This window comes from Psychrobacter sp. CLB018, assembly GCF_041222815.1.
Taxonomy (GTDB): Bacteria; Pseudomonadota; Gammaproteobacteria; order Pseudomonadales; family Moraxellaceae; genus Psychrobacter; species Psychrobacter faecalis.
The window spans coordinates 173,015-288,357 of record NZ_CP166085.1 but is presented as its reverse complement, the minus strand read 5'-3'; the positions used below and the strand labels follow the sequence as shown (position 1 = coordinate 288,357).

The 115,343-nt window shown below is 44.0% G+C and carries 102 protein-coding genes, 4 tRNA genes, 1 pseudogene and 1 other annotated feature (1 of these 108 cut by a window edge); of the genes and pseudogenes, 55 read left to right on the top strand and 52 right to left on the bottom strand.

The features are described from left to right. The first annotated feature begins 388 nt into the window (after positions 1-388). The 4 genes from AB8P72_RS01285 to thiS all read left to right on the top strand — a co-directional run bounded on the left by AB8P72_RS01285 (position 389) and on the right by thiS (position 2,677). Entirely contained in the window at positions 389-871 is a 483-nt protein-coding gene (locus AB8P72_RS01285) for a sulfurtransferase TusA family protein (protein ID WP_068406298.1), read from the top strand. A 240-nt stretch (positions 872-1,111) separates the two neighbouring features. After that, a complete protein-coding gene (gene rpoH / locus AB8P72_RS01280; RefSeq protein WP_197488882.1) occupies positions 1,112-1,975 on the top strand; it encodes an RNA polymerase sigma factor RpoH in 864 nt (287 codons plus the stop codon). A 63-nt stretch (positions 1,976-2,038) separates the two neighbouring features. Further along, positions 2,039-2,410: a DUF423 domain-containing protein gene (locus AB8P72_RS01275; RefSeq protein WP_068406292.1), complete on the top strand. Its 372-nt coding sequence runs from the start codon at positions 2,039-2,041 to the stop codon at positions 2,408-2,410. A 66-nt stretch (positions 2,411-2,476) separates the two neighbouring features. Beyond that, positions 2,477-2,677 carry a sulfur carrier protein ThiS gene (gene thiS, locus AB8P72_RS01270; protein WP_102077024.1) on the top strand — a complete coding sequence of 67 codons (201 nt, stop codon included), beginning with the start codon at positions 2,477-2,479 and terminating at the stop codon, positions 2,675-2,677. A gap of 271 nt (positions 2,678-2,948) precedes the next feature. Here thiS and hpf read toward each other — a convergent pair whose 3' ends face one another. Both hpf and AB8P72_RS01260 read right to left on the bottom strand, forming a co-directional pair. Continuing rightward, positions 2,949-3,329 (bottom strand): ribosome hibernation-promoting factor, HPF/YfiA family, encoded by a 381-nt coding sequence (hpf, locus tag AB8P72_RS01265; protein WP_068406286.1) that lies wholly within the window; start codon positions 3,327-3,329, stop codon positions 2,949-2,951. Between the two features lie 430 nt (positions 3,330-3,759). Then, positions 3,760-5,478, bottom strand: coding sequence for an RNA polymerase sigma-54 factor (locus AB8P72_RS01260; RefSeq protein WP_068406282.1), 1,719 nt, complete (start codon positions 5,476-5,478; stop codon positions 3,760-3,762). Between the two features lie 297 nt (positions 5,479-5,775). On the opposite strand from AB8P72_RS01260, the gene AB8P72_RS01255 reads away from it, so the two are divergent. After that, the gene (locus AB8P72_RS01255; RefSeq protein ID WP_068406279.1) at positions 5,776-6,663 is read left to right on the top strand and encodes a carbon-nitrogen hydrolase family protein; all 888 of its coding nucleotides are present in this window, start codon (positions 5,776-5,778) and stop codon (positions 6,661-6,663) included. 34 nt (positions 6,664-6,697) lie between these two features. Here AB8P72_RS01255 and AB8P72_RS01250 read toward each other — a convergent pair whose 3' ends face one another. The 4 genes from AB8P72_RS01250 to AB8P72_RS01235 all read right to left on the bottom strand — a co-directional run bounded on the left by AB8P72_RS01250 (position 6,698) and on the right by AB8P72_RS01235 (position 10,617). Next, a complete protein-coding gene (locus AB8P72_RS01250) occupies positions 6,698-7,738 on the bottom strand; it encodes a tyrosine recombinase XerC (RefSeq protein WP_068406276.1) in 1,041 nt (346 codons plus the stop codon). Positions 7,739-7,744: 6 nt separating this feature from the next. After that, positions 7,745-8,632, bottom strand: a complete 888-nt coding sequence (gene dapF, locus AB8P72_RS01245) for a diaminopimelate epimerase (RefSeq protein WP_068406273.1) — start codon at positions 8,630-8,632, stop codon at positions 7,745-7,747. A 223-nt stretch (positions 8,633-8,855) separates the two neighbouring features. Continuing rightward, positions 8,856-10,190, bottom strand: a complete 1,335-nt coding sequence (gene lysA / locus AB8P72_RS01240; protein WP_193030052.1) for a diaminopimelate decarboxylase — start codon at positions 10,188-10,190, stop codon at positions 8,856-8,858. Positions 10,191-10,305: 115 nt separating this feature from the next. Further along, complete coding sequence (locus tag AB8P72_RS01235) at positions 10,306-10,617, bottom strand: lipoprotein (protein WP_068406267.1); 312 nt, start codon at positions 10,615-10,617, stop codon at positions 10,306-10,308. A 704-nt stretch (positions 10,618-11,321) separates the two neighbouring features. On the opposite strand from AB8P72_RS01235, the gene AB8P72_RS01230 reads away from it, so the two are divergent. The 9 genes and pseudogenes from AB8P72_RS01230 (at position 11,322) to AB8P72_RS01190 (ending at position 20,017) form a co-directional block, all read left to right on the top strand. Beyond that, complete coding sequence (locus AB8P72_RS01230; protein WP_193030051.1) at positions 11,322-12,551, top strand: acetate/propionate family kinase; 1,230 nt, start codon at positions 11,322-11,324, stop codon at positions 12,549-12,551. 110 nt (positions 12,552-12,661) lie between these two features. Continuing rightward, complete coding sequence (gene pta, locus AB8P72_RS01225; protein ID WP_068406260.1) at positions 12,662-14,818, top strand: phosphate acetyltransferase; 2,157 nt, start codon at positions 12,662-12,664, stop codon at positions 14,816-14,818. A 201-nt stretch (positions 14,819-15,019) separates the two neighbouring features. Continuing rightward, complete coding sequence (locus tag AB8P72_RS01220; RefSeq protein ID WP_193030050.1) at positions 15,020-15,931, top strand: nicotinate-nicotinamide nucleotide adenylyltransferase; 912 nt, start codon at positions 15,020-15,022, stop codon at positions 15,929-15,931. Positions 15,932-16,082: 151 nt separating this feature from the next. Then, a complete protein-coding gene (gene rsfS / locus AB8P72_RS01215) occupies positions 16,083-16,496 on the top strand; it encodes a ribosome silencing factor (RefSeq protein ID WP_068406254.1) in 414 nt (137 codons plus the stop codon). A gap of 200 nt (positions 16,497-16,696) precedes the next feature. Beyond that, positions 16,697-17,473 carry an MOSC domain-containing protein gene (locus AB8P72_RS01210; RefSeq protein ID WP_068406251.1) on the top strand — a complete coding sequence of 259 codons (777 nt, stop codon included), beginning with the start codon at positions 16,697-16,699 and terminating at the stop codon, positions 17,471-17,473. A gap of 93 nt (positions 17,474-17,566) precedes the next feature. Next, on the top strand, positions 17,567-18,451 hold the full coding sequence (locus AB8P72_RS01205; protein WP_193030049.1) for an N-acetylmuramoyl-L-alanine amidase: 885 nt from the start codon (positions 17,567-17,569) through the stop codon (positions 18,449-18,451). A gap of 28 nt (positions 18,452-18,479) precedes the next feature. Then, the gene (locus AB8P72_RS01200; RefSeq protein ID WP_068406245.1) at positions 18,480-18,671 is read left to right on the top strand and encodes a hypothetical protein; all 192 of its coding nucleotides are present in this window, start codon (positions 18,480-18,482) and stop codon (positions 18,669-18,671) included. 8 nt (positions 18,672-18,679) lie between these two features. Then, complete coding sequence (locus AB8P72_RS01195; protein ID WP_193030048.1) at positions 18,680-18,946, top strand: hypothetical protein; 267 nt, start codon at positions 18,680-18,682, stop codon at positions 18,944-18,946. A gap of 83 nt (positions 18,947-19,029) precedes the next feature. Next, positions 19,030-20,017, top strand: a pseudogene (locus AB8P72_RS01190) (IS982 family transposase). Positions 20,018-20,544: 527 nt separating this feature from the next. Here AB8P72_RS01190 and purL read toward each other — a convergent pair. Next, positions 20,545-24,564 (bottom strand): phosphoribosylformylglycinamidine synthase, encoded by a 4,020-nt coding sequence (purL, locus tag AB8P72_RS01185; protein WP_369957927.1) that lies wholly within the window; start codon positions 24,562-24,564, stop codon positions 20,545-20,547. Between the two features lie 402 nt (positions 24,565-24,966). On the opposite strand from purL, the gene AB8P72_RS01180 reads away from it, so the two are divergent. Further along, complete coding sequence (locus tag AB8P72_RS01180) at positions 24,967-25,461, top strand: pyridoxamine 5'-phosphate oxidase family protein (protein ID WP_068404640.1); 495 nt, start codon at positions 24,967-24,969, stop codon at positions 25,459-25,461. A 319-nt stretch (positions 25,462-25,780) separates the two neighbouring features. Continuing rightward, the gene (locus tag AB8P72_RS01175; RefSeq protein WP_068404642.1) at positions 25,781-26,275 is read left to right on the top strand and encodes a pyridoxamine 5'-phosphate oxidase family protein; all 495 of its coding nucleotides are present in this window, start codon (positions 25,781-25,783) and stop codon (positions 26,273-26,275) included. Between the two features lie 136 nt (positions 26,276-26,411). Here the strand turns inward: AB8P72_RS01175 and pgsA are convergent, their stop codons facing one another. The 3 genes from pgsA to acs form a co-directional block, all read right to left on the bottom strand. Then, positions 26,412-26,990, bottom strand: coding sequence for a CDP-diacylglycerol--glycerol-3-phosphate 3-phosphatidyltransferase (pgsA, locus tag AB8P72_RS01170; RefSeq protein ID WP_369958254.1), 579 nt, complete (start codon positions 26,988-26,990; stop codon positions 26,412-26,414). Between the two features lie 633 nt (positions 26,991-27,623). Continuing rightward, a complete protein-coding gene (locus AB8P72_RS01165) occupies positions 27,624-28,829 on the bottom strand; it encodes an NAD(P)/FAD-dependent oxidoreductase (RefSeq protein WP_068404646.1) in 1,206 nt (401 codons plus the stop codon). Positions 28,830-29,010: 181 nt separating this feature from the next. Then, the gene (acs, locus tag AB8P72_RS01160) at positions 29,011-30,972 is read right to left on the bottom strand and encodes an acetate--CoA ligase (RefSeq protein WP_068404648.1); all 1,962 of its coding nucleotides are present in this window, start codon (positions 30,970-30,972) and stop codon (positions 29,011-29,013) included. A gap of 437 nt (positions 30,973-31,409) precedes the next feature. On the opposite strand from acs, the gene AB8P72_RS01155 reads away from it, so the two are divergent. Continuing rightward, the gene (locus AB8P72_RS01155) at positions 31,410-32,711 is read left to right on the top strand and encodes an NAD(P)/FAD-dependent oxidoreductase (RefSeq protein WP_068404650.1); all 1,302 of its coding nucleotides are present in this window, start codon (positions 31,410-31,412) and stop codon (positions 32,709-32,711) included. A 226-nt stretch (positions 32,712-32,937) separates the two neighbouring features. Further along, positions 32,938-33,930 (top strand): pirin family protein, encoded by a 993-nt coding sequence (locus AB8P72_RS01150; RefSeq protein WP_193030892.1) that lies wholly within the window; start codon positions 32,938-32,940, stop codon positions 33,928-33,930. Between the two features lie 114 nt (positions 33,931-34,044). Here the strand turns inward: AB8P72_RS01150 and AB8P72_RS01145 are convergent, their stop codons facing one another. Both AB8P72_RS01145 and AB8P72_RS01140 read right to left on the bottom strand, forming a co-directional pair. Continuing rightward, positions 34,045-35,148: an alkene reductase gene (locus AB8P72_RS01145; protein WP_068404654.1), complete on the bottom strand. Its 1,104-nt coding sequence runs from the start codon at positions 35,146-35,148 to the stop codon at positions 34,045-34,047. Positions 35,149-35,472: 324 nt separating this feature from the next. After that, a complete protein-coding gene (locus tag AB8P72_RS01140; protein ID WP_068404656.1) occupies positions 35,473-36,816 on the bottom strand; it encodes a hypothetical protein in 1,344 nt (447 codons plus the stop codon). 94 nt (positions 36,817-36,910) lie between these two features. Between AB8P72_RS01140 and AB8P72_RS01135 the strand changes: the two genes are divergently transcribed. Next, positions 36,911-37,408: a hypothetical protein gene (locus tag AB8P72_RS01135; protein ID WP_068404658.1), complete on the top strand. Its 498-nt coding sequence runs from the start codon at positions 36,911-36,913 to the stop codon at positions 37,406-37,408. Between the two features lie 47 nt (positions 37,409-37,455). On the opposite strand, the gene AB8P72_RS01130 is transcribed toward AB8P72_RS01135, so the two are convergent. Both AB8P72_RS01130 and trpB read right to left on the bottom strand, forming a co-directional pair. Further along, a complete protein-coding gene (locus AB8P72_RS01130; RefSeq protein WP_068404660.1) occupies positions 37,456-38,358 on the bottom strand; it encodes a DMT family transporter in 903 nt (300 codons plus the stop codon). A 95-nt stretch (positions 38,359-38,453) separates the two neighbouring features. Further along, entirely contained in the window at positions 38,454-39,659 is a 1,206-nt protein-coding gene (trpB, locus tag AB8P72_RS01125) for a tryptophan synthase subunit beta (RefSeq protein WP_226928828.1), read from the bottom strand. A gap of 414 nt (positions 39,660-40,073) precedes the next feature. On the opposite strand from trpB, the gene AB8P72_RS01120 reads away from it, so the two are divergent. After that, positions 40,074-41,672, top strand: coding sequence for a GMC oxidoreductase (locus AB8P72_RS01120; RefSeq protein WP_193030894.1), 1,599 nt, complete (start codon positions 40,074-40,076; stop codon positions 41,670-41,672). 97 nt (positions 41,673-41,769) lie between these two features. Here the strand turns inward: AB8P72_RS01120 and AB8P72_RS01115 are convergent, their stop codons facing one another. Further along, positions 41,770-42,615 carry a hypothetical protein gene (locus tag AB8P72_RS01115; protein WP_068404666.1) on the bottom strand — a complete coding sequence of 282 codons (846 nt, stop codon included), beginning with the start codon at positions 42,613-42,615 and terminating at the stop codon, positions 41,770-41,772. A gap of 64 nt (positions 42,616-42,679) precedes the next feature. Between AB8P72_RS01115 and AB8P72_RS01110 the strand changes: the two genes are divergently transcribed. Further along, positions 42,680-43,899, top strand: a protein-coding gene (locus tag AB8P72_RS01110; protein ID WP_369811280.1) for an IS3 family transposase whose coding sequence is annotated in 2 segments (ribosomal slippage) — positions 42,680-42,965 and positions 42,965-43,899 — 1,221 coding nt in all. Because the reading frame shifts where the segments join, the coding sequence is not laid out codon by codon here. Next, positions 42,955-43,071 (top strand) — a sequence feature (AL1L pseudoknot). It overlaps the preceding gene by 117 nt. 1 nt (position 43,900) lies before the next feature. Here the strand turns inward: AB8P72_RS01110 and AB8P72_RS01105 are convergent. Then, positions 43,901-44,101, bottom strand: coding sequence for a hypothetical protein (locus AB8P72_RS01105; RefSeq protein WP_193030853.1), 201 nt, complete (start codon positions 44,099-44,101; stop codon positions 43,901-43,903). A 233-nt stretch (positions 44,102-44,334) separates the two neighbouring features. Here AB8P72_RS01105 and AB8P72_RS01100 point away from each other — a divergent pair, with 233 nt between their 5' ends. From AB8P72_RS01100 to AB8P72_RS01075, 6 genes are all read left to right on the top strand, one after another. Then, positions 44,335-45,354, top strand: a complete 1,020-nt coding sequence (locus tag AB8P72_RS01100) for a lipoate--protein ligase (protein WP_068404674.1) — start codon at positions 44,335-44,337, stop codon at positions 45,352-45,354. A 220-nt stretch (positions 45,355-45,574) separates the two neighbouring features. Further along, positions 45,575-46,111 carry a PAAR domain-containing protein gene (locus AB8P72_RS01095; RefSeq protein ID WP_068404676.1) on the top strand — a complete coding sequence of 179 codons (537 nt, stop codon included), beginning with the start codon at positions 45,575-45,577 and terminating at the stop codon, positions 46,109-46,111. 1 nt (position 46,112) lies between these two features. Then, a complete protein-coding gene (locus AB8P72_RS01090; protein WP_068404678.1) occupies positions 46,113-46,397 on the top strand; it encodes a hypothetical protein in 285 nt (94 codons plus the stop codon). 156 nt (positions 46,398-46,553) lie between these two features. Next, complete coding sequence (locus tag AB8P72_RS01085) at positions 46,554-46,886, top strand: hypothetical protein (protein ID WP_369957926.1); 333 nt, start codon at positions 46,554-46,556, stop codon at positions 46,884-46,886. 43 nt (positions 46,887-46,929) lie between these two features. Continuing rightward, positions 46,930-47,451 (top strand): hypothetical protein, encoded by a 522-nt coding sequence (locus tag AB8P72_RS01080; protein ID WP_068404682.1) that lies wholly within the window; start codon positions 46,930-46,932, stop codon positions 47,449-47,451. Positions 47,452-47,702: 251 nt separating this feature from the next. Continuing rightward, the gene (locus tag AB8P72_RS01075) at positions 47,703-48,404 is read left to right on the top strand and encodes an IS1 family transposase (protein WP_200662296.1); all 702 of its coding nucleotides are present in this window, start codon (positions 47,703-47,705) and stop codon (positions 48,402-48,404) included. Between the two features lie 61 nt (positions 48,405-48,465). Here the strand turns inward: AB8P72_RS01075 and AB8P72_RS01070 are convergent, their stop codons facing one another. Then, positions 48,466-48,918 carry an IS630 family transposase gene (locus tag AB8P72_RS01070; RefSeq protein WP_193031053.1) on the bottom strand — a complete coding sequence of 151 codons (453 nt, stop codon included), beginning with the start codon at positions 48,916-48,918 and terminating at the stop codon, positions 48,466-48,468. An 85-nt stretch (positions 48,919-49,003) separates the two neighbouring features. Beyond that, positions 49,004-49,252 (bottom strand): transposase, encoded by a 249-nt coding sequence (locus AB8P72_RS01065; protein ID WP_264298338.1) that lies wholly within the window; start codon positions 49,250-49,252, stop codon positions 49,004-49,006. Between the two features lie 98 nt (positions 49,253-49,350). Here AB8P72_RS01065 and AB8P72_RS01060 point away from each other — a divergent pair, with 98 nt between their 5' ends. Beyond that, entirely contained in the window at positions 49,351-49,650 is a 300-nt protein-coding gene (locus AB8P72_RS01060; RefSeq protein WP_068404686.1) for a hypothetical protein, read from the top strand. 66 nt (positions 49,651-49,716) lie between these two features. Here the strand turns inward: AB8P72_RS01060 and AB8P72_RS01055 are convergent, their stop codons facing one another. Beyond that, on the bottom strand, positions 49,717-51,852 hold the full coding sequence (locus AB8P72_RS01055) for an NADPH-dependent 2,4-dienoyl-CoA reductase (RefSeq protein WP_068404688.1): 2,136 nt from the start codon (positions 51,850-51,852) through the stop codon (positions 49,717-49,719). A 380-nt stretch (positions 51,853-52,232) separates the two neighbouring features. Here AB8P72_RS01055 and AB8P72_RS01050 point away from each other — a divergent pair, with 380 nt between their 5' ends. Beyond that, on the top strand, positions 52,233-53,897 hold the full coding sequence (locus tag AB8P72_RS01050) for an AMP-binding protein (RefSeq protein WP_068404690.1): 1,665 nt from the start codon (positions 52,233-52,235) through the stop codon (positions 53,895-53,897). Between the two features lie 258 nt (positions 53,898-54,155). Here AB8P72_RS01050 and AB8P72_RS01045 read toward each other — a convergent pair whose 3' ends face one another. The 4 genes from AB8P72_RS01045 to hemA all read right to left on the bottom strand — a co-directional run bounded on the left by AB8P72_RS01045 (position 54,156) and on the right by hemA (position 58,340). Continuing rightward, positions 54,156-54,575 (bottom strand): DUF6691 family protein, encoded by a 420-nt coding sequence (locus tag AB8P72_RS01045; protein WP_193031055.1) that lies wholly within the window; start codon positions 54,573-54,575, stop codon positions 54,156-54,158. Positions 54,576-54,640: 65 nt separating this feature from the next. Continuing rightward, positions 54,641-55,078 (bottom strand): YeeE/YedE family protein, encoded by a 438-nt coding sequence (locus AB8P72_RS01040; RefSeq protein ID WP_082894273.1) that lies wholly within the window; start codon positions 55,076-55,078, stop codon positions 54,641-54,643. 147 nt (positions 55,079-55,225) lie between these two features. Further along, positions 55,226-56,368, bottom strand: coding sequence for an aminotransferase class V-fold PLP-dependent enzyme (locus tag AB8P72_RS01035; RefSeq protein WP_068404694.1), 1,143 nt, complete (start codon positions 56,366-56,368; stop codon positions 55,226-55,228). Between the two features lie 589 nt (positions 56,369-56,957). Continuing rightward, positions 56,958-58,340, bottom strand: a complete 1,383-nt coding sequence (hemA, locus tag AB8P72_RS01030; RefSeq protein WP_068404697.1) for a glutamyl-tRNA reductase — start codon at positions 58,338-58,340, stop codon at positions 56,958-56,960. A gap of 590 nt (positions 58,341-58,930) precedes the next feature. On the opposite strand from hemA, the gene AB8P72_RS01025 reads away from it, so the two are divergent. The 10 genes from AB8P72_RS01025 (at position 58,931) to panD (ending at position 67,246) form a co-directional block, all read left to right on the top strand. Continuing rightward, the gene (locus tag AB8P72_RS01025) at positions 58,931-60,859 is read left to right on the top strand and encodes a tetratricopeptide repeat protein (RefSeq protein ID WP_068404698.1); all 1,929 of its coding nucleotides are present in this window, start codon (positions 58,931-58,933) and stop codon (positions 60,857-60,859) included. Positions 60,860-61,070: 211 nt separating this feature from the next. Further along, positions 61,071-61,706 carry a lipoprotein insertase outer membrane protein LolB gene (gene lolB, locus AB8P72_RS01020; RefSeq protein WP_068404700.1) on the top strand — a complete coding sequence of 212 codons (636 nt, stop codon included), beginning with the start codon at positions 61,071-61,073 and terminating at the stop codon, positions 61,704-61,706. 61 nt (positions 61,707-61,767) lie between these two features. Then, complete coding sequence (gene ispE, locus AB8P72_RS01015) at positions 61,768-62,733, top strand: 4-(cytidine 5'-diphospho)-2-C-methyl-D-erythritol kinase (RefSeq protein WP_193031057.1); 966 nt, start codon at positions 61,768-61,770, stop codon at positions 62,731-62,733. A 40-nt stretch (positions 62,734-62,773) separates the two neighbouring features. Further along, complete coding sequence (locus tag AB8P72_RS01010) at positions 62,774-63,301, top strand: hypothetical protein (RefSeq protein WP_068404704.1); 528 nt, start codon at positions 62,774-62,776, stop codon at positions 63,299-63,301. Between the two features lie 187 nt (positions 63,302-63,488). Further along, positions 63,489-63,564: transfer RNA gene (locus AB8P72_RS01005), tRNA-Gln, on the top strand. Between the two features lie 242 nt (positions 63,565-63,806). Beyond that, positions 63,807-63,882, top strand: a tRNA-Gln gene (locus AB8P72_RS01000). 110 nt (positions 63,883-63,992) lie between these two features. Further along, positions 63,993-64,940 (top strand): ribose-phosphate pyrophosphokinase, encoded by a 948-nt coding sequence (locus AB8P72_RS00995; RefSeq protein ID WP_068404706.1) that lies wholly within the window; start codon positions 63,993-63,995, stop codon positions 64,938-64,940. Between the two features lie 299 nt (positions 64,941-65,239). Then, the gene (locus AB8P72_RS00990; RefSeq protein WP_068404709.1) at positions 65,240-65,923 is read left to right on the top strand and encodes a 50S ribosomal protein L25/general stress protein Ctc; all 684 of its coding nucleotides are present in this window, start codon (positions 65,240-65,242) and stop codon (positions 65,921-65,923) included. 207 nt (positions 65,924-66,130) lie between these two features. Then, positions 66,131-66,712: an aminoacyl-tRNA hydrolase gene (gene pth, locus AB8P72_RS00985; RefSeq protein WP_068404711.1), complete on the top strand. Its 582-nt coding sequence runs from the start codon at positions 66,131-66,133 to the stop codon at positions 66,710-66,712. A 153-nt stretch (positions 66,713-66,865) separates the two neighbouring features. After that, positions 66,866-67,246, top strand: coding sequence for an aspartate 1-decarboxylase (gene panD, locus AB8P72_RS00980; RefSeq protein WP_045443274.1), 381 nt, complete (start codon positions 66,866-66,868; stop codon positions 67,244-67,246). A gap of 73 nt (positions 67,247-67,319) precedes the next feature. Here panD and AB8P72_RS00975 read toward each other — a convergent pair whose 3' ends face one another. The 3 genes from AB8P72_RS00975 to AB8P72_RS00965 form a co-directional block, all read right to left on the bottom strand. Then, positions 67,320-67,973, bottom strand: a complete 654-nt coding sequence (locus tag AB8P72_RS00975; protein ID WP_068405779.1) for an RDD family protein — start codon at positions 67,971-67,973, stop codon at positions 67,320-67,322. A gap of 248 nt (positions 67,974-68,221) precedes the next feature. Next, positions 68,222-68,298: transfer RNA gene (locus AB8P72_RS00970), tRNA-Arg, on the bottom strand. 184 nt (positions 68,299-68,482) lie between these two features. After that, positions 68,483-68,572: transfer RNA gene (locus AB8P72_RS00965), tRNA-Ser, on the bottom strand. Positions 68,573-69,038: 466 nt separating this feature from the next. Here AB8P72_RS00965 and AB8P72_RS00960 point away from each other — a divergent pair. Then, positions 69,039-69,833, top strand: a complete 795-nt coding sequence (locus AB8P72_RS00960; protein WP_068405782.1) for a hydroxymethylpyrimidine/phosphomethylpyrimidine kinase — start codon at positions 69,039-69,041, stop codon at positions 69,831-69,833. Positions 69,834-69,936: 103 nt separating this feature from the next. Here AB8P72_RS00960 and AB8P72_RS00955 read toward each other — a convergent pair whose 3' ends face one another. From AB8P72_RS00955 to ppx, 5 genes are all read right to left on the bottom strand, one after another. Then, a complete protein-coding gene (locus AB8P72_RS00955) occupies positions 69,937-70,506 on the bottom strand; it encodes a YggT family protein (protein ID WP_068405786.1) in 570 nt (189 codons plus the stop codon). Between the two features lie 167 nt (positions 70,507-70,673). Further along, the gene (gene proC, locus AB8P72_RS00950) at positions 70,674-71,507 is read right to left on the bottom strand and encodes a pyrroline-5-carboxylate reductase (protein ID WP_068405789.1); all 834 of its coding nucleotides are present in this window, start codon (positions 71,505-71,507) and stop codon (positions 70,674-70,676) included. Between the two features lie 168 nt (positions 71,508-71,675). Beyond that, complete coding sequence (gene tilS / locus AB8P72_RS00945) at positions 71,676-73,271, bottom strand: tRNA lysidine(34) synthetase TilS (protein WP_068405792.1); 1,596 nt, start codon at positions 73,269-73,271, stop codon at positions 71,676-71,678. Positions 73,272-73,446: 175 nt separating this feature from the next. Beyond that, a complete protein-coding gene (locus AB8P72_RS00940; protein WP_193031594.1) occupies positions 73,447-74,250 on the bottom strand; it encodes an acetyl-CoA carboxylase carboxyltransferase subunit alpha in 804 nt (267 codons plus the stop codon). 294 nt (positions 74,251-74,544) lie between these two features. Then, on the bottom strand, positions 74,545-76,086 hold the full coding sequence (gene ppx, locus AB8P72_RS00935) for an exopolyphosphatase (protein ID WP_193031592.1): 1,542 nt from the start codon (positions 76,084-76,086) through the stop codon (positions 74,545-74,547). A gap of 434 nt (positions 76,087-76,520) precedes the next feature. Between ppx and AB8P72_RS00930 the strand changes: the two genes are divergently transcribed. Beyond that, positions 76,521-76,946: a DUF962 domain-containing protein gene (locus AB8P72_RS00930; protein ID WP_102077301.1), complete on the top strand. Its 426-nt coding sequence runs from the start codon at positions 76,521-76,523 to the stop codon at positions 76,944-76,946. A gap of 99 nt (positions 76,947-77,045) precedes the next feature. Here the strand turns inward: AB8P72_RS00930 and AB8P72_RS00925 are convergent, their stop codons facing one another. From AB8P72_RS00925 to AB8P72_RS00915, 3 genes are all read right to left on the bottom strand, one after another. Continuing rightward, positions 77,046-78,776 carry an AMP-binding protein gene (locus AB8P72_RS00925; RefSeq protein ID WP_369957925.1) on the bottom strand — a complete coding sequence of 577 codons (1,731 nt, stop codon included), beginning with the start codon at positions 78,774-78,776 and terminating at the stop codon, positions 77,046-77,048. Between the two features lie 267 nt (positions 78,777-79,043). After that, a complete protein-coding gene (gene hemL / locus AB8P72_RS00920; protein WP_193029901.1) occupies positions 79,044-80,345 on the bottom strand; it encodes a glutamate-1-semialdehyde 2,1-aminomutase in 1,302 nt (433 codons plus the stop codon). 76 nt (positions 80,346-80,421) lie between these two features. Next, a complete protein-coding gene (locus tag AB8P72_RS00915) occupies positions 80,422-80,775 on the bottom strand; it encodes a zinc ribbon domain-containing protein YjdM (protein ID WP_369957924.1) in 354 nt (117 codons plus the stop codon). A 346-nt stretch (positions 80,776-81,121) separates the two neighbouring features. Between AB8P72_RS00915 and AB8P72_RS00910 the strand changes: the two genes are divergently transcribed. After that, positions 81,122-81,874, top strand: coding sequence for a folate-binding protein YgfZ (locus AB8P72_RS00910; protein WP_369957923.1), 753 nt, complete (start codon positions 81,122-81,124; stop codon positions 81,872-81,874). Between the two features lie 80 nt (positions 81,875-81,954). Beyond that, positions 81,955-83,280, top strand: coding sequence for a D-amino acid dehydrogenase (locus AB8P72_RS00905; protein WP_369957922.1), 1,326 nt, complete (start codon positions 81,955-81,957; stop codon positions 83,278-83,280). Between the two features lie 71 nt (positions 83,281-83,351). Here AB8P72_RS00905 and AB8P72_RS00900 read toward each other — a convergent pair whose 3' ends face one another. Next, positions 83,352-85,562, bottom strand: a complete 2,211-nt coding sequence (locus AB8P72_RS00900; RefSeq protein WP_369957921.1) for a molybdopterin oxidoreductase family protein — start codon at positions 85,560-85,562, stop codon at positions 83,352-83,354. Positions 85,563-85,678: 116 nt separating this feature from the next. After that, positions 85,679-86,368, bottom strand: a complete 690-nt coding sequence (locus AB8P72_RS00895; RefSeq protein WP_369957920.1) for a TetR/AcrR family transcriptional regulator — start codon at positions 86,366-86,368, stop codon at positions 85,679-85,681. Positions 86,369-86,854: 486 nt separating this feature from the next. On the opposite strand from AB8P72_RS00895, the gene AB8P72_RS00890 reads away from it, so the two are divergent. The 4 genes from AB8P72_RS00890 (at position 86,855) to AB8P72_RS00875 (ending at position 89,877) form a co-directional block, all read left to right on the top strand. After that, complete coding sequence (locus tag AB8P72_RS00890; RefSeq protein ID WP_068405819.1) at positions 86,855-87,058, top strand: CsbD family protein; 204 nt, start codon at positions 86,855-86,857, stop codon at positions 87,056-87,058. Positions 87,059-88,030: 972 nt separating this feature from the next. Further along, positions 88,031-88,708 carry a PepSY domain-containing protein gene (locus tag AB8P72_RS00885; protein WP_369957919.1) on the top strand — a complete coding sequence of 226 codons (678 nt, stop codon included), beginning with the start codon at positions 88,031-88,033 and terminating at the stop codon, positions 88,706-88,708. A gap of 145 nt (positions 88,709-88,853) precedes the next feature. Beyond that, complete coding sequence (locus AB8P72_RS00880) at positions 88,854-89,192, top strand: hypothetical protein (protein ID WP_191692287.1); 339 nt, start codon at positions 88,854-88,856, stop codon at positions 89,190-89,192. A gap of 313 nt (positions 89,193-89,505) precedes the next feature. Then, positions 89,506-89,877, top strand: coding sequence for a hypothetical protein (locus tag AB8P72_RS00875; protein ID WP_200663108.1), 372 nt, complete (start codon positions 89,506-89,508; stop codon positions 89,875-89,877). Between the two features lie 26 nt (positions 89,878-89,903). Here AB8P72_RS00875 and AB8P72_RS00870 read toward each other — a convergent pair whose 3' ends face one another. Both AB8P72_RS00870 and AB8P72_RS00865 read right to left on the bottom strand, forming a co-directional pair. Next, positions 89,904-90,215 carry an NGG1p interacting factor NIF3 gene (locus AB8P72_RS00870; RefSeq protein ID WP_369957917.1) on the bottom strand — a complete coding sequence of 104 codons (312 nt, stop codon included), beginning with the start codon at positions 90,213-90,215 and terminating at the stop codon, positions 89,904-89,906. A gap of 50 nt (positions 90,216-90,265) precedes the next feature. Continuing rightward, complete coding sequence (locus AB8P72_RS00865) at positions 90,266-90,913, bottom strand: DNA-3-methyladenine glycosylase (protein WP_369957916.1); 648 nt, start codon at positions 90,911-90,913, stop codon at positions 90,266-90,268. A 221-nt stretch (positions 90,914-91,134) separates the two neighbouring features. On the opposite strand from AB8P72_RS00865, the gene AB8P72_RS00860 reads away from it, so the two are divergent. Next, positions 91,135-91,743 carry a hypothetical protein gene (locus AB8P72_RS00860; protein ID WP_369957915.1) on the top strand — a complete coding sequence of 203 codons (609 nt, stop codon included), beginning with the start codon at positions 91,135-91,137 and terminating at the stop codon, positions 91,741-91,743. Positions 91,744-91,840: 97 nt separating this feature from the next. On the opposite strand, the gene purC is transcribed toward AB8P72_RS00860, so the two are convergent. From purC to AB8P72_RS00840, 4 genes are all read right to left on the bottom strand, one after another. Next, positions 91,841-92,554, bottom strand: a complete 714-nt coding sequence (purC, locus tag AB8P72_RS00855; RefSeq protein WP_198327973.1) for a phosphoribosylaminoimidazolesuccinocarboxamide synthase — start codon at positions 92,552-92,554, stop codon at positions 91,841-91,843. Positions 92,555-92,683: 129 nt separating this feature from the next. After that, on the bottom strand, positions 92,684-93,004 hold the full coding sequence (locus AB8P72_RS00850) for a hypothetical protein (protein ID WP_225211718.1): 321 nt from the start codon (positions 93,002-93,004) through the stop codon (positions 92,684-92,686). 145 nt (positions 93,005-93,149) lie between these two features. Then, positions 93,150-94,055 (bottom strand): 4-hydroxy-tetrahydrodipicolinate synthase, encoded by a 906-nt coding sequence (gene dapA / locus AB8P72_RS00845; protein ID WP_068405840.1) that lies wholly within the window; start codon positions 94,053-94,055, stop codon positions 93,150-93,152. 516 nt (positions 94,056-94,571) lie between these two features. Next, positions 94,572-96,026: a Do family serine endopeptidase gene (locus AB8P72_RS00840; RefSeq protein ID WP_369957914.1), complete on the bottom strand. Its 1,455-nt coding sequence runs from the start codon at positions 96,024-96,026 to the stop codon at positions 94,572-94,574. A gap of 795 nt (positions 96,027-96,821) precedes the next feature. Between AB8P72_RS00840 and AB8P72_RS00835 the strand changes: the two genes are divergently transcribed. Next, positions 96,822-99,113 (top strand): cation:proton antiporter, encoded by a 2,292-nt coding sequence (locus AB8P72_RS00835; protein WP_369957913.1) that lies wholly within the window; start codon positions 96,822-96,824, stop codon positions 99,111-99,113. Positions 99,114-99,387: 274 nt separating this feature from the next. On the opposite strand, the gene tmk is transcribed toward AB8P72_RS00835, so the two are convergent. Together tmk and mltG are read right to left on the bottom strand one after the other, a co-directional pair. Then, positions 99,388-100,104, bottom strand: a complete 717-nt coding sequence (tmk, locus tag AB8P72_RS00830; protein WP_369957912.1) for a dTMP kinase — start codon at positions 100,102-100,104, stop codon at positions 99,388-99,390. A gap of 106 nt (positions 100,105-100,210) precedes the next feature. Then, a complete protein-coding gene (gene mltG, locus AB8P72_RS00825) occupies positions 100,211-101,497 on the bottom strand; it encodes an endolytic transglycosylase MltG (protein ID WP_369957911.1) in 1,287 nt (428 codons plus the stop codon). A gap of 147 nt (positions 101,498-101,644) precedes the next feature. On the opposite strand from mltG, the gene AB8P72_RS00820 reads away from it, so the two are divergent. Continuing rightward, positions 101,645-102,409 carry a DpnI domain-containing protein gene (locus AB8P72_RS00820; RefSeq protein ID WP_369957910.1) on the top strand — a complete coding sequence of 255 codons (765 nt, stop codon included), beginning with the start codon at positions 101,645-101,647 and terminating at the stop codon, positions 102,407-102,409. On the opposite strand, the gene AB8P72_RS00815 is transcribed toward AB8P72_RS00820, so the two are convergent. Together AB8P72_RS00815 and AB8P72_RS00810 are read right to left on the bottom strand one after the other, a co-directional pair. Beyond that, positions 102,401-102,613, bottom strand: coding sequence for a hypothetical protein (locus AB8P72_RS00815; RefSeq protein WP_369957909.1), 213 nt, complete (start codon positions 102,611-102,613; stop codon positions 102,401-102,403). The genes AB8P72_RS00820 and AB8P72_RS00815 overlap by 9 nt on opposite strands. Next, positions 102,598-102,966 (bottom strand): hypothetical protein, encoded by a 369-nt coding sequence (locus tag AB8P72_RS00810; RefSeq protein ID WP_369957908.1) that lies wholly within the window; start codon positions 102,964-102,966, stop codon positions 102,598-102,600. The genes AB8P72_RS00815 and AB8P72_RS00810 overlap by 16 nt, the downstream gene beginning before the upstream one ends. 181 nt (positions 102,967-103,147) lie before the next feature. On the opposite strand from AB8P72_RS00810, the gene AB8P72_RS00805 reads away from it, so the two are divergent. Then, positions 103,148-103,336, top strand: coding sequence for a DpnD/PcfM family protein (locus tag AB8P72_RS00805; protein WP_288727682.1), 189 nt, complete (start codon positions 103,148-103,150; stop codon positions 103,334-103,336). A gap of 6 nt (positions 103,337-103,342) precedes the next feature. Here the strand turns inward: AB8P72_RS00805 and AB8P72_RS00800 are convergent, their stop codons facing one another. Beyond that, a complete protein-coding gene (locus AB8P72_RS00800) occupies positions 103,343-104,308 on the bottom strand; it encodes an aminotransferase class IV (RefSeq protein WP_369957906.1) in 966 nt (321 codons plus the stop codon). A gap of 15 nt (positions 104,309-104,323) precedes the next feature. Beyond that, positions 104,324-105,013: a hypothetical protein gene (locus AB8P72_RS00795; protein WP_369957905.1), complete on the bottom strand. Its 690-nt coding sequence runs from the start codon at positions 105,011-105,013 to the stop codon at positions 104,324-104,326. Positions 105,014-105,528: 515 nt separating this feature from the next. Between AB8P72_RS00795 and aroE the strand changes: the two genes are divergently transcribed. Next, on the top strand, positions 105,529-106,380 hold the full coding sequence (aroE, locus tag AB8P72_RS00790) for a shikimate dehydrogenase (RefSeq protein WP_369957904.1): 852 nt from the start codon (positions 105,529-105,531) through the stop codon (positions 106,378-106,380). Positions 106,381-106,449: 69 nt separating this feature from the next. Here the strand turns inward: aroE and AB8P72_RS00785 are convergent, their stop codons facing one another. Continuing rightward, positions 106,450-107,601 (bottom strand): FUSC family protein, encoded by a 1,152-nt coding sequence (locus AB8P72_RS00785; RefSeq protein WP_288727678.1) that lies wholly within the window; start codon positions 107,599-107,601, stop codon positions 106,450-106,452. 470 nt (positions 107,602-108,071) lie between these two features. On the opposite strand from AB8P72_RS00785, the gene AB8P72_RS00780 reads away from it, so the two are divergent. Then, complete coding sequence (locus AB8P72_RS00780; RefSeq protein WP_369957903.1) at positions 108,072-109,892, top strand: acyl-CoA dehydrogenase C-terminal domain-containing protein; 1,821 nt, start codon at positions 108,072-108,074, stop codon at positions 109,890-109,892. Positions 109,893-110,055: 163 nt separating this feature from the next. Continuing rightward, positions 110,056-110,535: a hypothetical protein gene (locus tag AB8P72_RS00775; RefSeq protein WP_369957902.1), complete on the top strand. Its 480-nt coding sequence runs from the start codon at positions 110,056-110,058 to the stop codon at positions 110,533-110,535. Between the two features lie 50 nt (positions 110,536-110,585). Here the strand turns inward: AB8P72_RS00775 and AB8P72_RS00770 are convergent, their stop codons facing one another. Both AB8P72_RS00770 and ybaK read right to left on the bottom strand, forming a co-directional pair. After that, the gene (locus AB8P72_RS00770; RefSeq protein ID WP_369957901.1) at positions 110,586-110,957 is read right to left on the bottom strand and encodes a 5-carboxymethyl-2-hydroxymuconate Delta-isomerase; all 372 of its coding nucleotides are present in this window, start codon (positions 110,955-110,957) and stop codon (positions 110,586-110,588) included. A gap of 111 nt (positions 110,958-111,068) precedes the next feature. Then, positions 111,069-111,557: a Cys-tRNA(Pro) deacylase gene (gene ybaK, locus AB8P72_RS00765; protein ID WP_369957900.1), complete on the bottom strand. Its 489-nt coding sequence runs from the start codon at positions 111,555-111,557 to the stop codon at positions 111,069-111,071. A 380-nt stretch (positions 111,558-111,937) separates the two neighbouring features. Between ybaK and plsB the strand changes: the two genes are divergently transcribed. After that, complete coding sequence (plsB, locus tag AB8P72_RS00760) at positions 111,938-114,646, top strand: glycerol-3-phosphate 1-O-acyltransferase PlsB (protein ID WP_369958253.1); 2,709 nt, start codon at positions 111,938-111,940, stop codon at positions 114,644-114,646. A gap of 113 nt (positions 114,647-114,759) precedes the next feature. On the opposite strand, the gene ettA is transcribed toward plsB, so the two are convergent. Continuing rightward, on the bottom strand, positions 114,760-115,343 hold the end of the coding sequence (gene ettA / locus AB8P72_RS00755) for an energy-dependent translational throttle protein EttA (RefSeq protein WP_369957899.1). It continues 1,078 nt past the right edge of the window; 584 of the gene's 1,662 nt are visible here — the last part of the coding sequence; its start codon lies beyond the right edge, outside the window — the gene reads right to left on this strand; its stop codon occupies positions 114,760-114,762.

Below are 115,343 nucleotides of genomic sequence, written 5' to 3'. Positions count from 1 at the left end.
ACAGCGATTTTTTAAGCAATGCTGGTCTATGAAAATAATACAAGTGCGTATCCTATCCGAGTAATCCTAACGTCTTTTTGACTATACGAGCTTGTTTAGTTAAGGTCAATTGCCGTCTGCATCTGGCTACCAATAACGCTGCCACGCGTCACGCTTGTGCAACATGCTTGTGTAAACTTAAGCGTTATAAAGCGAAGTATTAAATGTAAAGTTTATCCTATCGCCCGGTTGTTATTAGATATACTGATTGACCAATGATTATGATAACTATATTCAACTGCAATTGAGTAGTGGCAATTTGCTATAATAGTAGGTCGTGGTAAGCGCTTGTTATCCATGGACTACAAGTGATACTTTCTCAAACATTGATATTTTAAAGGTTTATTTTATGTCTACTGATAACCAATCTGTCATTGTACGAGACTCATATCCTATTTGTTTTGTCGAAACCGTATCTGACGCGCAGCAACAATCGATAACGCAGCTGCTCGATTTATTACCAGCAGATACTCTTAACTTAGTAGAAAATCTTAACTCGACGGATAGCGCAGAGCAAAGACAGCCAATCATAATTAAAAATATGGTCGATGGGCGCGGTCTTGCCTGCCCTATGCCGCTATTAAAAACTAAAGTGGCGCTACGAGAAGTAGCGGTTGGTGAATCGCTATATGTCGTTGCCACGGACCCAAACTCACAAGCTGATATCAGCGCTTTTTGTCAGCAGAGCCAGCAAACAGGCACAGCAAATCCCTTATTATTGCTTATCAATCAAGCAACAGCGGCAAGTAGCGACAAAATGCTAGGAACAAAAACCAGTACTGCTGTTGATACAATATATCACTTCATCATTACCAAAACTGATAGCAACTAAGCGGCGCTATCCTTTACAATTATAACTATAAGATTTTTATCTGACTCATTGCTTATCTATTTAACCAAGGTCAAGAATATGGCTAATACTTCTAATAACGCTGCAAATACCCGTAAAAAAGACAGCGCAGCACCTGAAAAAAACGAAGCACGCGATGCGGCCTTGAAAGCCGCTGCGGCGCGTCCGCCTTACGATGCGAGCGCACTTGGCGATACACGTACCCGTGACTTAGTGCCTGCTATGCCAACACATTTATCGGCGCCTGGCGTAAATCTAGGTGCTTATATTAATACCGTGCATCAGATTCCGATTTTGACACCGACTCAAGAGCAAGAACTTGCTCACCGCTATTATGATGAGGGCGATGTTGAAGCGGCGCGTCTGCTGGTTATGTCGCATTTACGCTTTGTGATTCATATTGCCCGTAGCTACTCAGGCTATGGTCTGCCGCAAGCCGATTTAATCCAAGAAGGCAACTTGGGCTTGATGAAAGCGGTTAAACGCTTTGATCCTAATAAAGGCGTGCGTTTGGTATCCTTTGCCGTGCATTGGATTAAGGCTGAGATTCACGAATTCGTCATTCGTAACTGGCGTATTGTCAAAGTTGCGACCACTAAAGCGCACCGTAAATTATTCTTTAACTTACGCAGCCTGAAAAAGACCAACAACCAATTAACGCTCGAAGAAGCCGATGCCATTGCCAACGATTTAAATGTAACACGTAAACAAGTGCTAGAAATGGAGTCGCGCCTGACCTCGTATGATGCGTCGTTTGAAGCGCAATCGAGCGATGATGACGATGGTCGCTACGCGCCGCAGCTGTTTTTAGAAGATGGTATCGACCCTGCAGAAATGGTTGAAGAGGATGACTGGGAAGAGAACAATTCATCGGCTCTGCTAGCAGCAATGGATACGCTAGATGACCGTTCACGCGATATCGTTGAACAGCGCTGGCTTTCTGAGCAGAAATCAACCTTACATGAGCTAGCAGCGGTTTACTCTATCTCAGCAGAGCGCGTACGCCAAATCGAAAAAAACGCCATGGATAAAATCCGTGAAGCCATGACCATCGATAGCGTTATTTTGCCCGATGATATCCAATAAGCTTTAGTTTGTTAGTTAAAACTTACCTATGATAACAATCCTATTTATAACACGAGTTTTACCATGCTAAATTGGATAAGTATCGCCGCTATTAATATGGCTATCGCCGTCGCCTTGGGCGCGTTTGGCGCTCATGGGCTTAAAAATTCGGTCAGTATCCAGCAGCTTGAATGGTGGCAGACGGCAACTCTATATTGGTTTGTACACGGGCTTGGATTATTGCTCGTTGGTATTCTTATTCGCCTTAATTATACGACCCAAACCACAGCATGGCTGCTACAAATCGGCGCACTTATTTTTGCGGGCAGTTTATATGCCATGACGCTTGGGGCACCGCGCTGGCTTGGAGCGATTACCCCTATCGGTGGTATGCTGATGATTGCCGGTTGGCTATGGCTTGCTGTCTCGACATTTCGCTTAGGCCATACTGCTTAAGTTGAATAACAAAATGGGTCAATGGATGAGTAACAAAGGATTATTAGCTTTTAGGGAGCACATATTATGAGTAATATTAGTGTTAATGGTAAAAAATTGCAGACCACGCATCAAACCGTCCAAATGGTCGTCAATGAGCTTGGACTTAGTAAAGGCCGCTATGCGGTTGAAATCGATGGTGAACTTATTCCAAAAAGTGAGCTTGATAAAATGCGTATTGTTGAAGGTATGAATATAGAAGTGGTACAAGCAGTTGGTGGTGGTTAAGCGAATATTAGCCCGCTAATTTTTTCATGGATAAAAATTAAGCAATAAAAAAGACCTCTTACGTTGATACGTTGAGGTCTTTTTTATTTGTCGTGCTCTTAACAAATAAAGCAACTTTACGAGCTATCATTCCAATATGATTACTTAGTAAATACGCCAATTATAATAATTATCTTATAGGCTATATTTATCAAACAGTCATAATAATAAAGTCAGCTACTATGTAGATCGGTTGCTGTAGTGAATACTACTTAGAGCAGTGACGAACCCATTACATGACAGGTGCTGCATCATCAACTGTCAGCTCTTCGTAGCGTTCATCGCGCCCTGGACCTTGAGTTTTCTTACGATCCTGACGGGTTTTATATTTACGTACTTGTCTATCAAGCTTGTCTGCCATCTCATTAATGGCTTTATACATATCGTCTTCGCAGGCTTGGACGAACATTTCTTGACCTGCAACTCGCATAATCGCTTCGGCTTTATGGGTTTTTTTCCCACCTTCACTTGAGCCGCTATTATCTAGCGATAATTTTACCTGAATACTTTGAATCTGATCGAAATGACGTTCTACTTTTACAAGCTTTTCGCGAACGGCGTTGTCCATGGCTTCGGTAACACTGATATGGTGACCACTGATAGAAACATTCATATTATCGTCCTTTTATTATTGCTTATATTATTACGTACAATCAGCAGTGAGTTAGCTTTATAGCTTTTGTCATGCTGCCTTACCAATAATTCATCCAGTACCTTTCTTATCATAAAGTTTGGCTTGTCATTTTCTATTCGCTAACTGCTTTATTCTTCTACTCCTTTATTAAAATAAAAAATTAAAATACATTTTTATCATTTGTTAAATTAACTAAATCGGCCAAACCAATACTTGGTTTTCGTTGTTGGTATGACTCTAATTTGTCATGAAAACCAAAGAGTAGCAAGCCATCAAATTGTAAGTAAATGTAATAAAAAATGATGTTTCATAAATGTTTCTATATAATCAAAAAATTTTATTTTTTATTTACGTTTGAATTGGCTTAATTCTGGCGGTATGACATTTATAAGTCGTTGAATGACAACATTTAATATTTTTGTTTGCGCTGAGTGGATGATCCGATATTCATTGCTTCACGATATTTGGCTACCGTTCGTCTGGCGATATCAATGCCTTCTGCAAATAAAGAATCTTTTATGCGGCTATCAGATAATGGCTTTTTCGGGTCTTCATCTGCGATAAGCTGTTTAATCATGGCGCTGATGGCGGTCGAGGAGATGTCTCCGTCACTACTACTGACGTGAGATGAGAAGAAATGCTTCAGGGAAAACAACCCTTGGGGCGTCAAAATGGTTTTGCTCGTAGTCAGGCGCGAGACAGTCGATTCGTGCAAATCAACTTCTTCGGCAATCGCTTTTAAAATCAAGGGCTGCATGGCAGTGGCGCCATGTTGCAAAAACTCTTGCTGGTAGCGTACGATACTGGTTGCTACTTTTAAAAGGTTTTGATTGCGCTCTTCGATACTGCGAATAAACAGGCGCGCATCGGTGAGATTTTCGCGCAGATATTGATTGTCAGGACTGTCATCGCCACGTTTGACCAAATTGGCATATTCTTGATTGACCTGCAATTTAGGCAAGGTTTCAGGATTGAGGCGCACTTGCCAGCCATCTATTTGCGCAGTCGTGTCGTTTCCATTTTTGTTATCAGTGGTGTGATTGCTATTGTGGCGGCGAATCGGCGTGACTAATACATCAGGAATATCGTAGCTTTCTGACGGCTGCATATAATCGGGCTGACTGCTTTGAAATAGTAGGCCGGGTGATGGATTTAACGTACGTAGCAGGTTAAGCGCTGGAGTAATTTGTTCAGGCGCAAGGCCGGTGAGTTCAGTCAAGGCTTTGATATTATTGCTGACCAAATGCTCACTGGCTGAGAGAAGCGCTTGGGCTTCTTTAAGATACTTTGTATTCGTATCAAGCTTGGACAATTGCAGCGCTAAGCACTCATTGAGGTTGCGTGCGCCAACGCCAAGCGGATCGCACGATTGGATAATGCGCAGTACCGCCATGACCTCATCGTACTCGACGCGCTCGTCCCATTGATAAAAGCTGGCAATGGTATCAAAGCTTTGTAACAACTCATCGATATCAAGGCGTATAAAGCCCATTTCATCCATAGAATCCATGAGATATTCGGCGATAAGTGTATCTGTTTCGGAGAGGCGCTTAAAGTTCAGCTGCCAGCGTACATGGTCTTGAATGGTAGCGCTGGTACTGCCCTGATAGCTATCAAAGTCTTCATTGTTGCCGTTAGCCGAATGAGATGAAAGACTCTCTGAACCTATCGCGGCAGAGGCATAATTACCGCTGCCAGAACCGCTATAATCGTCGCCCTCTACGGTATGGTTGTCGATTGCTTCATCATCAAAACTGGCTTGCTGCAACTTATCTAGGCTATCGCCACTGTATTCATCACTTATATTGGCATCACTGCTATTGTCTTCATAATCAAAACCATCATCTGAAGAATGGGTAGATTTAGCAAACGAATCAACGCTAGCATTTTGATTCCAACTATCTAATGTTAACGGCTCGCCATTATGACTGTCGTAACCATCACAATCAACATAGTCATCTTCATCCTCTTCCACACGCTCTAGCAAAGGATTGCTATCAAGCTTTGCCTGTACCTCCTGCGCAAGCTCAAGACTAGAGAGCTGCAGCAATTTGATGGCTTGCTGCATTTGCGGGGTTAGCTTTTGCGAGGTATTTAGCGTGGTCGCCAATCCAAACGACATACTCATGGGTGACTGATTACCTTTCGATCGTGGTGAGATTCTATATGTTATGCTGGTTAAAGCCTGCGCTTATTAACGCTTATCATCACTAATAAGCGCTTTAGCCTATCAGGTCATGACGATAGCATTTTTTGCTACAATGTTGCTATGATAATTTATATTCTGTTCAGGTAAGCCATTTTTAGCTTTTGTTCACCTTATAAAACTGCAAAAGCTTTGCAGAGATACCAAGCTTTTATATATAACAGGATAAAAATAACTAAGAGTAAAGCCCTATAAAGCTTAAAAATCGAGAATAATACTATGAATGAGATAAGAAATAACGGACAACTCACCGTTGCTGCTGTACAAATGAGCAGTCAGCAAGACATCGAAGCCAATTTAGCCGATATAAAAGCTGCTATTAGCGAGGCAAGTAAGCAAGGCGCGCAGTTAATCGTTTTACCAGAAAACTGCTGTAGCATGGGTCGGCAGTTTGCCACTGCCGAGCGTTTTGATGAGTTATCCGACGCAATGGCCGAGTATGCACGTGCTTTTGGTATTTATCTATTAGCAGGCTCGCTGCCCTGCCCTTATCGCCCTGATGGCGTCATCGTGCCCGATGGAAGGCTACGTCAAGTCAGTCAGTTGTTTGCGCCAGATGGTACACGTGTGGCACGCTACGACAAAATTCATTTATTTACTGCAACCGTTGCCGATAAACAAGGCAGCTATAATGAAGCGGCGACTTTTGAGCCTGGCACGCAAACGGTTGTGGTTCCACTCGAAGCAAATGATGCCGTTTATCAGCTCGGTATGATGGTCTGTTTTGATTTACGCTTTCCAGCCTTAGCGCAGCGATTACGGCAGGCGGGCGCAGAGGTGTTAAGTGCGCCATCGGCGTTTACTTATTTAACGGGACAGGCACATTGGTCGCTATTGCTACGCGCGCGGGCATTAGACAGTCAGTGTATGGTGATTGGTGCCGCACAAGGTGGTGAGCATCTTTATAAGAATGGCGATAGTCGGCAAACATGGGGACATAGCACGATTACTGCTTATGACGGCACGATTATCAATAGCTATGAGGATAGTGACTTAAAAAACTCTGCTAATAAAAATTATGCCTTGGTATTAGCAAACTTAGATAAAGCAGGACAAGCGCAAGGACGGCAAAAGATGCCAATCTTTGACTGTCACCGTTTGGCATAAATGTAGGATTAAATACTTAAGAAATAATCGGAGCTTAATTAATATCAACGTCATTTTTCGTATGCGACGCACGCGGATGGGCGCGGTCATAAACTTGGGTTAATTTAGCAAAATCGACATGGGTATAAATCTGCGTGGTACTGATATCACTATGCCCGAGCATTTCTTGTACCGCGCGCAAATCGCCACTGCCGGATAGCATATGCGAAGCAAAGCAATGACGGAGTAAATGTGGATACATGTTTTGCGCAATCCCAGCCCGCGTAGCCGCAACTTTGAGACGCTGCTGCACCGCACGTGTGGATAAACGTGTACCTAATTTTTCACTGATAAACAACGCATTGTCCATCTGCTCTACCCAAAGATTGCGGTGCGGTAGATAACGTTTAATCGCCTCGGCGGCTTTGATACCTAATGGCACTAAGCGCGTTTTGTTGCCCTTACCCGTCACCCGCACGCGCAAATCAGCTAAGTCTATATCGGCCACATCAAGCGCCACCAGCTCACCAACACGCAGACCGCTGCTATAAAGCAGTTCGAACATTGCCTTATCACGCAGCCACAAGCGCGCCTGCTCTGGCGTATCAGGGATTTCTTGGTCAAGCAGTTGCGACAATAAATCAACGTCAGCGATAGACGGCAGCGGTCTTGGACTACGCTTTAGCTGATAGCCGGTGGTTGGGTTGATACGCGCTAAACCTTCTTCTATCAACCAGCCATAAAAATGACGGATAGCCGATAGCTCTTGCTGAACGCTCGCCAGTGCCAGCTTATCTTCATCGAGGCGTTGGCTGATATGCTGGGCCAATTGGCGCTTATCACAGCGCGTCCATGTCAGACGCTTGCCGCGTAAAAATAGCGCCAACTGGTTTAGCCCTGCAAAATAAGCCACCAGCGTATGTTCGGAGTGATTGCGCACCGACAGCGTATTTAACCAACGATGCACTGGCGCTAGCAGTTCACGCAGCGTGCTATCTGCTTCGATGGTTGTTGCCAGTTCTGCCGATAGCCATTTTTTTGACTCAGTGTTTGATATAGTGTTTGACTGAATATCTGAGCTAGGCGCTGTCGTCATTATTTATTAGCCTTCTGGATTGGGCTTGATACCCGCTTGTGCCATCAGACCGTCTGGGCTAAAGACGCCTTCATAGACAAACGCCGTTGGCCCCGTCATCATCACAGAATAACCCGGCTGCCATTTGACAATCATACTGCCGCCATAGAGCTGCGCGCGTATGTCTTCGCCCTCATCGAGCCAGCCTTCACGGATACCAACCGCCACCGCAGCACAAGCACCGGTGCCGCACGCTTGGGTTTCACCGACCCCGCGCTCATAAACCCGCAGACGGATATGACGCTGATTCATGACTTGCATAAAGCCGACATTGACGCGCTCTGGAAAGGCCGGATGCGATTCGATGGCTTTACCCAAGGTTTCAACATCGGCTTCTAGGACATTATCAACCCTGATGACCGCATGCGGATTGCCCATATTGGCGACATACAGCTGCACCGGCGTACCATTGACGTTTAGATGATAGGCGTTTTGGATTTTGGTCGTCGCTCTTGGGGTAAAGGGAATCTCACTTGGCTCAAATTTCGGTTTACCCATATCGACTTCGACCCAACCGTAACGGTCGGTCGTTAAGGAGATTATCCCGCTTGCCGTCTCAACGCGCAGGCGCTGCTTAAATGACAGTTTACGCGCTTGCACAAAACGGGCAAAACAGCGCGCGCCATTACCGCATTGCTCAACCTCTGTGCCATCGGTATTAAAAATGCGATAACTAAAATCAACATCGGGGCGCATCGGCGGCTCAACAACGAGCAATTGATCAAAGCCTATACCTAAATGACGATCGCCCAGCAGCTGTACCAATTCCTTGGTCAATTCTAAGCGCTGGGTCACCAAATCGATGACCATAAAATCATTGCCCAGCCCATGCATTTTTGTAAATTCTATTAGCATATCCTTGTTATCCTATCCTATTTTTATGTATGCCTTATAGTAGCACGCTGTCAGATACAATCATAATTATCACCGCTATCAAACGCGAAGTTAGGGCGCTATCACCGAACAAATATTTTTTATCCAAATTTTCATTAAAGCAGGCAATAAAAAACCCATTGTCGTTATCACAATGGGTCATTTTTAACTAAAAAAACTCGTAAGCACTAAACTGGCTAAAAAACTATTTATCCTGCCACAACACTTCATCAGCATATAAAGATTCAAGCGTTTCGCGTTTGCGAATCAGTTGATGCTTATCATCGGCTACCATCACTTCGCTAGCACGACCGCGCGAATTGTAATTGCTACTCATGGTAAAGCCGTACGCACCAGCGCCAGTGATAGCTAAAATATCACCTGTTGCTAATGACAATAAGCGGTCTTTTGCTAAAAAGTCACCAGTTTCACAAATCGCCCCAACGATATCCCACGGCTGTGTACCATCGGTATCTAAACCGTCTTTGGGCAATGTCGCAGGAATCACTGCCATTTCTGCTTGGTATAAAGCAGGACGTATCAAATCATTCATTGCCGCATCGACAATAGCAAAGTTCTTGTGCTCGGTTGGTTTAAGTACATCAACCTTGGTTAATAATACACCTGCATTGGCCACGATACTACGACCCGGCTCAAAGAATACCGTTAAACCAAGCTCACTCAGCTTAGGCAGTAATGCTTGGGCGAACTCCTCGATAGACACTGGCGTCTCATCGATATAGCGTACGCCAAGCCCGCCGCCCAAGTCGATATGACGCAGCTCAATCCCTTTAGCTCGCAAGCTATGTATCAGCTCAATCACTTTATCTAAAGCTGCAACAAATGGCGCAACCTCGGTCAATTGCGAGCCGATATGACAGTCGATACCGACAATATCAATATGCGATAATTGCGCCGCTTGTTCATAAACCGCAACGGCATTTTCATGACTGATGCCAAATTTATTGTCTTTTAAACCGGTTGAAATATACGGATGGGTTTTGGCATCGACGTCTGGATTGACCCGCAATGAAATCGGCGCGGTTTTATCAAGCGCTTTTGCCACTTCGTTAATCAGCGCCAATTCACTAATCGACTCAACGTTAAAGCAGCCAATACCTTGATTAAGGGCATATTCGATTTCGCTATAGGTTTTGCCAACACCTGAAAATACCACGCGCTCAGCTTTCCCGCCCGCTGCCAAAACCCGCATCAACTCACCGCGTGAGACAATATCAAATCCTGCCCCTGCTTGCGCCAAGATGCCAAGTACGGCAAGGTTAGAATTTGCTTTCACCGCATAGCAAATTTGATGCTTTAGGCGGGCAAAGCTTGTGGTATAAGCCTGATAAACGTCTAAAATCGCTTGTTTTGAATAGACATAACACGGCGTACCATAGTGCTTGATCACCTCATCAATACTTACCTGCTCCATATATAACGCGCCATCGCGATAATCGAGCGCGGGCAAATGGGCGGTTAAGGCTTCAGGATGCACATACAATCCTTGCTCAGTTTTGGTCGTGACTGACTGACTCATAAAGTTGTCTCTAATATAATCAATGTATTAAGGGATTAATGGGTTTAGTAGCTTGGATAGGCTGAGAATCGTTTGCGTATTTGGCTTTTAACAAACCAATACTAATAGACAAGCATTAATAATCGTTAGGATCCGTACTCGGCGCAGGCAGCTGAAAATTATCGGCATCTTGCTCGTTATTTGCATTGTCATTAAGCTTAGTAAAGGCGGCATCTTGCGGATGACTGGTGCTCCCAAGCACAGCCGTATTGTCTTTTACCGTTTGGCTACTCGATTCTGTTAAGTACAAATCGCCTTTTTGCCCGCAACCTGCCAAGGCAGTTGCCCCGATGACCAGCGTCGCTATGGTTAGCTGATAAACAGCAGATTTGACGTCAACGCTTAAATTAGCGCTGTTAAAATTTGAGGTACGGCGTATAGTAAACATAGAATGGCTAACCTTTCATCTTGCAATGGTTTGCAGGCGATAACAATCACTATCAGCGAAAATAAGGCTGCAATAGAAAAATAGAACAATTTTTTAATCATAGCATTATTCGATAAAGTTGTGCGCCCCCTGCTGCTGATTGGCACATAAATTTATAAGAATTAACGACTAACGATAGGCAAAATGGGATTTTATAAACACTATCAATAGCTACAGACAGAGAACCACAGACAAACTTACTTACAATTTTATAAAAAGTGCTTTTATCCTATTATCTATGCAAGAGATTGATTATATTCGGTGTACACTTGTATAAAACGGCATGATTAAAGCCTTATAGTTATCGTGGTATAAAATTCAAAATATGGTACATTATAGTGAACCCTTGCAGCAGCAATGAAGCGCTAATATGGGTTTTAATAGCCATTAACCGCTGCGAGCATTATGGGCAGTTATGAGCTTTAAAGATGTTTAAAAACACTGCAAGCCTGAAATGCGTAAAACAATATTAAGAAAAATATTAAAAATAATGCGAAAAACAATGCTAAAAGTAAGACTAAAAGCAATGATAAAAATCAGCGATAGGATTGTTGCGTATGGCAGCTGTTTGACTTACGGCGACAAGAATATGGCTGGTTTTTTTATGTAATCGGTGACTATCGATGTCGATTCACCACCCAAAAAATAACTTCTAAGGATAGAGTATGAGCGCTGGCGTAACCACCAAATTTAACGATAAAGACTCTGCAACATCGAATCTAACCAACCCCACTTTAGTACTAAATTGCGGCTCCTCTTCAATCAAATACGCACTCATCAGCGAAGACAATACTACGCGTATCACAGGTCTGGCAGAAAACTTAGGCCTCGACACTGCTCGTATCAAACACACAACGCTAAATGGTGAAAATCTAGAAATCGCCATCGCTGGCGGTCGTCATGAACTGGCCTTGAAAAAAATCCTTGAGTTACTTGAGCAATATCACTTTATTGCTGTCGGCCACCGCGTGGTGCATGGCGGCCGCGAGTATTCAGAAGCGGTGCGTGTCGATCAGCATGTGTTAGAAGAAGTCAAACGCTTAAAAGTATTGGCACCGCTCCATAACCCTGCCAATGCGCTCGGTATCGAAGCAGTACAAGCAATTTATCCCGAGATTCCGCAAGTGGTGGTATTTGATACCGCCTTCCACCAAACCATGCCACCTGTTGCCTTTCGTTATCCACTGCCAAAAGTCCTTTATGATGAATATAAAATCCGTCGTTACGGCTTTCATGGTACCTCGCACGCTTATGTATCAGAACGCGCCAGCGAAATCACCAGTGCTAAAGCGCCACATGGTTGGTTGACCGCGCACCTAGGTAATGGCTGCTCGGCGACGGCTGTCTATAATGGTGAAAGTCTCGATACCAGTATGGGTTTGACGCCGCTTGAAGGGCTGATGATGGGCACGCGCAGCGGTGATGTCGACCCAAGCCTGCATATTCATCTCAAGCGCCAGCTAGGCATGAGCTTAGAAGAAACCGATAAGATGCTCAATAACGAAAGTGGCCTGCTGGGAATTTCAGGCTTATCCAATGATTTACGTACTATCGAACAAGCAGCAAATGAAGGTCATCAAGACGCTAAGCTTGCGATTGAGATGTTCTGCTACCGCGTCGCTAAGTACCTTGCCAGCTTAAGCTGTGCGCTACCTAACTTTACCGGTATTGTCTTTACTGGCGGGATTGGCGAAAACTCAGTGACCACGCGGACGCGTATTTTAGAGATGATGCCGCATTTTGGTATCAAGGTAGATAGCATTAAAAACGCTAGCTTGGTCGGTGGCAAAGAAGGCAGTTTCCATGCCGACGATAGCAGCATTGAGCTGTGGGTGGTACCAACCGATGAAGAATGCCGCATTGCCCAAGAAACGCGCGAAGCCTTAGGTTTGTAAGCATCAGATTGCTAAACAAACCATGACTTGTGCCATAAGAAAACAGGGAGCGTTTGTATGGCACAAGGATAAAACGCGCTTAAAAAATAAAATAAATAGTAGGATACATTATGCAAACTTTTTTACTTGTGCCCATCAGTCGCGGTATCGGTGTGACGTCAGCGGCGTTAGGCTTGATTCGCGCCTTTGACTATAACGGTATCAAAGCTGGCTTTATGAAGCCGTTTTTACAAGACGATACCTTAGATAAGCAAAACAGTTTAGACAGCTCAAGCGCGCTGGCAATGCACGCTTTTGGTCTTAATCCACCCAAATCTATCAGCCGTCAGCGCCTTGAGCGTATGCTTGGCGACGACAATCTTGATGATTTGATGGAAGAAGTAGTCGTCAATTATCATACCTTAGGCGACGACTACGATGTGGTGATTTGTGAAGGCTTAGTATCGACGACTGAGACCTCTTATGCGTCGCAAATCAACCGCGCCATTGCCCATGCCTTAGATGCTAAAATCATTTTTGTCAGCACCGCCGATACCAGTAAACCTGCCTATCTGGCTGACAAGCTTGACGTCCACGCCCGTGAATTTGGCGGTATTGCCAGTGAGCGCACGCTTGGTTGTATCTTAATGCGGATGCACGATTTACCAAACGCCCAAAGCACCCTCGAAAATCAAATGGTCGCCCCAGGCGAAGCCATCGTCAATTTAGACGAGGGCTTTATGCAAGAAGTGCAGCGCCTGTCACCACACTTTAATACCGAAGAGTTCCGCTTAATCGGCGTAGTGCCCTTTAGTGACTCGCTCTCTGTGCCACGCACGTGGGATATCGCCGCTGAGCTTGACGCCACTTGGCTAAATGTCGGTGAGGCAAAATCGCGCCGTATCAACCGCATCAGTTTGACCGCGCGCTCGGTCGCTCGCGTTGATGAAGTCTTTAAACGTGGTACGCTTATCGTTGTGCCGGGTGACCGCGACGACTTACTGTTGGCCGCAGGGCTTGCTTGTATCAACGGCATCCCTTTAGCAGGACTGGTATTAACAGGCGGCGTAGTCCCAAGCGAAACAGTCGCTGAGCTTTGGCAATCGGCGCTCAAAACCGGCATCCCTATCATGAGTGTCGAAAGTGACAGTTATGAGACCGTACAAAGCCTGATGCATATGAGCTCTGAGATTCCAAGCGATGATACCGAGCGCGCCGAAGAAGTGGCACGTTATGTCGCCGCGCATTTAGACCTCAACTGGATTAAAGAGTACTTTAGCCAAGAATATGAGATGCGCTTATCACCATCGGCATTTCGTCATCAAGTGGTCAAAAAAGCGCAAAATGCCAAAAAACGTATCGTGCTCCCAGAAGGCTCAGAGCCACGTACGGTCGAAGCGGCGTGCATTTGCCAAAGTCGCGGTATCGCCAACTGCGTGTTGATTGCCAAGCGTAGTGAGGTCGAGCAAGTAGTGAAAAATCGCGATTTGGTGTTGCCTGAGGGCCTTGAGATTATCGACCCTGATAGCCTCGATATGGATAAATATATCAATGCCGTGGTCGAGCGCCGTAAGGGTAAAACCAACGCCGAAGTCGCTGCTGAATACCTCAAAGACACGGTTTATTTGGGTACGACCATGCTCGAGATGGACGAGGTAGACGGTTTGGTTTCTGGGGCAATACACACAACCGCGAATACCGTGCGCCCTGCGTTTCAGCTAATTAAAACCGCGCCGCAGTATTCGCTGGTATCGTCAGTGTTCTTTATGCTGCTACCTGAGCAAGTGGTGGTCTATGGTGACTGTGCCATTAATCCTGACCCGAACGCCGAAGAGCTCGCTGAAATCGCCATTCAATCGGCGCAGTCTGCCGCCGCCTTTGGTATCAATCCAAAAGTGGCGATGATTAGCTACTCAACGGGTTCATCTGGTACGGGCGCTGATGTCGAAAAAGTCATTCGTGCAACCGAAATCGTCCGTCAGCGTGCGCCGCACCTCGCCGTCGATGGCCCATTGCAATATGATGCCGCTTCGGTCATGAGCGTCGGTAAACAAAAAGCCCCTGACTCACCGGTTGCCGGACAAGCAAACGTCTTCATCTTCCCTGACCTAAACACTGGTAACACCACCTATAAAGCGGTACAACGTAGCGCCAATGTGGTCAGTGTCGGACCGATGTTGCAAGGTTTGAATAAGCCCGTTAATGACTTGTCGCGTGGTGCGTTGGTCGATGATATTATTTATACCATTGCCCTGACCGCCATCCAAGCGCATAGCGACGCGATTTAATCTCGGTACCGTTTATAATTTACAGTCATGCTTAATCGCTCTACATTTAACCGACTATCATCATGATGGTCGGTTTTTTATGGACTATTTTTGTTAAATCTTTAGGGCTTTAAAACATACGACCCTACTGAGCGCTCGACAATAATGCTATAGTTCACTTAACGACACTGTACATTCGCAGCGCTTTTTGCTCATTTATTTATGCCTCATTCTAAAGACTATCACCTAACGAAAAACGCCAAACCCGCCATTCGTGCCTATTTGGGCGGCTCATTTGATCCTGTGCATAATGGTCATCTGCAAATGGCGCTGTATGTTTATCAAAGTTTATTACCAATAGCAAAGCAACAACAGCGTGAGCTACAGGTGTCATTATTGCCCAATGCGCGCTCGCCGTTTAAAGCAGACAGCACCGACCCTAAGCACCGTCTGGCCATGCTAAAGCTGGCTATAAAAAATACCCCGCTACAAATCAATGAGCTTGAGCTGTGGCAAACGCCGCCGGTCTATACCATTGATAGTGTAAAAACCTTACGCGCGCGCTACCCGCACGATGACCTGATATTTATCATGGGCATGGACAGCGCGCAGAGTTTGGATAAATGGAAAGACGGTTTGACGCTGACCGATCATGTCAATTTATGGGTATTTAATCGGCTTAGCATTGCTGAAAATGACCCTATTATTAAAAATGACCCTATTATTAATAATAATGATGAAAATACTATTGCACAAGAAAAGCTTATTAATCAAGACTTAGTAACGTCAAACCTTACTGCACTGCAATCTCAGCTTCCCATAGCATTGCAACACTTCATCACTGACTCGGCTACTGACCTTGTCGCGCCAGCTTTGCAGCATTTAACAGCCAGCAGTAACTTGAAAAACACCGCTCAAGGATGCATTTATATAGACCCGCGCCCTGTGGCAGCGATATCAAGCACCCAAGTACGTCAACAGCTGCGCAAGCAAGGTTCGCAAAACGCAACTTTACAGCCAATAAATGCTATCATTAACCCGACTGTACCCAATTCGTTCGCTAAATGGCTAAATCCTGCCGTTTATCAATATATTATCGACCATCAGCTATATTCTGCTGCTCAATTCCGTTAAAATCGCCTTATACGTTTAACTTTACCTATTTTATCCATGTTGCCGCAAAAACACCTGCCTATTTACCTATTTTTCAAGGGCGCGTGAGCACAAGCAATGTGATGATTTACTATTTTATTTTTAATATTTATGATTGAAGAGAAGACCATTTATGACCAATACCATGACTGAAGAACGCTTAAAAGAATGCTTAGCGGTAGTCGAAAACACGCTTGATGATATGAAAGCAAAAAATATCACTGTTTTAAACGTAGAAAATCTAACGGACGTGATGGAGCGCATCGTCATCGCTGACGGTACGTCGAAACGCCACGTCCGTGCGATGGCAGACAGCGTCGGCGCTGAAGTTAAGCAAGCGGGTTTTATGCCACTTGGCCGTGAAGGCGGTACCGATTCTGACTGGACGCTGATTGATTTGGGCTCTGTTGTCGTGCATATGATGACGCCAGCTGCGCGTGAGTTCTATGACTTAGAAGGCCTATGGTCGTCACCTGATCAATTGGCGGAACTGGTCGCTGTACCACGTGAGAAGAAAACCGCAGGTCGCCGCAATAAAAACAAATAATCTTGTTTGTTAACAGCATTGTTTAAGAAGAAGACCAGATTCTACTCTGGTCTTTTTTTGTTTAAAATTTGGTACAGATAAAGGTTAAATTGCTAAAGCCATATAATCACATGCCTGATTAGGCTAAGATAATAGCCATCTTTAACATCTCTAATGAGTTAACCACTCGCCTAATAAATCCCTATCGATTAGGATATTCCATGAGCATAGAGCAAATAGCATCTTCTAGCCAAAAAAATAGCGCTGATTTTAATCAACCCTTACCGCTACATATTGCCAATCTAGTCTGCGTGCGCGCTGGCAAAGCGATGCCATTTGCCCGTGAGCAGATGAGCGCGATTGATAAAGCACCCATCAAAGAAGCGGTTGCGGTGAATTTTATGGGTCTGAGCACTGATGAACAAGCCGACCGACGCCATCACGGCGGCCCGCTAAAAGCTGTACATCAGCTAGCGACGTCAACTTATGACAAGATAAATACAGAGTTTGGCTTAAAGGTACGCGTTGGTACCTTGGGTGAAAACTTAACGACCGAAGCGGTCACTGGTCTGCCTGCAATGGATGAGTCGACGGTGTGTATCGGTGATGTTTTTCAGTATGGTCAAGATGAAATCATTAATGGGAATGGTGGCGATAGTGTTCAATTACGCATCGTGCAACCGCGCCGTCCGTGCTACAAAATCAATGACCAAATCGGACAGTTTAAACTGAACAAAGTGCCAAATATCGCCTCTTGGGTGACCAAACAAGGTATTGCTGGCTGGTATTTTGAAGTCGTACGTGACGGTATGATTAACGCTGATTTGCCGGTTTATCTCATCGAACGCCCCTATCCTTTTGCGACCCTAGAAAAATTATGGCAATTATCAAACTCAAAAGAGAAATTTGATGCTGAGGTTATCGAGCCGTGGCTATCAATTGAATGTTTGGAGGACAGTTGGAAAACGGTTTTGGCGAAGAAGATTCGCAAGGATTAAAAAGCTGTAAAAATATCTCAATCTTATCTCTCTACTATCAATAACAAATAAAGGTAAGCATCATCGCCTACCCTTATTCATACAGAGCATTTCATGGCAAAAAATATTTTTTTAGCATTAGCATGTGCCTTAACGCTGCCTTTAATTGGCTGCGCGACAACTAATAACACCCAAATAGCGAATACTGAACCCTTCGTTATTGATAGCGAAACCTACCAAGCCACTGGTAAAAGTGAACGTATTAAAACCATTGTCCTGCATTATACGGTGAGCAATAATGCCCGCGCTATTAAGCTTTTGACCACCGGTAACGTCAGCGCCCACTATCTGATTTTAGATCGTGACGATAATAAAATTTATAACTTAATGCCTGAAAGCGAACGCGCATGGCATGCTGGCGCGGGCGGTTTTGCTGGTAGAACGATTCTCAACGATACCTCAATCGGCATCGAGATTGTCAATGCAGGCATTAAGCCTGAATATCGAGATGCCTTAAAAAACGGCGCGCTCGACTATCATCCTTATGAGCACTATGTAGAATTTGATGAGTTACAGATTAAAAAAGTGGCGCAGCTGGTACAAGAGTTGGCAAAAAGATATAATATCTCAGCAAAGAATATCATCGGTCATGCGGATATGGCACCCTCGCGCAAGATTGACCCCGGTGCAAAATTTCCTTGGCAGCGACTGTATTTCGATTACGGCATTGGCGCTTGGTATGATGAATTTGACAAGCAGTTTTTTATGAATCAAGACGTGCTTGCAGCAGCAACGATACCTGAGATTAAGCAAGCATTTCGCGATTATGGTTATCAAATCAATGATATAGACGCGTGGGATAAAGCCAGTCGTAATGTCGTGTATGCCTTTCAATTGCATTTCAGACCGCAGCAGCCAACGGGCGAGCTGGATTTAGAAACGTATGCGATACTACGCGCACTCAATAAGAAGTATGCTGGTCGTGATGACTTTTATTAAACGATAAAAATATTAGGAGACATAAGCCATGAGCAACTCACAATACAACGAGCAAAATGAGCAAGACGAGCTACAGAAATATCTAGAAGAAAAAGCCAAACAGGAGCAAGAAAAAGAGCAGGAAGCCGAGCCGCTCTCTGCGTATGAGGCTTGTGTGCTAAAAGAAAGCGCTAAGATTCATGAGTTGATTGCTGAGGCTCAGAAAGGGAAAGCTGATTAGGAAAAAATATGGATAAAGAAATCATCTTTTATGATCTTCGTATGCTAGCGAAAGCAGAAAATGGAGCTTACACTTTAAGTATTTCTGTTGAAAGTGGTTTCGCAGAATATAACGTGATCATAGATATAAATGCTCAAGACTTCAAAATAATCGAGAACGATAAATATAGAGTGGCATTGCTTCAAGCTGCGCTACATAGACCCTTTCAACTTCAAGAAACTACATTAGACAAGAGTGAACAACGATATTACTTAGATAACCCCAGTTCGGGATAAGGGCTCAAACAAAGATAAAAAAAGAAGTCCAAAGTTGCTAAAGTAAGTTTACCAAGACCACTTAAGCAAAAAGGACTTCTTACATGGACAACCTAACCGAACTATACTGCCATATTGACGACTTTTATCAGCAATTCAAACCTGAGTTTGAGGCTCACTTAATCGCAACGGGCCGTCAACGGCTAAGAGCATGCAAGATAAGTGTATCAGAGATGATGACCATCTTGGTACTGTTTCATCAACTGCGGTATCGACAGTTTAAGTCTTTTTACTACCATCACATGCTTGGCATGATGAAGCGGGAGCTTCCAAACTTGCCCTGTTATTCACGGTTTATAGAGCTGATACCACGCAGTATCATGCCATTATGTGCCTACTTGCAAAGCATAATGGGCGACTGTACAGGTATCAGCTATATTGATTCAACCAAGATAGCAGTTTGTCATAACAAGCGTATCTACCGTCATAAAGTCTTTGAAAGAATGGCAACCCGAGGCAAAAGCAGCATGGGCTGGTTCTATGGCTTTAAGCTGCACGCCATTATCAATCATAAGGGCGAGCTTGTATCTGTTAAAGTCACTGCGGGTAATACGGATGACAGTGTGCCTGTTAAGGATATGGCAACGTCTGTGTTTGGCAAGGTGTTTGGGGATAGAGGCTATATAGTCACAGCACTTTTAAACCGCTACGGTGTTGCCCACCCTAGATGTACTCAATGTACTATCTGCGGTCGGTCACCTTGTAGCGATTCTAAAATTCCTTGACTATATCAGTAAAGCACTAAACGAGTGGCTCACAAAACACAGTGATACCATGTTGATAACCAAACTTCGGCGTAATATGAAACCCCAATTACTTGAGCCTATGGATGAGGCACTACTCAATCATCGCTCTTTGGTTGAAACGGTGTTTGGAGAGCTTAAAAACTTGTGCCAAATCGAACACTCACGCCATCGTAGTGTCACGGGGTTTATCACAAACTTGCTGTCAGGTTTGATTGCTTATTGCTGGTTTCCCTATAAACCCACCATCAAAAACATGCCTCAGCAGGGACAGGTAGCCATATTGTAAATAGTATCAATGAGTTACAATGTGGCTTATCCCGAACTGGGGTTTAGATAAGATACTTCATGCGAATGAATCTGAGGTCAATACTTTTCTTACAAAGCTAGACCATGGACAAGCTAACGGTGCAATATCTAACATGGTGCGTAAATCAAGTGACAGAGATATAGAAAATCTTCGTAATGGCGACTGGTTTTATTGAAAAGCTCGTAGTGTGCACCTAGCGCACCGATTAAAATTAAAGTTCAGACTAATTTATCATAAAATGGTCATTCAGAGGCGCGTTTTAGCCCCGACTGTAGCGGTATCCTGCTGGGTTGGGCAAGTTGCGGTGGCTAGAGTTTGAGGTAGTGTCGAGGTAACAGCAACATCTCAACTCGTGTCACCGCCTCGCCCAGACTGGCAGATATAAGCGAAAAGCGGGATTAGCTCCCCTACTTCTTAAAACTCAAATCCCAAACATAAAAAAGGTGAGCCGAAGCCCACCTTTTTTTATGTTTAAAACAATGATTTAAAACAACTTAAGCTATATCCTAACGCAACCAAGCGCGAGCGTTACGGAACATACGCATCCACGCTCCGTCCTCATCCCATGCTTCTGGTTTCCAGCTATGATTGTAGGCACGTAGCGTACGCTCAGGGTGCGGCATCATGATGGTGACGCGACCGTCGGTGCTACACAGACCCGTGACACCGCCGACCGAACCGTTCGGATTAAGCGGATAGGTCTCGGTTGGATGACCTTGGCTGTCGACAAAGCGCATGGCGAGCTGACCGTGTTTTGCCATACCGTCGATCTCGGTATTGTCCAGCGTGGCATAGCCTTCACCGTGCGCGACAGCGATTGGTAAGATACTATCTTGCATACCTTTGAACAAGATAGACTTGGTACGCTCGACTTTGACGTTGACCGTACGCGCCTCAAAGCGAGCAGATTTATTGGCAATAAATCTTGGAAAGTTTTCTGCGCCTGGGATGAGGTCTTTGAGCTGCGCCATCATCTGACAGCCGTTACAGACACCGAGTGAGAAAGTATCAGGACGGGCAAAGAAGCGCACAAACTGCATGCGCAATTCGTCATGGAACAAGATAGAGTTCGCCCAGCCAGAGCCTGCGCCGAGGACGTCACCATAACTAAAGCCACCACAAGCGACCAGACCGTCGAAGTCACGTAGATTAATACGACCTTCAAGTAAATCGCTCATATGGACGTCGACCGCTTCAAAGCCTGCTTGGGTAAAGCCTGCTGCCATTTCTGTCTGACCGTTGACGCCTTGCTCACGCAGGATAGCGACTCTTGGCTTACTTTCACGGCTAGCTAAATATGGCTCTTCAACTTTTTGATTGAGGTCAAAGTTTGGCGCAGCGATAAGTCCTTGATGGCTAGCATCAGAGATCAAGTCATATTCTTGCTGTACGCACGCTGGGTTGTCACGGCGACGGGCGATTTGATAGCTGACCTGACTCCACTCTTGTTGTAGCTCAGAACGCTTAAAGCGTAGCGTATCATCAACCATGAGTATTGGCGTTTGGATAATGAGGCTGTCTTCCTCACAGCTTTGACCGACGAGGCTTAGCATATCGCTGACGTTAAATTCTTCTGCCAATTGCATAAGAGCCGCGACGTTTTCTGGTAAGACTTGAATGACCGCGCCCAGCTCCTCACTGAATAACTGACCGAGTAAATTTTTATCGTCCAATGACAGCTTGATACCTTGTCGACTGGTGAATTGCATCTCTGCAATCGTTGCTAGCAAACCACCATCACCGATATCGTGATAAGCACTAATAACGCCTTGCTCGTTACCCGCTTGGATAAAGTTAAAGAAGTCGATTAAATCGCTTGGTTTATCGAGGTCAGGACACTCATTGCCCAATTGGCTTGCCGTTTGCGCAAGGATTGAACCGCCAAGGCGCAGTTTACCTTTTGATAAATCAATACGGTAGAAGGCGCTATCACCATTTATTAGCTCAGGCGTAAGCGTTTTTACCACGTCAATAACAGGCGCAAAAGCAGTAATCACGAGGCTCATTGGCGAAACGACTGATTTATCAGTGCTACCGTCTTCGTTGCTATCTGTCCAGTTGGCACGCATGGATAGCGAATCTTTACCAACTGGGATAGCGATACCCAATGCTGGGCATAGTTCTTCACCGATCGCATGTACGGCGTCAAACAATGCAGCGTCCTCATTGTCATCGCCACAAGCGGCCATCCAGTTTGCTGACATGGTGATGTCTGATAACTGGTTAATACGCGCGCCAGCAATATTGGTAATCGCTTCACCGACTGCTAAGCGTGCAGAAGCTTTTGGACTAATAAGGGCAACAGGCGTACGTTCACCGACGCTCATCGCCTCACCGCTCATTGGCTGACCATCTAGCGCTAATAAACCAGACGCGGTAACGGCGCAATCGGCAACGGGCACTTGATAGCGACCGACATATTGGTCACGGACTACCATACCCGTGATTGAGCGGTCACCAATGCTAATCAAGAAAGACTTACTCGCAACGGTTGGATGACGCAGCACATCTTTGATAGATTCAGCTAAATTAAAATCATTGAGCTCAAGCGGCGGCAACTCATTGTCTTGACGATTAAAGCTACGCTGCATCTGCGGCGTACCACCGAGCAATACTTGCATCGGCATATCGACTGGCTGCTCATCGAGCAATTCATCATCAACGATAAGCTGACGTATTTCCGTCGCTTCACCCAAGATGGCATACGGGCAACGCTCACGGGCACAAATCGCATCAAACTGCTCTTTGCTTTCAGGGCGAATTGCTAGTACATAACGCTCTTGCGCTTCGTTTGACCAAATCGCCATCGGCGACATGCCTGCTTCTAGCGACGGGATTTTACGCAGGTTTAAATGGGCGCCCATCTCGTGGTCATTGACCAATTCTGGCATGGCGTTTGATAGACCACCGGCGCCAACGTCATGTAATGAGACGATTGGGTTACCGTCCGCGCTGTTGTTACTAGCGTCGACATCGTTACCAGCCAAGGCCCAGCAGCGATCGATGACTTCTTGGCAGCGACGTTCCATCTCAGCGTTATCGCGCTGCACAGAAGCAAAGTCTAAACCTTCATCCAGCTCGCCGCTATCGACAGATGATGCTGCGCCGCCGCCCAAACCGATTTGCATCGCAGGGCCGCCAAGGACAATTAATAAGTCACCTTGTTGAATGGCATTTTTCTCGATGAGGTTGCGTTTGATATTACCGTAACCACCTGCCAGCATGATGGGCTTATGATAGCCGCGCATCTCGCTGCCGTCTTTTGCCGCTGAGGTATCTAATTGGAAACTACGGAAATACCCGCATAAGTTTGGACGACCAAACTCGTTAGAGAAGTTTGCTGAGCCGAGTGGTGCTTCGGTCATAATCTCAAGGCTGGTTGCCATACGATCGGGCGTACCGTAGTCTTGGGTGCTGACTTGCCCCGACTGCTCCCATTTTTCGGCAAGCTCTGGAATATGCAGATGTGATACATGAAAACCCGTCAAACCGGCTTTTGGTTTACCGCCACGACCGGTTGCGCCTTCATCACGAATCTCACCACCCGCGCCCGTCGCTGCACCGGCATAAGGGGCAATCGCCGTTGGATGGTTATGAGTCTCGACCTTCATTAAGATATCGATTTCTTCTTGATGAAAGTCATAAGGATGGGCAGAATTTACATCCGTGGCATCAGTCGGCACTGGGTAGTAACGCAGCCCCTTAGCACCAGCCATCACCGCGGCGTTGTCTTTATAAGCCGACAAGATACCTTGGGGATTGGCTTTATAAGTATTTTTAATCATTTGGAACAGTGATTTTGGTTGCACTTCGCCATCGACCGTCCACTCAGCGTTAAAGATTTTATGACGGCAATGCTCTGAGTTGGCCTGCGCAAACATCATGAGCTCAACGTCCGTTGGATTACGTTTAAGCTCATTGACGTAGGCATTCATTAGATAGTCGATATCTTCGCTCGACAAGGCAAAACCAAATTCTTTATTGGCATCCTCTAACGCTGATTGACCTTGGCCGATGACGTCAATGCGATTAAGCGACGCTGGCTGTTCATCATCAAACAGTTTATTTACGTCATTTAAATCATAAACTAGGCTTTGGGTCATACGGTCAAACAATAATTGCTCAGCGGCTTTAGGAAGCTTGTTATTGGTTGCGCTCAATTCACCGTCTGCTTTTGCATCAATCGTTAGGGTATAAACGATGACGCGCCCGACGCGTTTAATCTCAATTTCACAGTTATTAAAGATATCGGTCGCTTTACTGGCCCACGGCGAAATCGTCCCAAAACGCGGACCGACGATCACTTGTACTTGATTGGCCTCTGGAGCGGCAAGTTGAATATCGGCATGCATCCCAAACAAATCCAGCGCTTTTTTCTGCTCATCACCTACGAGGTCGCGCGATAGCACATAAACCTGCTGAGTATGAATCTGGCTGACATTTAGCTCGGTTTTTTGCTGAAACTGACTGATGAGTTGCTGCGTCTGAAAATCGGTAAGAAACGGTTGTCCGGCGATGGTCATCATAAAGGCATAATCCGTAAGATCAAGGCATCTCTGCCATGCAAAGTAAATGGTCTGCGTATTATAACAAGAAGCCCTGTAATAAGCAGGTCAAAACCGAGATAAAAAGCTTTTCAAAACAGAAATATTGCTCAGCTGGCGTCACAATTTTTACCTAATTCTTGTAAACCTTACAAACACTCACATCGCATTACTGGCGACCTATATAAATAAGATAGTGATAATCGCTATTCTAGTTGGCAGTTGCGATGAGTTAAGCGCGTCATAACGAGCTTGACAACTATAAATATAATCTGCTCATAAAAATTACTATAAACGGCGCTGGCTTGTCTAAACTGAATGATTAATAAGCAACCATAAGTTAAACAAAGAACCACTTACTATAATGATAAAAGGACAAACCAAATGAGTAACCAAGAGCATATCGCGAAAATCCAAGAAATTATCAAAGACGTAAAATTTGCCATGATGAGTACCACCAATAAAAAAGGTGACATTCACGCTTGGCCAATGACCACCAATAAAGCCGATGTCGCTGCCAAAGAAATTTGGTTTATCGGTGATAAAACCTCAGACGTCGTCAAAGACATCCAAAACGATGCCAGAATTGGATTAACGTACGCTACCCAAGACGAGAAAAACTATGTCTCTATCAGTGGTAACGCTGAATTATCAACCGACAAAGACAAGTTAGATGAGCTATGGTCGCCTGTTTATAACGCCTTTTTTGCTAACGGTAAAGAAGATGAAAACGTCCAATTGATTAAAGTAGTGCCACATGGTGCCGAGTGCTGGATCAGCGGTAGCTCAGTGGTCAATATGTTTAAAATGGCAACCGCAGCGGTACAAGAAGGTAAAACTGCTGAAGATTTAGGCGAGACTTTCTCCGTCTCTCTATAACCTCGGTTTCTGTAAGTTTTGCTGTCTTAATAATAAAAAAATAAAACACAAGACCGATACTTCAAACGCTAGTAAATTTTTATTTACTAGCGTTTTTTTCAACAAAATTTTATGGGTTTATTTTGTTTTATCAAAATCTTAAAGCTTACAAAGCGTCACAGCGTATTACAGAGCAGCTATATCGTTTTATTAAGCAACTTTATTATATTAATAACTGATTCCACGCATAACGAGTCATCGGCTAAGAGTTATTAATGATTCATTAATTATCTGTCGGTAGCTTTTAAACTGCCTATTTCAATAGTAAAGGATAACTATTATGAGTAAACAAGCGCAAATGGACACCATCCAAGCGATGGTAAAAGATATTAAATATACCATGATGACCACACGCAATGGCGAAGACCATCTGCACTCTTGCCCGATGAATACCACCGAAACCAGCATTGGCGCCAAAGAGATCTGGTTTATCGGACACACGCCATCTGAGACTGTTGATAACATTAAACAAAATGCGGAAGTAAATTTGGCTTATACCTCGAAAGGTGATGATAGGTATCTATCTATTTCTGGTACTGCTGAATTGATCGAGGATGCGGAAAAACTCAATGAACTATGGTCGGTTATGTATAACGCCTATTTTGAGCAAGGCAAAGAAGATCCAAGGGTACAGCTGATTAAAGTGGTGCCGCATGGCGCGGAATATTGGGCAAATGGTAATGCCATTACCAGCGCGGTCAAAATGACGGCGGCGGCAGTTACCGATACGGCGATTGAAAAAAGCTTAGGGGGAAATTTCTCTATTGAATTGTAATTATTTGATCATTAAATACAGTTAAAACTATGATAAATAAAAAACGCCAGTCACTTATCATGACTGGCGTATTTGTTTATGAGCGGTTTAAACTTAAGCGTGTAAACTTAATGACTAATAGCATTTATTCTACATACTAACCGCTTTGTTTTAAATACGGCCATGCAGCTCTTAAGTAAATCATCATCGACCATAAGGTTAAAATCACCGCCGCCACCATCAATATATAGCCTATCATTTCAAGCGATTGCCAATTTAACAATAACACAGTGATAGCGATCATCTGAAAAGTGGTTTTGAGTTTGCCGACATACGAGACAGCAACACTGGTACGATTGCCAAGCTCCGCCATCCACTCGCGTAGCGCCGAGACAGCAATTTCACGCGAGATAATCACAATCGCCGCAATCGCCATAATGATATTGGGATGCCACTGTACCAAGATAATCAATGCGGCTGCGACCATTAGCTTATCAGCGACTGGGTCTAAAAAGCGCCCAAACGCAGAGACCACGTTAAGCTTACGGGCAAAGTAACCATCGAGCCAATCGGTCACCGCGGCGATAATAAACACACCGGTTAGCAGCAAATGGCGCAGCAAACTGTCGCTAAATTCGCTCATACCTACCCGCGCGATGACATTGTCCGAAATCGCTGGCATGCCAATTCCCATGGCGGGTGGCCAATAAGCAATCGCCACAAATAGCGGAATCATTAAAATACGCGCAATCGTAAGATTGTTGGGTAAGTTAAAGATACTTCTGTCGTTTGGCGTTGGTAGCGGTTTTTGTTCTGGTGTGTGCAGCGGTGTACTCTCGGTCATGACAAACCCAGTTTATAGTGAACGATAAGAATGTGGCTAGCTTAGCATTTTTCAGCCATGTCGTCATGCTTCTGTGCCGGTTGGTTTTGGCTTTACTCAATTGCAAGTGTTTTTGAGCAAAAGATGCTTAGCAAAACGATTATGATGATGATTTTTAGCTAATAATCGGCGGACAATTAACCAAAACGTAATGACATGTAAGCAAGCTAGGTAAATCGACCAATTTCAGTTATGATGACTGTGTAATAAATACAGTTGTACACTGGAAATTGTAAGCAGATGTGATAATTTCTTGAAATCATAGATTTTGTCGTCATCTTTATATTAACAATAATAAATCTTGATCAATTTACTTGTGGCTCGTTATTCAGTAGTAGCTCGGTCGCATGATAAGTTTTCCTCAGCCCACGACACCTCCTTCGTGGGCTCTTTTTTTGCCGGTAAGTTAATGATTTATATAAATTCAAATTTATTATGATGTAATACGTCTAAGTTTAATTCCTTAAAGCCTTTATTATCTGTAAATTAAACCATCGCTGCCACCGTCTGCGCTGCCATTTGATAGCAGCTTTCGATATTACCTTGCCCGCACCAATCGCCGCTGACAATCCATTGTTGCTTATCATCAACCAATACTCCTAACTGCTCTTTATGAGAAGCGGTTACGGTTGCAGCAAAACGCCAACGGTGACAGTTAACTTGGCTTGGCGCGCTGTCGGTTTGCCAGTTTAGTGCTTGCTTGGCGGCTTCTAACAACTTTGCTTTTATGGTATCGATATCGTCATCGACGTGCTGCTCTGACCAGTCGTTGCGCGCATGAATGGTCATGCTGGGTAATAGCGCATGATGCTCAGGCTTATGATGTTCGATAAATATTCTATCAATGATAGAATTCTGTACATAAGCCACATCCCACGCCGTGTCCCAACAGCTTAGCGCCTCAGGTAATGGTTGGTTCTCATTCCAACCAAGCATTAAGCTATAGCACGCCTGCATTGTTGGCTCAGTGATTTTTGCGCATTCACTAAAGCCGCTATCTGCCATCAGCTCGACGGCTTGACCATTTGGCACCGTACAAATCACCCAATCAAAATGACCAAGACTGTTGCCATTTTCATCGAATAGCTCAGTTTTATTACTGGTTTTTTCACTGGTTTTGTCGTTAGTTTTATTATTGTTGTTGCTATCTGGCGTTTGCTTATATTGAGATAATGGCGCGACGCGGGTATTAAACTTGATGGTGCTATGCTGCAATTCATCAGCCAATGCTCGCCCCCAATTGGTCATCTTTGGCGTGCTGATATAACGCGCTTGCGTACTGCCCCATTGCTCTTTGAGGTGAATATCGAGTGTCTGATTATTCGCAGACATTGGCGTTAAGCTCACTACTCGCGCGCACCAAGGCTGTAGCAAACCTGTCTGCAACCACGGCTCAATAAATTGTTGAAAGCTTGTGGTTTTGGTGGTAAAAAACTGCGCTCCAAATGCCCATTGCCAGTTTTTATCAGTAAGGCTATCGCTGCGGTAACGTGTTGCTAGACGCCCGACGCTGCGTGATTTCTCAAAAATAGTGATTTCTGGTATTAAGGATTTGTCATTAATTTTCTGCTCATTCATTTGGCTAAAAGCGCGTTCTAATAAGGTGGCAGTAAATAGCCCCGTTAAGCCAGCACCGATAATAGCAATTTTTGGCGCTGATGCCTGCGTAGGCTGCAAAGAAGAGTTCGGCATAATGACGTTAAACCTTGTAAATGTAGAGAAAAACAAAAGTTATTGAAACTTTAAAGCGCGCCAATAGCAATAACCTCTAGGTAAAAAAACCATACTATTTACGATAGTATGGCTTTTGAAGAAGGGAAAAATTAGTTTAGTGCATATCCTTTTAGTATATCCAATTATCGAATCATACTCTTTAATCTCCGCGTTCCGCTTTGACCACGTCAATCAGCTCATTGATGACAGCGCTATCAGCGAGGGTCGATAAATCGCCCAATCCAACATACTGCCCTGCGGCAAGATTTCGCAGGATACGGCGCATGATTTTACCAGAACGCGTCTTGGGTAAGACGTCCACCATATAAATAGCATCCAAGTTAGCAATCGGGCCAATCTCCGCGCGCACGTGGCGATTGAGCTCGGATTTTAAAGCATCCGTTGCGGTTTCGCCCGATTTTAGAATGATAAAGGCACAAACCCCCATGCCGCGAATGTCATGCGGCATACCGACAATCGCCGCCTCAGCCGTTGCTGGGTGTGCAACCACCGCGCTTTCAATCTCTGCCGTGCCCAAGCGATGCCCGGCAACATTGAGCACATCATCCACGCGTCCGGTAATCCAGTAGTGACCGTCTTCGTCACGCTGCGCACCATCACCAGTAAAATAATAGCCCGGATATTCTGTAAAATAGGTTTTTAAAAAGCGCTCGTGATCGTTATAAATGGTACGCATCTGCCCCGGCCAGCCGCCACTAATCGCAAGGTTACCTTCTGCCGCACCTTCTAAGACATGGCCATCAGCATCGACGACGACCGGCTCGATGCCATATAGCGGATTCATCGCCGCGCCTGGTTTCATATCGACAGTACCCGGTATTGGTGCCAGCAAGATACCGCCGGTTTCCGTCTGCCACCATGTATCGACAATCGGACATTTACCGCCGCCAACGACATGATAGTACCAGTCCCACGCTTCTGGATTGATCGGCTCACCAACCGTCCCGAGCAAACGCAAACTTGAGCGATCCGACTCACGGACAAAGGTATCGCCCTCTTTCATCATCGCACGGATGGCCGTCGGTGCCGTGTATAAAATCGTGATTTGGTGTTTATCAATAATATGTCCAATACGCGCCCACGTCGGATACTCTGGCACACCTTCGAACATGACCGTCGTCGTACCATTGGCGAGCGGTGCATAAGTAGCATAAGTATGACCGGTCACCCAGCCGACATCGGCGGTACACCAGTAGACATCGTCTTCTTTGACATCAAACACATCGCGAAACGTAGAAAGCGCATAAGTGATATAACCGCCAGTGGTATGCAGCACGCCTTTTGGCTTGCCGGTAGAGCCTGAAGTATATAATAAAAACAGCGGATCCTCGGCATTCATGACTTCAGGCTCGCAATGCTTCGATTCGCCATCGACCAAACTGTGATACCAGACATCGCGGCGACCGCTCATCGGCACAGAGTTACCCGTACGATGGACGACCACGACATTGGTCACGCTATCGGTGCCATCCATGTCTAACGCACGGTCGACATTGGCTTTGAGCGGCGTGCGTTTATTACCGCGAATACCTTCATCGGCGGTAATGACCAATTTTGATTGGCTATCGATAATGCGATTGCCCAAACTCTCGGCAGAAAAACCGCCAAATACCACCGAATGTACCGCCCCGATGCGCGTACACGCCAGCATGGCGACCATCGCTTCTGGTATCATTGGCATATATAAAGTGACACGGTCGCCTTTTTTGACCCCAAGTTTGCGCATGGCATTCCCGAGACGACACACCGCTTCGTGCAGCTCTTTAAATGAGATGATTTTGTGCAGCGATGGATGGTCACCTTCCCAAATAATGGCAGGCTTATAAGGGTGATTTTTTACATGGCGATCAAGGCAGTTAACTGAGATATTAAGCTCACCGTCTTCATACCATTTGATATGAAAATCTTCTAAGTCATAACTGACATCGCTGATTTTGGTGGGTTTTTTTATCCAATCAATCAGCTCGGCACGCTTCGCCCAAAAGGCATCGTTCGCCTCAGGTGACGCAATAGATTGTTGGTATTCTTTGGTGTATTGCTCAGCGCTAGTATTGGCAGCGGCGACAAACTCAGCCGCGATAGGAAATGATTTTTGAGTCATCGTAGTCATCCTTTTTTAATTATTCTGACTTGTAGCGGCTGTCGTTGCGACTATCATTAAACAAGTAGCATAAAACCATCATCATCAAACGACTGGTAGTTAATGGCTTATGTTAAATATGAACGGCAAACGGTGGCCTATACAAGTGATGTCATCTTCCATAATGTCTGACACTTAAGTTAGTTTGACAAATAAGCAGCGTCGTTGCAAGACGTCGAGCGCAAAACACAACAATTTCGCTGCACAGCTGTATACTTAATCAAGGGTAGCGACTTTTATAAGTTGACTGGGCAAAAATATTTAATCCTTGTAACCTGCTACAAAACATGGACAATAGCTACCCTTTATGATTAAAACGCCCACTCGGCTACTTTTTAATTTTACGATTTTTTTTATTTTTATTCTTTAAAGTTTAGCGCTTTTTGGAGCCTATCATCATGGAAAATCCGCGCAATACAGCAGCACACAATTACTACGATGTCATCGTCATCGGCGCTGGTGCGTCGGGGTTATATTGTGCGCTCACCGCGGGTCGCCGTGGTCGCCGCGTCTTGGTGCTCGACCATGCCAATAAAGCTGGTAAAAAAATCCTCATGTCAGGTGGTGGACGCTGCAACTTTACCAATTACTTCGTCGAGCCTGAGCATTTTATCGGCAGCAACGCCCATTTTTGTAAATCCGCGCTCAGCCGTTATCCGAGTTGGGAATTCATTGCTATGGTTGAGCAGCATAAAATTCCTTACCATGAGCGCGAGCACGGGCAGCTATTTTGTGATGATTCGGCGCAAGATATTTTAACCATGCTCCTCGATGAATGCGCTGCCGTGGGCGTGCAAGTCAAGCTCAATACCCACATCGAACAAGTAAAAACTGATGAGAATAATAAAAAATCTCGCTTTGAATTAATTACCAGCAAAAACCTGAGTAAAAAAGAAAAGCAAGAGAGAAAAGACAGCGGCAATCAAAGTAAGTTGCCGCAAACCAGCTATCGCTGCGAGTCGCTTGTGGTAGCGACGGGCGGCTTATCAATTCCGACCTTAGGTGCGAGCGGCTTTGGTTACGAGCTGGCGCAGCAGTTTGGTCATACGTTAGTCGCAACTGATGCCAGCCTTGTGCCATTTACCTTTACCGATAAAACGGGTGAGCTGATTCGTACGCTTGCCGGTATCAGTCTGCCGGTGATTGCCAGTAATGAGCGCATCTCCTTTAAGCTACCGCTGCTCTTTACCCATCGCGGGCTGTCGGGCCCAGCTATGCTGCAACTGTCTAACTATTGGCATGTTGGCGAAACCATCACTATCAATTTACTACCTGAAATCGATATGACTGCGCTTTTACTTGCTCATAAAAAATCGCACCCACGCCAGCTTATCCGCACGGTCTTGGCAGACAATACCAACAATGCTTTGCCGAAAAAACTGCTGGCAGCGCTACAAACGCATTTGTGGGACGATATCAAAGATACCGAGCTTGCCAATATTAAAGATGAGCGCTTGATAGAGCTTGGCGCGACGCTGAACGGCTGGCAGCTAAAACCGTCTGGCACTGAAGGCTATCGAACCGCTGAAGTCACACGCGGCGGCATCACAACCGATGAAGTCTCGTCAAAGACCATGCAAAGCAAATATCAAGACGGGCTATATTTTATCGGTGAAGTGCTCGATGTCACCGGTTGGCTTGGCGGCTATAACTTTCAATGGGCGTGGGCCAGTGGTTTTGTTTGCGGCGAAGTGGTTTGATGTTAAGACAGACCCTTAATTTAAACGGTAAGCATTCAAACGCTAGCCTTTCAAACGCCAGCAATGCAAATTTAAAAACACTAAATATTTGACTATTTTGAATTTAACCACCATATAAACCCATACAGATTTAGAATTACTTAAGAGTAGGTATTTCATTCCTATTAAAGAATGACGGTGAAATAAATAAGTATTCTTTAATACAGTTAGGCTGACGAGGTAAGCAATGCGCGCCATCAAACATATTCATAATAATAAAGCACCGCATTGGGTCGGCGATGGTTTTTATGTCAAAACTTTGTTTAATCATTTAGATAACGAAGCTGATTTTAATTATCAGCATACCGATCCGTTTTTATTATTGGACTATGGTCAGCCGACCACCTTTGCGCCAAATCCAAACCATGAGAATGAGCCGCACGGTATCGGGCAGCATCCGCATAAGGGTTTTGAGACGGTGACGATTGCCTACGCCGGCGAGATTAGCCATGCCGATTCGGCTGGCGGTTGTGGCATCATCAAAGAAGGCGATGTGCAATGGATGACCGCAGGGCGCGGCATTATGCACGAAGAATTCCACTCACCCGACTTTAGTCGCCGTGGTGGACTTTTTAGCATGGTGCAATTATGGGTCAATTTGCCGAGCGCCCATAAGCTGACTGCCCCTAAATATCAAACGCTAAAACGCGCTGATTTGCCTATGGTTGATTTAACTGATTTTGAGAATGGACATGCTCTTGGTCAAGCAGCAATTATTGCTGGTGAATGGCAAGACACTAAAGGCGCAGCAAGTACCTTTACGCCAATCAATATGTGGAATATTGCCTTGCATAGCAGTGGCTCAACGATGCTGCAAGTGCCAAACAATCATAACATCATGATATTGGTACAAGAAGGCACGCTACTGGTTAATGATAAGTCAGTAAGCGCAGGCAGTCTGATTCAGTTTACAGCGCCGACTGATACTGATATCGCTATTGACTCTGCCAATGAACAAGCAACAACGCAGATAAACGATAGCATTAAGCTGACGTACCCCAAGCTAGCTGATGATAAGATTTCTGGTGATAAGCCATCGTCAAGCATAGTTAAACTGCTACTATTAAGCGGTGAGCCGATCGGCGAACCAGTGGTAGGCTATGGTCCTTTTGTCATGAATACCCAAGCGGAGTTAAAACAAACATTTCGTGATTACCAAACGGGTAACTTTGGTAAATAGCTAAATATTACCCATTAAAAAGCCACCTTACTGTTATTAGCAAGGTGGCTTTTTATTCATTATCGCTTTATTTTAATCGATAAAGCCAATTTAAAATAGCTATCTTAGAAATATTTAAGCTTGTTTTAAAAAAGGATAATCGGTATAGCCTTCTGTACCGCCGCCATAAAAGCTTTGCGGATGTTGCTCATTGAGCGGTGCACCTTCGCGGATACGCTCAGCTAAGTCCGGATTGGCAATATAATCACGGCCAAAAGCAACGGCATCGATATAGCCATCCTTAATATTCTGCTCCGCTTTTTCAGGGGTATAACCACCCGCAGCAATTATCATTTGCCCAAACGCATCACGAACGCGCTGACGGAATTCTGTGCTATAAGGCGTACCACCTGCCCAATCAGGCTCAGAAAGATGCAAATACATCAGCCCGCGCTTATTAATTTGCTCAATAAGCCAGATATTTTCGTCTTCATGGTAGCCTGCTTCGACATTATTAAAGGTACCAAGCGGTGAGATGCGAATACCAACATGGTCAGCGTCCCACGCAGCCACGCAAGCATCGATAACATCAAGGATCAAACGCGCACGGTTTTCGCGGCTACCGCCATATTCATCATTACGTTGGTTGGTTTGCTCAACCCAAAACTGATGCAGCAGATAACCATGCGCGCCATGAATCTCTACGCCATCAAACCCTGCTTCTTTGGCGTTTTTAGTCGCAAGCCCAAAGTCAGCGATAACTTGCTTTACTTCCTCAAGCGTGGCTGGACGCGGGGTTGTAGATTCAACGCGAATTGGTTGGTTATTACTGTCACGCAATGTCGTGCGCACGCCCACATGAACATCAGACGCCGAAATAGGCGCCTTGCCTTCCGGCTGGACGCTTTCATGTGAGACCAAACCGGTGTGCCATAGCTGCACGACAATTTTACCGCCTTTAGCATGGACATTATCGACGATGGTTTTCCACGCCGTCGTCTGATCTTCGGTATGAATACCGGGCGCGCCTGCATAGCCTTTTGCTTGAAAAGAAACCTGCGTTGCTTCGGTAATGACCAATCCTGCGCCACTACGCTGGGCATAATATTCATTGGCTAGTGGCGTAGGAACATCGCCCGGCTCGACCGCGCGTAAGCGGGTTAAGGGAGCCATAATGATGCGATTTTTTAGAGTTTGGGTACCCATTTTTACGGGTTCGAATAAGGTATCGTGTGCCATGTGGAGCCTTGTTTGTTGTTATAAAATAGATTTATAAGAATTATTGAGCTTTGATAAATAGCCATGCTAATTGTTAAGACAGCCATTTATCAGCCGAGTTCTTTATAAGGGTAGATACCGCGATTCCAAGTAATACTTACAAACAAAAACATCGACGCAAGTATATTTCCAACCTTTCAAACGCTATTATTTATGTGACCTTATAAGGGTGTTAAGCTAATAGAATCATTAATTTTTGCTAAAATTTAGTAATAAAAAAAGCACCTACTTTTAAGTTAGTGCTTTTTCTAATCGCTACTTTTAACAAACAATCTCAGTCAATTTTTAAAAATGATAACCCAATTTCATGCCAAGTGCGTAGCCAGTACCATCATCGATATTGGCCACTCGCCCATCAATCTTGGTATCGACTGGACCGCCTTCAAACCACATATATTGACCGCCCGCAGACACACTAAGCTGCTCAGTGAGTTTATATTGCGCGCTTAGCCCCAAGCTTTTGATAGAGTCATAAGGTCCTAATAAACTGAGCGGTGCGCCAGTGCCATGATCATAGCCCAAACGCACTTCGCCTAAAACTTTTGGATTAAACTGCTTACCCAATGCCACTTCAACCGCATAACCATCTTTTTTATAGGCGGCTAAAGGCTCTTGTGTCGATAATGTCGCTAAAGGCGGGGCAACATTAAAGTTACTCCAATCTACCCAGCGCGCGTTAACCATTCCTAATAACTGATACTTTTCACTCAGACCGGTTTGGAAATCGAAATTGACCGACTGCGGCATTTTCACTTCGGTCTTGCCTGCTAGCGGTAAGGCAACTTCATCAGTAGCTGGTCCCGGCGTTACGCCATCACCACCAGCGATAGGCGGCAAAATAACTTGCAGGTTTTCTACGCCAGATACCTGATATTTGGCAGGAGCGCGATAGGTTAATGCGGCACGCAAGGCAATCTCTGGCTTTTCATACGCCATTCCAACGACGGGCACTAGCGTATTTTCGTTTTCAAAATCTAAGGTATAATAAGTCGGTGCTGTCGCCACAGGATTGATGGCCGCTTCATTGATAGCGCCCAAAGTTGCCGCTTCAGTTGGCGTAATCGTGCCATTATTTTGTTTATTGACCAAATCATAATAAGCGGTAGTCGTTGGAATACCAAAAAGCGCGCCCGCTTCATCGATTACTTGCGAAACAGCGGTAGTCAAACCGACTGGCTGCGCGCCCGTTATATTGCCTTTTAACGTTTGGTATTCAAGACCACCATATAACCAAACATTATTGCCAATCTTACCGCCGCCCAAAAGCGTGATGCCAGTTGTCTCTACTCGCGCTTCAGTTGTACCCATGCGATTGTTAAATATATTTCCTGCAGGGTATTCGGTATCGACACCAAAGGGCTGCTCATAAATCACTGCCAATGCCGTATTGGCGGTCGGGGCGATTTTGACAGCGGCACCGGGTAAATCAAAGTCGTCCATCATATCGCCGATTTTATTACCAGCGGCATCGGTGCCTTCAATTTTTGGGTCAACATACGCATAAGATAGCTCGGCATAATTACCCGGCTCAAAAAAAGGCGCAACCGACTGTTTGCTGTATTCGATGCCAGCGGCATGCGCTGAGCTAATAGCCAGACCTAACGCTGTTAAAGCACTGGCAGTGAGCAAATAGCGCGAAGAACGAGAAAGGGAAGCAGAATTCGTAAATCCTAAAAAAGGCGTTGAGCATGCGATTGTATTTGTTGGAGAAAAGCGCAGTTATTTGGTACAGAGCGCCAAGAGAGATCGTGAATTTATTGATATTTTAGAGCAAGTAGATTTGGCTTATTTTTCCTTTAAGCCCATACCAGCATTCAATGCGCCATATTTTAGAATAAGAATAGACGAGCAAGGCTGCAGCTCAGCGCAAAGATGTATTGCCACCATATTATGGTTTGAAAAACCGACCCATCTGCTAGCCGCAGGTGAAACGGCGAAGCTTGAAGGGTTTGATTTTACTTGTAATGATGGTTTTGCAGGTGGTATAACACGCTGTACAAAAAATCTGTGGCGCCTTCCTGTGACAGTGGCACCGGCGGTGAAAAATATCGAGACGCTTACCTATCGCTTTCGCCAACCGACCACGCTGAAGTTTTATCATTATCAACCAGACAAAGCTTTAGCAGAAGAAAAAAGACTGGAAACGCTGATGCCATTTGCCAAAGCGTTTGACATCATTCCCATTCCCATTCAACTTATCATGGCAGAAGGTGCTAAATAAGTGGCATTGATTAAAAGGCTATTTATCAATTAGAAAAAAGCAATATCTTAGGATTTAAGCATCTTTTTAATAGACAGCTCTAACGACAGATAAGTACCAAACAATATCACCATTGAACCGATAATCGCTGGCGTGTCTAAAGCCTCACCAAGCAGTAGATAGCCTAAAATAATGGCAAAAATTGGAATCACTAAGGTAATGCTGGTCGCGCGCATCGGACCGATACTTTTGATGAGTTGATTCATAAAAATCAGCGCGATGGCGGTTGAGAAGACGCCGATACAAATCACTGACGTCCAAGCAGTGAGGCTAATGGTTTTGCCATAGGGAAACTCATACACCGCTATCGGCAGCATAATAATACTGGCAATGATAAGCGAGCCTGCGGTAATCGCCACCGGCGAGACATCGTATAAATAGTTTCTGGTGATATTGGCGCCGACCGCATAACCGACACAGGCCAATAATGCATAGCCCATCGGCAGTAACCCTGAACCTGACTCAGCGCCCTGCCCGCTGCCGCCAAATAAGTTCTCACTCATCAAAATAATCACGCCGATAACGCCAATGATTAAGCCGATAATTTGTTTTTTTGACAAACGGTCTTTAAAAAAGGTGCTGGCGATAAAACCACTCATCATCGGTACGGACGCATTAAGCACTGCCAACACCCCAGCATTGACCGAGCGCGCTGAAAAGGCAAATAGGATAAAAGGGATAGCGGCAGAAAACAGTCCGACTAGGGTCAAAACTTTCCAGTTATCACGGATACCTGCTCTGTTTTTTGGGCTGATTAAGACAAAAACCAACATGGTCAAGCCAGCTAGCACCACGCGCAAACTGGCAAATGCTAGCGAGCCAAATTCTGGCACGCCGACACGGTAAAAAATAAAGGACAGCGACCACATAAAGGACAATGTCATAAAAATAATGAGGTCGCGGTTGGACATGGGTAAATCCTATCAAGCGTTAGACTAAAAAAACCACGATGATAACTGGTTACACGCTTGAGAGCTGTTGTTTTTTTATACTGCTTGCAGATTTTTTATAGCTTTACCTTATCCAAAATAAAATCAATATCTTTATCGCCGCGCCCTGATAAATTGACCAAAATCGTCTCATCCGCTGACATATCTTTGGCGATTTTCATCGCATAGGCAATGGCGTGCGCCGACTCTAAAGCCGGAATGATACCTTCAAGGCGTGATAGCGCCATAAAGGCTTGTAAACATTCTGCATCAGTCGCCGACTCATAGGTAGCAAGCTTTAAATCTCGTAAATGCGAATGCTGTGGTCCAACGCCCGGGTAATCAAGCCCTGAGGCAATCGAATGTACCGGTGCAGGCTCGCCTTTTTCATCGAGCAATACATAACACTTAAACCCATGAATCTCACCCTTGACGCCCAGTGACATCGTCGCCGCATGATTGGGTGTATCCAAACCTTCACCTGCGGGTTCGACGCCGATTTTTTGTACCTCGGCATCATCGAAAAAGCCGCTAAACATACCAATCGCATTCGAGCCACCGCCGACACAAGCGACCACTTTATTGGGCAGCTTACCCGTCGTCGCTAAGAACTGCGCCCGTGCTTCATGACCAACCACTGACTGAAAATAGCTCACCATTTCAGGATAGGGAGCCGGCCCCAATGCCGAGCCAATCGCAAACATACTAGTATCAAGCTCACTCAAATAAGTCTCAAATGCGCTATCGACTGCTTCTTTTAGCGTCCCTGCACCGCGTGATACTGGGACAATATTGGCACCCAAAATTTTCATCCGGCTGACGTTTGGATGTTCTTTTTTAATATCGACCACACCCATGTGAATCTCACACTCGATACCCATCAAGGCCGCTGCCGTTGCCAATGCGACGCCATGTTGCCCCGCGCCCGTTTCCGCAATGACCTTTCTTTTGCCTAATTTTTTGGCTAATAATACTTCACCTAAGCAGTGATTAATCTTATGCGCGCCCGTATGGTTCAAGTCTTCACGCTTAAAATAAATCTGTGCGCCGCCGCAATGCTCCGTCAAACGCTGCGCATGATAAATGGGGCTTGGACGACCAACATAAGTCTCACGTAAGCGCTTCATCTCTTTGATAAAGTCGTCGTTTTTGATAATGTCACGAAAGCCTGCCTCAATCTCACTCATGGCTTTAGCAAGCTCTGGGTGAGCAATTTTGCCACCGAATTCACCATATAAACCCTCGTTATTTGGCAAGATAGATTGATGTAATCCGTAGCTCATGGCGGTATTTTTCGTTGTCATAGATAAGCCTTATTGTTTTAAATGGCGTATGAATATTGGCATTTTTGCCGAATTATTTAGCTTTTTTAAGGATAAGAACAATCAAATGTATTTGCGTTCTAGTACATTGAAACAAGATGATAAGCGAAATTATCTATTCGGTCAAGTTTACGCCTTACTCTAAAAACAATTTGCTAAGTAACTGGCTAAGCCATTGACTAAAAACTGGCAAGAATAATCGATGAACGAAAGCCCGATTTATCTATAAGTATTATAGCAATCGTGTGACTGAAGTAATAACGCAACCTATGTTTTCTAATATGATGCTCGCTTGGCTTAGCGCACCTTTGCGGTCGAAAGCTAATATTATTCAAATCGGGCTTTTTTAGCTTAAATATCAAATTAGGATACACCATGCAACGTCGCCAACTGATTAAAGCCATGGGTTTAAGCTTAGGCGCTATCAGCACCTCCGCTGCGGTGAGTGGCTGCCAAACGCTTGCCAAGCAGCCAAAACTACCAAGCAAAATTACTCAAGCTGGACACTTCCCCAATATCATCGTCGGTAGTGGTTACGGCGGCGCGGTATCAGCGCTACGATTAAGCGAAAAAGGTCATAAAGTATTGATACTTGAGATGGGTATGCGCTGGGATAGAACGCCCGCACATAATACCTTTTGCAAAATGATTAGCGCCGATAAACGCTCAAGCTGGTTTAGCAATATGCCAAACGCCCCTATCCCGATTCCAATTCCTATCAGAAAATATCCTGGGGTGTTGGATTTAATCGAATATGACGATATGAAAGTATTTGCAGGGCGTGCTTATGGCGGCGGCTCTATCGTCAATGGCGCGATTGCCATTCAGCCAAGACGCGCGCATTTTGAAGCAGTGTTTCCTTGGATTGATTCTAATGAGATGTACGATACTTATTTTCCCCGTGCCATGAAAAATCTGAAAGTCAGTAAAATCCCTGAATCGTTTTTTAATGAGTCCGAGCATTATGAGTACACTCGCGCAGCTGAACGCCAAGCAGCAAAGGCGGGAATGAAAACAGAGTTTTTCGGTAATAGCTACGATTTTGACTATATGCAAAAGGAAGCGCGCGGCGAAGTGTATAAATCCGCGCTCGGCGGTGAAGTCATTTATGGTAATAATGCTGGCAAATTTTCACTGGATTTAACCTACCTAAAAGACGCTGAAGCCACCGGCAATGTCACCGTAAAAACCTTGCGCAAAGTTAATACTATTCAAGCGCTCGATAATGAGCAACTGCGCTTAGAAGTTCATGTGTTAAAAACTACGGGCGGCATCGATAAAGTTGAGCATTACACTTGCGATAAGCTCTTCCTTAATGCTGGCAGTACGGGCACTTCAGAGCTACTGCTCAAAAGCCAAGCGGAAGGCAAATTAAACAACCTAAACGAACATATCGGACAACATTGGGGACCAAACGGTAATATCATGACCGGTCGCAATTTCGTCCACGCCGCGGGCACCACCCAATCGACCATTCCGGTCAAAGGTATCAATATGTGGGACGGCGATAGAGGCGGCTCAAAGTATAAAATCTTTGCTGAACTCGCGCCATTACCATTAGGACTTGAGACTTGGACAACGCTCTATCTCGCCATCACTGACAATCCAGAACGCGGTAACTATTACTATGATAAGGCCACTAAAACCGTCAAACTTAACTGGAAACGCGAGCAAAATGAGTATTCGGTGAACGCTGCTAAAGAGCTGATCGAAAGACTCGCCAAAGTAAATGGTGGCTCTACTTCAAGCTTATTATTCACCAAAGGCTTCGGCGATAACTTCTGCTATCACCCGCTTGGCGGCTGTGTATTAGGCTGGGCGACTGATGAAGTTGGTCGCGTCAAAGGGCACGAGAATATCTACGTGCAAGACGGCGCGTTAATCCCCGGTAGCGCTGGCGTCAATCCGTATGTGTTTATCACGGGACTTGCCGAGCGTAATATGGCGGCTATTCTGAGGGAAGATTTTGGGTAGGTTTTTAGAGTTTTAGGATTTGGTTAGATGAGAACCGCTCTTGATGAGCGTTTTTTTGGGTTTGTAGAAGTTATTTGATTTTAGGCTCTTTCCGATATTACCCATCATACCAACTGGAAATGTCTACGCTGAATTGGTTGAGATTAATAACACTACCTAATGGCTTCTTAAATAGTACTTCCATCTCACTGTAAACAGGAAATGAAATTGGAATTTCGGCCCCATTATCTTTACGACGATCAGATTCTGATCCATATAGCAAAATCACATCTATAAGTGCTTCGACACTCATTACTAGTGAATTTGCACCAACCTTAATAACATGAATTTTTTCTGGTGTTATTTGTTCAATATACTGATGGGTTGATATTTCTATCAACTCGACCACCGACTCACTATTTATTCGTTTAATCAGCATTTCATCAATATTCTCGAATAGCTTATCTGCTACTTCTTTTCTAAGCTCGTCAATCTTTTTAACAAAACCTAGTGTTACAGAAAGATACTGCTCTGCCGTTTTTTTAGTTTTTTCTGTTGAACTATTAAACTTCGATTCTTCTATATGAGTAAATTCACTCAAGTCATTTATGATGTCTTTTAGTTCGTTAGAAACATCATCCACTTCATCAATATAAAGCTTTTCAATTACGTAAAAATCAGAAAGACCACCTTGTATCGCGAATTTTATTCGATGTTTTCGAGTGATTCCGTTAGATGATGTCCCATCTGGTCTAAACCATTCACATTTTCTAAGCTCATTATCTGGCGCTAGTCTATGTAAAACATGCCTTGTAAGTTCACGCAGTGCATAAGCAAAATTATTCAACCTCAGTGCGTTAGGAGTTAAAAGGTTAATAAAAGCAGAATTCAATAATTCTTTTTCAAAACCATCAAGAAGTACACTGTTAATTTTTTCCTGATACTCATTTCTTAAAGACTCCATTTATATTCCTATATTGAACCGCCCCGAGATTGTCGGAGACTCAACTTTCTGAGAGAATACGACAATGAAAACACGAAACTATACCCCTGAAATGAAAGAACGAGCCGTCCGTATGCTAGTTGAAGCTAAAGACGACTACCCATCTACATGGTCAGCCATCAAAGCCATAGCACCAAAGATAGGTTGCACGCCTGAGACCCTACGATCATGGCATAAAAAGCACATTGATAAAACCATTCCTGCAAAGATTCAAGCTCAAAGCCAAGCCGAGCGCATCAAAGAGCTTGAACGTGAGAACAAAGAATTAAAACAAGCCAATGAGATCATAAGGAAAGCAGCCGCTTTTTTCGCCCAGGCGGAAATAGACCGCAAACCTTAGTGATGGTTCAATTCATCGACGAGAATAAATCTATTTATGGCATTCCAGCTATTTGTAGAGTCTTGCCGATTGCCCCATCCACATACTATCGTACCAAAGACTTAAACGACAATCCGGAGAAGCGTTCACAGCGTAGTCAGCATGACGATTTCTATCTAAATGAAATCAAACGTATTTGGAAGGACAGCAAATGCCGTTATGGTACTCGTAAAGTCTGGCAACAGTTGAAAGCAGAGGGTATACATCCTGCACGCTGCACTGTAGAGCGTTTAATGCGTCAGCATGGAATGCAGGGTATTTGGCGAGGTAAAGGTAAGATAACGACTAAGTCTCGTGACGATCAAAAGCGTGCTGATGATTTGGTTAATCGTAACTTTAATGCCCATCGCCCTAACCAACTATGGGTTGCTGATTTTACCTATATAAAGACACTGAGTGGCTGGGTATATACCGCCTTTATCATTGATGTATTTGCTCGCGCTATCGTTGGCTGGAAAGTATCAGATCGTATGAACACTGATATGGTGATGGCAGCACTAAACCAAGCCATTGCAGACAGAAACCATCCTAAAGATGTCATTCATCATAGTGATCGCGGCGTTCAGTACTTATCAATTCGCTATACTGATAAGATGGCTGATTCTGGCGTCATTGCATCTGTTGGCACGACAGGTGATTCATACGATAATGCGTTGGCTGAAACGGTTAACGGACTTTATAAAACGGAGGTGATTGAATATTTAAAACAGCAGTGGCAAGGTGTGAGTGATGTTGAATTAGCAACCCTTGAATGGGTCGATTGGTTTAACAAAACTCGCATTCATAGTACGATTGGCTATGTGTCGCCTTTTGAGTTTGAGAGACGATACTATGATAGTTTTATTGAGTCAGACAAAGCTGCCTGACTCAAGCAATCAAGTCTCCGATATAGTCGGGGCGGTTCACTTCTTTCTCTGCCGACGTTTTAGCACCATAGTTTTCAGCTTTTAAGTGAATAGCTCGTTCTTTTGCTTGTTTTACCAAATCTTCTCCGCCTGCATTCAAAGCATTTTTAGCAAAAATCTCACATTTCTTAGGAGTGTCTAAGTTTTTTATCCTTTCATCCATAACCAAATCTCTTCTTATGGATCAGTTAGCTGGTTTGAACCAATGCTATTTGTTACTTAATATCAGTCGTAATCATAACAGAAAGACTAAAAATAAGTTAACTTCTTAAAACCTCAGACTTAAACCGCTCCCATACCACACACCCATTGAATTCCAACCACGCATCGGCAACAATGACAGTATCTATTGATAATATTCACTCTAGAAAAATCATTCGGGAAAAAGGACAACTAATGAAACTGCGCATCTTAAAATCTGCCGTCACCAACCCTTGGTTTAACCTTGCGACCGAGGATTGGATATTTAATACGCTCAATCCCGACTCGCACACGCTATTCTTATGGCGCAATAGCGAGACCGTGGTTATTGGGCGCTCACAAAATCCGTGGGTAGAATGCAAAATCGATAAGATGGAAGCCGACGATGTGTTTTTGGCGCGGCGTCAGAGTGGCGGCGGCGCGGTGTTTCATGATTTGGGCAATACCAACTTTACCTTTTTATCGCCCAAAGACGACTATGACCAAGCAGCGAACTTTACCATTATCATCAATGCGCTAAAAAAGTTGGGTATAGAGGCGGATTTATCTGGTCGTAACGACATGCAGGTCGGCGATAAGAAAATATCAGGCAGCGCCTTTAAACACGCGGCGGATCGTAGCTTTCATCACGGCACATTACTGGTCAATGCCAACATGCAAAAGCTGGGCGATTATCTCAATCCGCATCCGCTTAAACTCAAAGCCAAAGGCATTAAATCGGTGCGTGCGCGCGTTGCTAATTTGATTGAGTTTAATGAAGACATCAATCACGAGGCTTTATCAGAGGCGATTATCGAAGCGTTTTGCGAATACTATCGTGACAAAGATTATGGCGACACTTCGCCAGTAGAAGAATTGGATGAAGCCAGTCTCGCCAAGCAGCCTAACCTGAACAAATACTATCAGCAAATGGCAGATTGGGACTGGCGCTTTGGCAAGACGCCTGAATTTACCCATCATATCGAGACGCGCTTTGATTGGGGCATTATTGATTTGCACCTTGATGTGAAGCAAGCAGTGATACGCGAAGTGGTCATCTTCTCTGATGCGCTAAACGTTGAGTTGATTGACCTATTAAAAGATGCCCTGACTAGCGTTAAATACAATAAAGACGATATTAAAACCAAGCTCGATGAATTAGGCAAAGCATACCCTAAATTGGCAACGCAGATTGATGATGTTTCTAAGTGGTTGATTGAGCAGATGGAAGGTTAGGTTTTTGCCTGTTATTGATAGTGAGTAAAGAGTTTTTATTTCTTATTGCCATCAGTATTTTAATCGCCTTTATACTTTGTGCGGATTAGGCTTGCTGTCTAGATCACACCCTTAGATAAACTTAAGTTTGATATTTAACGCTCTAGCCATCTATAATGTCAGGCAAATAATCGACTCGATTTAAGAGTCTACACTTTGGGCATTTAAGCAAGGTAGCATTATGGCAGCCTATATCACAGTCGGCGCAAAGACCTCTCATGGTGGGACGGTCATCTCCGGCTCACCGCAAACCACTCATAACGGTATCCCAGTCGCGCGTAAAGGCGATAAAGTCATCTGTAAAAAATGCAAAAAGGTGACCACTATTCTTAGTGGTGATGCCTCCTTTATTGTCGATGGTGCGCCTATTGCTCGCGGCGGCGATGTGACAAGCTGCGGCGCGAAGCTGATTGCGATTCAGCAAGCGTTTGCAGAGTCTGACTTTGATGTTGGCAGTATTGCGCAGGCAGAGCCTTTACAGTTTGCGAAGTCTGATCCGAGCAGTATGTTTAACGATATAAATAAGAACATCTATGATGATAGATTTCAATTGCTGGATAAACATAGCCAACTTCCATTAGCCTATATCAATTACCGTTTAGATTATAACGGTAAATCCGTTGAGGGCAAAACTGATGCTGAGGGATTTACTGAAATAATTGAAGCAAATCATTCAGCAGAAGTAAATATTTATTTATTGCTAGACGAGGATGAATAATATGACAAGACGAGAGATTAGCTGTGGTAGTTATCATTTAACGAAAGCTGATAATAATGGTAATAAATGTATTGAAGTTAATGTTGGGAGGAAGTTGACCTCTGGCGAGATAACCCTTCTCAGAAGTATGTTTGGTAACGCGATAGATTACAATACTGTTCGTATTTATGACAAAAAGTTTATCACTGACCAAGGTGACACTATGGCTATTGCCCCTAATGGCAATATATATTTTGCGCCAAAAGTACATAAAAAACGCCAATCTCAACTTATCGTAGGCTTTTGATTTTTATAGAATTTAAAATTCTAATTGTTTTAACTGAAATTTTAAAAAATAAGTAAACCAATACCTTAGAAAAATAAGTTGAGAGTGGGGTATAAAAAGGACTTTTCTTTAGCTTCAGATGTCAGCAAGCATTTCTTTATACATGAAATGACCCATGTGTGGCAGTATCAGAATGGTCAAACCGTTGCGCTACGTGCTATTGGCGAACAACTATTTTTTGAATTCCCAAGTCAAGCAATAAATCATATCGGGAAAAAATTGTCTATAGAAATAAATGGGTTTAAAGGTGCTTATAGCTATGAGCTTGATGTAAGAAAAGATTTACTTGATTATGGCATAGAACAACAAGCATCTATTGTTGCAGATTATTGGGCTATGAAAAATGGACTGCATGTTGAACTCAGAAACTCAATAAGAGCCACTAATCGCAACGATGCTTATTTAACTCATTATAGGATAATTGTAGATACAGTAGTCAAAAAATATTAAAAACAATATAACTATTATTGAATATTAAAAAGGATATTTTGTAATGTATTCGTTTATGCAGAAAAGCAGAAAAACACGTATTGATGAAACTACTAACTCTTATATACGTCATCTCTTCAAATTCAACTTTATATTGTTAGCAGTTAGTCTTTCTGGATGTTTTCAAGATTATCCTACGCATAGGCCTCCTATTGAAGGAAGTGTTGATATATCGAAAAACAGTAAAGGTGACCTGTGTTTTATGCCTATATTTAGCTCTGCCACTGTTATGGAGAATCCTATAAACTTAAATTATATAAAAATGGAAGAGCTTGTTGTATTAGATCCGAACGCAGAAGTAAGTAGTCATGTCAAAATACAAATTAAACCTGTAAATAAAGATTATTTTTCCTTAAAAGATGGTCAGAAGGTATGTTTAAACTCTGATAACGTCAATTTAAAACAGACTATTTACTCCAAGTTAGATAAGCAATTATTAGTAGTTTCAATCGGAGGCTTGGATGACAAGGAAGAACACTTTATAAGTTTTCAAAGAAAATTTGACTATCCTTATACAGCTGAATGACAAGAAAAATTAAATGTATCAAATAAAAATCATATTTTTAATTCAGTCTTTATTACTAACCACAGTATTATCCAGTGGTTTGTTAGCTTCTGCTTGCTCAGCGGAACCATTGATTTATGGTTATCAATGATTGCGACTACAAAATGATAAATACATCGATGCTGAAATTCAGATTTTGATGGTGTATCAAAAAGTATGCTGGGGTAATAAAGGAAGGGTGACAGCCGAAGCAAGATGATATATTTGAGGTTATGAAGACACAAATACAGATCAATTGCCCCGACTGTCACAGTCCCAGTTTAAAGAAAAATGGCATAAAAAGCTATGGCAAGCAGAACTACCAGTGCAAGGACTGCAAACGCCAGTTTATTGGCGATCATGCGGTAACCTATAACGGCTGTCACTCTAGAATAGAAGATCTCATACGACTGATGACTGTCCGAGGTTGTGGTGTTAGAGACATAGCCGTTATAGCCAAGGTTAGTATTGGAAAAGTGCTTAGCACCATAGGCTCATCCATTTACAAGATTGTACCTAAGAAGCGCTACTATGAACGCTTAGAGGTTGATGAGTTCTGGACTTACGTATATCGCAAGAAGCGTAAAGTTTGGCTTATTTATGCTTATGACCGTGCTACTAATGAGATTGTCGCTTATGTCTGGGGCAAACGTGACCTAAAAACGGCTAAGAAGTTAAGAGCACGTCTTAAGCAACTTAAAGTGAGCTATGACTCTATTAGTATGGACAATTGGGACAGTTTCATAACGGCCTTTAAACCAGATAACAAACGAGTTGGCAAACAGCATACGGTAGGTATAGAAGGTAATAACTGCCGTCTTAGACACCGATTAAGACGATCGGTTAGAAAGACTTGTTGCTTCTCAAAAAAGCTTGATAATCACTTTAAAGTATTCGATCTGGTGTTCTTTTATGTCAATTATGGCTACGTCTGATGCCAGCATACTTTTTGACACACCACCCAGATTTTTAATGGGATCATGCTCTTTAATATAGTCAATCCAACTTAAAGTTGTAACAGCAGACATTGCTGAATAAATGATTTAGATTATTCTCACCCCAGCCTTGCCTGAGCTTTTTTACCTCAGCCCACTTCTTCTCAATAGGATTTAGATCAGGACTATAAGGCGGTAGCCAGAGTATGCGATGACCATGTCGGTTTAATAGCTTTTTGATACGTTTGTTCTTATGAAATCTGGCATTGTCCATGATGATGACACATTTGCGACCAAGCTTTGGAATGACGTTATACTTAAACCAGTCGTAAACCACTTGCCAGTTGATGTTATGGGTAAATATGTCCACGGCAAACAAGCTTTTTTGATATAGCGCCCCAATGACGTTAGTTCTTTTTGTTTTTTGATAGTTATAGATATCGATGCAAGGTTTGCCTACTGGCGTATAGCCAAAGGCTCTGATAACTTCTTGATCAAAGCCGCTTTCATCCATATAGATAATAGGGTAGCCTTGGCATTGATAGTATTTCAGTTTAATGGTGTACTCTAATCGCTTAAGCCAACTTGATTTTGGGTGTTTAAGACTTTTTTTTGCGAGTATAGCCCAGCCGCTTCATGGCGGCTTCTACACCAGATTTACTACAGCCCAAACGAGCAGCTCTTTCATAGTAGTAAGCGTCAGGATAGTCAGTAATGTCTTGTTTTAGTGCTTCGGTAGATATTTTGCGCGGTGCTCTGACGATGGGCTTGATACTGATGTCTTTTTTCCAGTTAATAATGGTGGTGGGACTCATATCATAAAGCTTTGCTGCAGTGCGCACGCTCATGCCTTGTTCAAGAGACTTTAGTACCTTTTTACGAAGGATAATGGGGTATGTCATGGTGATTAGCGAGCTAGAATTTAGAATTATCGTAACATTTCCTGGTGGGATTGACTATATATCATGGCGAAATTGACAAATGGAAAAATCAAGCTAAAAAATCCTATGAGTTAAGATCAGATCTTGTACATGGCTCTCAAAGTCTTTATAACACTTATAACATAGAATTAAATTTTAACCCTTTTAAGCTTGCCTATCCAGTGATACTTTCTGCATGTATAGGGTTTTATATGTTGGGTTTAGAGCTTAATTCTTACGAAGAAAAATTAAAAAATATGTATTTTGAATTATCCGAACTATGTAAAGATGAAAAATATAAAACAAAGGAAGTTATGAATTCATAACAAATAAATCAAAAAAAAGCGGCGAGAAAATCTACCTCGCCGCTTTTGCATTCACATCTTTAATCCTTAAATCGCTGCCGCAACCTCTGCTCCATCACGAATGGCGCGTTTGGCATCCAATTCAGCAGCAAGTTTAGCACCGCCAATCAAATGATATTGGGCGTCTGGCGCATCACCGACGTTTGGCATCAGCTCAACCACTGATTCTTGACCGGCACAGACCACGACGCTATCAACACGTAGCAGCTGGCTTTGACCTTGATTATTAGTGATCCAAATACCTTCATTGGTGATTTTATCGTACTGCGCACCTGATACTTGGATGACGCCGTGTGATTTAACGTGCGCGCGATGTACCCAGCCCGAGGTTTTATTGAGCCCACTACCCAATCGACCTTTGGTACGCTGCATTAAGTATACTTGGCGTACAGGTTTGATGCCTTCAGGTTTAATCAAGCCGCCATCTGTCTGATAATCAGTATCAGACGTCACGCCCCACTCTTCGCGCCAATCACTAATTGACTGCGGTTTTGGACGATAGCTTGGGTCTTTTAGCAATTCAGGGCCAAGCTCATCTAATGGCTGCCCATGATTGGCGGTTAGATACTCACTGACGTCAAAGCCGATACCACCAGCGCCAATGACAGCAACGGTATCACCGACGGATTTTTCACCAGAGAGCAATTCAGCATAGCTGATGACTTGTGGTAAGTCCGCACCTTCCAATTTGCCTTTTAGGCTTCTAGGAACCACGCCGGTTGCGACGATGACGTGATGGAATTTGGCTTTTTCTAGCATAGCTTTGTCGACTTTGGTATTAAGTTTAATCTCAACACCTAAATGCTCAAGCTCATTGATATAATAGCGAATGGTTTCAAAGAATTCTTCTTTACCTGGGATAACCTTGGCATAATTAAACTGACCACCCAAGATGTCTTTTGCTTCAAATAGGGTGACGTCATGACCACGCAAAGCTGCCACATGAGCCGCTGACATGCCAGCGACACCGCCACCGATGACTGCCACTTTTTTCGGTTTTTTGGTCTTCTTATAAACCAATTCCGTCTCGTAGCAAGCTTGTGGGTTGACCAAACAGGTTGAGCGTTTATTTTCAAAAGTATGGTCAAGACAGGCTTGGTTACAGGCGATACAGGTATTGATACGATCGGCTTGGCCTTCTTTAGCTTTGTTGACCCAATGCGGATCCGCTAAGAACGGACGCGCCATTTGAATCATGTCAGCTTGCCCACTGGCGAGGATATCTTCAGCGGTTTCAGGCATATTGATACGGTTGGCTGCCATCATTGGGATGCTGATATGTTTTTTAATCTCAGCAGTGAAATCTACAAAAGCCGCGCGCGGTACGCTGGTGACAATGGTTGGAACACGCGCTTCATGCCAGCCGATACCAGTATTCATAATGGTCACGCCCGCTTCTTCTAGCGCTTTAGCAACGGTGATGACTTCATCCATGACGTTACCGTCTTTGACCAAATCAATCACTGACAAGCGGAATAGGATAATAAAATCTTCACCCGTTGCTTCGCGAACTGCTTTGACCACATCGACCGCAAACTTCATGCGGTTTTGAATATCACCGCCGTATTCGTCGGTGCGTTTATTGACATGACGCGATAAAAACTGATTGAGCAAGTAGCCTTCAGAGCCCATGATTTCAACACCGTCATAACCCGCTTGTTTGGCAAGTTTGGCACAGCGCGCATAGTCTTTAACGGTTTGTTCGATATTTTTGATGCTCATCTTACGCGGTTTAAACGGCGAGATTGGCGATTTAATCGGGCTTGCTGACACGGCAAACGGATGATAACCATAGCGACCACTGTGCAAGATTTGCATGATGATTTTGCTGTCATATTTATGCGCCGCACGGGTGACGCGTTGATGATTAATGACGTCAGCGCGGGTGTTCATGGTGCCGCCAGCAGGGAGCAACCAGCCTTCGCGATTGGGCGATATGCCCCCGGTAATCATCATCGCCACGCCGCCTTTGGCACGTTCGGCAAAATACGCCGCCAGCTTGCCGTAATTATAAAAACGGTCTTCAAGCCCCGTATGCATCGAGCCCATCACCATGCGGTTTTTAAGTGTAGTAAAGCCCAAATCCAGCGGCTCAAATAAATGCGGGTAGTGCTCGTTGGTGCTGGCGGTCTCAATGGTATTGGCAGTGCGGCTGGCGGTCATATCATTTTCCTTATGAATGAATTAACAAACTACGTTCTGAAAACAGAAAAGTCACGGGATTTAGCGTTGCTGCTATCGTAACACACCGCTATTATCATCAGCTATGCGGACAAGCGACTGATGAGTGAGCACTATCTTGATACCAATCCTAGACAGTCAGATGTTTACCTCGACTTTATGGCTTTTATTAAGCAAACCTCATAAAACCCGCCCAATTTTTGGGGCGATTGGCTATAATAGCGTGAGCGTTGTCAATATTTAACGTGTTTTATAACGACCGTTTTTATGACAATTGTTTTTATGACAACGGCTTCTATAATAGCCGCTTCGCTAAATCCCTGCACCATCGAATACCCGCAATACGATAAAGGACTATCCCCATGACAGACTTTCACACCGGTCTTGGCAAAAACGCTGCCAATCACCAACCGCTGACCCCTATCGATTTTATTATCCGCAGCGCGCAGGTTTATCCTGACAAGACTGCAATTATCTACGACGACCTAGAGCACAATGAGCTCACGCAGACATGGCAACAGACTTATGATCGCTGTCGTCAATTGGCCGATGGTCTGCGTAAATTGGGTATCGATAAAAATGACACGGTGGCGGTGATGATGCCGAACACGCCGGCGATGGTCGAATGCGCCTTTGGCGTGCCAATGTCAGGCGGCGTGCTTTGTACCCTTAATACCCGACTTGATATCAATGCCCTAACCTTTTGCCTGCAACACTCTGAAGCCAAAGTATTGATTTTAGACAGCGAGTTTGCTGAGCATGCTGAGATTATTGATGAAGCTTTTCCCAACCTCATCGTGATTCATGCGACCGATAAAGCGCTTGATATCGAGCGTTTTGGCACTATGAGTTATGAAGAGTTAATCGCCAGCTCAGACAATTTGGATAATTGGGAAAAACCGCTCGATGAATGGGATGCCATTGCGCTCAACTATACTTCTGGCACCACTGGTAAGCCCAAGGGCGTGGTCTATCATCATCGCGGTGCCACGCTCAATGCCGTGTCTAATATTTTAGATTGGGATATGCCCAAGCATCCCATGTATCTATGGACGCTGCCACTATTCCATTGTAATGGTTGGTGTTTCCCATGGACCATCGCTGAGCGCGCGGGCGTCAACGTCTGCTTACGTAAAATTGACGCTGATTTGATTTTGCAGCTGATTGCCAAGTATAAAGTCAGCCATTATTGCTCAGCGCCCGTGGTGCACAATATGATTGCCGGCGGTAAGCCTGAGTATAAAGAAGCCATTAACCATGAAGTCAAAGGCTGGGTCGCTGGTGCGCCGCCGTCTGAAACTATGCTCGCTGCTATGGAAGCCATGGGTTTTCATATCTCGCACGTTTATGGGCTGACTGAAGTTTATGGGCCAGTCACCGTTTGCGCTGAACAAGAAGAATGGGCAGCGCTTGATGTCGCTGGACGCGCGCAGAAAAAATCTCGTCAAGGGGTGACCTCGCATCTGATGACAGGCTTTGAGCTGTTTAAACAAGGGACGACCGACCCCGTTGCCGCCGATGGCGAAGAAATGGGTGAGCTGGCACTGCGTGGTAACATGGTGATGAAAGGTTATCTTAAAAGCCGTAAAGCGACCGAAGAAGCCTTTGCTGACGGTTGGTTCCGCACCGGTGATTTGGGCATCAAATACCCCGACGGCTATATCAAAATCATGGATAGGCTCAAAGACATCATCATCTCAGGTGGCGAGAACATCTCTAGTATCGAAGTCGAAAACGTCTTATATAAAATGCCGGAAATCCAAAGCTGTGCCGTCGTCGCCGCGCCGCATGATAAATGGGGCGAAGTGCCAGTGGCCTTTATCGAAATTCATGCTGGTAGCACTTTACAACGCGATCATGTCATGGAGCATTGCAAGCAATATTTGGCTGGCTTTAAAGTGCCTAAATACATTATCTTTGCTGAAATTCCGAAAACCAGTACCGGTAAAGTACAGAAGTTTGAGCTACGCCAAGCGGCAAAATCATTGGCGCACGAAACGCCAAAAGTTACGGCTAGCGCTAAATAATAGCTTTTGAAAAACTTGCACTTTGAGCAATTTGCATAAAACAGGGTCAGTCTAATGATTAGGCTCACCCTGTTTTCTTGAACTAAAAACGTAAAACCTATTCTTGTAGGCAGTCCGCTATAAAATAAACACAGAGCTACTGGTATTCATTTTGCGCAGCCTCTGTCTGCGTAGGCACAGCCAGCAAGGAAAATGAATACCAGTAGCGCGTTATCATACTTGTACTAATTTTATTTAGGACTGACTATAGCCGAACGACTAATTCAATTTTGGCTTAAGCCACTGATAGATGATCATACCAAGCAGCATGGCAGCGGCAAACACATAGCCTTGCCAATGTCCTGTACCTAGCAACACAATACTAGGCCCTGGGCAGATACCCACAAGTCCCCAACCGATACCAAACATCATCGCGCCGATTAACAACTTGTTATCAATCACCGTCTTACTTGGCAATAAGATAAAAGTACCCGCCCAGCTGGTCTTTTGCCATTTGGCTAATTGCACACCGACTATCGCTACTACTAAACCGCCGCCCATCACCAGTGCCAAGGAGATATCCCACGCGCCAAAGACGTCCAAAAACCCTTGTAACTTAGCAGGGTCGGTCATGCCTGCTATCAGCAGACCCAAGCCGAATAGTAAACCGGCCAGTAATCCAATCATATTTTTTAGCATTATTGTGCCCCATACTTAATCTGTTTATTCAAGCTGTTATAAATAATGTGCCGTCTATACCTGCGTTAAAATATGCCTAAAACATGCCTACCCACATACACAGTCAATGCACCAAACAACATAAAAGTTACCGTCGCTGCCATCGAGCGTTTCGATAGGCGGGCGTTGCCGCAAATACCGTGGCCACTAGTACAGCCTGACCCTAAACGCGTGCCAAAACCAACCAGCAACCCTGCGCCAATTAACAGCGGTAATGACGTGGTGATTTCTATATCAGGCAAAGGTCGGACCAAACTGTAAAGTAAAGGCGAGATGATAAGGCCTGCGATAAACAGTACCTGCCACATCTCTATATTTTTGGGTTTTAGTACGCTTGACACGATACCGCTGATACCCGCAATACGGCCAATACCTAATAATAAGATAACGGTCGATGTCCCTAGCAGCAAACCGCCGATTAAGGATATCGGCGTAAAGGCTAACCAGTCTATTTGTATACTCATAATGTTTACCTAAGCCAATTTTATTAAATACAAACTTAATATTCGTTTTATATAAATACATTATATAATAAAATATAATAAGAAGGTAAAAAAATACTGAGATCTGTTTAACAGAACTCAGTATTGTTACCTAACTTATAGTAAAAATTATGCAGGCTGCTCTGCCAATACTTCATCAAGCGCTTTTTCAAAACGTTGTACCGCTCCGTCAACATCAGTCAATTTATCAAGACCAAATAGACCTAAGCGGAAAGTTTTAAAGTTCTCAGGTTCGCCTACTTGTAGCGGAACGCCAGCGGCGATTTGCATGCCAGCTTCAGCAAAGGCGCTACCTTTATGCATATCATCACGGTCGGTATAGGCAACCACGACGCCCGGCGCTTCAAAACCTTCTGCCGCCACGCTTTCAATGCCTTTGTCCACCAATACTTTACGAATACGTTTGCCAAGCTCCCACTGCGCCTCGCAAAGCTTATCAAAGCCGACTTCCTTAGCTTCATTAATAGCATCGCGGAACTGGCGTAAGCTATCGGTTGGCATGGTTGCATGATAAGCGTGACCGCCATTTTCATAGGCGCGCATGATATTTAACCACTGTTTTAAATCTAAGCTAAAGCTATCAGATTCCGTGCTCTCTACTTTTTGCACAGCCGCATCGCTGAGCATTACCAAACCTGCACCCGGCGTGCTGCTCCAGCCTTTTTGCGGCGCGCTAATCAGCACGTCAATGCCCAAATCTTTCATATCAAGCCAGACGCAACCCGAGGCAATACAGTCAATGACCAATAGACCGCCAACGCTATGAACAGCCTCGGCCAATGCTTTGATATAGTCTTCTGACAAAATTATGCCTGATGAGGTTTCAACATGCGGCGCAAAAACGATGGCAGGTTTTGTGTCTTTAATTTTAGCAACCGCTTCATCGATAGCAACTGGAGAAAACGGCTTTGGCGTCTCACCCTCTTCACGATTGGCAGTCAATACCGTAGACGATTTGGCAATTTTGCCTTTGTCTAAAATTTGCGTCCAACGATAGCTAAACCAACCGTTACGGATAATCAGGCAGTCTTCATCATTGGCCAATTGACGCGCCACCGCTTCCATACCATAAGTGCCAGAGCCCGGTACAATCGCCACCGCATCAGCGTTATAGACTGACTTTAGGTTGCTAGACAAGTCATTCATTACTTGCTGAAAGACTTTTGACATGTGGTTTAAGGCGCGGTCAGTATAGACCACCGAATATTCTAATAAGCCGTTTGGATCAATATCTTGACGTAATGCAGTCATAGGACGCTCCTAGTTTATAGTTAGGCAATATAGGTATTGGCAAATTTTAGTGATAACGAGCCAAATACTACGATAGATAGTATTTATCGGGCCCTCATATCGAGTAATCATCGAGAGTATGACGCAGGGTTGATGATATAGCGCTTTATCCTAGCGCTATTGCCGTTGACGAGTATGTCGTGTGCGCTTTATTTTTATTTTAAACAGTACTACAGACGATAGGCGCGCCATTATCAGACCGTGAATGACAGCCTATTGAATCATCAATACTGAGAATTAATGAAATGAGAAGATATTAAGAGGCAATTGATAAAATTAGACTTTGAAAAAAAAGCCAAAATCAATTAGTTAAAGGATTATTAGAAATAAGCGCTGCCACATAACCAAAAATTATCGCCACTTAATACACTCATAACAACTTGATATTAGCACTGATAATGCAGGTTGACAACGCTCAGCTTGCATAAGTTGAAAGCTTAGCCAATTTATGATTTTTGAAGAGAAACCGTTTCAAAAGGAAGAGTTTTAAAAGAAACGGTTTTAAGAGAAATAGTAAGAAAAACAATTAGTGAATTAAAAGGAGTAATGATTACTGACGACGACCACGATGCGCGTCTTGTAATCCCGAGACCACAAAATCTAGCAATTCATTGTCACCTTCGCGTGCCGCTTTACGCATCAGCTTCGAGGGCGCATGGGTCAGCGTCTGGGTTAAACGCCGCGATAGCTCAGTGATAATAGCTTCAGGGCTGGCGTTATCTTGTTGCAGCTTAACAATGGATTCATGCAGCAGCTTATCGACTTGGTCATGGGTGCGCGCGCGATATTGTTGAATCTCTTTACCGACTTGGCGCACCTGAAAGCGCCGATCCATCTCAACCACCAACTGACTGACCAGCAGCTCAGCATCGACCGCTGCTTGCCGGCGCTGCTCAATATTACCAGCAATCACGTGTTGCAAGTCATCAACAGAATACAAATACACATCGTCGATACGGCTAATGGTAGAGTCGATATCGCGCGGCACCGCCAAGTCAATCATCAGCATCGGCTGATAACGCCGGCTTTTAAGCGCGCGCAAGGTCATGGTCTTATCAATCAATATATCCATACTGCCGCTACAACTACTGACGATATCAGCTTCTGCCAATACTTGCGGCAACTCTTGCAGCGATTTCACTTCTACCATACGCTCGGGTCGACGCAATTCGGCGGCCAACGCTTCGGCGCGCTCAGGATTGCGGTTACAAATAATGACCCGCCCGACCCCAAGCCCAGCGATATGCGTTGCCACCAAGCGATTCATCTCGCCTGCCGCAACAACCAATAACGTGCGATTGGGCAAATCGTCAAATATCTGCGTCACCAATTTGGCTGCAGCATAGCTCAGCGATACCGCTTGAGCGCCGACTTTGGTTTCGTTGCGCACGCGTTTGGCAGCGGCAAATACTTGATCGACAATCCAGCCGAGCTGATTGCTGAGCGCCTTTTGGTCTTGCGCCAAATGCACAGAACGTTTGATTTGACCGAGTATCTGCGGCTCACCCAATATCATCGAGTCAAGACCAGCAGCCACTCGCAGCCAATGAGTCAGCGCATGAGTATCACGGTGCACATAAAGATAAGGGTCAATCTCTTCCAAAGGTAACTGTTTAAAATCCGCCAGCCAGGCTTTAATTTTTAAGATATGAGCGCTAATTGCCGCGGTAGAAGGCTGCGTACTAATGGCATTATTACTCGAAACAGCAGTTTGCTGCGCTGCTAAAGCTGCGCCTGATTCTGACGGTACTGAGACTTGCGGGACGAGTGCATAAATCTCAGTACGGTTGCACGTCGAGACAATCACGCTACCATCGGTAAAGCGCTCTAGCTGCTGCAGGGCAATATTCACATCGTCACCGACAAGCGCCAAGCGCTCTCGCAGAGCGACTGGTGCGGTTTTGTGATTGACCCCAATGACCACTAATCTCATTATTGATAGACCATAAATATAACGTTCACCTGCCAGCCAAACGCTTTTAGAATGTGAAAAAACCTATTCAATCAGCAGTGCTAAAAAACAGTTTTTCACAGACAGCGCTTGCTCAACTGGCTGTGAAAAAACGTCTTTAATAAATCATTATCAATATAAACGTCTAAAAAGCGCTTATTATATCATTATTGCTAGCTTTATTTAACAAGCAGCGCTAGGCGATGGTATTTGTCTGTATCTGGGCATGACAACGATAAATCAACTGCTGTAATTGCTTTTAAATAAAGGCCAGTGTTATTTATCTAATTTGTCAGCGCTGGTTTACTAGAGGACTTACTAGCAGATGTTTAAGCTATCAGAGTTTATTGAACGCTACTTAAAGTCATTTATCGTCATTACTTAATCGCCTAAATATTGTTAGTATTTGAGTAACATAGGCGCTATTGTTTATCGCTTTCATCTGCTCTTATAATGACAACAACAAACATCTTTAAAATAAAGACAATAAAATCCTCCTGTTAGAATGCAAGTGGACTAATGGGAAAATATTGCTCGCTAGATTTTTTGGGTCATCCTTTAGATTGCAACCTATGTATAATGATCAATCTCGCCTCCGCGCCTTATTGCAAGCCACTATTGAGCGCCTATGTCAGCGTTATAAGCTAACGTTGTCGTTGGCCATTTGTCTATGCCTAGGATTCCCCGCCCATGCCAAATATGTCAGCCCTGCGTTGACCGCTCCGATATTAAATACTGACTTGGCCAATTCGTCTACAACTTCAGCAGCTAAAGCAAGCAATACCGATATCCTTGATCAGACTGCCAATGAAATAGCTCCTCTGCCATCGTCTACTGAGCAGTCTCAGCTAGCAGTAAATAGCGCTGATGCAAACAATCAAGCAACATTTAGCCCAGCCCAATCAGAGCTTGGCGAGCCAAGTTTATACGCGCTGTTAGATGCCGAATTTGCCGCAGATCGCGATGACAATAAGCGCGCGCTGACTATTTATAAGCAGCAATCTTTTAAGCAAGATGCGACCGCGGTATTTGAGCGCGCGCTAAGCTTGTCTTTACGTAATGAAAGCGTTGAGGATTCATTGCGCTTTGCCAAAACTTGGCAAGACCAAAACCCCGACCACGTGCCCGCTTGGTTTTATGTGGCGCATTTGGCCCTGCGTGCGCACGACTATGAATTGGCGGGCGCCACTCTAAACCGCATTTTAAACTATGACCCGCGAGCCGATCTGAGCGAAATACTGATTGGCATTTATCCCAATACCGATGAAGACAAACGCGAGTTGCTTGCCGCTTTGCAACCTATCGATAGCGAGCAAAACGCTTCGCTTTCGGTATTAAAGGCTGGTTTACTGTATCAATTTGATGAGCCTGAGGTCGCTATTGTCCATATCGATCGTGCCCTCGCGCGTCAGCCAGATTATGTGCCTTTTATCACTTTAAAAGCCGACATCTTACGCAAGACCAAGCCATCAGCAGCCGTGCTTGATTATATTAACCAAGCGCGCCTACGTAACCCTGATAGCAAGAGCTTATACTTATATGAGATTCGTTATTTACTCGATTTGCGGCAAAGCGAGCAGGCTTGGCAGCTATTACTTGATGCACACGGGCGCTTTGCTGATGATGACGAAATCACTTTGCTCGCCGCGCTGGTGAGCTTGGACGTTGAAGAATACGCCAGCGCCGACCAGCTGCTTAATATCTTGGCTAAAAATCCGGGTTATCTTGACCAAGCCTATTACTACCTTGGCATCAGTGCCGAGCGCCAGCAACGCTTTGAGCAAGCAAAACACTATCTCAATGGTGTGATGCAAGAGGACTTGGTGTTAGAAGCGCGGCGAAAAGTGGTGTCGTTTGAGCTGCTAAACGATGACGTCGATGTCGCCATTGCCACTTTAGAGAAGCTGCGTAAAGACTTTAGCATCTTCGCGCCTGACAGCTTTGTCATGCAAGCGGATATCTTATGGCAGCAAAATGAGCCCGAGGAAGCGCTACGGTTATTAACGCGCGCCAGCCGCAAATATCCTAATAATGAGATGCTGCTATTTGCCCGCGCGCAGCTGCTTGACGACAAAGACGATTATATCGTTAAGCGCACTTTATTGAACCATTTGCAAACGCTCGACCCAACCAACCTTGCTTATCAGCTTAGCTATGCGCAGTTATTGCTCGCCAATGAACGCAGCTCCAAGCAAGGTTTGGCGCTAGCAACGGCTATTATCCAAATCCGTTATGATGACCCGCGCTATGACAATGAGCTGCATTTGCAAGCGTTAAACGTACTCGCCGCCAATGCTTTAGCGAACGAAGATTATCAACAAGTTATCGACTATCTACAAACCCCGTACGACGTTTTTCCAACCCTACGTTCAGGCACGCTACTGCTGCGCGCTTATCAAGGGCTAGGCGATAATGAAAAAGTTGAGGCGTTGCTTGCTGAGTTACAAGAGCGTTTTTCATTTGGGCAGCGCAACGTCAATGACCGTATACAGCTTTATTAAAGTGCTTTTTGCTCAAAGCTTATTGGATACTCATCATAAAATACGATTAAAAACAAAAACGTTTGCGCTAAAAACTACAAGCCAGTTATAAGAAATGAACAGCCATGCATCAGCGCGTAACAAATCATGCTTAAGCTAAGCGTTTATTGTTTCATTTAATCTTTTAACAAATCTGTTGCTTTTAAAACTTGTCTATTTTTGAGGATATATCATGTCAGTATTAAAAAAAAACCAGCCGAATAAACTGGCGCTATTTAGCACTTTAACGGCCGCGCTCGTTATCACATCTGGTTGTCAGTCATTAAAAACCGCCAATGCTACCAATCAGCCTGTTGGCACGGTACAAGGTCAGAAACCTGAACAACCTAAAAAGCTTGAGAACTTTAATATCACGGGCAAGATCGGCGTTACCACACCTAGTAAGGACAATTCAGGAAACCAAGGCGGCAGTGCGTTTTATGCATGGGGACAACAAAATGACCGTTTTGCTATCGAATTGATTGGTGCGCTTGGCATTGGCAAAACCAATATCGAATATAATGGTCAGTCGGCGACTTTAGTCAGTGAAAAAACCGGTACTTTAACCGCTGCTGACCCTGAAACCTTGCTCAAAAAAGCCACAGGCTGGCAAGCGCCGATTTCACAAATGCCGTATTGGATATCGGGTCGCCCAGCGCCTTCAGACAGCGCGCCACAGCTTGATGACCAAAACCGTTTAATTAGCTCGGTCAATGGTGAATGGCAAGCGAACTTTAGTTATAAAGGCAACGACAAATTGCCAAATAAAATCAGTGCCGTACAGTCACAAGGCAATAAAGTAGTGATGACCATCGACCATCAAAAATAATGGCCTTATGTAGACAGTAGAAAATACTATCTTTACTTACAACTCATAAAGACATTTATTTATGACTGAACGCACCACCGCAACATCAGTTATCACGCGCTTGTCACCGGCCAAGATTAATTTATTTTTGCACATCACTGGTAAGCGCGCTGATGGCTATCATAATCTGCAAACCGTCTTTCGCCTGCTTGACTGGGGCGATTATCTGCATTTTACGTTTGTAGACGATACGGCACTTTCTATTATAGATAAAACCTTCGACGCTGCTAAGCTTTGTCATCAGCTGCTAACGCTCGCTGGTGCCGACACCATAACCAGCAGTATCGATGACAATCTGATTTTTAAAGCCGCCCGAGCGTTACTAGCATTTGCTCTCCAAGCTGACAGACTACCTAAGCAGCTGCAATCAGTGCAAATCACCTTGGATAAGCACTTACCAATGGGTGCAGGCTTAGGCGGTGGCTCATCCAATGCGGCAACGACATTATTAGTTTTAAATGAGATCTGGCAGCTCAACTTTAATCAAAATGAGCTGATAAAAATTGGCGCAAGCATTGGCGCCGATGTGCCGATATTTATCTTTGGGCAAGATGCGATTGCCATGGGTATTGGCGAGGAGCTGACAGCGATTGATTTGCCCGAGCAGCAATATTTAGTCTTAACCCCAAACGCCCATGTCAACACGGCCAAGCTGTTCGCCCATCCAAAGCTACAACGAGATATCGACGCCCTATCCATTGACATTATCAAAAGCCAGACCAATGACTATGTGCAACGTTTAAATACACCTTATCAAAATGTGTTTAGTCATGTCGTCACCAGTCTCGCTCCGGCTGTCGATGCGGCATTACGGTATTTGCAAGGCTTAGAGATGCAAGCACTTGGCACAGCTCGGATGACCGGCTCTGGTAGCGCGGTATTTTTACCATTGGATGCGAGTATTATTGATGATAAAACGCTGTTGGCAAAGTGGGTTAACAATGCGCCTTGTGCGGCGTACGTAGTGGGGAATCTACAAGTTAAATAGAATTAATAATATGATTTTCTTCGCTTAAAGGTTATTTATCATGAAAGGCAATTCTTTTACGTTATCAATAAGTATTTTGGCCCTTTCAATAGCCGTGACAGCCTGCACCAACAATTCTGATACTCAAAACGTCACGTTACCTGCGCCAAAAGTATCTATCGATAACATGGCCAGTGATAGCAGCACTAACGATTTTAAGAATAAGCCCTATGCCCAGTTTTTTACTTATCCATATAAACATGGTGCGGAAATAGAACCAGCTATGGGCGGCATTTTGGTTATGAAAGACGGCTGTTTGCTTATCCAAAACGATGATAGGCTTAACGTTCCTGTGTTTCCTCATGGCATAACCACTTGGAATGAGGAGACCCAGACTCTGACCGCCAATGGCGTTGATATACCTTTGAACACTGAGCTATTTACTAACGGACCCTTAAGCGGCGGGAAATACGACCCTAGTTACGATTATAATTTCGAGCAACAAGCCAACCCTAAATGCTTGGAAAATAGATATATCGTATTTTTGGGTTCACAGTTTATGGACGCTACAGATTTACCAAATAATTAGCCTATACAAGCTAAAACTGAGGCCAAACCCTACTTATAGCGTATAAATAAAATGAGTATAAAGACCATATATAAATTTTCATTAACTCAACATCGGTTTTATTTTCGACCTATTTATAATAAAAGCCATAAAAAGGCGCAAATGACTTGCAAAATCTAAATATTTATTTATAATAGGTCGCCTCAATAGGGGTATAGCCAAGTTGGTAAGGCATCAGGTTTTGATCCTGACATCCGTTGGTTCGAGTCCAGCTACCCCTGCCATTTTTAAGTGTAAAGCGTCCGATATGTCGTCATTATAAGCCGTTTTTAAATAAACGCTTATTTTATTGACATTGACAACGTTATCCCAGTTTCGGTATAGTTCGCAATGAACACCGTTAGGGAAAAGTTATATTGTAGACAATTTATCTGTTTATAATATAACGAACAGGTCGTGACGCTATTTTAAGCGTAATTTAGTATAAATTATGCCTAGATATCGACGTACACAGCCTAGACATTACAGGGGTATAGCCAAGTTGGTAAGGCATCAGGTTTTGATCCTGACATCCGTTGGTTCGAGTCCAGCTACCCCTGCCATTTTTTACTGTAATAGTAGTCATCAATAGTTTTCCATACTCTTTTCTAAATTTGAGCAGTTTGATACTGCTTAGCGGTCGCTGCTTGAGTTAATCAATAGGACTTCTGTCATGCCTTATTTGGCGATTTTTACGGGTAATGCCCACCCAGAATTAGCAAAAACCGTAGCCGATCATCTCCATATACCTCTTGGTAAAGCTGACATCACGCGCTTTTCTGATGGCGAAATTGCCGTGGAAATCAAAGAACACGTACGTGGCAAAGACGTGTTTATCATGCAGCCTACTTGTGCACCGACTAACGACAATTTGATGGAAATCATGATGATGGCCGATGCCTTGCGTCGTTCTAGTGCTGGCCGGATCACTGCTGTCATGCCATACTTCGGTTATGCCCGTCAAGACCGCCGTCCGCGTTCAGCACGTGTACCTATCTCGGCCAAAGTCGTCGCTGACATGCTAAACATCGTTAGTATTGACCGCGTTATGACCGTTGATTTGCACTCAGATCAGATTCAGGGCTTCTTTGATATCCCAGTTGATAACATCTATGGTACGCCTGTCTTATTGAACGATCTTAAAAAACAAGATTATGACAATATCATGGTGGTTTCACCTGACGTCGGCGGTGTGGTACGTGCGCGTGCCATGGCGAAGCAGTTGGGCGATACCGACATGGCGATTATTGATAAACGCCGTGCCCGTGCCAATGAATCACAAGTGATGCACATCATCGGTGATGTCCGTGACCGTGATTGCGTCATCGTTGATGACATGGTTGATACCGCAGGTACGTTATGCAAAGCCGCTGAAGCCTTAAAGCAAAATGGCGCGCGCCGCGTACTTGCTTATATTACTCACCCTGTCCTATCGGGTAATGCGCTAAAGAACATCAGCGAATCGGAATTGGATGAGATTGTGGTAACTGATACCATTCCATTGTCTGACGCGGCTAAAGCCTGTAGCAAAATCCGTCAAGTAAGTATCGCACCGATGCTGGCTGAAAGCTTACGCCGTATCAATAACGAAGAATCTATCAGCGCTATGTTTGATGCCTAGTTAATGCTTAAGATTTTCTTTCGCTAAAAAATATATTACTAAAAACGCTAAGTTTAATGACTTGGCGTTTTTTTATGTAAGACTGGCGTGCGCTATTTTAGCTAGGTCTTTATTATTGTTAAAGAATCACGTATAATGCGCGCCTGTATTCATCATTCGTTAACCCCTATTATTTTTGGGTATTTTATACTTAGCGACATGATTGATACTTTCTAAAGTATTGATTATCCGGTGATAGACTGGTCGCAAGTCTGTTATTGCTGGTAGATACTTCACATACTCTCTATAGGATTATATCCATGGCTATTGATCATTTTGCAATCAACGCAGTTGACCGCTCTGCTGAACAACAAGGTAAAGGTGCGAGCCGCCGCCTACGTAAGCAGAACCTAGTTCCTGCTATCATTTATGGTGGTGGTGAAGAACCAACTGCTATCTCTATCAAAATCAACGAGCTCGTAAAATCGCTTGAATATGAAGCGTTTTTCTCACAAATTTTGACCATCACTACCGATAAAGGTGATGAGCAACAAGTCGTTATCAAAGACTTGCAGCGCCATCCTGCTAAAGGTTTCCCAATGCATGCAGATTTTCAGCGCATTGTGAAAGGTCAAAAAATCAACATGCACGTGCCGCTACATTTTGCAGGCCGTGAAGAAGCGCCAGGTACGAAAGCGGGTGGTATCTTATCTACGCTAGTATCTGATGTTGAAATCGTTTGCCTACCATCACAATTACCTGAATACTTAGAAATCGACGTATCAGGCATGGAAATTGGTGATCTATTCCGTCTATCAGACATCAAATTGCCTGAAGGCGTAATTATCTTTGATCTTGACATGGAAGATGCTCACGACCGTACCGTTGTGAACATGCAGCCACCAACAGTTGAAGAAGTTGACGAAGACGCTGACGAAGTTGATGCAGCTGACGTACCTGCTACTGAGCAAGGTGCTGAGCCTGAAGACAAAGACGCTGAATAATAATCTTTATAACGCTTATATAGCAGCCTTATGGTTGCTCGGTTATAAAAGATTGGTTTAGTCAAAAAATAGCAGGTGATGAATGTCTCCTGCTGTTTTTGTAACTGAGGTTTGAAAAGAAGGTTTGAAAAGTAGGATAAAGACGATTTATTCATCTTACTTTTCAAACCTTATCACTCATTTATTAAATTTAAGCAGGGTGTTTTTATGGCCATAAAGCTTATTGTCGGTCTTGGTAATCCTGGTCAGCAGTATATGTTTACGCGTCATAATGCCGGGTTTTGGTTCGTCCATCATTTGGCGCAGCAGTTTAATATTGCCCTCGCCCCTGACAAAAAATTCCACGGGGTGACGGGACGTGGGCAAATTCATGGTCACGATGTGCGCCTGCTTATGCCTCTAACCTTTATGAATAAATCTGGTCAATCGGTGGTGCCGATGGTCAATTTTTATGGCATTAACAATAATGAGCTGCTGATTGCCCATGATGAGCTCGATATTCCCGCTGGCAGTATCAAGCTTAAAACCGACGGTGGTCACGGCGGGCATAACGGTCTGCGTGATATCACCCCGCACATTGGCAACGACTTTCATCGCCTGCGTATCGGTATCGGTCATCCGGGTCACAAGTCTAAAGTCAGCGGTCACGTATTATCGAAAGCGGCGCCTGATGAGCAAATGGCTATCGATAGCGCGTTAAGTGCTGCTTTTGACGCCTTACCGTTATTATTAGATGGTGATATTGAAAAAGCGCGCTCGCAGATTAATGGCTTTAAATTACCAGAATAATCTGCCGTTGATGGCAAACATTTAAGTCATTTAAATCGCCAAAGCGTAAATTTAGCCGTGACTTTTAGGCAAATAACTTTTATTCTACTTACCCTGTCCCCATTAAGCTTTTGATTTGGTTCATTTATATCAGTTACCCTAAGGAAGCAACTTATGCTACTTAATATGCTCAAGTGCAAATTACATCGCGCCCGTGTTACCCATGCTGAACTGCACTACGAAGGCTCATGCGGTATCGATGGTGACCTACTAGACCTCGCTGGTCTGCGTGAAAACGAATCTATCGATATCTACAATGTCACCAATGGCAAGCGTTTTCGCACCTATGCGATTCGCGCTGAAGCGGGCTCTGGCATTATCTCGTTAAACGGTGCCGCCGCGCATATGGCAGACCTGGGCGATATCGTCATCATTTGTGCTTATGCCCATTTTGATGAAGTAGAAGCCGCTACCTATCAGCCAAAACTGGTGTATTGCAATGAAGACAATACCGTGAAAGACACTGCCAATATCATTCCGGTACAAGTGGCTTAATTATCCATGACTGCTATTTAAGTGATCAATAAAAAAGCTGAATCTAATTAAGATTCAGCTTTTTTTATGCTATTTATTTATCCTGCTTACGGTTTCTAATCACCCGCCATAGCCCTTCATTTTCTGTTTTCGGCATTTTTAAAGTGATGGTATTTGATAGCATGTCTTGTATTGCCAAACCGCGACGATTAAACAGACAAAAGGCATAGTTGAAAACAAAGCCCAAAAAAGCACTGGTCAATAAGATAGCGCGTGAACCACCGATGACACTACCGATGAGTCCAAATATCAGCGGCATCAGGCTCGCCGCCAAGATACGTTTGAACGACTGCCCCCACGTAAGCAGGTGACCATCATTATTGACCGTTTTTAAGCGCCACGTTTGCATACCTAGTGTTTGCCCACCGCGGCGCCAAAATAGCCCGTAGAAGCCCACCAGCGTCAGGATAAACGAAGGGGTCATAATAAAGTTTTGATACCATGTCGGTAGCGATCTGGCTTGCTGTGACTGCGTGCCCGTCTCCATCGTCAATAGCGTACCAATTACTGTCAGCACCGTACCAACCAAAAACAGTAGTGCCAAAATCAACATACCATCATAAAGGATGGCCGCCATACGCGTGCCTGGCTTGGCAATCACTGCCTCTTCGGCAACGGAGTCTTGATGCGCTGAGTTGTTGCGTGGCGATTTTGCTTTAGTAGCAGCTTTTGGTGATGATTTTGACATGATACCAGCCCATAACAAGCGAAAAATAGAGCGCTCATTGTACCGTAATTCAGGCGCTTAGCGTACCTTATGATAAGACAAGACTTTTGGTACAAGGGCAGGAGAATTTGAGTTTAGGAAAAAACATCAATACCAGATTGTACTGCTATAAAAATGACAGACATAAAAAAATCGCCAAATTGTCATAAGACAGGCGATTAATTTAGTTTAGCTTAATGGTTACATGAACAAATAAGCTAGTATGCAAATGGTGCGCTTGGAGAGATTCGAACTCCCGACCCCTTAGTTCGTAGCCAAGTGCTCTATCCAACTGAGCTACAAGCGCGTACTTTGCACATTATCTACTGAATTATTCAAAAACAATTGCAGTAAATTAGGTTGGTTATTATATAGATAATCTCGCTTGTGTCAACTTATTTTTTAATTAAATTCAAATTATTTTTGAATGTTAATCTAAAATATCATTAACGCTATTTTTGCGTCATTACTCTTTATAACAACTGAATAAATGGCGGTGAAGGAGGGATTCGAACCCTCGATACGCTTACACGTATGGTTCCTTAGCAGGGAACTGGTTTCAGCCACTCACCCACTTCACCGGACGATTTAAGACGCTTATCAAAATATTTTTATAAAAACTATTTCTCTAAACACAGTATCGATGCTAATGATACGTCTTATGCCGTGGGCGAGTATTATAACAAAGCCGAAACGAATTGCAAGCCTTGTCTACAGATTTAATGCCGCTTTTGTCATAATTGTTAATTTAAATGGTTTTATTATTCTCTAGGCATAAGGAATATCTTATTTAGCGGTGAGTTTCAGAATTTTTAGGTTTTATTACTTATAGTCAAAATATCCCAAAATCGCTACGGGATTGCTGATATCAATTTTTTGTAGCCTCTGTCTGCGCAGGCACAGCAAGCAAGAAAAATTGATATCAGCAGATGTATTGATATTACTTTCCACTGATTATATTTACCAAAATCTGCTGGCTATGGCTTTTTGGTCAATGGATGGCTATAGTATTTATCATTCATTATAGGACAAATAAAAGGAAGGGTTATGCGACCGGTAGTACTGTGTTTTTCAGGATTGGATCCGTCAGGTGGTGCTGGATTACAAGCGGATATCGAGGCAGTCGGTCAAGCAGGCGCGCATGCCGCCATCGCTTGTACGGCAATCACCATTCAAAACTCGCAGCAGGTATTTGGTTTTGAGGCTTGTGCTGCCGCCTTGCTAGAAGCGCAGGCGACCACAGTGCTCGATGATTTACCTGTGCGCGTGATTAAGTCAGGTATGCTTGGCACCACTGACAATATCGCTATGCTGACGCGTTTATTTGCTGAACAGGTTATCGCAGCTGAGACGCCATTTGTACTCGACCCGGTATTGGTTGCCAATAGCGGCGGTAGCTTAGGTGATGAGCAAACCTTGGTAACGGCGTTTAGAAAACTACTGCCCTATGCGGCGTTAATCACCCCAAATACGCATGAGCTACGCGCCTTAAGCGGCGAGCAAGATTTGCATATCGGTGCGCAAAAACTATGCGCCCAAGGCACTCAAGCGGTATTGGTCAAAACTTCACACGACTTTGATAGCGGTGATATCGAGCAATATCTATATATCAAAGGCGAAATGGTGCATAAAAGCGTTTTACCGCGCCTAAAAGGCGAATTTCACGGTTCTGGTTGCTCATTAGCGAGCTTTATCGCTGGACGTTTGGCGATGGGTGACGCGCTTATCGATGCGGTAAAAGCGGCAGATAGTTGGATTACCCAAACGCTGCGTGCCGCTGATGCGCCGCACCCTAATAATGCCAACGCTCAATTGATACCCAATCGCTTTGTAGAATTTTAGAACAATCTATAGATGGTAAATAAAGAAAGGCGCTCTATATTTTATAGAGCGCCTTTTGTATCTTTTATAGAATCGCTAGTTTTTTAAATTTTATTAAGCCAGCCTAACCCAACATCGGCATAAAGCTAGATGCTAAGCCACCGATAAAGATTTCCAGCAGATAAAAGGCAAAGAAAGCAATCATTGGCGATAAATCAATCATGCCCAAATTTGGCGTAATACGACGAAACGGCGCTAAAATTGGCTCAGCCAACATAACAATAATACCAATAATCGGATGCTGAGACTGGGTAAACACCACAATCCAGCTGACAATGATAGAACCGATGACCAGATAGCGGCACATGCGTAAAAAGTCTAATATCAAGCTGATAGTACCAGTAAAAAATAGCGGCACAGGCGCGATACCTTTATGGGTCAATGCCGCCTTGCCAGAGATATCAATCAGGCGAATTAAAAACATCAAGACAATGGCAGCAATACTGATACGACCTTGGCCGACGGTGGGGAAAATACGCCCAAATACATCAACGATATGGGTGGCTCTATAAGCAGGCGCAATCATAGGGTTGCTGGCATCCATGCCTGCAAACTGCAGCATAAAACGGATAAATACCAACATCATGGCGAAGGTGGTGATCAAATCAAAAATTTGCAATAACAGGTTGTTCATGAAGTGCTACTCAAGGTGACATTATTAACGGGTTTTAGGATGACGAATGTCATTATCAGGCATTTTTATGACTTTAAGTTTTTTATGACTTTAAGTTCTTATAATTATTAATAAGGCATCTCATCAACCGCGACATGCCCTATCAATAGCGTACTAGCTATTCAGTACTATTTACTCATCTCTTCGCTTAGCGCTTGGCTACGATCGGCGCAAGCTTGCATGGCTTCAACGATTTGACGGCTGATGTCATTGGCCTGCATGGACTCGATAGCTGCTTGGGTGGTACCATTTGGTGAAGTGACTTTACGGCGTAGCTCGCTTGGTGCATCTTCACTACGCAGCGCCATTTTCGCCGCGCCAAGCATGGTTTGCATCGCTAGCGCTGAAGCTTGCTCTTTATCCAATCCTAACGCGACTCCGCCATCGACCATCGCTTCGATAAAGTAAAACATATAAGCGGGCGCTGAGCCTGATACGGCGGTGACCGCATGCATGTGCTCTTCATTATCGACCCACATGACCAGACCTGACGCTTCCATTACCGCAGTTGCCAATTGCTTTTGTTCGGCAGAAATATTATCCGTACCGTACAGACCAGTCGCACCCATTTGAATCATCGCTGGCGTATTTGGCATCGCACGAACAATATTGCTATAGCCGCCTAGCATATTTGATAACAGCGCAGTCGATAATCCTGCTGCCACTGAAATCACCAGCTGCGTGTCTAAAACGTCAGCAAAACCACTGACCACCACTTTCATGACTTGCGGCTTGACTGCCAATACCACGATGTCAGCACCGATAACCGCCGCTTTTGCATCGGCCGTTGGATCGACCGTATTCAATCCTTTAGCAGCCAATTGCTCGCGCGCATCACTGCTCGGATCAGCAACGGTAATCAGACTCGGTTTGACGCCGCAGCTGATAAGTCCACTAATCAAAGCCTGCGCCATATTACCGCCACCGATAAAGCTGATTTTTTTATTATCTAATACTGACATACGTGTCTCCTATTCAAAAAATGCAAAGGCACTCAAACTAACATAATGATAGGTAAAATGACACTCAGTTTACCATACTGCTACTGGCGTCGTTTGATAAATTGAAAGACTCAGTAATGGCGTTGCTGTTTAAGTAATTATCACTATAGAACGCACCATATTTATTATTTAACAGGTTTTATGCAGAGTTAAATGGCTGTTGATAAATGCGACAAGCTGTTTTACATCTACACTAATATTCGCCTGCTCAGCATTCAACGCCCAGCTTTCAAAAGGTGATAATAATAAAATAGGCAGTTCTATCGGGCAATCGTTCTCTAAAGGCTCATTTTTACTACTTTCTTTATTCATAAAAGTAACGCTCACTACTACCAAACTCTCACGCAGCCATGATGGAATAGCCAAGGTTTGATAGAGTTTTTTACCAGATTGCGGGCGCGATGCCAGTGCGGTTTGTATACGCTGTTGCCTGTCTAATGGTGCAAAGGTTACCTTCACCTTATATTCATAGCTTTTTAATAGCTGCGTTACTTCATTTGGCAAAACTTTTAATTGCCAAGCAAATTTATCCTCATTACGTAAATTAATTGCAACAGGTTGTCTGCCAGTTGCCTGAACATCAGCCTTAATAAGATTAGACTCAGTAAAATTAGATAAGGTTTGAGTCTGCTTGGCAAGCGGCAACTCTAACCACTTGAGCCAATCACTACTTAAACGATAAAGCTGCTGACGATAGCGGCGAATGCTATAGGAATGCTTGCGACCTTGCCAAAAAAGCGCCGTTTGATGGTCATTATCATCACGTTGGCTTAGGCTTAACACATCATCAACGAGCTGTTTGGCTGTCGGTAATGGCTCATCTTGACCAAGCCAATGATGCAATAATTGTCGCTGACGATAAATCGGTAGTTTTTGCAATTTATCTATATTTAGCACGCGCTGGGCAGGCGGCAGCTGTAATGAGGCAACCTCTGTGTGCTGCAAATCCTCGCTTGCTTGGGCATTGATTATTAATTGCGCGTCACTTAATAACTGCGCGCTACGGGCAATATTATCAATAACGTTGGAGTTATAGCTCGCCAATATCGGCATGATGTCTCGACGTAGGCCGCTACGCACATTATCACCAGCATCGTTGGTTGGATCGTCGATATATGGCAGCTTTAAACGCTGAGTATAGGCGCTGATAGTGGCGCGTTTGATAGTCAGCCACGGTCGCCATAATACTATGCGAAGTGTGCCCTGCGTTTGAATGCGCCACGGCTGCATACCAGACAAACCATTCACCCCAGCGCCTTGAATCAGACGCATTAAAACCGTTTCCGCTTGGTCATCGGCATGATGAGCTAATAATAAAACGTCATCTTGATTAAGCTGCGCGCGCATCGCATCATAGCGCGCTTGCCGTGCGGCTTGTTCATCTCGACCATTGAGCTGCGCCTGTAAAATTCGACAGGGTATATTTTGCGCCTTCGCCCAATTAGCAACGTGCTGCGCCCAAGCGCCACTAGCCGCTTGCAGATGATGATTGACATGCAGTAATTGCGGCAAAAATGGCAGTTTACCGTGGCGATAAAGCTGCACACATAGCGCTGCTAATGCCAACGAATCTCGCCCCCCGCTACACGCCAGCCAAACTCGCCGACCATGTAGTTGCTCGCCATATTCAGCTAGACTTTTTAACAATGCCTCTGCTAGAACAGCATCGATAGGCAGTTCTGCAACTGGCTCAATGGGGTGTGGAAGGATGGCGCTACTGGTCATAATCTTTCTTATTTATTAGGTGGTTTTATTTACGTATCAATCAATTAAAACATAAACAAGTCGGCACAAAAAAACGCGCCATAAAATGACACGTTTTTATTTTAACATTAAGCGCAAAGCGATGTCGTTAAAAGCTAAGTCTAAGTAACTTAGCAATATACTTTCATATAAATGCTTAGCAAGGCAACATCACTTCTGAGTTAAAGGACTTCAATTTCTCATAACGCAGCTCGCAGCGCTCATCCGCATCCATATCTTTAAGCTCATCTAATTGCTCAACAATTAATGCTTTTAGCGCCGTCATGACTGGCTGCGGCTGAAGATGAGCACCCTCGCCTTCATCGATAACTGCGTCAATTAGGCCCATTTGATAAAGGTTAATGGCATTCAGTTTTAATGCTTCACTGGCATCTTGGGCTTTTTCCGCAGTTTTCCACAGAATAGACGCACAGCCTTCAGGAGAAATGACTGAATAAATACTGTTTTGGAGCATATTTACTTTGTCGCCAACGCCAATTGCCAATGCGCCACCTGAGCCGCCTTCACCAATAATAGTGACGATAACAGGTACTTTAAGGCTAGAGAACACAGCGATACTTTCGGCGATGGCTTGCGCTTGCCCGCGCTCTTCAGCACCAATACCGGGGTAGGCGCCTTGGGTATCGACAAAGGTCATCACCGGAATATTAAAGCGCTCAGCCATTTTGACCAAACGAATGACTTTGCGATAGCCTTCAGGGTTTGCCATGCCAAAATTATGTGCGATACGCTCACGTGTACTACGACCACGATGCTGACCAATCACCATTACAGGCTGACCATCTAGGCGCGCAAGACCGCCAAGAATAGCCTTGTCATCGGCATAAGCACGGTCACCATGTAATTGATCAAATTCGGTAAACAGCTGATTGACATAGTCCATAAATAATGGACGTTTGGCATGCCGTGCAAGCTGAACGCTATCCCAGACGGTACTCATAGACGCTTCCCTTTCATAATTCTATATAATGTGGTGATGGTTAATAATGGCTGTGTTAGTTAATACTGTTATTATCGACTCTCAAATAATGAAAGTACAGTTGTAAACTCAATAGAAGCTATAGTAGCACATCTTAAATCGCATGGCATTACTGACAACGCCGCTTTTGTTACGTTAATCCGTAGCACCATTATTATAATAGTAACGGCTTCGCATTAAGAATCAGTATTAAGAATCAGTATTAAGAATCAGTATTAAGAGTCGGCATTAAGAAACAGTATGAGCAATCAGCGCTTATGCCTCAACCATACTTCCATCAACAACACTCAGCTTTACGCCCCATTTAGCAAACTGCTCAATCTCCGTATGCAAGTCTGACAATAAGAAAGTATAGTGCTCACTACTTTCACCAACGGTAATTTGCCAGCGGTTATTGTCAATCACTTTTAAACCCAGTTTTGGTAATTCATGCTCGCTACGGCTATGATGCGCAAGCACCGCCAAACGTAGCAGCAAACACAGATAAACCAGCGAATCGCCACCGATTATACAAGCCTGCTCTAACATATCCGCTTTGAGCTTACGGCGATGATTGAGCATCAGCTGCGCCATGCGTTTTTGATCGACCTGCGAAAAACCTGGAATATCAGAGTATTCAACCAAATAAGCACTGTGTTTATGATAGCCGCTATGCGCAATTGCTAAACCGATTTCATGTAATGACGCTGCTCGTCTAAGTAAATCACCATCTTCTGTACTAAGTCCGAGCTTTTCTTTGACTTGCTCAAATAAACTGCGGCTGGTTTTGACCACTTGTTTGGCTTGTTTTTTATCGCCAGAGTAGCGTTTAATCAGCGCAAGCACACTGCGGTCACGCACATCTTCGCTAGCAAAACGTCCAAGCATATCGTACATAACGCCTTCACGCAGCGCGCCATCTGAATACACCATGGTCTCAATGCCGAGCACTTTCATCACCGCTCGCAATACCGCAACGCCCGCTGGGAAAACCGCTTTACGGTGTTCTTTGACGCCTTCTAATTCAATGTCATCGACGTTGCCAATTTTAAGCAATAATTTTTCTAACTTTTTAACACCTTTATAGGTGATGCGTTCTTGTTCATCTGCCCAGCCTTTTGACACAAGGACGTTGCGTACCGCTTTAATGGTGCCACTTGAGCCAACCACACTACTCCAGCCGGTTTTTTGGTAACGGCCATTAATCGCCAGCACTTCTTTGCGCGCCGCTGAGATGGCATTATTAAAGGCTTCTTTGGTAATCAGGCCATCGGAAAAGTACTTCTGGGTAAAGGCGACGCAGCCCATCTGCAAGCTTTCGGTCAATAACGGATCGAACTCTTGACCGATGATAAACTCTGTCGAACCGCCGCCGATATCAATAACCAACCGCTTATCGCTACTGGCATTGGTATGCGAAACGCCCAAATAAATCAAACGTGCCTCTTCACGTCCAGCGATAATCTCAATCGGTTTGGGCAAAATTTTATTGGCACGATTGATAAAGTCATTGGCGTTTTTTGCTTGGCGTAAGGCGTTGGTTGCTACCACGCGAATACGCTCGGGCGGCACCGAATCCAAACGTGCCACAAAGCGGCTTAAGCATTCAAGCCCGCGCTTTTCAGCCGCCGCGCCCAAGATATTATTCTCATCGAGTCCGGCAGCGAGCTGCACCTTTTCAGACATAGACACCACTTTTCGCACTTCACCGTGGTCGAGACGCGCAATCGCCAGATGAAAACTGTTGGAGCCGATATCAATAGCGGCCATCATTTCATCTTCAGCAAGTGGTGGATTTTTTAGGTAGTCTTTGGGCATAAGCGAGATTATTACCGTATTAGATAAAGTGATATTTAAAAGCCTTCAAGCTTTTAAAATAAAGAATATGAGCAAGTTTTGCCATTAAAGCATTTATGCCAAACGCTGGCAAGTCAGCGGCTACCATCGCTAAACACAGCTTGCAAAAACATTCAAAAATCTAAGAAAACTCGATTAAATACTGGCTAAACAGTGATTAAACCAGAACCTTAAAGTCAGTCTCTAACGCTTGTTTTAATGCAATCGGTTTGCTACATTGAAAATGCGTTAGAATCTCATAATTAGCCGGTATATTGTAATAGATAATAAGCACTTACTTATATTATAAACATTGGTTATATAAGCTCATTACATAAAGCAGCCCTCAATTTTGCGATTGAGCATTCATAACTCATTGATGATTTAAAATAACTCATTTGCAAGGAAGCAAAGTCATGAATCAAGCCACTACCCAAACCTCACAAAACAAAGCTGCCCAAACTGAAAATGCCGATACTCATATTAATAAACAAAGTAATGGCAAGCTTATCAATATAGCAGACCCAGCCAAGCATCAATTTTATGACTTTTATTTAAATGAACATCAAAACATGGCGTGCCGCCGTTTGCACTTCGCCGGTAGTAGCTTTGGCTTATTAGGCTTAGCAAAGTCTGTCAAAAATCGCTCAGCCAAACCGCTGCTTAAAGGTATTGCCGCAGGATATGCTTGCGCGTGGGTTGGCCATTTTTTCTTTGAGAAAAACAAACCGGCTACTTTTAAATACCCATTACAAAGTTTTGCTGGTGATATTCGTATGTTCACCGATGTGCTCCGCGGTAATTTAAGTTTAAAAGACCGTAAGTTTGATAAAGCGCGTTAAATTTATTGATAATAAACAGACAAAATAAAAACTGGGCCAGTTTAAGACGCTAGCCCAGTTTTTTATGTCGTTATCAAAAATCTATTATTTAGCAGCTATTTAGCGTAAAGACTTACGAAGTATTTTACCTACAGCGGTTTTCGGTAACTCATCGATAAAATCGTAAGCTTGCGGACGCTTATAACCGGTCAAACGCTCTTTGGCAAACGCCGCCAATTCCTCAGCCGTTAAGCTGGAATCTCTTTTAACCACAAACGCTTTTGGCACTTCGCCACTGTGCGCATCTTCAATGCCAACGACAGCCACCTCGAGCACTTTAGGATGTTCCGTCAGCGCCGCTTCCACTTCATTTGGATATACATTGAAACCCGAAACCAAAATCATATCCTTTTTACGATCAATCAATGTCAAAAAGCCATTTTCATCTAACATGCCGATGTCACCGGACTTAAAGTACCCATCATCGGTAAAGGTCTCTGTATTATCCAAACCCCAATAACCCTGCATCACTTGTGGCCCTTTAATCCCCACTTCGCCGGGCACGCCAACAGCGCAGGCGGCTCCTTGCTCATCAATGATTTTGATATCCATCATGGCTAAAGGTAATCCGACGCTGCCATTAAAGCTATCTATCCCTGGTGGATTAAAAGAGATAACCGGCGACGTTTCTGACATGCCATAACCTTCATTAATAATCATGCCTGTAGCGCGCTGCCATCGGTCAGATACCGCTTTGATAATCGCGGTGCCGCCACCGATAGATAGTGCCAAGCGACTAAAATCAAGCTCGGTAAACTTTGGATGATGGAGCATGCCGTTAAATAACGTATTGACCGAAGGAATCACATGCGGCTGATGCTGTTCAATGCTATTTACTAAGCCATCGATATCGCGCGGATTGGCGATCAATATATCTTCCCAGCCGCCATAAATACCCAGTAAACCACAAACCGTGAAGGAGAAAATATGATAGAGCGGTAAAGGGTTAAGTATCTTGATTTGCTCGCTGCGACCTGCTTCGACAACGCTGCCAAACATTGCATAACACTGGCAAATATTCGCCATCAAATTATAATGAGTAAGCATCGCGCCTTTTGGCTTACCCGTTGTGCCGCCCGTATACTGGAGTAACGCCAAGTCTTCGCGCGTGATGGTCGGTGGCTGAAACTGATCTGCATGGTACGCTTGCATAATATGAGCAAAGCTCACATAACGTTCTTGATGAGATTTTGCAACTGTAAGCTCATTTTCACCGTCATTTTCGGTTGAACAATGAATACTGTTAAGGATAGCAATATCGTTATCGATAAGCTCAGCACTCGGATTGATAGAACAATGTACGACTAAAGACAGTTGCGCTTTAACCTCATCATCCAATTTATCGAAAGCTGCCGACATACCATCGACAATCACCAATCCACACGCTTGAGAGTCTGTCAGCTGATGGGCCAACTCATACTGGGTATACATCGGATTGACATTTACCAATACTACCCCTGCGCGCAGACAACCAAGCAGCACCACCGCATATTGCAATATATTTGGCAATTGCACCGCAACACGGTCGCCCTTTTGAATGCTTTGTGCTTGTAAAAAAGCAGCAAAGCGGCGACTTGCAACATCTAACTGAGCAAAATTTAAGGTGGCAGCGCCCATGCTAAAAGCAATAGCGCTACTGTGCTGATCAATTTTTGGTTGTAATAAATCAAGCAGGTTGTCCTTACCGTTTAACACATCCAAATTATTTTCCAAGCCATATTGCTCGTAAGCTCGCTGCCATAATGGCGGAACACGGCTACTTGGCGCATTATTTTCAAAGCTATTATCCATCAAATTGCATCCTTGCTAAAACGTGATTGGTGCTCTCAGAATAGCACAACTTAGTCGTTGTATTATAGGTTCTAGAACAAGGATACTTTTAGGTTATAGATTATTTTCAAGCCTAAAAAACTTCCACTATTTATTAAAAATCCGTTTTTATTAATATGCAGGCACAAAAAAACCAGCACGATAATCCTGCTGGTTTTTATGTTGCAGATATAAATTCTAAAGAACATTAAACTTTAAATTTTAGACAAGTAATTTTAACCAAATGATTTACGCTTTTGCCATTTCAGCAAAAATCTCATCAGCGGCGTTAATAGACGCTTCAATGTCTACACCACTATGCTTGATCGACATAAAGCCCGCTTCATAGGCAGATGGCGCAAGATAAATACCGCGCTCTAACATGCCATGAAAAAAGGTATTAAACACATCCATATCGCACTCGGTGACGTCATCGAAGTTTTGCGGTACGTTTGTCGCCTTGTCTTTAACAAAGAACATCCCAAACATGCCGCCCAATTTATTGGTGCGCATATTGATACCATGCTTGTCCGCCGCCGCTTGGATACCATCAATAAGCTGGTCTACTTTCGCAGATAATTGATCATAAAAACCATCAACGGTTAAGTCTTCAAACATCGCGATACCGGCGCGCATGGCCAGCGGGTTACCTGATAACGTACCCGCTTGATAAACGCCGCCAAGTGGCGCGATACAAGACATCACTTCTTTTTTACCACCGAAAGCACCAACCGGTAAACCGGCACCGATGATTTTACCAAAGCAGGTTAAATCAGGGTCAATGCCAAAATGCGCTTGCGCGCCGCCAAGTCCGACGCGAAAACCGGTCATGACTTCATCAAAAATCAACACCGCACCATTGGCGGTACATTCTGTACGCAAAGTATCATGGAATTCTTGGGTCGGAATGACCATATTCATGTTGCCGGCGATTGGTTCGACAATCACGCAAGCAATCTCACTACCCCATTTTGCAAAGCATTCTTTAATCGCTTGTGGGTCATTATAAGGAATAGTAATCGTATGCTTGGCAAAGTCCGCTGGCACGCCTTTTGAGGTCGGCTCGCCAATATCTAGCATCCCTGAGCCCGCTTTTACCAGTAAGCTGTCGGAATGACCATGGTAGCAGCCTTCAAATTTGACGATTTTGTCACGCTCAGTAAAGCCACGCGCCAAACGAATCGCGCTCATGGTCGCTTCTGTACCTGAGCTTGTCATGCGAATCATCTCAACACTTGGGACGATGTCGCAAATCTTATCGGCCACGGTGGTTTCAAATGGCGTTGGTGTACCAAAGCTCAAACCATCATCAGCGGCTTTTTTAACCGCATCAATGACTTTTGGATGCGCATGACCCAAAATCATCGGCCCCCAAGAGCCGACATAATCGATATAAGCATTGTCTTCGGTGTCATAAATTTTGCTGCCGCTAGCACGGTGCATAAAGATAGGCGTACCACCAACGCCAGCAAAGGCGCGAACCGGTGAGTTTACGCCGCCAGGAATATGTTTGCGGGCTTGTGCAAAGAGTTGTTCATTTTTAGTGCTCATAATTAGTCTCTACTTATTTTTTTGGTGTTATTTTATTAACGATAGCTTAATTAACAATCACTTAATTAACAAAAACTTAAGCTTTTTTAACCACTGACGATTTGAGCTTCATCGGTCCAAAACCATCGAGTTTACAGTCGATATCATGACCATCAGAGGCATCTGGCAACAGACGAATCCCTTTTGTTTTGGTGCCGACTTTGATAATGGTTGATGATCCTTTGACCTTTAAGTCTTTAATCACGGTGACGGTATCGCCATCTTGCAGCTCGTTACCGACCGCATCACGAATGACCGCATCTTGCGCTTCAGCCTGCGCCGCATCGGTTTCAGCCGCGGTCCACTCATGAGCGCACATCGGACATACCAGTAACGCACCATCTTCGTACGTATATTCAGCATCGCATTTTGGGCAATTGGGTAAGCTCATAATTTCCTCGTCAGCCGTGATAAATTGGGTGTATTCTAACGCTAACATTGTACCGTAACTCGCCGGCTTTCACCAATCGCTTCGCTTGTAAACACAGAACTGTGACTAATTGATACATTCGCTTATCTCTTAACGCGGACGTTTTTTATCACGTGGTTTTTTGTGGTACTCTGCTGTAACCAAATTTGATTTGATCACCATTTGTCTTTAGGTACTAAAAAGATGGTAAAAACTTAAATAACGACTTTTTCGCATTATTTTAACAGTAAGTTTTATAACGACTTTAATCACTCAGTATTAACCCTAATATCTGAGGCTATAGCGACTCATAAATAGGACAATAATAATGACTCAATCAACATTGCCACAATTTGTTCAACTAACCATTCAAGGTGAAGATGCCGCAAAATTCTTACAAGGGCAGCTGACCTCTGATGTCACTAAGCTTGGGCTTAGCTATCAAGCAACGGCGCTTAGCAATTTAAAAGGTCGTATCGATTTTGGCCTTTGGATTAAAAAACAAGACGAAAAGCATTTTGATGTAGTAATCAGCGCCGATTGTGCGGAGGCGTTGCAAGCGCATCTTAAAAAGTTTGGCGCCTTTTCAAAGTTTGATACCAGTGCACCAACGCCCATTTATCCTTGCGTACTCGATGGAGTGCCAACCTTTAGTCATAAAGACGAGCATAATACTATCGATGACACTCAAGCGTGGATGCAGGCGAGTCTTGCAGCGGGTAATTATTGGATAGTCGCGGACACACGAGGCGAGTTTCAGCCGCAAGAGCTGCGCCTACATCAGCGCGGCGGTATGGACTACGATAAAGGCTGCTACCTCGGTCAAGAAGTCATTGCCCGTATTTACTTTAAAGCCGCGCCAAAAGCGTTTTTACATTATGTTAGCGGCACAGGTGAGGTGCCAGCCGCAGGTGATAAGCTAGAGAAAATTCAGGTGGTCAATGCCATTGCCGATGATGATACGAATGCCAATAGCTTTAAAGCTTTGGTCGTTGCCCGCCCAGAGCATTTAGCCGATAGCGAGCTTACGATATTAGATTTACCACCAGCACTACAAGCAGATGTCGCCCGTCAAAAATAACGTGAAAAGTTTGATAGTCTATTTCGCAGTCCAACTCGTATTATAAAAAGTACTTTTACTAAAACGCAGCAGAGCAATTTATGACCCATATTGCGGTACTCGGAGCAGGTGTGGTGGGCGTGACCAGCGCATGGTATCTACGGCAAGCAGGCTACGATGTGACCGTCATTGAGCGCGAATCTGCTGCTGGTATGCAAACCTCATTTGCCAATGGTGGGCAGATATCCGTCTCGCACGCGACGCCGTGGGCAAATCCGAGCACGCCGATGAAAGCGCTGAAATGGTTGTTTCGTGAAGATGCACCGCTGCTCTACCGCTTGCGAGCTGATAAAGCGCAATTGAAATGGGCAATGCAGTTTTTACAAGAATGCCGCGCAGATAAAGCAGATGCCAATCTGGTACAAATGGTGCGTTTGGGCTTGTACTCACGCGAAGCATTGCAGCAGCTGCGTGCTGATATTGGTATTGATTACGAGCAGCAAACGCGCGGTATCATGCATTTTTATACCAACCAAGCTGAGTTTGATGCTGCCATCACGCCAACCGAGCGTATGCAAGAGCTCGGCTGTGAGCGTTATGTGATTGATATTAATAATGCTATTAGCCTTGAGCCTGCGCTTTACCCTATCGCGCATAAGCTCAAAGGCGCGACTTATACCAGCCGTGATGAATCGGGTAATGCGCATGTATTTACCCAGCGTTTGGCGCAGCGCTGCATCGATGCTGGCGTGAAATTTTTATACGATACCGACATTTTGACGTTAAACACCGACGCCCATTCTGCTCGCCCGCACGTGCATAGTATGACCATTCGTCCCAAGGGCGAAAACGCACAGACTTTTAGCGCCGACGATTATGTACTGGCACTTGGCAGCTATAGCGTATCGCTCATGAAACCGCTCAATATTCATCTGCCAATTTTCCCTGCCAAAGGTTATTCAGCCACTTATCAAGTCAACCCGCGTGCGCCACATTTAGCACCTTTCATTAGCCTTATTGATGATGAGTTTAAATTAGTCACCTCACGCCTTGGTGAAAAATTACGCGTCGCAGGTACGGCGGAATTTAACGGCTATAATATGGATTTAAATAGCACGCGCTGTGCAGCCATTACCCGCCGCGTCCAGCAGTTATTCCCCAAAGGTATCATTGCCAATTCTGTGCAATATTGGACGGGACTGCGCCCAATGACACCTTCTAATGTGCCGTTAATAGGGCGCGCGCATCATGGTCAAGTCCGTCATGGTAGTCATGATGCCAATGCCAGCTTTGATAATTTATGGTTAAATACCGGTCATGGCACGCTTGGCTGGACCCATGCTTGTGGTTCGGCAAAGGCGCTCAGTTTATTGATACAAGGTGAAACGCCGCCGGTTAATTTTGATTTTGTTGGCTTAGGAAATTAAAAATCAGAAACGTAAAAAAGGCACTTTTTTAAGTGCCTTTTTAAATTAAAGACTTTTATTTTAGAGCTATTTTATGCAGCGCTTCCTGATTTAATATCAGCATTAACCTCAGTATCAACAGTTTCCAAATCAACCATCTCTGGCTCGATTGCTTCTAATTGCACAGGTACGCCATTGACTGCTGCATTACCACTTAGCTGATCGATTAAGGTATCGTCCGTCAAGTCATTAACACTGACACCGGCATGCGCTTGCGCAATCTTTTGCTGCACACCTTTACGCCCATGACCCCAACCATGAGGAATACTGACTACGCCAGGCATTAGCTCATCGGTGACTTCTGCTACGATCGTCACACTACCAACACGCGAGGTCACTTTTACTTCCTGTCCATCCTTAATACCATATTCTTTCGCTGTTTCAGGATGCAGCATCAGCGTACAGCGTGGCTTGCCTTTTACCAAGCGATAGCTATTATGCAGCCATGAATTGTTACTGCGTACATGACGACGACCGATAAGTAAAATCTGTTTGTCATCGTAATCCTGCATCATCGTTTGCACGCGCGCTAAATCGGCTTGATAAAAATCGATATTAAGATGAATTTGCTTATCTTTATGCTTTATTGCTTGCGGTAGCATTCTTTTGAGCGTGCCTAAATCCAGTCCATGTGGCTTTTTCTTGAGTTTATTTAGATTCATGCCAGCATAAGGTCCACGTCTCAAGCCTTGATCAAGCAAAAATTTTGGTCCTAAAGTCTTAACCAATCGGCGCTCAATTTTGGTCGTAAGCGGCGCTTTTTTATCGAGGCGTTTTGCTAATTCCAAATAGATTTGCCAATCATGTTTGGCACTTTTTTTCTTAGCAAACAATGCTGGAGAGTATTTAGCGACATTATGTACAGCAAAATTATTAAAGGTAACGTCATAATGGTCACGCTCTAGCGGCGAGACGGGTGGCAAGATAATATTGGCATGCCGGCTGGTTTCTGTGACAAAGTAATCAATCGCGACCATAAAGTCCAAATTGGCAAAGGCTTTATCTAACTTTTCACCATTTGGCGTACTGAGGACAGGGTTGCCTGCAACGGTCATAAAGCCTTTTAATTGACCCTCGCCTGTTACCAGCATCTCGTCACCCATCGCTACGACAGGATAATCACCATTGAAATCAGGCAAATTACTCACGCGGCTATGACGTTTGCCTAAATAACCTGGGCCGGAGTTATTGACCACATCAAGCGCAGGATTGGGGAACATGAGGCCGCCTACTTCATCCAAACGTCCGGTGACGATATTAATCACCATAATCAAATACTGGCTTAATAAGCCAAATTCCTGCACCGATACGCCCATGCGCCCATAGCAGACGGCACTTTCGGCTTCGCAAAACTCTTTAACCAGTCGTTTAATCTCATCTGCCGCAATACCGGTAATATCAGCAACTAACTCTGCGCTATAGTCTTTAGCGAAATCTGCCAAGCGCGCAATCTCTGGCGCAAGCGCCGCCGCTCTATTATTAGTCTGTGCTTTGTCCGCGTAATCTTGGGCATAGATTTCATTGAGCATAGCAAGCAAAAACAAAACATCGGTTGCTGGACGTATAAAATGATGCTCGCTGGCAATATCTGCAGTTTCTGTACGTCTTGGATCAATAACGATTACTTTGCCATCGCGGGCTTTGATGTCTTTTAGCTTTTGGCGCATATTTGGCGCGGTCATAATACTGCCGTTAGATGCCAGCGGATTGCCACCAATGATGAGCATATATTGGGTGCGATTGACGTCAGGCACGGGGATACGCAGCATATGCCCAAACAGGTGCATGCTGACGATATGGTGCGGTAATTGATCGACCGAGGTTGCAGAAAAACGACTGCGGGTCTTGATACTGCTTAATAGATGCTTAATGGTCAGCATGCCGCCCATATTATGGACGTTGGGATTGCCTAAATAAACACCAAAAGCATTTTGGCCATGTTTCTTTTGTACTGACTGAATACCCGCAGCTACTTTATCAAGCGCCTCATCCCAGCTGACTGTTTTCCAACCGTTAGCCGTCCTCTCAATTGGATGACGCAAGCGATCTTGGTCTTCATGTAAATCTTGTAAGGCAGTTGCTTTTGGGCAAATATAACCTTTAGAAAATGGGTCATTTTTATCGCCTTTAATCGATAATACTTTTGCTCCATCGTGCTTTACTTCAATACCGCACATCGCTTCGCACAGATTGCAGGTTCTAAAATGTGTTTGCTCATTCGTCTTGGTTTGTTCACTAGCCATGGTCACGCTCCCTGTGATCGTTACTATCGCTTTCGCTAACTAAATTCCGTTTTATGATATGAATAGATTCGTTAGTTTTAAAAATTTTGCGAGCTCAGCATTCATTAATTTGCTCACTAGCTACTTATTACTTGCTCATTATTGATAAAAAATCCACCAAAAAGCCCATCAAAGTTTTTGCACAACATCGCAATTGCTTGCTGCTGTGAATAACGTCCTTGATGACAGCCTAATATCAACTCATGAACTTGCGCGCTCGCACTATCAACGCAGAGATAAACTTCAAACGTCTCAAAAGAACACTTGGCTGACTGCAATCCTTGTATAAATATTTTTGTCCATTCTTCACGTATGTCGGTAAACAAACTTCCCAAACCTTTATCTTCTACTCGCAAATCAAAGCGCAGACTGTCTTCGAGTAACCGTTGGAATAACCTAATATTTTGAAAGGCAGCTGTAAAAATTAGCGTCAAGCAATGCTGACAGCGCTGATTGAACGCCGCTCTAGACAGCGTTGGATAATCTCCAAGCATATCTGCCCACGCCTTACGCATCGGTGATAAATAATTGTCTTTTAATTGCCTACTCAATTCACTTTGTAGCGTTTCTACGCTGTCAAAGTGATTATAAAAACTTGGCTGAGCGATTCCCGCCCCTTTAGCGATTTTGTTCATACTCATGCCGCAAGCGCCCTCTAAGCTATAAAGCTGCAACGCACTTTTTAATAAGGCACGACGGGTTTTGGCTTTTGCCAGCTCACGCTTCGTATCTAATCTTGTCGCGTTTACGATATTAAGTGGACTCACTGTTATTCTGTCCTAATTGTCTAAGGCTTATGATTTCAGCTATAAGCTTATAGTTATTTAAATAACAAGTCTACAATTAGATGCATAAAAGATTTTCCATTAATAGTTTTAGAATTAGGATTGATAAAGACATAAAAAAGGATAAAGCACTATATAGGTAGACATTTAGCTACTGGTTTTCTTTACGTATCGCCCTGATAAAGTACTCTATATATTACACAACTATGCCCTCCATAACATAGCAAGAGCAATGACCATAATTAAGCAACACTACAAACATTGCTCATACAGACACGGCGGTCTAACATTTATATATTGGTATCACAAGTTGGCCACGGGCTAGCTGTAAAGTACTTAAAACAGTACGAGATAAATAAGAACAATCATAAATAATAACTTGCTCCTAAAGCACTTTACGGTTTATAGCGTTAGAATTTTTAAGCTATTTACCGTAAAGATTTGATAACTAAAATAAGGATTATAATAATGAACGAACATACGTTAAAAGGTGATTGGAAACAGATGAAGGGTACGGTCAAGCAGAAGTGGGCTGACCTAACTGATGATGATTTACTACATATCGAAGGTAGCCGTGATAAACTCGTGGGTAAAGTCCAAGAGCGTTATGGTCACAGTAAAGATGACGCTGAGCGCGAAGTAGATGCATGGCGCGTTGAAAACAAATACTAATTTTTCTTATAAGAATTTTCTTACATATAGATTTTTATAAGCTATTTATTGAGAAAGGTCACATTGTTTTAATGTGGCCTTTTTTATCGTCTATGCTTTTTTATTGTCTATAAGTAACTACTCATCATATTGACTTATGGATTTTAATAATAAAAATATGAGGTCGTTATCATTTGGGATAACTGGCATGATAGAAGTTTTCTGAGGAATACACGTTCTGAGAAAATCTGAATGGAGGATTCTTAACATCCAGACACGATAAAACCGCATAGCAACTTATTGTTATGCGGTTTTATTGTTAACTATCCTTGTTACCCATCACCACTCTAATCGCTGCATCCTTGCAAGATATTGAGTATATTGTGATAGCCGGGCATCCTGCCCATTTGTTCTGACTACTACTGGCATTAGATGCCTGCAGCACGGGTCATGTGTCCTTATTCCAATTGCCTTTATCATCCTGATGCTAGCGATTGAACTATTATCCTTAATACGGTCAACTCAATCCTTGAGTCACATTCCCTTATGCCGTGTGTGTATAGTGTCAAATTATGCACCACGTGTTAAGTCGCGTAAGCGTCATTGCGTGTAAGCATATGCTTACGTCGATTTTAAGATAGCCAATATCTCAACTAAGTTATTGATAAGTTTGAAATAATCTTTAATTGTTTCGTACTCCCTATATTAGTCATTAAAAGTGTTAGCGATATTGAACAAATTTAGAAACGCCCTAGTCACCTAAAGTGTCGAATGCTTACGCAACTATTTGCAAAATTTACAACTTATTAACACCAAAGACATGGAAAGATGATTTTTAAGTCTTACTATGTGTATGTAAGAAAATATTTCAATATTAAGAAACAAATATTGGCTTTGCAGGCTTATAAGCTACCAATCACCTATTGTTAAAAGTATCCCTGTTAAATAATCGTTCCTTATTCAGATCATCGGTACTCCAAAGGAGATTTTATTGTGAAAACTCTATCCGCTTTCTCATTTAAGACCGCAATATCTGCTGGTTTAGCGCTGACTTTGTTAGGAACGGTGGCTGGTTGTGCCGTTGTTGATCCAGGTTATGGAAATTACCCAATATATGGTGGTAACAGCGATTACGGCAATGCTGACTATAAACGCGTTAGCCAGACTCTAAGCAATAATCTACGCCGTCAAGGCTATCAAGTCATGGACATCCGCTCTGATAACTATCGTGGCAACCATGCTATTACTGCCATCGCTAGAAAGAACAATCAAACCTACGAGCTTAAATATAGCTATCCAGACTTAAGACTCATCAGCTCAAACAAAAGAGGTTCCTCTAATGTTTGGCAAGATGATAGAAACGATAAAGACCGTTACGACAAAGATGATTATAAAAAAGACAAGTATAAAAATCATGGCAAATATAAAAACAATAAGCGCTATAAAGACGATGGTATCGAAAACAGTATCAAACGAGATTCTCGTTACCCAGCGATTAAGCAGCGGGCTGTCAATAAAGTAAAGTCAATGGGCTATAGCGTTAAAGATATAGAACTCGATGAAAAGAACGGCCGCGGTGTGTTCAAGATTGAAGCCAAACGCGGCTCACAAGAATATGAGATTTTTCTTGACTATCCAAACTTGAATGTGATTAAGATTAAAAAAGACTAATCTTTAAACAGTCCATTTTTATACGTTAGCTTTTCTTATGCAACGTTATTGTGGTAGTGCAACATTAAGATCAGTAATTAAATACCAGTAATCGCCACATTACTGATAAGTAATAGGAATTAATAAGATAATAGGAATATTTATTATGAAGATATTAAGCTTCTCAACTTTAAAAACCGCTTTTTCTGCTGGTATTGTGCTTGCTTTATTGGGCACTACCTTTGGTTGTACCGTCACGCCAAGACATGATGGTCAAAGAGTTTATTACCCAAACGGTCCGTATCAGGGTAACGGCAAGTATAACAATAATGGTCGTTATAATAATGGCGGCCATAAAGTCAATCATGCTCACCACGATAGCAAAAAAGGCAAACATAAGAATAAAAACGGTCATCACAAAAATAAAAACGGTAAGCATAAAAAAGATAATAGCCGCTACAACAATAATGGTCGCTATAATAATAACCATTATCGCTACAAGTAACTTAACCTCTCAACAATTTATAGAAATAGCGCATAGCGCCTAATGGCTAGGCGTTTGGGTTTTTGGGTCTGTGCTCTCGTTATTTGACGACGTTTGACAAAATTTAGCTATTCTAGATGAGTACGATTCAATTAAGAACACGCCTTGTACGTACAGATAAGATTTTGGCATCGTTGATGACTTGATGCCCTTGGTCAAATAAGCCAGCCCTTGGTTTAGTTGACCATTTTTTTATTGTGTCGTTTTTAGCATAGAACCTTGCTTATATAGACGAGTTACCAATACCTTTAATAGCATAGCATGAGAGAATATTATGAAAAAATATACGTTATTAAAAGCCACGGCGGCGAGCAGTATGATTGCCGCGTTACTGTCCATAACGACTGGCTGCGTCACCGCGCCCGGCTACAATGCTTATGGTGACCTTTATGAAGACATTTACAAAGATACTAAAATCTATAAGAAACACAAGAAAACCATCAAGTCTATTGATAAAGAGCTTTATCAGCCTGCTATCGAGCAGCGCGCGGCCAATCAGGTTAGCAATATGGGTTATCGGGTCAAAGACGTCAGATATAAAAAAGGCGACAGTAAAATAAAAGTAAAAGCTCGCCGCGGCAGTAAAGACTATAAAATTGAGCTTGATTATCCAAGCTACAAGGTGATTAAAATCAAAGAAGACTGATCATTTCTGATAATAAATTTAAGATCTTAAAAGTCCAATACTTCAATCACATCATAAGCAGGCGTTTCATAAGGATGCGTCTGCTTTAATGCTTCAATCACTGGCTTAATATACGCGTCGGCTACCACCATCTCCACGCGCCATTCTTCGACCGTTTCAAGTGTATCCTGCGTGCCAATATGCGGCTGACTGCCTGCTAACGGCATAAACTGCCCTGTTCCTTCCACCTGCCAACAGCATTGTTCATAGTTGCCAATCTTGCCAGCACCGGCCGCAAACATGGCAGTCTTTACTTGCTCTAGTGCTTTATTGGGAATAAAAACTGTCAATTTATACATCGCTTACCCCTTTCATGCTCTTTAAAAAATTACTAACAACTCTAGATTAGCTATTTTTTGGACAGTGAAGGATGGTCGGTCCAAACATAGCGCAGTAACCAATCTTTTGCCGCGCCCGCATAATCAATGCCAATGCGTGGGCGCAGCGATACTGGCGGCTGGCAGCCGTCGTCTTCGACCCACAGCCGTGACGCGGGCGTGATAGGCTTACCATATAACTCGCGGTCGATTTGCAGTCGTTTGGTCAGCTTGCCAGGGCCTGCAAATTGCTTGGAATGCGTAAGCTGCTTATCAGCGCTAAGGAGTTGCTCGTCGATTAAGCGCGCGCTATCGTCTGTCAAAAACCCTGCGCGTATTAATACCGCTTCTGGCGACTCTGCCGTTCCGCTGACCAAATTGAGCATATGATGGATACCATAAGTCAGATAGACATAGAACACCCCACCCTCGCTATACATAATTTCGGTACGCGGCGTGCGCGTGCCAGCATGGGCATGACAAGCGGCATCACCTTCGCCAATATAGGCTTCGGTCTCTGAGATGCGCATCCGTAGGGTTTTTTTCTTACCATCACTATCGATTAGCTGTCGGCATAAAATCTTGCCAATTAAATCTGCCGCTACCACGCAGGTCGGGCGGACAAACCAGCTAGGTTCTAAAACGGAGGGTTGTATATAAGGTAATTTGTACAATGACATCAAAGATAACCTTTTTTATAGCGGCGTTTATATTGACGATATAAATTTAGCATAAAAAACCACTCAAAGCGGCTAAGCGTTAGACCTTATTACCTATTGCAACTGTTGCTATACAGACAGTTAACTCATTCTAATAGTAAGCTTAAAACTCGCCAATCAATTTTAAAGTTAAAAAACTAAAAACATCCAACACTAAAAAATACAAACAAAAGGATATAACAATGACTAACTCTAATACTAACAATGATAAGCAGCACAACAACGATAGCAATAAAAATGCTAGCGAAAAAGATACGAATAAAAACGCAGTGATGAAAGATAACAACACTAATAATGGTAATAATGGTAATAATGCTTCTAAAGGCAACGCTACTAACGATTCAAAGGACAACGCCTCAAAAGATAGTCAGTCTAAGACAGACGATAACAGTAAGAACGACAAGCAAAATAGTCAGTCACAAAGTAAAAACAGCAAAGACGATAAGTCATCTAATCAAGACAATACTAATGACAAAAAAGATGATAAAACGTCGGACAAGAACGATAGTAAAGATAGCGATAATGATAAATCGTCTGATAAAAACAATAGCGGTGCCAAAAAAGACGATCAATCAGACGCTAAAAACGACAGTAAAAATGGTGACGATTCTGATAAGAAGGATAAAGATAGTAAAGATGATGACTCTAAATCTAGCGAAGATAAAGAACCTTCTTTAAAGGACACCGCTACCACTAAAGCTAAAGAAGTGGTTGGCACATTAGCGGACAAAGCTGCCGATGCGATGGAAATGGCTGCTAAAAAAATTAAAGAAGCGCGTAAAGACAAATAACATAGCAATCTTTAACATAACGGTTTTTAAAATGCTTATCCCCATAAAAAAACTGAGCGCATGGCTCAGTTTTTTATTTTTTAAATATTTTATATTTCTAGTTTAACGGCACACCGATACGTTTTGCTACTTCTTCATAGCCTTCAATCACATCACCCAATGATTGACGGAAACGGTCTTTATCGAGCTTTTTCTTGGTCGCTTTATCCCAGATACGGCAGCCATCAGGCGAGAACTCATCACCTAGAACGATACGATCATGGAATACGCCAAATTCAAGTTTAAAATCTACCAGTATTAAATCGCCAGCATCAAACAGCTCTTTTAGCACTTCGTTTACTTGGTGACTGAGCTCTTTCATTTTCGCCAATTGAGCTTCAGTTGCCCAACCAAGCGAGATAGAGATGGACTCATTGACCATCGGATCGCCAAGCGCATCGTCTTTATAAAACAGCTCATAAGTAGGCGGCGTTAATGCTTGACCTTCCTCTAAACCTAGGCGACGTACCAAACTGCCCGCAGCAAAATTACGCACCACGCATTCAACCGGAATCATGTCTAAACGCTTGACCAGCACTTCATCGTCTGACAACTGCTTTTCAAAATGGGTTTCGATACCAGCGTCAGCCAGTTTTTGCATGATAAAGGCGTTAAAGCGGTTATTCACCACGCCTTTACGAGCAAGCTGTTCGATACGCTTACCATCGAGTGCGGAGGTATCGTCGCGGAAGTGTAAAATCAGCAGATCATGGTCTTCTGTTTCATAAACAGACTTGGCTTTGCCTTTATAGAGCAGTTGTTGCTTTTGCATGAGGGAGTTCCTGTTCGTTCAAGCTTATGTGGTAAAAACGCGCAGTGACCGCCAAGCGCTTTGTATTAAGGTATAAAATGCTTAACCATAATAAAAGACCAGCGGTATAGATAAGGATGAAAAAGGGGTTTATTCTGCTGCTTGGGTCACGGCAACCGTACGCTGAGGTCTTGGCAGCTGATATTGTTTACCTGACTCATTTTCTAGTTTCAAGGTATTAGCACCGGCATTAGGCGTTGGGTATAACGGCACAAATGGCGCTGTTTCTTGCGCCGCTGGCAATTCTAATGGTGCCAGTTTTTTGCTTTGCTGATACTCAAGGCTACCATTATCGCGCTTACCAAACAGACCTTTTGTCGCTTGGCAGCCGCTCAACACTAACGTACTACCCAAAACCACGGTCATTAGCATCGGGAATATTTTTGCAGGGTTTGATGATACTGTCATCATATTATCTCTCTGAGTTAGCAGTTATTGCTTATTTGGTGCGTATGTAGGCAAAGCGTTTATAGTTTTACTATGTCTAACTTTTTTACTTAATAGTCGAAACCTATAGAGCCACTATAAGCGGTATGTTTATTAAATTTATAAAAACCTAAAGTAAATTTGCACGGATTAGAGCTTCATCAATGGTCGCATGGTGCTTTTCAGCCAACCATACCAACGGCAAACGAATACCGGTATCTATCATGCCCATTTTATGCAGCGCATATTTAACAGGAATAGGGCTTGATTCGATAAATAAGTCACGGTGTAAGTGCTTGACCACGTCATGAACTTTATGAGCGGCATCAAAATCTCCACGCAGGCCAGCGCTAAAAGTCTCACTCATAGCTTTTGGTGCCACGTTAGCCGTCACCGAAATATTGCCTTTACCGCCAAACTGCATCAGCTCAAGAGCTGTACTATCGTCACCAGATAACACCACCATTCTGTCGCCAACGGATCTGATCAGTTGCTCACCGCGAACAGCCGAACCTGTGGCGTCTTTAATAGCAACGATATTGTCAATATCAGCGAGGCGTTCAACGGTCTCTTGGGCGATATCTACAACGGTACGTCCCGGTACGTTATAAAGCATTTGCGGGATTTTTACCGCTTCAGCGATGGCCTTATAATGCTGAAACAAGCCTTCTTGTGGCGGTTTATTATAATAAGGGGCGACCAATAACGCACAATCAGCACCTGCTTCGGCGGCATCTTGGGTTAGCTTAATGGCTTCCATCGTATTGTTGGCGCCAGTGCCTGCAATCACAGGTACGCGACCTTTGACATGCTGAACAAAGTAGCGAATCACATCGCTGTGCTCTTGCATGGACAAAGTCGCTGACTCGCCAGTGGTACCGACAGCGACCAAGCAATGCGTACCTTGCTCAATCTGCCAATCTATGAGGTCTGCCAGACGTTTATAATCGACCGTGCCGTCAGGATGCATGGGCGTTACCAAGGCTACCATTGAGCCTTGTAGTCGGGTTTTAATATCGTCGTATGCTGTGCTCATAACCGTGCCTGTATATCCTAGCTTTTATTAAAGCTATCACATGATAAGTCGTTTGCAAGTGTGCCTATCTGCCCTATGGAGCTGAACGTTTGGTTTGGTAAAATAACGTCAGGGCAAGACCTTGCGTGATGTTCATACTGTGTATTCATTTTACTAACGTGATTAACGCTATTTAGCTGCTGCCACTTGATTGGCTGAGAGCCATAAAAACGCCTGCTAGTGTAGCATATTTTGCCTTCATCGCTATCAAACAATTCATGCTTAACACTTCTATAAAGCGAAAAATTAGCAATCTATTATAATGCTAAGCGCGACTCTATTTAGCCTAAAAAATAAGCCTGAAAACTAAATAGTTAGTGTAGTGCAATTGCTTAGTGTAGCGTAACTAGTTAGCAGCGATAAAACCTTTTTAGGTATTTTAACGAATCGTCAACATAGCAATGGTCGGACGATATGTATTACTGTCAATAAAGACAGCCGATTCATAACGCTGCTAATCACGCACGCTATCCTTTGCTATTCAATGCGCAAACCAATGATACCTGGAATACCTTGCCGGACTATCTCAATCGTCACCACGCCTTTTTCGGGCAATGATGCCACGGCGCTAGAAAAATCATTGACCGTTTTAATCGGTTTTTGGTGCAAATTGGTGATGACGTCGCCTGCCAGTATGCCCGAGCGTGCCGCCAGTCCCGTCGGCTCAATGGCGGTGACCAATACGCCCGTTTTATTATCAGCGGCCAGCTCTATTTGCTCCTCCGGCGTTAAATTGCGCAGCGCCAGTCCCAAGCTGATGCCGTTGGCCTGCTGTGCGCCGGTTTGCGATTGCATAGCATTGGAAGCATTACTAAGCTTGCCAGTTATGATAGCTTGTTTACCGTCACGCTGAATCTGAACGCGAAAGATATCGTCAGGCCGCGCCCGATTAATCAGGTTTAATAAATCGGAAGCTTCCATAATTAGAACATCATTGTATTTTAAAATAATATCACCTGGCTTTAGCCCCGCTTTTTGCGCTGGTGAGTCTGGTGAAACGCGCGTCAATAATGCCCCTTGCGGACGCGCTAAATTATAAGCTTCGGCTAAATTCCGGTCGATATCCTGCGGAAAAATACCCAGATAGGCACGCGCAACCTCACCGTTATCTTTTAACTGCTCATAAATATCCATCGCCGCATCAATCGGGATAGAGAATGACAGACCCATATAGCCGCCCGTGCCACTAAAAATACGCGAGTTGATACCAATCACTTCACCGCGCTGATTAAATAGTGGGCCGCCAGAGTTACCCGGGTTTAATGCCACATCAGTTTGGATAAAGGGTACGCTGGTTTCACGGGAAAAATTACGCGACTTGGCGCTGACAATACCCGCTGATGCCGAATAATCAAAACCAAAGGGTGAGCCAATCGCCAATACCGGCTCCCCTACTTTTAGCGCATTAGAATCGCCGATTGGCAAGGCGGGGAATTGACGCCCCGTCACCTTGAGCACCGCCACGTCTGAGCGCTCATCACTGCCAACCAATTTGGCATCAAGCTCGCTTCTGTCATTGAGCGTCACAGTAATTTTGTCCGCACCTGCCACCACATGATGATTGGTCAGCATATAACCATCACGGGTGACAAAAAATGCAGTGCCATAGGCATGCTCTATCGCGGGCGTCGCTGCTTGGTCAGGAATATGCAAACGATCGCCAAAGAACTTACGTAATAGCTCAGCGGTTTGGGCTTTAGCAAGCTCCGCCTCACTGACAGTTTTGGTGACGTTTACCCGCGCAACCGCTGGCGTGACTTGCTGTACCAAGTCCGAAAAATCTGCGGTGGTAACGGCCGCTTGGGCAGTTGGCACGGTCGCGATATTGATACCTGCCGCCATACTGGTGGCTACCGCTATGGCCAACGCGCTCTGCTGTAACCAACGGCTCAAATTGGCTGTATTCGACGTTTTAGACATATTTTTAGGCATGTTACCCTCCATATAATGGGTCTTTATAATTGTTATAAACGGTTTGAATAGGACCGTTATGAATAATAATTTAGGCGTTTTATTTATATATTATGCTGATAATCGCTCAGTTTACTCATTCGCTAACCTCTAAAGCTAACATTTAAAAATTGATTTTTATATTGGTCTTTGCATTGCTGGCTGAGAGATTTTACCGCTTGCTTTTGTTATCTGCGTTTACCATAAACTTTGGGAAATGCAAACTTGCAAAGAAGAATGCTTGTTAGTTTACCGTCCATTTTCGACTTATGGTATAAAACTTTTTCTTTTCTATCATAAAGATAGCCTTATTGCTAACATGCCAGCACTACTCCCTTTAATAAGCTTTCTTAGCTGAGAATCAAGTGGCGCAAAGATTGCTCTAGAATACGTCAAATAAAACCATGTTATGATAACAAGCCAAATGATTTATATAGCAAACAAAAGTTAATTTTTGCAGGTCGTTATTTTAGCAAATTGGCGATCATCAGCTTATTTTTTCATCTTTTGCTTTTTAGATTCTGCTTAGGGGATCTAAAAAGCTTTTGTCTTTACGGCGATATCGTACTGATAGCCAACCTCACTTGTGCTTTGATTACTTGTGCTTTGATTATAGTGTGGTTGATGCTTTTATTAACAAGCGCTAGATTTAGCGCTCAGCGGTGACAGATATTGCAACACTATATTTAGACGACTTTTGCTGCAGCTTACGCTAGCAGCGCTGGTAGTGCGCCTGAATAGATATAAAATATGACAAGATTATAAAAGGATTAATTTATGGATACCGCCCTATTGTTATCCGGCGTGGTTGGGCTTGGTATTGCCGCCCAATGGTTGGCTTGGTATTTAAAGCAACCGTCCATTTTGTTTTTATTACTGATTGGTATTATTGTTGGCCCGATATTGGGTGCTTTTGACCCAGACTTGGTGCTCGGCGAGCTGATGTTCCCGTTTATCTCATTGGGCGTGGCGATTATTTTATTTGAAGGCTCGCTGACTTTAGAGTTCGATGAGATTAAGCAGCACGGCTCTGTGGTACAGATGCTGGTGTCAGTCGGTGTCCTTATTACCATTGTCATTGTGGCGCTATCGACTTACCTGTTGTTTGATGTCGACCCTTTGATTGCTTTGCTATTTGGCGCGCTGGTTTGTGTGACTGGTCCTACCGTCATTATGCCGTTACTGCGTAGCGTGCGTCCGAATAAAACCATCTCCAACATTTTGAAATGGGAAGGCATCATCATCGACCCTATCGGCGCGATTGCGGTGGTTTTGGTCTATGAATATATCATTTCAGGCGGCGAAGCCAGTAGTATTTTGCTGTTTGCCAAAATTGTAGTATTGGCAGTGGCGATGGGCTTAGCGGGCGCGTGGTTATTGGCGTTTTTAATGCGCCGCCATATGATTCCTGAATTTTTACGTAATGTCTTTACCTTAGCTTTTGTACTGCTGCTGTTTTCTATCTCCAACCATTTAGAGCACGAGTCTGGCTTATTAACCGTCACCGTTCTTGGCGTGGCGCTGGCTAACTGGCCAAAATTCCCGCGTGAGACAATTTTAGAGTTTAATGAATCGCTGACCATTTTATTGGTATCGGTATTATTTATCATTCTTGCGGCTCGCGTTGAGCTTGCAAGCTTATTAAGCGTTGGCTTTGCAGGTTTGGTGCTACTCGCGATTGTGATGTTTGTCGCGCGTCCGTTATCGGTATGGGCATCGTCTATCGGCTCCAATCTAAAAACCAATGAAAAGCTGATGATTAGTTGGATTGGGCCGCGCGGTATCGTTGCCGCCGCTATCTCGTCGCTTTTTGCCATTCGCTTGCAAGAGTATGATATTCAAGGCGTTGAGCTGCTTGTACCTTTGGTTTTCCTCGTTATTATCGGCACAGTAATGATTCAAGGTTTGGGCGCAAAAATGGTTGGTAATTTCTTGGGCGTACGCGAGCCTGAAACCAATGGTATCTTGGTCGTTGGCTCCAATCCTATTGCCCTATTGGTGGCGACATCTCTAAAAGACCAAGGTTTTGATGTCATCGTTGCCCATAATAACTATACCAATATCGCTAAAGCTCGTATGAGTGGTCTGCGTACTTACTTTGGTAACCCCATCTCTGACCATGCCGACCATCACTTAGACCTTATCGGTATTGGGCGTCTGTTTGCCATGAGTACCGACAGGGAAATGAATACCTTGTCTGAGATTCATTACCGTCATGAGTTTGGCGAGCGTAAAATCTATCGCCTTAAATTCAGTGATGAAAAGGTCAAAAGCGAGCGCGATGATAAGCAGGGCAACTTCCATTCGCAGTGGTTATTTGGTAAAGATGTGACTTATGCCAAGCTTGCCAGTATGCTGTCGAAAAAAGCGCGTATCAAAATCACCAACATTACCGACAGCTATAGCTTTGAGCAATACAAAGCCGATAATAAGCAATTCGTGCCGCTTTATACCGTCGATAAAGAAGGTAAGCTACACGTGATTACCGATAATTTCGATGGGGTGGTGCCGCGTGATCGTAAGCTGATTTCATTGGTCGTCGATGATGAAGTGCAGCCAAAAGCGGTCGATGTAACGGCAAAACAAGAGCAGGCACGCGCGGCGGCAGATGCTAGCTTTGAGTCCAGCTCGAAAGCGCCTGAAAAGCGTAAAGGTATAGAGCTGAGCGATGCTAGTGATGACACTGCTATGCCAGAGGCAGCATTAACCACTGCTAAAGAAGCCAATGTAGCAGAAGCCTCCGAGTCAGAAAAGGCACAAGACAAACAAGCCGATAGCGTTACTGATACGCCTAATAAAACTCAGGCATTAAGCACGACTGTTAAGAAAGATAACGTGCAAACAACAGAGTCTGATGCTACTGCTCCTAATGGCTCTACCAATGCTATAAATAAAGGTGTCATGTCGGATAATTCGACCGCAACTTCAAAAACCAAAACCTCTAGCAGTACCAACGGTAATGGCAGCGCACCAAAAACCAAAAAAGGCACGCTTGACCCCAATCGTTTACCGGACTCTAGCGGTGATAGCCTTGATAACGTTGACAGCATGGATATAGATAAAGAGTAGAGTTATCTTTTTAATATTTTCCATGAACGATAAAAGCCCCAACTCAGCAGTTGGGGCTTTTTTTTGGATAATATAAGGTAGAAATGACAGCGTTAAAAAACCTTAGGGCGTATCCTCATTTTAAAAATGGTGATAAAAATGAGATAAATTGTAGCCAAACAAGGAATAAAGTGCAGTTAATATCGGGATATTACCAAGCTATTTGACGAAGTTTGGCAAAATTTAGCCATTTTTAGACCATTTAGATGTCCATCGATTGAATTGAGGACACGTCCTAGCTTAGCGCAAATTTTTCCTGCACCGCTTGCCAAATACGTTTGCTGACTTCTTCGGCACTGCCTGACGCATCAATACGCTGGATACGCTCCGGTTGCTCGCTGGCAAGGACGCTAAAACCTTGATGTACTCGAGTAAAAAACTCCGTCGCTTGCTGCTCAAAACGGTCAGCAGCGCTGCGTTTATTAGCGCGCGCCATGCCTTCTAATACTGGCAAATCTAGCCATAAGGTCAGCTCTGGTAACTGCTCGACAAATTGCTCGATAAGCATAGCAATTTTAGCACGTACAGCATTATCACCATGCGCGCGTCCAAAGCCTTGATAGGCAACGGTCGAATCAGTAAAGCGGTCACATATTACCCACGTACCGCGTTGCAGTGCAGGCAAAATCACTTGCTGCAAATGGTCACAGCGCGCCGCAAACATCAGTAGCAGCTCAGTATCATCATTAATTTTGGTATCCGGGTCTAATAAAACAGCACGCAGCTGCTCAGCAAACGGACTACCGCCCGGCTCACGAGTACGCAGATAGTCAATGCCTTTTGCATGTAGCTGGTTGCAAAGCTGCTCAATAGCGGTGGTCTTGCCAACGCCTTCGGTCCCTTCAAAGCTGATAAAGCGCCCTTGATTGGACGCTGTATTTATATAATGTTTAGGCGAATTTATTTGCGCTGATTTTTCTTGCACTGATTTATCTGGTAGGGATACTGACATGATATGACCTTATGTCATTGATGAGCGTTATGGCGTTATATAGATATCTATATAACGCCATAACGCTCAGTACACGATAGGTTTTTAGAAAAGATAAAGGATTAAATTACGGCGGCGGTGTTTGTGCTTTTTTCTGACGCATGACGCTGAGATATTCTTTGACCGCTTGGTTATGCTCATTTAAGCTATTGGTAAATTTGTGGCCGCCGTTACCGGTCGCCACAAAATATAACGCTTCGCTATCGGCAGGATGCAAGGTTGCTTCAATCGAGGCCGCAGATGGCAGCGCGATTGGCGTTGGCGGCAAACCATCGATTTGATAGGTGTTATAAGCGGTCTTTTCATCGATGTCTTGACGGCGAATATTGCCTTCATAACGGCTGCCCATCCCATAAATAATGGTCGGATCGGTTTGCAAGCGCATATTTTTATTCAAACGATTGCTAAATACCGCCGAGACCAAAGGACGCTCTTCTGCCACGCTGGTTTCTTTTTCGATAATCGACGCCATTACCAGCGCTTCATACGGACTGTCATAAGGCAGATCAGGGTCGCGATTTTCCCACGCTTTGGTCAATGCTTGCTGCTGACGCTTATACAAATCGGTCAATACCTGCTTATCGGTGCTGCCTTCGCCATAATAATACGTATCAGGCGCAAACCAGCCTTCAAGATTGTGATTGACGATAGGGTCATTACTATTGATCACCGAATCTGGCAAGATGCCAACCAAATCCAACGCCTGCGCGATGCTGGCATTCGTGCTATCCGCCGTCAGTACTTCTTTTTTGATGCCTTTATTATCTCGTAGCGCCTGATATAAATCTTTTGAGGTTTTGCCTTCGATAATCTGTACCTTGACCATCGCCGCTTTTACCCCTTGCCCCAATACTTCTAAGGCTTCAGCAAAGGTAGGGTTTTCTGGTAATTGATAAATACCGGCATGCAATGGGCCATCGATTTGCGTTTTCATATAAAGCTTGGCAATCGTGGCAGAAAACAGTGGTATTTGCTGCTGCCACTGCGGCAATAGCCCATAATACGTCTGACCCGACTCAATCGTCACCATCTGCTGCGGCTGCTCAATACGGCCAAACAGCGTCTGATACACCATCACCAAAAAAAACGCGGCAATCAGTCCAAGCACCAATAACACCTGATAACCACGCTGCATAAAAAACGATGGATTATCAGCTTTATAGTGGCGCGGTTTAGTGCCACCGCTAATGAGTGAGATATCCGTCGCCGGTACTTCCTCTGCGCTAACGTCGTCAATGATAGGTTTTTTGTCTGGCGCTGTCGTCTCGACAGGCTGCTGCGGCGCGTCGTCATGGTCGTTTTTTGGCGACTCATTTGGACGTTCGGGCGGTATTTCAGGTGTTGGCTTGCTCATGGCAACTCGCGAGGCAGAAGTTTGCTAGAATTTAGCATTGAACTGGGCGATTTTCAATGGTATTTGCTTAGCTTATCGATTAACTTGGTGGTTATGCCAAGTTATATGGCTTAATACTCATAACCCATCTGAGAACGAAAATTGATTATGAATCTAAATTTTAATCAAAGTCTTGCCAAAAACTATACATCTGAATCGCAAAAAATTCGTGTGCTCAGTGAAGATTGGGTCGCAAAACAAAGTTATTGCCCCCGTTGCAATGCCGAACCCTTAGTTGAATTTGCCAATAACCAACCCGTCGCTGATTTTTATTGCGGACATTGCAGCGAGGAATATGAGCTGAAAAGTAAAAAGGCAAAACTGAGCCACCTTATTAATGATGGTGCTTATGCCACTATGATTGAGCGTATCAATAGCGAGGATAATCCCAGCTTTTTCTTTTTGACCTACTCGCCAGAATATAGGGTGAATAACTTTTTAATCATCCCCAAACAGTTTTTTAAATCGGACATGATTATAAAGCGCAAACCATTATCTGTATCTGCCAAACGCGCTGGCTGGGTCGGCTGCAATATTGATTTGCGTAAAGTACCTGAATCAGGGAAAGTATTTTTGGTAAAAGACCAGCAAGTCATACCACGCGACAATGTTACCGAGCAATTTCAAAAAACCTTATTTTTGCGTCAGCAATCACAGCAGACCCGTGGTTGGACATTGGATGTTTGGCAGTGCATCGATAGCCTAGATACTAACTTCTCTCTCAATCAAGTTTATGCATTTTCTGACTTATTAAAACTTAAACACCCTGACAACAACCACATTAAAGATAAAATCCGTCAGCAACTACAAGTGTTACGCGATAAAGGCATTATTGAATTTACTGGTCGTGGACATTATCGCAAATTATATTAAGCGCTTTTCATTATAACGTTCAGCTCTCGGTTGCCCTTTCTTATCGCGATAGGCATCAGCTATCAACTCATCCTTATCGTCCCATAATGGTAAACGTGCCGTTGCAACTAAACGGTCATGAAACTTATGCGGCGGATACTCCCAATCAATTTCATCATTTATTTTAAAAAAGTGCTCTTCTCGATAATCTACATAAGCGTGCATTCTATTTTAACATAGTTATTCCAATGCCATACTAGCTGCAAAGATGTGCGAGCAGGCTTAGTAAACTGCTTCAAATTGACCGTTAGCGCACGCCTTACTGGTTCGTCGTTAGGAAAGACTTTAATACGCTGCTCGATAACTTCTTCTGGTGTTTCTGCATACTCAAACACACCGCCAAAGGCAATAAATTTTTTAAAGTCTTTTAAATACATAACGCCGAGCGATAATTGGGTATAAGGCGATAAATAAATAATTTCATCAGGTTGTTCTTTTGCTAATTTGCAAATTTCATCAAAAACCATCAAGCGACGAATTTGTATTGGAATTCTGCTTTCTTCATAAATTGGACGCATCGATATCTCTCCATTTAAAAGGCGCTATTGAACCTTTATGATTGAGAAAATATCATTGATCGATTTTCCTGAACGCACAAGTCTTTGTCACAAAAGACGATTACTTCTTTTTAAGCACCTTTGCTAAGCTAGCGTATATAAATCCTAAAGAAATTTTGATAAGCAAGTATTGGGAATAGTGATGATAAAAAGTGATAAGACAGTAGAGGAAATCTTTCAGATAGAGATTGTCGAGACGCTAAGTAACCTCGTAAAAATTAGCGCAGAGGACGAACAAGGAGCACTATTAAAAGCGCAAGAACTGTATCGCAATGAAGACGTTGTTTTATACCCTGATAACTTAATTGACACCAAATTTAACATTCTTTAAATACGGTTAACTCGCTTCAAAACCCATCACTTCACCCGAGAGTAACCTCAGACTACTCATGGGCATAATACCGCGCAGCGCATTGCAAAAGAATAGCTGACTTAAATGGGGTAAATCCTCATCTTGTAATGACCGGATAATGACGGGATTTTCACTAGTCGATAATGTATCGATAATCACTTGCCGCATCACGCCAGCAACGCCCGATTGCGCCATCGACGGCGTATACCATTGACCTTGGGTTAAATAGTTGCTGCTGCTGTTATTTAGAGAATGTGGACGATTGGACGATTTTGCGACTGACGCTTCTACTAATTGATAAAACACGTTACTCATCGTGCCCTCAACCCACTGCCCGCTCATATCGCGTAGTAGACCTTCGGCGATGCTTGGCTTTATATTGTCTTGCCATGTATTAGCTTCGATAGCTTGGGCTTTGATAGCGTTCAGCTCGCCACTTGCCAGTACATTATCCAGACGATTTAAGCTTTTAAGTCCGGCGAGCGGCGGCGGCAAACAAGCAATTTGAGAGGATAAGCAAATGGCGCTCGCGGCAGGTTGTAGCGGGATAATTTGATTATTAGCGAGTGGCAGCGATTGTGCGGTAGTAATGGCCATTGGTGAGGATTTAAGCCAAATCTCACACGCACTGCCGCCAATATTTGGCGTATAGCCATAGCCACGGACTTCTTGCTCGGCACGCATGACGATAAGTTTTAGCACCCCTTGCTGTAATTGCTTGGCATGTGTTTTTAACATGGCTAATAGCAACTGGCTGTCCAACTGTAGCTGCAAGGCTGTCGCATGCGAGACAAGGCGCTGCTGATGATAGTCCAACCACAGTATCTGCCCGTCAATGACACCCATAGTGGTAAAAAAACCATCACCGTATGCCAGCCCGCGATTGTCTAACGACAACGTGGTCTGTGTAGCATTCGACGGATGCAAACATATCCAGCTATTGGGCGACATTCAGGCCAGCCCTACTTATTTATCAGCGGTTTGAGAAGCGGATTTATTAATCACCAGCATACAACTATAAAACTCGCATTTTGCCAACTCTACTTTTTGACCGCCGATGGTTTTATTTTTGGCGATTTGACCGCCGAGCATATCAGCGACCAGCTTGCCGCCTTCATCGCCCATCAATTGACGCGCCAGCTGATAAGCTTTTTTGGCATGGTTTTGACTGATTTCTTTTTCTTTATCAGAGTCGGTTGGATTGGCAAAATACCAGCCAAGCTCGAGGTATTTTTCAGAATCAATCAGGTCCAAATACGGCGCATCATCCTGCATAAAGCGATATTTGGACGCCGGATTACTGGCATAGTCCAAGCTATTTTCGTCGGTGCTGACCACTTTACCAAAGGCTGATTGTATCTTTTTAAGCTCATCGATACTTAAGGAGGTTACTTTGGCAGTGCCCCACGAGGCGATATCGTATTTGACTGGCGTCCCTTGCGCAGCTGTTGCGCCATCGAGGTCAGCGTTGGCATTGGGGTTTTCTGCCTTGGAGGTCTCAGCGGTGGTCTGCTCGCTATTATCAGCGCCTGCTTCTTTGGCGGCGGTATCGCTCTCTGTATTGCTATTACAGGCGCTCAAAGACACGCCAACTGCCATTATCATACTGACCATCAGGGTCTGTAGGCTTTTATTCCACATGGGCAATGTACTCACACTTTTAAAGAGATCCAAAAACGGTATTAACGAGCGGGGTTTGCTGCCGCTGATAATGAAAAATGTCTGTTAAACTTTTATAGTTATATAATTTATTGGTTATAGGCTTTGGTAGCAGTCAAATTGTTAAATCTTGCCTTTTAATCATTGTAGAACATAAGGCCGACTAAAATCTTCATGCTCCCTAGTTTACCCAACTGCTTAACACTTGACTAGCTTTTACCTTACACTTACCGCTCCGGCAGAGTACAGATTTGTTAAAGACCTCACGAGATAAAGGCATGATTTATTTGACTAATGAGCAGCTCCGTTTTTTAGCCCTTTTATTGGCTTAGCATGATTGGCTTAGCATAATTGGCTTAGTATAGGTTTGTGAAAGTTAACGTTATCCCCTATGATAAGTAGGATTTGTTAAGTGGCGTTGCATAAGATAATTAAACGGCCACTTTTTTATTGATAACTTCTTACCTGTTGATTTTGTCTCTATTTCACCCTTTACAAGCAGCGGACCCTTTATGACCCAGCATTTTATCGTTATAGGCAATCCGATTGCCCACAGCAAATCCCCTGAAATCCATACGCAATTTGCAGCGCAGGCGAGCTTAGAGATTAGCTATCAGCGCCAGTATTGCCCTGATGATGCAGCCAGCTTTACTGCGGTGATTGAGGCATTTTTTCAGGGCGGCGGCGTTGGTGCCAATGTGACTGTGCCCTTTAAGCAAGTGGCTTATGAGTGCTGCGCGGCGCGTGGTGGCTTGTCTGAGCACGCCAAAGTCGCAGGCGCCGTCAATACCTTGCTGCTAAATAACGCCCTGTTAAAAAATGGCACGCCAATAGCTGAGGCGATATATGGTGATAATACCGACGGCCAAGGTCTGGTCAATCATATAACAAGTTTAAACTGGCCTTTAAAGGACGCACGCGTGGCAATAATCGGCGCAGGCGGCGCAGCGCGCGGGGTGATATTACCATTGATTGAAGCGGGTATCAGCGAGCTTACCCTTGCCAATCGTACATTAAATAAAGCGACAAATTTAGTTAATGAGCTAAGCGCTGCAAGTGAGACGATTGCAAGGCAGCAGATTAAAACCTGTAGCACTGAGGCGCTAAGCGGTGAGTTTGATATCATCATCAATGCCACCTCGATTGGGTTATCGGGTGATACGCTGCCACTTAGCGACGAGTTACACAGTCATTATGCTTACGATATGATGTATGGACGCGCGCTGCCATTTTTACAGCACTTTGCCAAGCGCGGCGCACAAACGTCAGACGGTTATGGCATGCTTATCGGGCAGGCAGCGTTAAGTTTTGAGCGTTGGACAGGACATAAGGTCGATGTTGCGCAAGTCATCGACAGTTTATAAGTACATTGAATGAACAGCTTAAAAAAGCCGTATTAATGTGAGCATACGGCTTTTCATTTGCTAATAAAGTTAACCAAAACGCGCCAGCAGCCAATTTTCCATCCGACGCAGCGGCACGCGTAAATTGGTCGAATGCATCACCACCCCGCCGCTTAGCCCCACCACACAACCAATCATGGTATCAAACAAACGCGCCAAAATGACCTCTTGATAAGCTTGCTCAGTAAACGGCAACCCACTACCGTATTCGGCAATAAATATCGTCAGCGGTGTGATAAATATTACCGCCAAGCCATAATGGCGGTCGACCAAGGTTTCGATACACAGCATTAAGCCTAATATCGCCAGCGCCACGCCCCATATCGGCAAACCCCACGCCAGCATCCATCCCGCCAGCCCAACGCCAACCAGGGTGCCAAGCAAACGATGTATCTGCTTAATCCACATGGTACGCAAATGAATACCTTGGATAATCAAAAAACAGCTGACCGCTGCCCAATAGGGATTTGATAAATTTAAGCTCAGCGCGATGACTAAAGATAGACTGACAAAACCGGCGACAATCACACTCTCCGTAATGGTATCGGGCTCATAACTATAAGTCGGCGTCGGTGTCGCTGGGCGCGTCGCCAATAAAAACAGCGAATACAGCAGCGCCATCACCAAAGCAAAACCACTACCGAGCATCACCAAACCTGTGGCCGGCATGACATCTTCTAAAGGCAGCGGGATAAATAGCGCAATCGCCCCCGCCATCATCACAAACAAACCTGCGGGCGGCGGCTGACGATAGTAGCGCCCAAAAATTACAATACCAAACGCCATCAAGGTAAATATCGGCAATTTTAATGGCGGAATTTGCTGCGCTATCAGGCCCAGCGCAAAACACAGCGACATCGCAAACCCCCATGCCATCACCGTCACCAAACGAAACGGCAGCTTACCTGCTAACGGTGTATTTAAAATAACCATCGCCCCTAGTGACGCTTTAATACCAGACGGCAGAGCATCAAAGTACGCCCCGACAAATACCGGAAAACTAATGGTAATTGCAGCGATAATCGGCATGTGCCACGGTCGTTTGCTACGGTTGACGGTTAATAAATGGTTAAGCTCACCATCGATGAGTTTTTTTAACCGCCCAACTACTGCCATTAGCCAAAATACTGGCGTCTTTTTCTGCTCTGTTTGGTATGCTAAATTGCGCTTTGGTGCGCTCATAAATTGTGTTCCTTTATTCTGTTTGGGCACGCAACTCATACACTTAACGGTTGTTTTGCGTCTATCCCGCTGTCTATATTGAAACTTATGCTACAACCTATATTAAAACTATGGTTCTTTATAAAGTTGGACTTATTGATGCCTATTTATAAATAAATAAACTACTTTTACTTATAACTTAAATTTTTACATTATTTAATATATAATGAATATTAGTTATTAGTTGTATATTTGTGGCTATAGAAGATTTATACTGACCTCAATGCTACGACAGCTGTTTTTTATCAAGGATGCCTTAACGGCTATAAAAATGGACAAGCTGTTCTTAATAAACTTAGATGACGACCTGTGATACTGTCTGCCTTTATCCCAGATAATTAAACTCCCGTTTACATGAACCATGGCTCAATTAATGAGCCGACAGTCTATGCTAACGAACTATCCTAGCTAAATAATCAAAGAGAGCGACTATGTTAACTTACAAAGCACCTTTGCGTGATATCAAGTTTTTGATAAATGATGTTTTTGACTATCAAACGCATTATAAAGATTTGGACAATGGCGAAAACGCTGATCCTGAAACGGTCGATATGATTTTGCAAGGCTTTGCTGACTTTGCTGAAAATGTCTTAGCGCCTTTGTACCAGCCAGCGGATGAAGAAGGCTGTCATTTTGAAAATGGTGTGGTCACTACGCCTAAAGGTTTTAAAGAAGCTTATGACCAGTTCGTCGAAGGCGGCTGGCAAGGTATTTCGTACCCTGAAGAGTACGGCGGTATGAACTTACCGATGTCAATCAACCTTATTAAGTCTGAAATGATGGGTACGGCTAACTGGCCTTGGGCGATGTATCCTGGCCTATCAACTGGTTGTATCAACACCTTACTACAGTACGGTACCGACGAGCAAAAAGCGATTTATTTACCTAAATTGGTTGGAGGTACGTGGTCGGGCACCATGTGTTTGACTGAGCCGCAGTGTGGTACTGACTTGGGTCAGGTTAAATCAAAAGCCATCCCGCAAGATGACGGTACTTATAAAATCAGCGGTACCAAGATTTTTATCTCAAGTGGCGAGCATGACTTAACCGACAATATCGTCCATATCGTTTTAGCTCGTCTACCAAATGCGCCAGAAGGCACACGCGGTATCTCATTGTTCATCGTACCAAAATTCTTGCCAAATGCTGAAGGTGAATCTGGCGAGCGTAATGGCGTGGTTTGTGGCTCTATCGAGCACAAAATGGGTATCAGCTCATCGTCAACTTGTGTTTTAAACTTCGATGACGCAGTTGGTTACTTAATTGGTGAGCCAAATAAAGGCTTGAAAGCGATGTTCACCTTTATGAACACTGCTCGTATCGGTACTGGTATTCAAGGTTTGGCGCACACTGAATTGTCTTTCCAAAACGCCCTACCATACGCTAAAGACCGTCGCTCTATGCGTACGCTATCAGGCACGAAAGACCCTGAAAAAGTGGCTGATGCGATTATTCATCATGCCGACGTACGCCGTATGCTATTGACCCAAAAAGCCTTTGCTGAAGGCGGTCGCTCAATGATTTATCACTCAGCGCGCTATGCCGACAAAATGTCTCAAGGCGTTGCCAATGGTGATGACGCTGAGTTTGAAAAATGGGATGACAAATTGGGCTTTTATACGCCTATCCTAAAAGGCTTTTTAACGGAGCTTGGTATTGAAGCGGCCAAACACGGTCAGCAAATCTACGGTGGTCACGGCTATATCAAAGAATGGGGCATGGAGCTTATCGCTCGTGATGCCCGTATTGCGACGATGTACGAAGGTACCACTGGCGTACAGGCGCTTGACTTACTCGGTCGTAAAGTTATCTTGCAGTCTAAAGGTAAAATTATCCGTGATTACACCTCAAGCATTATGAAATGGTGCGGCGAGTATGCGCTTGATAAAGACATGCGTAAATTCGTTTGGGCACTGACCAAACTATGTGCTGAGTGGAACACCTTGACCGTACGCTTGATGCTGATGGCGCGTAAAGACCGTGAAATCATCTCTGCGGCATCAGATGACTTTTTGATGTACTCAGGCTATGTGATGATGGGTTATCACTGGGCGCGCATGGCGGCAGTCGCTTATGACAAGCTTGAAAAAGGCGGCACTGAGTCACCAGAATTCTACAAAGCTAAGATTCAAACTGCAGAGTTTTACTTTGATAAAATCTTACCGCGTACCTCAGGCCATGCTGAAAGTATGGTTGCTCCAAGCGAGAGCATGACGGCAATGGCAGTCGATAACTTTGCTTTCCTAGACTAAGATTGCTTCACAATTGAGCAAATAATTAACAAGAAAAGCGCCTATTCATTAGGCGCTTTTTTATGTTTAATATAAAGTCAGAGAAGATACTAGAACCATAGTCATCAAGTAATAGACATGCAAATAATAGACAGCTGATAAAATATATTTTAATAAGGAAGCAATGATGTTGTCGATTAATAACAGAACCGCTTTATCAAGTACACGAGCGCTAAAAACGCTATTATTGAGTGCCGCATTAATCAGCGTTGGTGCCAGTAGCGCGCTGGCTAAAACTAGCGATACCCCCATTCATTTTGCCAAAGGCGCTATTAGTAGCGTGGTTACGGGTAAATTAAAACCTAACGAAGAGGAGCGCTGGTACCGCTTTAATGCCGCCGCTGCGCAATACGCCGTTATTAATATTGCGCCACTTACTGGTACGTCTGAGACTGCTAATGTCGGCGTCCTGCACATGCCAAATGGTAAATATGATGGCACCAAAGGCGGGATTATTTATCAAGGCTGCCTACCCGCAACTGGCGAATATCGCTTACGTATCGCCCGCAATTTGATGGCGACTCATGGTAAAACCGCTGGTTATAAGGCTGAGGTGATGGTACTGCCTAAGTTTGCCAGTAAGTCCTTATGTGCAGATAAATAGCTGGTCTGTCATTTTTATAAATCACTTTTATAAACAATTGAGCCTAGCGTTTAGCTCAGCATTTTTTTATGATAAATCGCGCTGATTTCTTCTACTTCGACGCAGATTTGGATGTCAGCGCGTCCTGATTGCTGTGCATGCAAACGCTCTTCTATAGCAGCTGTCAATAATTCAGCGAGTTGATGGCGTATGACTTCGTCACGGCCGCTCATAATTTTTAGATGGGCATAAACAAAGCCGTTGCGCTGCTCGTCATCTTCCACGCCAACCAAAAACGTCTCAATCGGTACAATACGGGCTTTGATATCAGTAGGTTTGCCAAAGTGCCCACTGTCCCATAGCGCTTGATTTAACGCTTTTAGAAATGATTCTTCATGAGTAATCGTGACGTTTGGCGTCACTTGAATGGTTAAATGCGGCATGGGTAACATCCTTATTTAAAAATAGCAATTCTGCTAATAAGCAGCGCAAACACTATTGAGAGCAAATAACAAAAGCGCAGAATAAACGGCGTGTAAAATTTTCCTTAAATACTAATCATCGATGATATCTGCAAAGCGTGCGTCAAGCGTGGTCGCTAATTGCTCGGGTGGCAACTCAATCTCTAGACCTCGGCGACCGCCACTCACATAGATAGTTGCTTGCTGTTGCGCGGCGGCATGGATAAGCGTCGGTAGGCGCTTTTTTTGCCCCAATGGGCTAACGCCGCCAAGCACATAACCCGTCGACCGTTCGACCAATTTAGGCTCAGCCATTTGTACTTTTTTACAGGCCAGCATTTTATTGCTCGATAAAGCTTTCGCCACTTTTTTAAAATTTAGCGTTTGATCGACCGGCAAAATCGCCACGGCCAGCGCGCCTGCGTCGGTTGTCACCACCAAGGTTTTAAACACACGCTCGGCAGTAATGCCCAGTTTTTCTACTGCTTCTAGTCCGAAAGAGGCGGCGGCGCTGTCGTGAGTATATTCATGCAACTTATAGTCAAGGCTGTGCTGTTTGGCAAGTTCGATAGCAGGGGTCATAATATTTTGGCTTAGAATAATGAAGTTAAAAGATAAAATTCCAGATAGATTTGAATGTAAATATTTTGATTTAATGCCATACAGTATTGCGCGAAATCGCAGGTTTTTCTACCTCTGACTTTAAATAATTTCGCCTTTTAACGGTTGGCTCGTCAAATATTCTCTGGCATTTAAACCAGTACTCTATGCCGTTATGAGATTAATATTGGCAGTATATACAGACACTATATATCGCTTTGATGGCTTTTATGGCATCATAAGCTCACCATATTTGACTAATTTTGATACTGATTATGATACCGAAGTTCTTAAAAAAACGGATTTTTAAAGCGCCCGTCGCAACTGACCATACAACCTCAATCCCAGAATTCGAGGCTGAGATGTTGCCGGTTGCATCAACCCTTTATGCCAATGCGCCGATTAACCAGCTTTATCGCAAGCTGTCGGGTCAGCTGCTTGATGTCGCTGTGAAGCCAAAGCTTTTGGGCGAGTTGCCAGAATTCGACGATGACGACAATATCCTTAGGTTTTATGTGCTGCAAGATTATTCGCGCTCCAACAGTATTTTGATTGACCTACAGACGCAAGAGCATAATCTGCCGCCCGCTTTGGTCGGCGTGCAAGATATTACTCATGATGTTAAAGAAAATGCCGCCATTATCTTTTTACATCACCCGCATGCCAAAGACAGCCAGTTGTCACCTCGCCTATCGCGTCTGGTTGCCGCGGTCTTACAACATCCAGAATTACAAGTGCGTTTGGTGCCAGTGTCGATCCTGTGGGGACGCGCGCCAGAAAAAGAAGACTCGTTATTTAAATTGTTGACCGCCGATAACTGGGAAGATCCTAGCATCACCAAGCAGCTATTTAATATCGGGGTGATGGGACGTGATACCTTTGTCCAGTTCCATCCGCCGCAGGATTTACGCACCCTTATCCATGACAGCTTAAAAGGTGATGGCGAAGGATTCTCTGTCTTTGATTCTGTTGCTAGCGAAACCAATACCGCAAAAAACGCCGCACAAGCTGATAACGCTGATACGGCAAACGATGCTAATAAGGTAAATGATATAGCGCCAAGCTTTGCCATGGTTGCGTCAGCCGATGGCAATCGTGAGCTGGTACGCTCATTACAACAGCAGCTTAATATTTATTTGGATAAACAGCGCGCCAGCATGCTCGGCCCCGACTTGTCAGACAGACGTAATTTGGTCGACAAATTGGTTTATTCGCCCGCTATCAAACATGCAATAGAAGCAGAAGCGGCGGCGTCAGGCACCAGTGTGCGGGAAGCGCGTATGTTAGCCAAAGGCTACGCCAATGAAATGGTCAATGATTACTCACACTCTATCGTGCGCGGCTTTTATAAGTTCCTGACGTGGTTGTGGACGCAGCTTTATGATGGCGTAGAAGTGCATCACTTTGAGCGGGTACGTGAGCTGGCCGCTGATTATGAGCTTATTTATGTGCCTTGTCACCGCAGTCATGTCGACTACTTGCTGCTGTCCTACGTCATTTATATGCGCGGCTTAAGCATTCCTTATGTTGCCGCAGGTGATAACTTGGATGTACCAGTACTGGGGCCATTATTGCGCGGCGCGGTTGCCTTTTACATTCGTCGTAGCTTCCGTGGCAACGCGCTATATACTGCGGTACTGCGTGAATATATGCACACGCTGATTACCCGTAATACCCCGATTGAGTACTTTATCGAAGGCGGACGCTCGCGTTCAGGGCGACTGCTGCCACCGAAAATGGGTATGCTGGCGATGACGGTACATAGCCAATTACGCCGGACCAATAAACCTGTGGTGTTTATACCGACCTATATCGGTTACGAGCGCATCATGGAAGGCGGCACCTATGTGGGCGAGCTAAAAGGCAAGCCAAAAGAGTCAGAATCGCTAATCGGTCTCCTAAAAGTTGGGCGCAAGATTGAGCGTATCTTTGGTAATGTGCATTTAAGCTTTGGTACGCCGTTGCATCTTAGCGACTTTATGCAAAAATTCGATGTGCCAGCCAACAGCTTACCTGCCGATCGTACCGACACGCCACTCGATGATAAAACCAGCGCCATGGTAGATAATATCGGCGTCAAAGTCATGCAGCATATCAATAAAGCAGCGGTCATCACTCCAGTGTCGTTATTGTCATTGGTATTATTATCCGCACCAAAGGCGGCGCTTGATGAAGATATTTGCCGTGAGCAAATCGCCCTTTACCAAGGTCTGGCTCAGCACCTACCTTACTCTGATGATACGATTATCACCGATATGACGCCGCAGCAAATCATCGATTACGGTATTAAGCTAAAACTTATCGAACGCATACCGCATATCTTGGGTGATATTATTCAAGTTGCTGGCAAACAGGCGGCGCTACTGAGCTATTTCCGCAATAATATCCTGCATGTGTTTATTTTATTGTCTTTCTTGTCAGCTCTAGTAGCACGTAACGGACGCATTGAACGCAGCCGTCTCAATAGTATCGCCGAGCAGTTATATCCCTTTTTACAAAGCGAGCTGTTCCTCTATTATTCAGCCCATGGTCTTCAAGAGACGCTGAATAAAAAAGTCGATAGCCTGCTTGCAAGTGGCCTGATTGTAGAATTAAGCGACGGTATGCTAAGCGTCCCTGAGACCAATAGTAAATGCTATCAGCAGCTACAAGTGCTTGCGACCCCAGTCGAACAAAGCCTTGAGCGTTACTTTATGACCCTTGCCCTACTTGCGCAGCAAGGCTCAGGCAACCTAACCGAAAACGAAGTCGTTGACCTCTGTCATTTGCTCGGTCAGCGTTTGTCAGTCCTGTATGCTGATGATATTCCTGATTTCTTTGACCGTGCGCTATTTACCAGCTTTATCGGTGCTTTGATTCGTCTTGATTATCTGCAAAAAGACGAAGAAACTGGCATCTTAACCTTTGATCAGCGCATCGATAATATTGCCCACCATGCTAAATATGTCCTTAGCCCTGATATGATGCAAATCTTGCAGCAAGTGGCGAGCCTCAACGAAGAAGAAATTGCCCACGCCATTACTGAGATTAGCAATAAAAAACAGCGTAAGTTTGGCCGTAAGCGTTCATAAAGCAACGTAAAAGCTGAACATAAAAAAGACCTCTAATAGATTAGAGGTCTTTTTTTATATCTAAAATTATTGTCCAAAAATACTTATGACAAACAAAGTTTTTAGCAAAGATTCTAGGTAGAAATCTTTTTATACTTCATGCGTTTAGGACTGGCGTCATCACCCATGGTCTTTTTACGATAAGTTTCAAACTCAGAATAGTTACCATCGAACCAAATTGGGCCTTCATCTTCGAATGCCAAAATATGGGTCGCGATACGGTCAAGGAACCAGCGATCATGCGACACTACCATTACCGTACCGGGGAATACTTGAATGGCATCCTCTAGCGCACGTAAGGTTTCGATATCCAAATCGTTTGATGGTTCATCGAGGAGCAAGACGTTAGCGCCCTGTTTTAGTGTCTTAGCAAGTTGCAAGCGGTTACGCTCACCACCTGATAATTGACCGACGTGCTTTTGTTGGTCTGAACCTTTAAAGTTAAAACGGCCAATATAAGCGCGGCTTGGGGTTTCATAGTCGCCAACTTTGATGATATCTAGGCCGTCAGAGACTTCTTCCCAAACAGTCTTTTTGTCATCTAAGTTATCACGTACCTGTCCGACATAAGCGACTTTGACACTTTCACCCAAATCGACTGAGCCGGTATCTGGCGTATCACGTTCGGTAATCATGTTAAATAGCGTGGTTTTACCCG

What these genes read in the sequence shown, in the direction of transcription:
- AB8P72_RS01285 (WP_068406298.1), top strand. Translation starts at nt 389, where the DNA reads ATGTCTACTGATAACCAATCTGTCATTGTACGAGACTCATATCCTATT.
- rpoH (WP_197488882.1), top strand. Translation starts at nt 1,112, where the DNA reads ATGCCAACACATTTATCGGCGCCTGGCGTAAATCTAGGTGCTTATATT.
- AB8P72_RS01275 (WP_068406292.1), top strand. Translation starts at nt 2,039, where the DNA reads ATGCTAAATTGGATAAGTATCGCCGCTATTAATATGGCTATCGCCGTC.
- thiS (WP_102077024.1), top strand. Translation starts at nt 2,477, where the DNA reads ATGAGTAATATTAGTGTTAATGGTAAAAAATTGCAGACCACGCATCAA.
- hpf (WP_068406286.1), bottom strand. Translation starts at nt 3,329, where the DNA reads ATGAATGTTTCTATCAGTGGTCACCATATCAGTGTTACCGAAGCCATG.
- AB8P72_RS01260 (WP_068406282.1), bottom strand. Translation starts at nt 5,478, where the DNA reads ATGAGTATGTCGTTTGGATTGGCGACCACGCTAAATACCTCGCAAAAG.
- AB8P72_RS01255 (WP_068406279.1), top strand. Translation starts at nt 5,776, where the DNA reads ATGAATGAGATAAGAAATAACGGACAACTCACCGTTGCTGCTGTACAA.
- AB8P72_RS01250 (WP_068406276.1), bottom strand. Translation starts at nt 7,738, where the DNA reads ATGACGACAGCGCCTAGCTCAGATATTCAGTCAAACACTATATCAAAC.
- dapF (WP_068406273.1), bottom strand. Translation starts at nt 8,632, where the DNA reads ATGCTAATAGAATTTACAAAAATGCATGGGCTGGGCAATGATTTTATG.
- lysA (WP_193030052.1), bottom strand. Translation starts at nt 10,190, where the DNA reads ATGAGTCAGTCAGTCACGACCAAAACTGAGCAAGGATTGTATGTGCAT.
- AB8P72_RS01235 (WP_068406267.1), bottom strand. Translation starts at nt 10,617, where the DNA reads ATGTTTACTATACGCCGTACCTCAAATTTTAACAGCGCTAATTTAAGC.
- AB8P72_RS01230 (WP_193030051.1), top strand. Translation starts at nt 11,322, where the DNA reads ATGAGCGCTGGCGTAACCACCAAATTTAACGATAAAGACTCTGCAACA.
- pta (WP_068406260.1), top strand. Translation starts at nt 12,662, where the DNA reads ATGCAAACTTTTTTACTTGTGCCCATCAGTCGCGGTATCGGTGTGACG.
- AB8P72_RS01220 (WP_193030050.1), top strand. Translation starts at nt 15,020, where the DNA reads ATGCCTCATTCTAAAGACTATCACCTAACGAAAAACGCCAAACCCGCC.
- rsfS (WP_068406254.1), top strand. Translation starts at nt 16,083, where the DNA reads ATGACCAATACCATGACTGAAGAACGCTTAAAAGAATGCTTAGCGGTA.
- AB8P72_RS01210 (WP_068406251.1), top strand. Translation starts at nt 16,697, where the DNA reads ATGAGCATAGAGCAAATAGCATCTTCTAGCCAAAAAAATAGCGCTGAT.
- AB8P72_RS01205 (WP_193030049.1), top strand. Translation starts at nt 17,567, where the DNA reads ATGGCAAAAAATATTTTTTTAGCATTAGCATGTGCCTTAACGCTGCCT.
- AB8P72_RS01200 (WP_068406245.1), top strand. Translation starts at nt 18,480, where the DNA reads ATGAGCAACTCACAATACAACGAGCAAAATGAGCAAGACGAGCTACAG.
- AB8P72_RS01195 (WP_193030048.1), top strand. Translation starts at nt 18,680, where the DNA reads ATGGATAAAGAAATCATCTTTTATGATCTTCGTATGCTAGCGAAAGCA.
- purL (WP_369957927.1), bottom strand. Translation starts at nt 24,564, where the DNA reads ATGATGACCATCGCCGGACAACCGTTTCTTACCGATTTTCAGACGCAG.
- AB8P72_RS01180 (WP_068404640.1), top strand. Translation starts at nt 24,967, where the DNA reads ATGAGTAACCAAGAGCATATCGCGAAAATCCAAGAAATTATCAAAGAC.
- AB8P72_RS01175 (WP_068404642.1), top strand. Translation starts at nt 25,781, where the DNA reads ATGAGTAAACAAGCGCAAATGGACACCATCCAAGCGATGGTAAAAGAT.
- pgsA (WP_369958254.1), bottom strand. Translation starts at nt 26,990, where the DNA reads ATGATTCCGCTATTTGTGGCGATTGCTTATTGGCCACCCGCCATGGGA.
- AB8P72_RS01165 (WP_068404646.1), bottom strand. Translation starts at nt 28,829, where the DNA reads ATGCCGAACTCTTCTTTGCAGCCTACGCAGGCATCAGCGCCAAAAATT.
- acs (WP_068404648.1), bottom strand. Translation starts at nt 30,972, where the DNA reads ATGACTCAAAAATCATTTCCTATCGCGGCTGAGTTTGTCGCCGCTGCC.
- AB8P72_RS01155 (WP_068404650.1), top strand. Translation starts at nt 31,410, where the DNA reads ATGGAAAATCCGCGCAATACAGCAGCACACAATTACTACGATGTCATC.
- AB8P72_RS01150 (WP_193030892.1), top strand. Translation starts at nt 32,938, where the DNA reads ATGCGCGCCATCAAACATATTCATAATAATAAAGCACCGCATTGGGTC.
- AB8P72_RS01145 (WP_068404654.1), bottom strand. Translation starts at nt 35,148, where the DNA reads ATGGCACACGATACCTTATTCGAACCCGTAAAAATGGGTACCCAAACT.
- AB8P72_RS01130 (WP_068404660.1), bottom strand. Translation starts at nt 38,358, where the DNA reads ATGTCCAACCGCGACCTCATTATTTTTATGACATTGTCCTTTATGTGG.
- trpB (WP_226928828.1), bottom strand. Translation starts at nt 39,659, where the DNA reads ATGAGCTACGGATTACATCAATCTATCTTGCCAAATAACGAGGGTTTA.
- AB8P72_RS01120 (WP_193030894.1), top strand. Translation starts at nt 40,074, where the DNA reads ATGCAACGTCGCCAACTGATTAAAGCCATGGGTTTAAGCTTAGGCGCT.
- AB8P72_RS01115 (WP_068404666.1), bottom strand. Translation starts at nt 42,615, where the DNA reads ATGGAGTCTTTAAGAAATGAGTATCAGGAAAAAATTAACAGTGTACTT.
- AB8P72_RS01105 (WP_193030853.1), bottom strand. Translation starts at nt 44,101, where the DNA reads ATGGATGAAAGGATAAAAAACTTAGACACTCCTAAGAAATGTGAGATT.
- AB8P72_RS01100 (WP_068404674.1), top strand. Translation starts at nt 44,335, where the DNA reads ATGAAACTGCGCATCTTAAAATCTGCCGTCACCAACCCTTGGTTTAAC.
- AB8P72_RS01095 (WP_068404676.1), top strand. Translation starts at nt 45,575, where the DNA reads ATGGCAGCCTATATCACAGTCGGCGCAAAGACCTCTCATGGTGGGACG.
- AB8P72_RS01090 (WP_068404678.1), top strand. Translation starts at nt 46,113, where the DNA reads ATGACAAGACGAGAGATTAGCTGTGGTAGTTATCATTTAACGAAAGCT.
- AB8P72_RS01080 (WP_068404682.1), top strand. Translation starts at nt 46,930, where the DNA reads ATGTATTCGTTTATGCAGAAAAGCAGAAAAACACGTATTGATGAAACT.
- AB8P72_RS01075 (WP_200662296.1), top strand. Translation starts at nt 47,703, where the DNA reads ATGAAGACACAAATACAGATCAATTGCCCCGACTGTCACAGTCCCAGT.
- AB8P72_RS01070 (WP_193031053.1), bottom strand. Translation starts at nt 48,918, where the DNA reads ATGGATGAAAGCGGCTTTGATCAAGAAGTTATCAGAGCCTTTGGCTAT.
- AB8P72_RS01065 (WP_264298338.1), bottom strand. Translation starts at nt 49,252, where the DNA reads ATGAGCGTGCGCACTGCAGCAAAGCTTTATGATATGAGTCCCACCACC.
- AB8P72_RS01055 (WP_068404688.1), bottom strand. Translation starts at nt 51,852, where the DNA reads ATGACCGCCAGCCGCACTGCCAATACCATTGAGACCGCCAGCACCAAC.
- AB8P72_RS01050 (WP_068404690.1), top strand. Translation starts at nt 52,233, where the DNA reads ATGACAGACTTTCACACCGGTCTTGGCAAAAACGCTGCCAATCACCAA.
- AB8P72_RS01045 (WP_193031055.1), bottom strand. Translation starts at nt 54,575, where the DNA reads ATGCTAAAAAATATGATTGGATTACTGGCCGGTTTACTATTCGGCTTG.
- AB8P72_RS01040 (WP_082894273.1), bottom strand. Translation starts at nt 55,078, where the DNA reads ATGAGTATACAAATAGACTGGTTAGCCTTTACGCCGATATCCTTAATC.
- AB8P72_RS01035 (WP_068404694.1), bottom strand. Translation starts at nt 56,368, where the DNA reads ATGACTGCATTACGTCAAGATATTGATCCAAACGGCTTATTAGAATAT.
- hemA (WP_068404697.1), bottom strand. Translation starts at nt 58,340, where the DNA reads ATGAGATTAGTGGTCATTGGGGTCAATCACAAAACCGCACCAGTCGCT.
- AB8P72_RS01025 (WP_068404698.1), top strand. Translation starts at nt 58,931, where the DNA reads ATGTATAATGATCAATCTCGCCTCCGCGCCTTATTGCAAGCCACTATT.
- lolB (WP_068404700.1), top strand. Translation starts at nt 61,071, where the DNA reads ATGTCAGTATTAAAAAAAAACCAGCCGAATAAACTGGCGCTATTTAGC.
- ispE (WP_193031057.1), top strand. Translation starts at nt 61,768, where the DNA reads ATGACTGAACGCACCACCGCAACATCAGTTATCACGCGCTTGTCACCG.
- AB8P72_RS01010 (WP_068404704.1), top strand. Translation starts at nt 62,774, where the DNA reads ATGAAAGGCAATTCTTTTACGTTATCAATAAGTATTTTGGCCCTTTCA.
- AB8P72_RS00995 (WP_068404706.1), top strand. Translation starts at nt 63,993, where the DNA reads ATGCCTTATTTGGCGATTTTTACGGGTAATGCCCACCCAGAATTAGCA.
- AB8P72_RS00990 (WP_068404709.1), top strand. Translation starts at nt 65,240, where the DNA reads ATGGCTATTGATCATTTTGCAATCAACGCAGTTGACCGCTCTGCTGAA.
- pth (WP_068404711.1), top strand. Translation starts at nt 66,131, where the DNA reads ATGGCCATAAAGCTTATTGTCGGTCTTGGTAATCCTGGTCAGCAGTAT.
- panD (WP_045443274.1), top strand. Translation starts at nt 66,866, where the DNA reads ATGCTACTTAATATGCTCAAGTGCAAATTACATCGCGCCCGTGTTACC.
- AB8P72_RS00975 (WP_068405779.1), bottom strand. Translation starts at nt 67,973, where the DNA reads ATGTCAAAATCATCACCAAAAGCTGCTACTAAAGCAAAATCGCCACGC.
- AB8P72_RS00960 (WP_068405782.1), top strand. Translation starts at nt 69,039, where the DNA reads ATGCGACCGGTAGTACTGTGTTTTTCAGGATTGGATCCGTCAGGTGGT.
- AB8P72_RS00955 (WP_068405786.1), bottom strand. Translation starts at nt 70,506, where the DNA reads ATGAACAACCTGTTATTGCAAATTTTTGATTTGATCACCACCTTCGCC.
- proC (WP_068405789.1), bottom strand. Translation starts at nt 71,507, where the DNA reads ATGTCAGTATTAGATAATAAAAAAATCAGCTTTATCGGTGGCGGTAAT.
- tilS (WP_068405792.1), bottom strand. Translation starts at nt 73,271, where the DNA reads ATGACCAGTAGCGCCATCCTTCCACACCCCATTGAGCCAGTTGCAGAA.
- AB8P72_RS00940 (WP_193031594.1), bottom strand. Translation starts at nt 74,250, where the DNA reads ATGAGTACCGTCTGGGATAGCGTTCAGCTTGCACGGCATGCCAAACGT.
- ppx (WP_193031592.1), bottom strand. Translation starts at nt 76,086, where the DNA reads ATGCCCAAAGACTACCTAAAAAATCCACCACTTGCTGAAGATGAAATG.
- AB8P72_RS00930 (WP_102077301.1), top strand. Translation starts at nt 76,521, where the DNA reads ATGAATCAAGCCACTACCCAAACCTCACAAAACAAAGCTGCCCAAACT.
- AB8P72_RS00925 (WP_369957925.1), bottom strand. Translation starts at nt 78,776, where the DNA reads ATGGATAATAGCTTTGAAAATAATGCGCCAAGTAGCCGTGTTCCGCCA.
- hemL (WP_193029901.1), bottom strand. Translation starts at nt 80,345, where the DNA reads ATGAGCACTAAAAATGAACAACTCTTTGCACAAGCCCGCAAACATATT.
- AB8P72_RS00915 (WP_369957924.1), bottom strand. Translation starts at nt 80,775, where the DNA reads ATGAGCTTACCCAATTGCCCAAAATGCGATGCTGAATATACGTACGAA.
- AB8P72_RS00910 (WP_369957923.1), top strand. Translation starts at nt 81,122, where the DNA reads ATGACTCAATCAACATTGCCACAATTTGTTCAACTAACCATTCAAGGT.
- AB8P72_RS00905 (WP_369957922.1), top strand. Translation starts at nt 81,955, where the DNA reads ATGACCCATATTGCGGTACTCGGAGCAGGTGTGGTGGGCGTGACCAGC.
- AB8P72_RS00900 (WP_369957921.1), bottom strand. Translation starts at nt 85,562, where the DNA reads ATGGCTAGTGAACAAACCAAGACGAATGAGCAAACACATTTTAGAACC.
- AB8P72_RS00890 (WP_068405819.1), top strand. Translation starts at nt 86,855, where the DNA reads ATGAACGAACATACGTTAAAAGGTGATTGGAAACAGATGAAGGGTACG.
- AB8P72_RS00880 (WP_191692287.1), top strand. Translation starts at nt 88,854, where the DNA reads ATGAAGATATTAAGCTTCTCAACTTTAAAAACCGCTTTTTCTGCTGGT.
- AB8P72_RS00875 (WP_200663108.1), top strand. Translation starts at nt 89,506, where the DNA reads ATGAAAAAATATACGTTATTAAAAGCCACGGCGGCGAGCAGTATGATT.
- AB8P72_RS00870 (WP_369957917.1), bottom strand. Translation starts at nt 90,215, where the DNA reads ATGTATAAATTGACAGTTTTTATTCCCAATAAAGCACTAGAGCAAGTA.
- AB8P72_RS00865 (WP_369957916.1), bottom strand. Translation starts at nt 90,913, where the DNA reads ATGTCATTGTACAAATTACCTTATATACAACCCTCCGTTTTAGAACCT.
- AB8P72_RS00860 (WP_369957915.1), top strand. Translation starts at nt 91,135, where the DNA reads ATGACTAACTCTAATACTAACAATGATAAGCAGCACAACAACGATAGC.
- purC (WP_198327973.1), bottom strand. Translation starts at nt 92,554, where the DNA reads ATGCAAAAGCAACAACTGCTCTATAAAGGCAAAGCCAAGTCTGTTTAT.
- AB8P72_RS00850 (WP_225211718.1), bottom strand. Translation starts at nt 93,004, where the DNA reads ATGATGACAGTATCATCAAACCCTGCAAAAATATTCCCGATGCTAATG.
- dapA (WP_068405840.1), bottom strand. Translation starts at nt 94,055, where the DNA reads ATGAGCACAGCATACGACGATATTAAAACCCGACTACAAGGCTCAATG.
- AB8P72_RS00840 (WP_369957914.1), bottom strand. Translation starts at nt 96,026, where the DNA reads ATGCCTAAAAATATGTCTAAAACGTCGAATACAGCCAATTTGAGCCGT.
- AB8P72_RS00835 (WP_369957913.1), top strand. Translation starts at nt 96,822, where the DNA reads ATGGATACCGCCCTATTGTTATCCGGCGTGGTTGGGCTTGGTATTGCC.
- tmk (WP_369957912.1), bottom strand. Translation starts at nt 100,104, where the DNA reads ATGTCAGTATCCCTACCAGATAAATCAGTGCAAGAAAAATCAGCGCAA.
- mltG (WP_369957911.1), bottom strand. Translation starts at nt 101,497, where the DNA reads ATGAGCAAGCCAACACCTGAAATACCGCCCGAACGTCCAAATGAGTCG.
- AB8P72_RS00820 (WP_369957910.1), top strand. Translation starts at nt 101,645, where the DNA reads ATGAATCTAAATTTTAATCAAAGTCTTGCCAAAAACTATACATCTGAA.
- AB8P72_RS00815 (WP_369957909.1), bottom strand. Translation starts at nt 102,613, where the DNA reads ATGCACGCTTATGTAGATTATCGAGAAGAGCACTTTTTTAAAATAAAT.
- AB8P72_RS00810 (WP_369957908.1), bottom strand. Translation starts at nt 102,966, where the DNA reads ATGCGTCCAATTTATGAAGAAAGCAGAATTCCAATACAAATTCGTCGC.
- AB8P72_RS00805 (WP_288727682.1), top strand. Translation starts at nt 103,148, where the DNA reads ATGATAAAAAGTGATAAGACAGTAGAGGAAATCTTTCAGATAGAGATT.
- AB8P72_RS00800 (WP_369957906.1), bottom strand. Translation starts at nt 104,308, where the DNA reads ATGTCGCCCAATAGCTGGATATGTTTGCATCCGTCGAATGCTACACAG.
- aroE (WP_369957904.1), top strand. Translation starts at nt 105,529, where the DNA reads ATGACCCAGCATTTTATCGTTATAGGCAATCCGATTGCCCACAGCAAA.
- AB8P72_RS00785 (WP_288727678.1), bottom strand. Translation starts at nt 107,601, where the DNA reads ATGAGCGCACCAAAGCGCAATTTAGCATACCAAACAGAGCAGAAAAAG.
- AB8P72_RS00780 (WP_369957903.1), top strand. Translation starts at nt 108,072, where the DNA reads ATGTTAACTTACAAAGCACCTTTGCGTGATATCAAGTTTTTGATAAAT.
- AB8P72_RS00775 (WP_369957902.1), top strand. Translation starts at nt 110,056, where the DNA reads ATGATGTTGTCGATTAATAACAGAACCGCTTTATCAAGTACACGAGCG.
- AB8P72_RS00770 (WP_369957901.1), bottom strand. Translation starts at nt 110,957, where the DNA reads ATGCCGCATTTAACCATTCAAGTGACGCCAAACGTCACGATTACTCAT.
- ybaK (WP_369957900.1), bottom strand. Translation starts at nt 111,557, where the DNA reads ATGACCCCTGCTATCGAACTTGCCAAACAGCACAGCCTTGACTATAAG.
- plsB (WP_369958253.1), top strand. Translation starts at nt 111,938, where the DNA reads ATGTTGCCGGTTGCATCAACCCTTTATGCCAATGCGCCGATTAACCAG.